This is a genomic window from Bacillus sp. RC240, assembly GCF_044907945.1.
In the GTDB taxonomy this organism is placed as follows: domain Bacteria; phylum Bacillota; class Bacilli; order Bacillales; family Bacillaceae_G; genus Bacillus_A; species Bacillus_A mycoides.
In genome coordinates this window covers 1-115,343 of sequence record NZ_JBIYCT010000011.1, presented here as the reverse complement: position 1 = coordinate 115,343, position 115,343 = coordinate 1, and the positions used below count along the sequence as shown (strand labels likewise).

The 115,343-nt window shown below is 34.9% G+C and carries 110 protein-coding genes, 3 pseudogenes and 1 riboswitch (1 of these 114 running past the window's edge); of the genes and pseudogenes, 92 read left to right on the top strand and 21 right to left on the bottom strand.

The features are described from left to right. From ABH955_RS25120 to ABH955_RS25090, 7 genes and pseudogenes are all read left to right on the top strand, one after another. On the top strand, positions 1-512 hold the end of the coding sequence (locus ABH955_RS25120) for a phage tail spike protein (RefSeq protein WP_404491787.1). 3,106 nt of this gene lie to the left of the window's left edge; the window shows 512 of its 3,618 coding nt (coding positions 3,107-3,618); its start codon lies off the left edge, out of view; the stop codon is at positions 510-512. Positions 513-567: 55 nt separating this feature from the next. Further along, on the top strand, positions 568-2,046 hold the full coding sequence (locus ABH955_RS25115) for a BppU family phage baseplate upper protein (RefSeq protein WP_404491785.1): 1,479 nt from the start codon (positions 568-570) through the stop codon (positions 2,044-2,046). A gap of 15 nt (positions 2,047-2,061) precedes the next feature. Further along, positions 2,062-2,649, top strand: a complete 588-nt coding sequence (locus ABH955_RS25110) for a hypothetical protein (RefSeq protein ID WP_404457413.1) — start codon at positions 2,062-2,064, stop codon at positions 2,647-2,649. 17 nt (positions 2,650-2,666) lie between these two features. Then, the gene (locus ABH955_RS25105) at positions 2,667-2,813 is read left to right on the top strand and encodes a hypothetical protein (protein ID WP_404457411.1); all 147 of its coding nucleotides are present in this window, start codon (positions 2,667-2,669) and stop codon (positions 2,811-2,813) included. 89 nt (positions 2,814-2,902) lie between these two features. Beyond that, positions 2,903-3,187, top strand: a complete 285-nt coding sequence (locus ABH955_RS25100) for a hypothetical protein (RefSeq protein ID WP_098356601.1) — start codon at positions 2,903-2,905, stop codon at positions 3,185-3,187. A 14-nt stretch (positions 3,188-3,201) separates the two neighbouring features. Beyond that, positions 3,202-3,432: a phage holin gene (locus tag ABH955_RS25095; RefSeq protein WP_000792639.1), complete on the top strand. Its 231-nt coding sequence runs from the start codon at positions 3,202-3,204 to the stop codon at positions 3,430-3,432. A 16-nt stretch (positions 3,433-3,448) separates the two neighbouring features. Beyond that, positions 3,449-4,293 (top strand): annotated as a pseudogene (locus tag ABH955_RS25090) (GH25 family lysozyme). 168 nt (positions 4,294-4,461) lie between these two features. On the opposite strand, the gene ABH955_RS25085 reads toward ABH955_RS25090, so the two are convergent. The 4 genes from ABH955_RS25085 to ABH955_RS25070 form a co-directional block, all read right to left on the bottom strand. Further along, positions 4,462-4,785 carry a hypothetical protein gene (locus tag ABH955_RS25085; RefSeq protein ID WP_404457409.1) on the bottom strand — a complete coding sequence of 108 codons (324 nt, stop codon included), beginning with the start codon at positions 4,783-4,785 and terminating at the stop codon, positions 4,462-4,464. A 172-nt stretch (positions 4,786-4,957) separates the two neighbouring features. Next, complete coding sequence (locus ABH955_RS25080; RefSeq protein ID WP_404457407.1) at positions 4,958-5,821, bottom strand: hypothetical protein; 864 nt, start codon at positions 5,819-5,821, stop codon at positions 4,958-4,960. A gap of 62 nt (positions 5,822-5,883) precedes the next feature. Beyond that, positions 5,884-6,744 carry a hypothetical protein gene (locus ABH955_RS25075; RefSeq protein WP_404457405.1) on the bottom strand — a complete coding sequence of 287 codons (861 nt, stop codon included), beginning with the start codon at positions 6,742-6,744 and terminating at the stop codon, positions 5,884-5,886. 54 nt (positions 6,745-6,798) lie between these two features. Further along, positions 6,799-7,356 carry a hypothetical protein gene (locus ABH955_RS25070; protein WP_159146991.1) on the bottom strand — a complete coding sequence of 186 codons (558 nt, stop codon included), beginning with the start codon at positions 7,354-7,356 and terminating at the stop codon, positions 6,799-6,801. A 400-nt stretch (positions 7,357-7,756) separates the two neighbouring features. Here ABH955_RS25070 and ABH955_RS25065 point away from each other — a divergent pair, with 400 nt between their 5' ends. The 35 genes and pseudogenes from ABH955_RS25065 (at position 7,757) to ABH955_RS24895 (ending at position 49,625) form a co-directional block, all read left to right on the top strand. Then, positions 7,757-8,617 carry an exosporium leader peptide-containing protein gene (locus ABH955_RS25065; protein ID WP_404491784.1) on the top strand — a complete coding sequence of 287 codons (861 nt, stop codon included), beginning with the start codon at positions 7,757-7,759 and terminating at the stop codon, positions 8,615-8,617. A 102-nt stretch (positions 8,618-8,719) separates the two neighbouring features. Beyond that, a pseudogene (gene spoVFB / locus ABH955_RS25060) lies at positions 8,720-8,908 on the top strand (dipicolinate synthase subunit B); the annotation flags it as partial. A gap of 149 nt (positions 8,909-9,057) precedes the next feature. Then, the gene (asd, locus tag ABH955_RS25055; protein ID WP_002014577.1) at positions 9,058-10,104 is read left to right on the top strand and encodes an aspartate-semialdehyde dehydrogenase; all 1,047 of its coding nucleotides are present in this window, start codon (positions 9,058-9,060) and stop codon (positions 10,102-10,104) included. 23 nt (positions 10,105-10,127) lie between these two features. Next, positions 10,128-11,360: an aspartate kinase gene (gene dapG / locus ABH955_RS25050; protein ID WP_002137918.1), complete on the top strand. Its 1,233-nt coding sequence runs from the start codon at positions 10,128-10,130 to the stop codon at positions 11,358-11,360. Between the two features lie 11 nt (positions 11,361-11,371). Continuing rightward, entirely contained in the window at positions 11,372-12,250 is an 879-nt protein-coding gene (dapA, locus tag ABH955_RS25045) for a 4-hydroxy-tetrahydrodipicolinate synthase (RefSeq protein ID WP_002014579.1), read from the top strand. Positions 12,251-12,858: 608 nt separating this feature from the next. Next, the gene (locus ABH955_RS25040) at positions 12,859-14,529 is read left to right on the top strand and encodes a ribonuclease J (RefSeq protein WP_404447954.1); all 1,671 of its coding nucleotides are present in this window, start codon (positions 12,859-12,861) and stop codon (positions 14,527-14,529) included. A 102-nt stretch (positions 14,530-14,631) separates the two neighbouring features. Beyond that, a complete protein-coding gene (tepA, locus tag ABH955_RS25035; protein ID WP_113936839.1) occupies positions 14,632-15,381 on the top strand; it encodes a translocation-enhancing protein TepA in 750 nt (249 codons plus the stop codon). Beyond that, complete coding sequence (locus ABH955_RS25030; protein ID WP_002088064.1) at positions 15,378-15,581, top strand: YlzJ-like family protein; 204 nt, start codon at positions 15,378-15,380, stop codon at positions 15,579-15,581. Before tepA ends, ABH955_RS25030 begins: the two co-directional genes overlap by 4 nt. Positions 15,582-15,795: 214 nt before the next feature. Further along, the gene (locus ABH955_RS25025) at positions 15,796-18,180 is read left to right on the top strand and encodes a DNA translocase FtsK (RefSeq protein ID WP_404457401.1); all 2,385 of its coding nucleotides are present in this window, start codon (positions 15,796-15,798) and stop codon (positions 18,178-18,180) included. A gap of 202 nt (positions 18,181-18,382) precedes the next feature. Then, positions 18,383-18,484: riboswitch (purine riboswitch) on the top strand. A gap of 233 nt (positions 18,485-18,717) precedes the next feature. Further along, positions 18,718-19,443: a GntR family transcriptional regulator gene (locus tag ABH955_RS25020; protein WP_002088063.1), complete on the top strand. Its 726-nt coding sequence runs from the start codon at positions 18,718-18,720 to the stop codon at positions 19,441-19,443. 90 nt (positions 19,444-19,533) lie between these two features. Beyond that, the gene (locus ABH955_RS25015; protein WP_002066754.1) at positions 19,534-20,610 is read left to right on the top strand and encodes a BMP family lipoprotein; all 1,077 of its coding nucleotides are present in this window, start codon (positions 19,534-19,536) and stop codon (positions 20,608-20,610) included. A gap of 108 nt (positions 20,611-20,718) precedes the next feature. Continuing rightward, positions 20,719-22,251 carry an ABC transporter ATP-binding protein gene (locus tag ABH955_RS25010; protein ID WP_404491783.1) on the top strand — a complete coding sequence of 511 codons (1,533 nt, stop codon included), beginning with the start codon at positions 20,719-20,721 and terminating at the stop codon, positions 22,249-22,251. After that, entirely contained in the window at positions 22,244-23,302 is a 1,059-nt protein-coding gene (locus ABH955_RS25005) for an ABC transporter permease (RefSeq protein WP_002088061.1), read from the top strand. The genes ABH955_RS25010 and ABH955_RS25005 overlap by 8 nt, the downstream gene beginning before the upstream one ends. Continuing rightward, positions 23,303-24,262, top strand: coding sequence for an ABC transporter permease (locus ABH955_RS25000; protein ID WP_002066758.1), 960 nt, complete (start codon positions 23,303-23,305; stop codon positions 24,260-24,262). Positions 24,263-24,472: 210 nt separating this feature from the next. Next, positions 24,473-25,747: an EF-P 5-aminopentanol modification-associated protein YfmF gene (gene yfmF, locus ABH955_RS24995; RefSeq protein ID WP_002066759.1), complete on the top strand. Its 1,275-nt coding sequence runs from the start codon at positions 24,473-24,475 to the stop codon at positions 25,745-25,747. Continuing rightward, complete coding sequence (gene yfmH, locus ABH955_RS24990) at positions 25,748-27,034, top strand: EF-P 5-aminopentanol modification-associated protein YfmH (RefSeq protein WP_002014592.1); 1,287 nt, start codon at positions 25,748-25,750, stop codon at positions 27,032-27,034. Positions 27,035-27,151: 117 nt separating this feature from the next. Continuing rightward, entirely contained in the window at positions 27,152-27,865 is a 714-nt protein-coding gene (ymfI, locus tag ABH955_RS24985) for an elongation factor P 5-aminopentanone reductase (protein ID WP_113936842.1), read from the top strand. A gap of 76 nt (positions 27,866-27,941) precedes the next feature. Next, entirely contained in the window at positions 27,942-28,190 is a 249-nt protein-coding gene (locus tag ABH955_RS24980; protein WP_000114449.1) for a DUF3243 domain-containing protein, read from the top strand. Positions 28,191-28,329: 139 nt separating this feature from the next. Beyond that, on the top strand, positions 28,330-29,115 hold the full coding sequence (locus tag ABH955_RS24975; protein ID WP_000574107.1) for a DUF3388 domain-containing protein: 786 nt from the start codon (positions 28,330-28,332) through the stop codon (positions 29,113-29,115). Between the two features lie 21 nt (positions 29,116-29,136). Then, positions 29,137-30,048, top strand: coding sequence for a helix-turn-helix domain-containing protein (locus tag ABH955_RS24970; RefSeq protein WP_002088056.1), 912 nt, complete (start codon positions 29,137-29,139; stop codon positions 30,046-30,048). A 63-nt stretch (positions 30,049-30,111) separates the two neighbouring features. Next, a complete protein-coding gene (pgsA, locus tag ABH955_RS24965) occupies positions 30,112-30,690 on the top strand; it encodes a CDP-diacylglycerol--glycerol-3-phosphate 3-phosphatidyltransferase (protein ID WP_002014596.1) in 579 nt (192 codons plus the stop codon). Positions 30,691-30,710: 20 nt separating this feature from the next. Continuing rightward, the gene (locus ABH955_RS24960; protein WP_404457394.1) at positions 30,711-31,949 is read left to right on the top strand and encodes a competence/damage-inducible protein A; all 1,239 of its coding nucleotides are present in this window, start codon (positions 30,711-30,713) and stop codon (positions 31,947-31,949) included. Between the two features lie 142 nt (positions 31,950-32,091). After that, positions 32,092-33,123 carry a recombinase RecA gene (recA, locus tag ABH955_RS24955; protein ID WP_002014599.1) on the top strand — a complete coding sequence of 344 codons (1,032 nt, stop codon included), beginning with the start codon at positions 32,092-32,094 and terminating at the stop codon, positions 33,121-33,123. Positions 33,124-33,606: 483 nt separating this feature from the next. Then, entirely contained in the window at positions 33,607-35,169 is a 1,563-nt protein-coding gene (gene rny, locus ABH955_RS24950) for a ribonuclease Y (RefSeq protein WP_002111330.1), read from the top strand. A gap of 331 nt (positions 35,170-35,500) precedes the next feature. After that, positions 35,501-36,295, top strand: coding sequence for a TIGR00282 family metallophosphoesterase (locus ABH955_RS24945; protein WP_404491781.1), 795 nt, complete (start codon positions 35,501-35,503; stop codon positions 36,293-36,295). A 149-nt stretch (positions 36,296-36,444) separates the two neighbouring features. Then, positions 36,445-36,705 (top strand): stage V sporulation protein SpoVS, encoded by a 261-nt coding sequence (gene spoVS, locus ABH955_RS24940; RefSeq protein ID WP_000404341.1) that lies wholly within the window; start codon positions 36,445-36,447, stop codon positions 36,703-36,705. 59 nt (positions 36,706-36,764) lie between these two features. Beyond that, entirely contained in the window at positions 36,765-37,688 is a 924-nt protein-coding gene (locus ABH955_RS24935) for a dipeptidase (protein WP_061688551.1), read from the top strand. Positions 37,689-37,915: 227 nt separating this feature from the next. Further along, positions 37,916-39,673: a 2-oxoacid:acceptor oxidoreductase subunit alpha gene (locus ABH955_RS24930; RefSeq protein WP_016092174.1), complete on the top strand. Its 1,758-nt coding sequence runs from the start codon at positions 37,916-37,918 to the stop codon at positions 39,671-39,673. Beyond that, a complete protein-coding gene (locus ABH955_RS24925; protein WP_002088040.1) occupies positions 39,660-40,526 on the top strand; it encodes a 2-oxoacid:ferredoxin oxidoreductase subunit beta in 867 nt (288 codons plus the stop codon). The genes ABH955_RS24930 and ABH955_RS24925 overlap by 14 nt, the downstream gene beginning before the upstream one ends. 433 nt (positions 40,527-40,959) lie before the next feature. Then, positions 40,960-42,489 carry a tRNA (N6-isopentenyl adenosine(37)-C2)-methylthiotransferase MiaB gene (gene miaB, locus ABH955_RS24920; RefSeq protein ID WP_404447986.1) on the top strand — a complete coding sequence of 510 codons (1,530 nt, stop codon included), beginning with the start codon at positions 40,960-40,962 and terminating at the stop codon, positions 42,487-42,489. 3 nt (positions 42,490-42,492) lie between these two features. Then, positions 42,493-42,924, top strand: a complete 432-nt coding sequence (locus ABH955_RS24915; protein WP_002033698.1) for a YlbF/YmcA family competence regulator — start codon at positions 42,493-42,495, stop codon at positions 42,922-42,924. A 128-nt stretch (positions 42,925-43,052) separates the two neighbouring features. After that, positions 43,053-43,595 carry an outer spore coat protein CotE gene (cotE, locus tag ABH955_RS24910; protein ID WP_002014610.1) on the top strand — a complete coding sequence of 181 codons (543 nt, stop codon included), beginning with the start codon at positions 43,053-43,055 and terminating at the stop codon, positions 43,593-43,595. Between the two features lie 180 nt (positions 43,596-43,775). Then, entirely contained in the window at positions 43,776-46,448 is a 2,673-nt protein-coding gene (mutS, locus tag ABH955_RS24905; protein WP_002128699.1) for a DNA mismatch repair protein MutS, read from the top strand. An 8-nt stretch (positions 46,449-46,456) separates the two neighbouring features. Next, positions 46,457-48,400, top strand: coding sequence for a DNA mismatch repair endonuclease MutL (gene mutL, locus ABH955_RS24900; protein ID WP_002167757.1), 1,944 nt, complete (start codon positions 46,457-46,459; stop codon positions 48,398-48,400). A 238-nt stretch (positions 48,401-48,638) separates the two neighbouring features. Next, positions 48,639-49,625, top strand: a complete 987-nt coding sequence (locus ABH955_RS24895; RefSeq protein WP_372488811.1) for a choloylglycine hydrolase family protein — start codon at positions 48,639-48,641, stop codon at positions 49,623-49,625. A 454-nt stretch (positions 49,626-50,079) separates the two neighbouring features. Here the strand turns inward: ABH955_RS24895 and ABH955_RS24890 are convergent, their stop codons facing one another. Continuing rightward, on the bottom strand, positions 50,080-50,265 hold the full coding sequence (locus ABH955_RS24890) for a hypothetical protein (RefSeq protein ID WP_000461142.1): 186 nt from the start codon (positions 50,263-50,265) through the stop codon (positions 50,080-50,082). Positions 50,266-50,750: 485 nt separating this feature from the next. Between ABH955_RS24890 and ABH955_RS24885 the strand changes: the two genes are divergently transcribed. After that, positions 50,751-53,534, top strand: a complete 2,784-nt coding sequence (locus tag ABH955_RS24885) for a dynamin family protein (RefSeq protein WP_404457391.1) — start codon at positions 50,751-50,753, stop codon at positions 53,532-53,534. 99 nt (positions 53,535-53,633) lie between these two features. Here the strand turns inward: ABH955_RS24885 and ABH955_RS24880 are convergent, their stop codons facing one another. The 3 genes from ABH955_RS24880 to ABH955_RS24870 form a co-directional block, all read right to left on the bottom strand. Further along, positions 53,634-55,553 (bottom strand): LTA synthase family protein, encoded by a 1,920-nt coding sequence (locus tag ABH955_RS24880; RefSeq protein WP_404491780.1) that lies wholly within the window; start codon positions 55,551-55,553, stop codon positions 53,634-53,636. A 550-nt stretch (positions 55,554-56,103) separates the two neighbouring features. Further along, positions 56,104-57,441 (bottom strand): NAD(P)/FAD-dependent oxidoreductase, encoded by a 1,338-nt coding sequence (locus ABH955_RS24875; RefSeq protein ID WP_404491779.1) that lies wholly within the window; start codon positions 57,439-57,441, stop codon positions 56,104-56,106. A 302-nt stretch (positions 57,442-57,743) separates the two neighbouring features. Beyond that, positions 57,744-58,541, bottom strand: coding sequence for a cell wall hydrolase (locus ABH955_RS24870; RefSeq protein WP_404448004.1), 798 nt, complete (start codon positions 58,539-58,541; stop codon positions 57,744-57,746). Positions 58,542-58,922: 381 nt separating this feature from the next. Here ABH955_RS24870 and ABH955_RS24865 point away from each other — a divergent pair, with 381 nt between their 5' ends. From ABH955_RS24865 to ABH955_RS24820, 10 genes are all read left to right on the top strand, one after another. Then, positions 58,923-59,912 (top strand): phosphatidylinositol-specific phospholipase C, encoded by a 990-nt coding sequence (locus tag ABH955_RS24865; RefSeq protein WP_404457387.1) that lies wholly within the window; start codon positions 58,923-58,925, stop codon positions 59,910-59,912. Between the two features lie 205 nt (positions 59,913-60,117). After that, entirely contained in the window at positions 60,118-61,527 is a 1,410-nt protein-coding gene (locus ABH955_RS24860) for a glycoside hydrolase family 1 protein (protein ID WP_103458250.1), read from the top strand. Positions 61,528-61,557: 30 nt separating this feature from the next. Continuing rightward, positions 61,558-62,265, top strand: coding sequence for a GntR family transcriptional regulator (locus ABH955_RS24855; RefSeq protein WP_002033710.1), 708 nt, complete (start codon positions 61,558-61,560; stop codon positions 62,263-62,265). A gap of 193 nt (positions 62,266-62,458) precedes the next feature. Next, entirely contained in the window at positions 62,459-62,653 is a 195-nt protein-coding gene (locus tag ABH955_RS24850) for a hypothetical protein (RefSeq protein WP_002066705.1), read from the top strand. A gap of 32 nt (positions 62,654-62,685) precedes the next feature. Next, positions 62,686-63,366, top strand: coding sequence for a bacillithiol biosynthesis deacetylase BshB2 (bshB2, locus tag ABH955_RS24845; RefSeq protein ID WP_404491799.1), 681 nt, complete (start codon positions 62,686-62,688; stop codon positions 63,364-63,366). Further along, the gene (locus ABH955_RS24840) at positions 63,366-64,163 is read left to right on the top strand and encodes an alpha/beta fold hydrolase (protein WP_404491798.1); all 798 of its coding nucleotides are present in this window, start codon (positions 63,366-63,368) and stop codon (positions 64,161-64,163) included. The genes bshB2 and ABH955_RS24840 overlap by 1 nt, the downstream gene beginning before the upstream one ends. A 67-nt stretch (positions 64,164-64,230) precedes the next feature. Next, on the top strand, positions 64,231-65,664 hold the full coding sequence (gene pdxR, locus ABH955_RS24835; protein WP_002088019.1) for a MocR-like pyridoxine biosynthesis transcription factor PdxR: 1,434 nt from the start codon (positions 64,231-64,233) through the stop codon (positions 65,662-65,664). A 33-nt stretch (positions 65,665-65,697) separates the two neighbouring features. Beyond that, a complete protein-coding gene (locus tag ABH955_RS24830; RefSeq protein ID WP_002088017.1) occupies positions 65,698-66,054 on the top strand; it encodes a CidA/LrgA family holin-like protein in 357 nt (118 codons plus the stop codon). 23 nt (positions 66,055-66,077) lie between these two features. Then, positions 66,078-66,749 (top strand): LrgB family protein, encoded by a 672-nt coding sequence (locus ABH955_RS24825; RefSeq protein ID WP_404491778.1) that lies wholly within the window; start codon positions 66,078-66,080, stop codon positions 66,747-66,749. Between the two features lie 65 nt (positions 66,750-66,814). Next, positions 66,815-67,237 carry a YfmQ family protein gene (locus ABH955_RS24820; RefSeq protein WP_404457384.1) on the top strand — a complete coding sequence of 141 codons (423 nt, stop codon included), beginning with the start codon at positions 66,815-66,817 and terminating at the stop codon, positions 67,235-67,237. A gap of 62 nt (positions 67,238-67,299) precedes the next feature. Here ABH955_RS24820 and ABH955_RS24815 read toward each other — a convergent pair whose 3' ends face one another. Continuing rightward, the gene (locus ABH955_RS24815; RefSeq protein ID WP_098168943.1) at positions 67,300-67,989 is read right to left on the bottom strand and encodes a Crp/Fnr family transcriptional regulator; all 690 of its coding nucleotides are present in this window, start codon (positions 67,987-67,989) and stop codon (positions 67,300-67,302) included. A gap of 78 nt (positions 67,990-68,067) precedes the next feature. Between ABH955_RS24815 and ABH955_RS24810 the strand changes: the two genes are divergently transcribed. Next, the gene (locus tag ABH955_RS24810; protein WP_404457382.1) at positions 68,068-68,823 is read left to right on the top strand and encodes an HAD-IIB family hydrolase; all 756 of its coding nucleotides are present in this window, start codon (positions 68,068-68,070) and stop codon (positions 68,821-68,823) included. A gap of 53 nt (positions 68,824-68,876) precedes the next feature. Here the strand turns inward: ABH955_RS24810 and ABH955_RS24805 are convergent, their stop codons facing one another. Continuing rightward, positions 68,877-69,290: a CBO0543 family protein gene (locus ABH955_RS24805; RefSeq protein ID WP_404457454.1), complete on the bottom strand. Its 414-nt coding sequence runs from the start codon at positions 69,288-69,290 to the stop codon at positions 68,877-68,879. After that, positions 69,265-70,443 carry a DUF2515 domain-containing protein gene (locus ABH955_RS24800; protein ID WP_404457380.1) on the bottom strand — a complete coding sequence of 393 codons (1,179 nt, stop codon included), beginning with the start codon at positions 70,441-70,443 and terminating at the stop codon, positions 69,265-69,267. The genes ABH955_RS24805 and ABH955_RS24800 overlap by 26 nt, the downstream gene beginning before the upstream one ends. 467 nt (positions 70,444-70,910) lie before the next feature. Between ABH955_RS24800 and ABH955_RS24795 the strand changes: the two genes are divergently transcribed. Genes ABH955_RS24795 through ABH955_RS24780 form a run of 4 tightly spaced genes read left to right on the top strand, consistent with a single transcriptional unit; the run spans position 70,911 to position 74,225 of the window. After that, positions 70,911-71,897, top strand: coding sequence for a UDP-N-acetylglucosamine 4,6-dehydratase family protein (locus tag ABH955_RS24795; protein ID WP_404491776.1), 987 nt, complete (start codon positions 70,911-70,913; stop codon positions 71,895-71,897). Further along, the gene (locus tag ABH955_RS24790; RefSeq protein ID WP_404457376.1) at positions 71,894-72,805 is read left to right on the top strand and encodes an SDR family oxidoreductase; all 912 of its coding nucleotides are present in this window, start codon (positions 71,894-71,896) and stop codon (positions 72,803-72,805) included. The genes ABH955_RS24795 and ABH955_RS24790 overlap by 4 nt, the downstream gene beginning before the upstream one ends. 25 nt (positions 72,806-72,830) lie before the next feature. After that, on the top strand, positions 72,831-73,139 hold the full coding sequence (locus tag ABH955_RS24785) for a DUF6572 domain-containing protein (protein WP_060752180.1): 309 nt from the start codon (positions 72,831-72,833) through the stop codon (positions 73,137-73,139). A 21-nt stretch (positions 73,140-73,160) separates the two neighbouring features. After that, entirely contained in the window at positions 73,161-74,225 is a 1,065-nt protein-coding gene (locus ABH955_RS24780; RefSeq protein WP_404457374.1) for an undecaprenyldiphospho-muramoylpentapeptide beta-N-acetylglucosaminyltransferase, read from the top strand. Positions 74,226-74,324: 99 nt separating this feature from the next. On the opposite strand, the gene ABH955_RS24775 is transcribed toward ABH955_RS24780, so the two are convergent. After that, the gene (locus ABH955_RS24775) at positions 74,325-77,045 is read right to left on the bottom strand and encodes a putative bifunctional diguanylate cyclase/phosphodiesterase (RefSeq protein WP_404491775.1); all 2,721 of its coding nucleotides are present in this window, start codon (positions 77,043-77,045) and stop codon (positions 74,325-74,327) included. Between the two features lie 435 nt (positions 77,046-77,480). Between ABH955_RS24775 and ABH955_RS24770 the strand changes: the two genes are divergently transcribed. From ABH955_RS24770 to ABH955_RS24755, 4 genes and pseudogenes are all read left to right on the top strand, one after another. Continuing rightward, complete coding sequence (locus tag ABH955_RS24770; protein WP_113936867.1) at positions 77,481-77,867, top strand: VOC family protein; 387 nt, start codon at positions 77,481-77,483, stop codon at positions 77,865-77,867. 19 nt (positions 77,868-77,886) lie between these two features. Further along, positions 77,887-78,375, top strand: a pseudogene (locus ABH955_RS24765) (alpha/beta hydrolase); the annotation flags it as partial. A gap of 94 nt (positions 78,376-78,469) precedes the next feature. Continuing rightward, positions 78,470-79,045 (top strand): histidine phosphatase family protein, encoded by a 576-nt coding sequence (locus ABH955_RS24760; protein ID WP_404457371.1) that lies wholly within the window; start codon positions 78,470-78,472, stop codon positions 79,043-79,045. 321 nt (positions 79,046-79,366) lie between these two features. Further along, positions 79,367-79,684 carry a hypothetical protein gene (locus ABH955_RS24755; protein WP_404448040.1) on the top strand — a complete coding sequence of 106 codons (318 nt, stop codon included), beginning with the start codon at positions 79,367-79,369 and terminating at the stop codon, positions 79,682-79,684. A 136-nt stretch (positions 79,685-79,820) separates the two neighbouring features. On the opposite strand, the gene ABH955_RS24750 is transcribed toward ABH955_RS24755, so the two are convergent. After that, positions 79,821-80,465, bottom strand: coding sequence for a YczE/YyaS/YitT family protein (locus ABH955_RS24750; RefSeq protein WP_404448043.1), 645 nt, complete (start codon positions 80,463-80,465; stop codon positions 79,821-79,823). A gap of 182 nt (positions 80,466-80,647) precedes the next feature. Here ABH955_RS24750 and pepT point away from each other — a divergent pair, with 182 nt between their 5' ends. The 3 genes from pepT (at position 80,648) to ABH955_RS24735 (ending at position 83,366) form a co-directional block, all read left to right on the top strand. Further along, a complete protein-coding gene (gene pepT / locus ABH955_RS24745) occupies positions 80,648-81,880 on the top strand; it encodes a peptidase T (protein WP_404457369.1) in 1,233 nt (410 codons plus the stop codon). Between the two features lie 101 nt (positions 81,881-81,981). Then, positions 81,982-83,046, top strand: a complete 1,065-nt coding sequence (locus tag ABH955_RS24740) for a lactonase family protein (protein ID WP_404457368.1) — start codon at positions 81,982-81,984, stop codon at positions 83,044-83,046. Between the two features lie 14 nt (positions 83,047-83,060). Then, positions 83,061-83,366, top strand: a complete 306-nt coding sequence (locus tag ABH955_RS24735) for a hypothetical protein (protein ID WP_016362105.1) — start codon at positions 83,061-83,063, stop codon at positions 83,364-83,366. A 12-nt stretch (positions 83,367-83,378) separates the two neighbouring features. On the opposite strand, the gene ABH955_RS24730 is transcribed toward ABH955_RS24735, so the two are convergent. From ABH955_RS24730 to ABH955_RS24720, 3 genes are read right to left on the bottom strand one after another with little or no spacing between them, the layout of a single operon-like run. After that, positions 83,379-84,290 carry a DNA-3-methyladenine glycosylase 2 gene (locus ABH955_RS24730; protein WP_002128661.1) on the bottom strand — a complete coding sequence of 304 codons (912 nt, stop codon included), beginning with the start codon at positions 84,288-84,290 and terminating at the stop codon, positions 83,379-83,381. Positions 84,291-84,292: 2 nt separating this feature from the next. Continuing rightward, complete coding sequence (locus ABH955_RS24725; RefSeq protein ID WP_002128659.1) at positions 84,293-84,817, bottom strand: methylated-DNA--[protein]-cysteine S-methyltransferase; 525 nt, start codon at positions 84,815-84,817, stop codon at positions 84,293-84,295. Between the two features lie 4 nt (positions 84,818-84,821). Continuing rightward, the gene (locus ABH955_RS24720) at positions 84,822-85,394 is read right to left on the bottom strand and encodes a bifunctional transcriptional activator/DNA repair enzyme AdaA (protein WP_002014656.1); all 573 of its coding nucleotides are present in this window, start codon (positions 85,392-85,394) and stop codon (positions 84,822-84,824) included. Between the two features lie 154 nt (positions 85,395-85,548). On the opposite strand from ABH955_RS24720, the gene ABH955_RS24715 reads away from it, so the two are divergent. From ABH955_RS24715 to ABH955_RS24645, 15 genes are all read left to right on the top strand, one after another. Then, positions 85,549-86,307, top strand: a complete 759-nt coding sequence (locus ABH955_RS24715) for an exodeoxyribonuclease III (RefSeq protein ID WP_404491773.1) — start codon at positions 85,549-85,551, stop codon at positions 86,305-86,307. A 309-nt stretch (positions 86,308-86,616) separates the two neighbouring features. Beyond that, the gene (locus ABH955_RS24710) at positions 86,617-87,582 is read left to right on the top strand and encodes an iron-hydroxamate ABC transporter substrate-binding protein (RefSeq protein ID WP_002087985.1); all 966 of its coding nucleotides are present in this window, start codon (positions 86,617-86,619) and stop codon (positions 87,580-87,582) included. Between the two features lie 27 nt (positions 87,583-87,609). Then, positions 87,610-88,617 (top strand): FecCD family ABC transporter permease, encoded by a 1,008-nt coding sequence (locus tag ABH955_RS24705; protein WP_002066739.1) that lies wholly within the window; start codon positions 87,610-87,612, stop codon positions 88,615-88,617. Further along, positions 88,610-89,632, top strand: a complete 1,023-nt coding sequence (locus tag ABH955_RS24700; protein WP_002087982.1) for a FecCD family ABC transporter permease — start codon at positions 88,610-88,612, stop codon at positions 89,630-89,632. Before ABH955_RS24705 ends, ABH955_RS24700 begins: the two co-directional genes overlap by 8 nt. Positions 89,633-89,647: 15 nt before the next feature. Then, positions 89,648-90,466 (top strand): ABC transporter ATP-binding protein, encoded by an 819-nt coding sequence (locus ABH955_RS24695; RefSeq protein WP_219303370.1) that lies wholly within the window; start codon positions 89,648-89,650, stop codon positions 90,464-90,466. Positions 90,467-90,481: 15 nt separating this feature from the next. Then, the gene (locus ABH955_RS24690) at positions 90,482-91,300 is read left to right on the top strand and encodes an alpha/beta hydrolase (protein ID WP_404448059.1); all 819 of its coding nucleotides are present in this window, start codon (positions 90,482-90,484) and stop codon (positions 91,298-91,300) included. Between the two features lie 171 nt (positions 91,301-91,471). Beyond that, positions 91,472-91,846 carry an ArsR/SmtB family transcription factor gene (locus tag ABH955_RS24685; protein WP_404448062.1) on the top strand — a complete coding sequence of 125 codons (375 nt, stop codon included), beginning with the start codon at positions 91,472-91,474 and terminating at the stop codon, positions 91,844-91,846. A 66-nt stretch (positions 91,847-91,912) separates the two neighbouring features. Then, entirely contained in the window at positions 91,913-92,620 is a 708-nt protein-coding gene (gene gpmA, locus ABH955_RS24680) for a 2,3-diphosphoglycerate-dependent phosphoglycerate mutase (protein ID WP_404491771.1), read from the top strand. A gap of 55 nt (positions 92,621-92,675) precedes the next feature. After that, entirely contained in the window at positions 92,676-92,909 is a 234-nt protein-coding gene (locus tag ABH955_RS24675; protein WP_219375941.1) for a ferredoxin, read from the top strand. A gap of 54 nt (positions 92,910-92,963) precedes the next feature. Further along, on the top strand, positions 92,964-93,911 hold the full coding sequence (locus ABH955_RS24670; RefSeq protein ID WP_404491770.1) for a cation diffusion facilitator family transporter: 948 nt from the start codon (positions 92,964-92,966) through the stop codon (positions 93,909-93,911). A gap of 261 nt (positions 93,912-94,172) precedes the next feature. Then, positions 94,173-94,400, top strand: coding sequence for a hypothetical protein (locus tag ABH955_RS24665; protein WP_000849103.1), 228 nt, complete (start codon positions 94,173-94,175; stop codon positions 94,398-94,400). 291 nt (positions 94,401-94,691) lie between these two features. Continuing rightward, complete coding sequence (locus tag ABH955_RS24660) at positions 94,692-94,994, top strand: metal-sensing transcriptional repressor (RefSeq protein ID WP_002014668.1); 303 nt, start codon at positions 94,692-94,694, stop codon at positions 94,992-94,994. 195 nt (positions 94,995-95,189) lie between these two features. Next, complete coding sequence (copZ, locus tag ABH955_RS24655; RefSeq protein WP_002066751.1) at positions 95,190-95,396, top strand: copper chaperone CopZ; 207 nt, start codon at positions 95,190-95,192, stop codon at positions 95,394-95,396. A 95-nt stretch (positions 95,397-95,491) separates the two neighbouring features. Next, the gene (locus ABH955_RS24650) at positions 95,492-97,912 is read left to right on the top strand and encodes a heavy metal translocating P-type ATPase (protein ID WP_404491769.1); all 2,421 of its coding nucleotides are present in this window, start codon (positions 95,492-95,494) and stop codon (positions 97,910-97,912) included. A gap of 219 nt (positions 97,913-98,131) precedes the next feature. Further along, positions 98,132-98,611, top strand: coding sequence for a GNAT family N-acetyltransferase (locus tag ABH955_RS24645; protein WP_002033656.1), 480 nt, complete (start codon positions 98,132-98,134; stop codon positions 98,609-98,611). A 19-nt stretch (positions 98,612-98,630) separates the two neighbouring features. Here the strand turns inward: ABH955_RS24645 and ABH955_RS24640 are convergent, their stop codons facing one another. Continuing rightward, complete coding sequence (locus tag ABH955_RS24640; RefSeq protein ID WP_002033657.1) at positions 98,631-98,903, bottom strand: HU family DNA-binding protein; 273 nt, start codon at positions 98,901-98,903, stop codon at positions 98,631-98,633. 140 nt (positions 98,904-99,043) lie between these two features. Beyond that, positions 99,044-99,859, bottom strand: coding sequence for a formate/nitrite transporter family protein (locus ABH955_RS24635; protein ID WP_404457359.1), 816 nt, complete (start codon positions 99,857-99,859; stop codon positions 99,044-99,046). A 196-nt stretch (positions 99,860-100,055) separates the two neighbouring features. Here ABH955_RS24635 and ABH955_RS24630 point away from each other — a divergent pair, with 196 nt between their 5' ends. Both ABH955_RS24630 and ABH955_RS24625 read left to right on the top strand, forming a co-directional pair. Continuing rightward, the gene (locus ABH955_RS24630; protein WP_404457358.1) at positions 100,056-100,949 is read left to right on the top strand and encodes a metallophosphoesterase; all 894 of its coding nucleotides are present in this window, start codon (positions 100,056-100,058) and stop codon (positions 100,947-100,949) included. Between the two features lie 124 nt (positions 100,950-101,073). Further along, a complete protein-coding gene (locus ABH955_RS24625; protein ID WP_002167780.1) occupies positions 101,074-102,285 on the top strand; it encodes a M20 metallopeptidase family protein in 1,212 nt (403 codons plus the stop codon). 54 nt (positions 102,286-102,339) lie between these two features. Here ABH955_RS24625 and ABH955_RS24620 read toward each other — a convergent pair whose 3' ends face one another. Beyond that, positions 102,340-103,422, bottom strand: coding sequence for a chitinase (locus tag ABH955_RS24620; RefSeq protein WP_404457356.1), 1,083 nt, complete (start codon positions 103,420-103,422; stop codon positions 102,340-102,342). Between the two features lie 270 nt (positions 103,423-103,692). Between ABH955_RS24620 and gabP the strand changes: the two genes are divergently transcribed. The 8 genes from gabP (at position 103,693) to ABH955_RS24580 (ending at position 112,706) form a co-directional block, all read left to right on the top strand. Then, positions 103,693-105,087, top strand: a complete 1,395-nt coding sequence (gene gabP, locus ABH955_RS24615) for a GABA permease (RefSeq protein ID WP_404457355.1) — start codon at positions 103,693-103,695, stop codon at positions 105,085-105,087. Between the two features lie 133 nt (positions 105,088-105,220). Next, a complete protein-coding gene (locus ABH955_RS24610; RefSeq protein ID WP_002014685.1) occupies positions 105,221-105,559 on the top strand; it encodes a hypothetical protein in 339 nt (112 codons plus the stop codon). Between the two features lie 317 nt (positions 105,560-105,876). Then, complete coding sequence (locus tag ABH955_RS24605) at positions 105,877-106,419, top strand: DUF420 domain-containing protein (protein ID WP_002137842.1); 543 nt, start codon at positions 105,877-105,879, stop codon at positions 106,417-106,419. A gap of 117 nt (positions 106,420-106,536) precedes the next feature. Further along, a complete protein-coding gene (locus tag ABH955_RS24600) occupies positions 106,537-107,700 on the top strand; it encodes an iron-containing alcohol dehydrogenase (RefSeq protein ID WP_404457352.1) in 1,164 nt (387 codons plus the stop codon). Between the two features lie 158 nt (positions 107,701-107,858). Then, positions 107,859-108,611, top strand: coding sequence for a DeoR/GlpR family DNA-binding transcription regulator (locus ABH955_RS24595; RefSeq protein WP_219303363.1), 753 nt, complete (start codon positions 107,859-107,861; stop codon positions 108,609-108,611). Next, complete coding sequence (pfkB, locus tag ABH955_RS24590) at positions 108,608-109,519, top strand: 1-phosphofructokinase (RefSeq protein ID WP_367961663.1); 912 nt, start codon at positions 108,608-108,610, stop codon at positions 109,517-109,519. The genes ABH955_RS24595 and pfkB overlap by 4 nt, the downstream gene beginning before the upstream one ends. 13 nt (positions 109,520-109,532) lie before the next feature. Further along, positions 109,533-111,392 carry a PTS fructose transporter subunit IIABC gene (locus tag ABH955_RS24585; RefSeq protein ID WP_061688518.1) on the top strand — a complete coding sequence of 620 codons (1,860 nt, stop codon included), beginning with the start codon at positions 109,533-109,535 and terminating at the stop codon, positions 111,390-111,392. Between the two features lie 348 nt (positions 111,393-111,740). Then, positions 111,741-112,706: an SH3 domain-containing protein gene (locus ABH955_RS24580; RefSeq protein WP_404457350.1), complete on the top strand. Its 966-nt coding sequence runs from the start codon at positions 111,741-111,743 to the stop codon at positions 112,704-112,706. A gap of 61 nt (positions 112,707-112,767) precedes the next feature. On the opposite strand, the gene ABH955_RS24575 is transcribed toward ABH955_RS24580, so the two are convergent. Further along, complete coding sequence (locus tag ABH955_RS24575) at positions 112,768-113,013, bottom strand: hypothetical protein (RefSeq protein ID WP_219303744.1); 246 nt, start codon at positions 113,011-113,013, stop codon at positions 112,768-112,770. A 180-nt stretch (positions 113,014-113,193) separates the two neighbouring features. On the opposite strand from ABH955_RS24575, the gene miaA reads away from it, so the two are divergent. After that, positions 113,194-114,147 carry a tRNA (adenosine(37)-N6)-dimethylallyltransferase MiaA gene (gene miaA, locus ABH955_RS24570; RefSeq protein WP_002014696.1) on the top strand — a complete coding sequence of 318 codons (954 nt, stop codon included), beginning with the start codon at positions 113,194-113,196 and terminating at the stop codon, positions 114,145-114,147. Between the two features lie 21 nt (positions 114,148-114,168). Beyond that, positions 114,169-114,393 carry an RNA chaperone Hfq gene (gene hfq / locus ABH955_RS24565; protein WP_000813896.1) on the top strand — a complete coding sequence of 75 codons (225 nt, stop codon included), beginning with the start codon at positions 114,169-114,171 and terminating at the stop codon, positions 114,391-114,393. Between the two features lie 81 nt (positions 114,394-114,474). On the opposite strand, the gene ABH955_RS24560 is transcribed toward hfq, so the two are convergent. Beyond that, on the bottom strand, positions 114,475-115,343 hold an 869-nt coding region (locus ABH955_RS24560), incomplete at its 5' end, for a Gly-Xaa-Xaa repeat protein (protein WP_404491767.1).

Genomic DNA, 115,343 nt, shown 5'->3' with positions numbered 1-115,343 from the left:
TTCTAATGAGGTCTTCTCACGCCTCTGGTTATCAAGGGAGCCTTCAAATTAAAAGTGTTAATGGTAATGAATTTAGGGATTTAGAAGCTCGATATATTAAGGCTGTATCCTTACAACAGACATCTACGAGAAAGATTAAAACAGCTATTAAGGATATTGAAATTAATTCACTTGATAAGTTTATGGGACTTAAAGTGCAACAGTATTATTTTAAGTCTGATATGGATAGATTGTATGAGATGAGGGAGAACAGAAAGGAAAGAGATCCATTACCTACTGTTAAAGATATCCCTCTACAATATGGGTTTATAGCAGAGGATTCTGATGATGTATTTACTACAGTAGAAAAGGAAGCTATTAATCTATATCCTGTAGTTTCTCTTGCAATCGATGCAACACAAAAAATATATATTGAACTTAAAGAAGAGAATAAACAACTCAAAGAGCGAGTAGCAACACTTGAAAATGACGTATCAGAAATGAAAGCATTACTTCAAAAATTAATTAGTTAAAACCAAGGGAGCAGCAAACGCTGGTCTTTTTTATTTTGCATAAAGGAGTGATTTTATGACATTCAAAACACGAGAACTTACTGTAGATTTAGTAGATGAGATATCCACAAAAGAAATACGTTTTTCACAAGGCGATAAAAATTCCGCTAAATTAGTATTAAATATAACAAATCAAGGAGAGGAATTAGATTTAAGCAAAGCAATAGCGGTTCGAATCACTTTTAGAAAGCCAGACGGTACAACAGTGTTTCAGGAAGATTTGCAACCGGTTAATGCGATGAAAGGGAAATATCAGATTATCTTAAAAACACAAACTCTGGCAGCAGCAGGGAATGTGTATGGGCAAGTTCGAATTTTTGAAAAGGACCAGGAATTAGATGCAGAACCGTTTGGATTTACTGTTAAACAATCATATTCAGGTAATGGTGCTGTTGAATCTACAAACGAATTTACAATTATCCAAAAAGCGATTGAAGCAGGGGAGAAACTTAAAGGAGTAGATATTGACGGTATTATTGCAGCTGGAGCTAAGGCAGATGCAGCGTTACCAAAAGCAGGCGGAACGATGACAGGTAAGCTAAGATTGAAACATGTCACAGGCGATGCTCAAAGAATAGAGTTTCAAGGAAAGACTACTGCAGATAATGCAGAACCAAAAATAGATATTGCTTCGGACGGTGAAACTTATATCGGAGCATATTACCGCCCGACAGGTAGAAGAATATGGAGATACACGTCAGCAGATGATACATTTACAGTTGATGCAGCTAATACGAACCTGTTAAAGAAAACAGGCGACACTATGACTGGTGAGTTGACAATGGCCGTTGATAAAAATATTAGTTTTAAAACGGGTGATTATGAGTTTAAACATAGAGCGCAAGCAGGTAATACCAAACTAATCATGCAAAGCGTACATCCTACTGAAGGTAATAAATTCGTATGGGAGTATCGAGGGGATAATAATACATTTACAATGAACGCAGATACGAACCTTGTAAAGAGTACAGGGGGTTATTTGACAGGCAGTCTTTACATGGATGTGTCAACAAGCAACAGATCATATGGGTGGAAAAGAGCTGACGGAAAGTTGCACTACTTTTACGGCGGTGCTGATGTTATTGCTTTATTCTCTGAAGCGAGCAATAAAACCGCATGGCAATACAACCCGTCAACAGATACATTTATTGTTAATTCTAACTTTAAAACAGCAAAAGATGGACGAGCTAATTTAACATTGACAGCTGATGCTGAATTGATTTCAGCTAACGGTGTAATAGCAGACAGACGAGGTAATACTGTCACACTACGAGCGCCTATTAGAAGGAAGGCAGGGGTAGCTAGCACTACAACCCTGTTAGTGATGCCAGCTGATATGCGTCCATTGATTACTATACAACAAGGTGTTATCTCTACTGACGGTTCTTCAGCGATCTTTACTATACAGGCTGATGGGTCTGTCTCTATCCAAGATATAGGTACACCTGTAGCAGGAAAGAATTTCTTTGTAACTTGTACTTATGTAGTAGATTAATAAGGAGGATAAATCATGGCTAAATATTACGGTTATTGTTATGACAAAGATGGAAAGTTCACGGAAATGATTCCCTTAAATGAGAAACCGATTTTTGAGAAACAAACATTTTGCCGAGAAGAAACAAAGGAAATTGTCACAGAAGAAAAACTTTGTGAACTTCACCAATCTATTGAAGATGGTACTTATGTACCAGATCCAGAGAGTGTGGAAGAACCAATCAGTAAATACGAATGCCCTGATTGTGTAATGGCAAATGTGGATTATGAAACTATTAAAGTACCATATGAAGAAGATGTAATTGTGGGTTATGAACCAGATATCCCAGCAAATTGTACTTTAGAGGTTTGCCCAGGCTTAATTTACGCTCCGATATTCAAGGATGGTAAATGGGTTAAAACAGTTGAGCCGAAGCCTGAAGAACCACAACCAGAGGAACCATCGGAGTTAGAAAAACTTAAAAAGCAGTTGGAACTAATGCAGCAAGCAATGGATGAAATGATTATAAATAATCCGGGACAAGAGGAATTTAAAGAGTTAATTGAGAAGCAAGAATTGATTCAAAAGGCTGTAGATGAGTTAATCATTACTAGTATTCAATAAAAAGGAGTGTATGCAAAATGGCAGAATACATGGCGCAACGAGTAATTGATGAAGTTTTTACTTATGCATATATCATTGTAAAAATGAAGGCGTACAAAGGGCGCATTGATAAATACTTAACTGACAATGGAAGAACAGATTTAATTACGGATAGCGCACAATAGTGGGCTTTTTATTTTGTACAAAATAAGGCTTATATAACAAAAGGGGGACATAACTGTCTCTCTTTTTATTTTGAAACGAGGTGGTCAAAGTGGAACAAAAGGAGTACGAACGCATTACAAAACTCGAAGTAAAGATTGAATCAATGAATGAAACTATGATGCGAATTGAAAAAAACTTAGAAAAAAATCACAACAACTACATGATTCGTACAGAAGTAATCGAGATGTTTAAACTTCGTGATCGTGAAATTGATGATTTAAAACAAGAACAAGAAAAAAATGATGCTAACAAAAAAGCTCATATATCCATGTGGATTTCAGGACTGTCATTGGCGGTCCTGTTTTTATTTAACATCTTAAATTTCATGAAATGAAAGGAGGTGAGAGTATGAAAAATTTAGATGCAGCTTCAATTAGTCGCTACGTTATATTAGTAATTGCTGTGATTAATAGTGTCTTAAATCTTGTGGGATACCAAACGATTGATGACAAAATCACAAATGATTTAGTGGCTGTAATTACAGGTGCTTTCACTTTATATATGGCTTGGAAGAACAACTATTTGAGCAACAAAGGGTTACAACAAAAAGATGTATTAGAAAAAAATAACTTACACTAAAAGGAGATGTTCAGTAATGGGTCACATTGTAGATATTTCAAAATGGAATGGTAATATTAATTGGGATGTAGCAGCAGCGCAGTTAGATTTAGTAATTGCTAGGGTGCAAGATGGGTCAAATGTTGTAGATCATATGTATCAAAGTTATGTGAGTGAAATGAAAAAACGTGGTGTCCCTTTTGGTAACTATGCGTTTTGTCGTTTCGTTTCTGAAAATGATGCAAGAGTTGAAGCGAGGGACTTCTGGAACCGCGGTGATAAGAATGCATTATTCTGGGTAGCTGATGTGGAAGTGAAGACAATGGGCAATATGTTATCTGGAACATTAGCTTTCATCGATGAATACGCCGATTAGGTGCTAAAAAAGTTGGTTTGTATGTTGGCCATCATACATATAAAGAGTTCCAAGCGGATAAAGTAAATGCTGATTTCGTATGGATTCCAAGATATGGTGGTAATAGACCAGTTTACCCTTGTGATATTTGGCAATACACTGAAACGGGAAATGTTCCTGGTATCGGTAAGTGTGATTTAAATGAATTAATTGGTAATAAGTCTTTATCTTGGTTTACAGGATTAGAGGAAACATTTGCAACTAGTCAATATGATTCAAGTTGGTTTACAAAACAAGACGGTGTATTAAAATTAAACACATCTATTAAACTTCGTACCGAACCATCCACTGATGCTCCTGTTATTGCTACATTGAATGCAGGTGATGAAGTAAAGTATGATGCGTTTGGTTATGAAAAAGATGGATATGTTTGGTTACGTCAAAAACGTTCAGATGGTTATGGTTATATTGCAAGTGGTGAGACTAGTGATGGAAAACGTGTTAGTAGTTGGGGTTCGTTTAAATAAAATAAGAAGATACCGCCCTTAATTGGGCGGCTTTTTTGTTTATATACTATTAGAATTTACTTTTAGATAATGCCTTTAATATAGGTTTAAAGATTTTACTTAATATACGAAATCCGTTAAATATAGAGCGCACAACTTTCATAAAGTTAACACACCTACTTTCACACTTTATAAATCAGATATTTTTCTAACTTCTTTTTCCTTCGCTTTAAATTCCTTTTTATATTGCTTGAAATCTTGTTTATCCACTTTGAATTTTTCGCCAGTAGCAACATTCTTCACTAAGTATGTTTTAGTTATTGAGAAATAATAAATTAAAAATAATATACAAGATATTGAAAAAGTGGGGATGCCTAAGATTAATGCAATAATAAACAACGTTATATCTAATCCCGTAAACATGCGTTGCAAGACAATCCTCTTTCCAGCAGCAGCTTCTGGTTGCTGTAATCGTTGCATACGTTGTAAGGATGCGACTGTATCATAACTCATGAAATAACCACCTTGTTATATCGTTAGCTTACTTGATTAATATTCTTTGTCCACTTTTCGTAACTCTGACTGTGTAAGTCCATATGTCTCTGTTGTACAACCTGCTAACAACATAACAGGTAATGCTAAAGCTAACATTTTACGTTTTATTGTCACATAACCCTTTGAATACTTAGTTTTGTGCGTCTTTTATTTCATTTAACGTTAAAGCCATTGTATCTAAATACTCCATCATAGCATCTAAGTTTGCTTGGGCTTTTTCAGTATCATTTTCATTAAAAGCGATAAACGCTTGGTCTACTACCTGTTTGATTATTTTTGCATCGTCTCTTAACTGCACTTTGAAGTAATCGTAATCCTTAGGAGGTTCTATACTTGCTAACCTATCCATTCTTCCGCTGACTACACTTAATTGTCCCTTTAACTCTGATTTATTTGTTTGCATCGTTTTGTCTTTTTCAAGTAGTGATTTACTAGATTTTACTGCTGTTACTAACTCCTTAGAAGTCTCCTCTACCTCTTCTTGATACTGTTCCAAAGGTGAATAGTGTCTAGACTCGTTATTTAACTTCTTATCTATATACGCTCGTTCTTCAGCTAGTGTTCTACCTCCTCCAATTACAGCTTCTTTTACTACTTCTTTGTTAGGTTCTTCTACCTTGTTTGATTTATCATCACTTGCTCGTTCTTCAGCTAATGTTCTATTTGCCTTTTCTTCTTCACTTGCTACCTTTTTAGTTTCTTCTTTAACTTCTTCTTTGACCTTTTTATCTTTATCTTTCATTTCTGACTCTGTTTCTTTTAGTGCTTTATCTAGTTCTTCATCCACAGTCTTCATGAAATCTTCTTCTCGTAGCTTTACTGTCTCCGATTCCTTCTTATCCTTTGACTCTGCATCTTTTAGGTTGTCAGTCTTTTTATAATCTTCAACTTTTACATTATCAGTTTTCTTCTCTTCAGCATTATCTTTAGAACATCCTACTCCTGCTACTAATATAAGCGGAAATGCTAAATATATTAGTTTCTTTGCTTTCATAATTCAAACCCCTTTAATATTAATAGTGTTATTATTTAGTTCAAACATACAAGTAGAGCCTTTTATTTCTTTGGTGTATAGTTAATTGATCCGTCTGTTGTACTTGATGTACCTTTTCCAAATGAATTATGATCCTGCTTAATAACATCTTGTTTGTTCTTAATTGCTTCTTTCAATGCATTAGGATCCTTATCGTTCATATCGGCAAAGAACGGTTGCCATGTATACATACCGCTATCTATCCCATCTAATGCATCTTCTACTTCGTCTTTTACTTTCTTTTTATCATTTCTAGGGTCTTCATACTTCTTAAAAGCTTTCTCTACCTTAGGTAAATAGTCTCTTATATCTTCTATACCTTCTTTGATAATGTATTCATAGTCTGTATACTTTTTAGGTACTTCAACTCTTTCTAAACTATCTAATTGACTATAAATTTTTATAATAGTGTCCTTCGGTTCACCTTCATAGCTAGCTATTGAGAATGCATCAGACTCTTTCTTTAACGTTCTTATTGAATATTTAAGGTCTATTAATAAATCGAACATATAGTCAGGGAATTCTGTGGAAGATATAGGTATCGTATGCTTTTTATTAGTCTTATCATTACCTGACCTAGTTTCTTTCGCACTAGAATTTTCTTTTTCCTTATCTACCTCTGTCTGGCTTTCTGATTTCTTGTCAGACTTTTTCCCACTTCTTTGTTCTTCTTCATACTCCAATTTTGCTAATGCACCTCTGAGTTGCCTTTCTATTTCTTCGTCTTTATAATGCATTCTTTTCATATCTTCTATCATTTTATCTGCTTTAAACTCTTTGTCTACTTTTCGAAATTCTGCTTGTGTAAGTCCATATGTCTCTGTTGTACAAGCTGATAATAACATGATAGGTAAAGCTAACGTTACAAGTCTCTTTGCTTTCATTTTCTTATTACCCCTTATTGTGTTGTATGATTGTATGTAGTACTAAAAGTTACTTTATTTCTTTGCATGTGCCTCTATTTGCTTATCAAGTGCTTTAGCGTAAGCATCTTTGGTTTCTTGATTTAACTCATAAATTGCTTTATCCCACTGTTCACCATCTACACCTGACATATGTGGAGTGCTTTTTAGTAAGGCTTCTTGAATCTTCTGTTCATCTTCCTTATTAGCGTCTTTCAGTATCTTTGTTCCTTTTCTTGCGTCTTCTACCCCTTCTTGTACAAGTTTATGTATGTCATTATACTTATCAGGTACTTCTATGTTTTCCATACGGTCTAAGGCTTCGTCCATAGAATCTACTGTTTTTAGTACATCTTCATAGTTCTTCTTATCATTCATCGCCTTACCTGTTTTTAGTAACAGTGTATCCTTTTGGGTTTGAAACTCTAACAGTTGCTCACAAATATAATAAGGATACTCTTTTTCGGATATTACTGTTTTCGAAATGGCTTTACTAGTTTTCTCAGTCTTAGGAGTAGAATTTTTATCTCCTATCCCGCAACCGAACAATAATAGAACTGGAACTGTTAATGCTATGAGTTTCGTTGCTTTCATTATGTATTCCCCTTTTAGAAAGTATTGTAATTAATTAACATATTGTACCATAACATAAATTATAAATATTGGATATACAAATTTTCTATCTTTACCGTGGAATTCATTTATTGTATTAATGAAGAATACGATATACATGCTTGGAAATGAAAATAAATCTACAGACTGTGAAATGGACATATAATAGAAGAAAAAATATAATATACGATTCTCTTTCTTGGCAGAGTATGTAGATACAGGTGAGGAATTTACAATTGATGAGAAGGTAAATGTGGATGGTTCACTACGATTTAAGATACACAATAGCAAAGGGGAAACATATTATATAACGATAAATGAAACTTATGTATGGTAACTGTATATATTACTACAATACAGTATACTCATAGGAGGTAGGTATGTGTTTGATAAAAATGAAATAAAAAAAACAAATGAGGTACTTCAAGCTAATGCATTAGATCCAAATATAATTGGCCCTACACTTCCCCCTATTCCACCATTTACTTTACCAACAGGTCCAACAGGTCCAACGGGTCCAACAGGTCCAACAGGTCCAACAAGTCCAACAGGTCCAACAGGTCCAACAGGTCCAACAGGTCCAACGGGTCCAACAAGTCCAACAGGTCCAACAGGTCCAACAGGTCCAACAGGTCCAACAGGTCCAACAGGTCTAACAGGTCCAACGGGTCCAACAGGTCCAACGGGTCTAACAGGTTCAACAGGCCCAACGGGAGCAACTGAAGGCTGTCTTTGTGATTGCTGTGTTTTCCCTATGCAGGAGGTGTTACGACAACTTGTCGGGCAGACTGTGATTCTTGCCACTATTGCAGACGCACCAAACGTAGCCCCTCTTTTCTTTTTATTCAATATTACTTCTGTGAATGATTTTTTAGTTACAGTTACAGATCCAGTTAGCAACGCAACCTTCGTGGTTAATATTTCTGATGTAATAGGGGTAGGGTTTTCACTAACAGTACCACCTCTAACATTACTTCCACCTGCCGATTTAGGGTGCGAATGCGATTGTCGTGAACGACCAATTAGAGAATTACTAGATACACTGATTGGTTCTACAGTGAATCTTTTAGTTAGTAATGGCTCTATGGCAACAGGTTTTAATGTGGAACAAACAGCTCTTGGTATAGTGATAGGTACTTTGCCAATACCTATAAATCCACCTCCACCTACACTCTTTAGATTCGCTATTTCAACTTGTAAAATTACAGCTGTGGATATAACTCCTACTCCTACGGCGACATAGTTCATTTCTTTTAAGTGGTCCAGTTGCAATTTTTCTAAACTTGAGGAAAAATATATAATAGAAGAAAAATGAAAAATTTATTAGCTTTGTTATCACCCTGTTGGTAACAACCTAATGCGCCTAATGGCTACAAAAGACATCTACTTCGTACCATTCGGCCAAGATGCACCAGAGAAAAAACCGAACTCAATGGTAGCTCGTATGGAGTTACTTGAAGATACAGTATTAGAAGCGCTACAAGGAAAACAATTACAACCTGTTGTTGTAGAAAAATTCAGATATATGAATTAAAAAACGAAAAAAACGTACAATTTTTGTTGAAACCATCATTCTTACTGTAGAATATGATAAAATTAACGTTATTAAGATTAGAGGGGGCATTGTAAGCTCCTTCTAATTCTAAGTTATAGAAGGATTGGTATCTAGAAAGGGGCATAGTGATGGAAAAGCAAAAAACTTTTCATGTCGCTGTAGTTGGAGCAACCGGCGCAGTTGGTGAACAAATGTTAAATACTTTAGAGAAACGAGAATTTCCAATTGGGAAGTTAACGTTACTTTCATCTAAACGATCTGCAGGTAAGAAACTTGTATTTAAAGGCGAAGAATTTACAGTTCAAGAGGCAACTCCTGAAAGTTTTGAAGGAGTAGATATTGCACTATTTAGTGCAGGTGGATCTGTATCGAAACAATTAGCGCCAGAAGCAGCAAAGCGCGGTGCAATTGTTGTTGATAATACAAGTGCATTCCGTATGACAGAAAACGTGCCACTTGTTGTACCTGAAGTAAATGAAAATGATTTAAAAGAACATAATGGTATTATTGCAAATCCAAACTGTTCTACAATTCAAATGGTAGTAGCTCTTGAGCCAGTTCGCCAGCAATATGGTTTAAAACGAGTAATCGTTTCCACATATCAAGCTGTATCAGGTGCTGGTGCGGCAGCTATTGAAGAACTTCATGAACAATCACAAGCAATCTTAAATGGCGAAGAAGTAAAGGCGAATGTTTTACCTGTATCAGGTGACGAAAAGCATTTCCAAATCGCTTTTAATGCTATTCCACAGATTGATAAATTCCAAGATAATGGATTTACATTTGAAGAAATGAAAATGATTAATGAAACGAAAAAAATTATGCATATGCCTGAATTAGAAGTAGCTGCGACATGTGTACGTCTACCAGTTGTATCGGGTCATTCCGAGTCTGTGTACATTGAAGTAGATAAAGAAGGCGTAACAGTAGAAGAAATGAAAAACTTACTTGCAAATGCAGAAGGTATTGTACTGCAAGATAATCCAGCAGAGCAGTTATATCCAATGCCAGCTACTGCAGTAGGTAAAAATGAAGTATTCGTTGGAAGAATCCGTAAAGATTTAAATAATGATAAAGGATTCCACCTTTGGGTCGTATCTGATAACTTATTAAAAGGCGCTGCATGGAATTCTGTTCAAATTGCAGAGCGCTTAGTAAAATTACAATTAGTGTAAACGGCTAAGAGAAGGTGCAAAATATGAAAATTATTGTTCAAAAATTTGGTGGTACATCAGTACGTGATGACAATGGGCGCAAGCATGCGCTTCACCATATAAAAAAATCGTTAGCTGCTGGTTATAAAGTAGTTACTGTCGTATCAGCAATGGGCCGTAAAGGTGAACCGTATGCAACTGATACGTTATTAAGTCTTGTAAATCAAGAGGAATCTAATATTTCTAAACGTGAGCAAGATTTATTATTATCATGCGGAGAATTAATCTCAGCAATTGTTTTCTCTAACATGTTGAATGAGAATGGTATAAAAGCAGCAGCATTAAATGGTGCGCAAGCTGGTTTTGTAACGAATAATGACTTTACGAATGCTAAGATTATTGAAATGAATTGCGATCGTATACATGAAGAGTTACAAAATGTAGATGTTATCGTCGTGACGGGATTCCAAGGTCAAACGAAAAATGGAGATACGACAACACTTGGACGCGGAGGTAGTGATACCTCAGCTTCAGCATTAGGTGTTGCGCTTCATGCTGAATATATCGATATCTTCACAGATGTTGAAGGTGTTATGACTGCGGATCCTCGTATCGTAAAAGATGCACGTCATCTTCAAACTGTAACATATAACGAGATTTGTAACATGGCTTATCAGGGTGCGAAGGTTGTTCATCCGCGTGCGGTTGAAATTGCGATGCATGCAAAAGTACCACTTCGTGTACGTTCTACGTATTCGGATAGTGAAGGTACGCTTATTGCGGCATATGATGGTGCTACAAAAGGGCAGGATGTAGAAGAACGTCCTGTTACAGGGATTGCCCATGTGTCAAACGTAACGCAAATTAAGGTGCTTGCAAAAGAAACTGCATATGATTTACAACAACACGTGTTTAAAGAAATGGCTAATGAAGGGATTAGTGTGGACTTAATTAACATTTCTCCTACCGGTGTAGCTTACACAGTAAAGGATAGTGTATCAGCGCGTGCAGTTGAGGTTTTAAAGCAACTTGGATATGATCCAGTTGTGACAGAGCATTGTGCGAAGGTTTCTATCGTTGGTGCTGGAATGGCAGGTATTCCAGGGGTTACAGCGAAAATTGTCACAGCTTTAGCGGAAAAAGGTATTCAAATTCTGCAATCAGCAGATAGTCATACGACAATTTGGGTTCTTGTAAAAGAAGCCGATTTAGTGGAGGCTGTGAATGCATTACATAGTGCATTTGAGCTTTCAAAAGAAAAGCAACTGGAACAATAAGGAGTGAGATCATGATAGATTTTGGGACAATTGCAACCGCGATGGTAACACCGTTTGATAAAAATGGTAATATCGATTTTGCAAAGACAACGAAATTGGTAAATTATTTAATTGATAACGGTACAACAGCAATCGTGGTAGGAGGGACGACTGGAGAATCTCCTACATTAACATCAGAAGAAAAAGTAGCGTTATATCGCCATGTCGTATCTGTTGTCGATAAAAGGGTGCCCGTCATCGCTGGAACAGGTAGCAATAATACGCATGCTTCTGTTGATTTAACAAAAAAGGCAACTGAAGTTGGTGTTGATGCAGTTATGCTAGTGGCACCGTATTATAATAAACCGAGTCAAGAAGGGATGTACCAGCACTTTAAAACAATCGCTGAAAGCACTCCGCTTCCGGTAATGCTATATAATGTTCCAGGACGATCTATTGTACAAATCTCCGTTGATACAGTTGTTCGTTTATCAGAAATCGAAAACATTGTTGCGATTAAAGATGCAGGCGGCGATGTATTAACAATGACAGAAATCATTGAAAAAACAGCGGACGACTTTGCAGTATACAGCGGTGATGATGGTTTAACATTACCAGCTATGGCAATTGGAGCAAAAGGTATTGTTTCTGTAGCATCTCATGTTATCGGGAATGAAATGCAAGAAATGATTGCTGCATTCCAAGCTGGAGAGTTCAAAAAAGCGCAGAAATTACATCAATTACTAGTAAAAGTAACGGATGCACTATTTATGGCGCCGAGCCCAACACCAGTAAAAACAGCATTACAAATGGTGGGATTAGATGTAGGTTCTGTACGTTTGCCACTTCTTCCATTAACGGAAGAAGAAAGAATAACGTTACAATCCGTAATGCAATCTATTCCTCGTTAATAAAAATGACCTAGTGTGAAACTAGGTCATTTTTATTTTGACTAACTATATGTAAGTGATGAAAATTAGCTATAGTTAATAGGCTGTAATAAGAAGGGGATGGCAGGGGGGAGAATTAGTAAGAAACTGATTACAGAGATAAGATTTTTTTAGTGAATATCGTTTCATGTTTATGTAAAGAATTTACATGAATATTTTTCCATCAAACTCTTATTACGTAGGGAAAATAGTAAAACCGATATGAATTTTGCCCTCTTAAATTATAATCTCATTTTAGTGTCTTCTCTTGTCTTTCGCATAATTTAACTTGTGTTCTATTTCTTGTATCAGTTATAATATGGCTAAGTAGCTTAGTACGGGTATGCTTAGCAAAATTGGTAAAAATTACGATTTAATGAAATTTTCATATCATATCGAATAAGATATTTGATTTATATAATGAAAGAGAGGTGAAACCTGGTTTAAAAAATTAACAAGGACATGATATCGCATAACGGTAAGGACATTCGTCTTGGACGGTGAATATATGGTGGTTGTAGAGTTTCCCCTGGTGTCTCTGCAATTTTAGTGAAATCAGTGTTTGCAAGATTTTTAAACCAGGCAACAACATGAAGAGAAAAGAGAATGAGTCTGTTAAAGTATTTGCTCTTGGCGGAGTAGGTGAAATCGGTAAAAACATGTACTGTGTTGAAATTGATTCTGAAATCTTTATTGTAGATGCAGGATTGATGTTCCCGGGAGATGAAATGTTTGGGATTGATATTGTTATTCCTGACATTACATATTTAGTAGAAAATCAAGAGCGAGTAAAAGGACTATTTATTACCCATGGTCATGAAGATCATATTGGTGGAATTGTTTATGTGCTTCGTAAATTATCTATTCCAGTATATGCGACGAAATTAACGGTAGGACTTATACAAGAAAAGCTTGGCGAAGCAGGAATGTTAGGCCGTGTAGACTTAAAAACAATTGACTCGAATTCAACAGTAGAGTTTAATTCAACAACTGTGTCATTCTTTGGAACGACACATAGTATTCCGGATTCTGTGGGTGTTTGTTTCCATACATCAAAAGGTGCTGTAGTATATACAGGAGACTTTAAATTTGATCAAACTCCAATCGGAAATAGTGGAGCAGATCTTGGGAAAATGGCGCAAATTGGAAATGAAGGCGTACTTTGCTTGTTATCTGATAGTACAAACGCTGAACGTCCTGGTTATACAGGTTCGGAAAAAGAAGTTGGTATAGAGATTTCTAAAGTATTCTATAGTTCAGAAGGGCGTATTATTGTTGCTTCATTTGCCTCCAATGTACATCGTATTCAACAAGTGTTTGATGCAGCTGCTGAAACTGGAAGGAAAGTAGCGGTAGTAGGACGTAGCATGGTGAAAGTGGTAGATATTGCAAGACGTCTTGGTTATTTAGATGTTCCAGAAGGTATGGTTATTTCATTACAAGAAATAGACAATTTCCCGGAAAAAAAGGTAGCTATCTTAACGACTGGTAGTCAAGGGGAACCGATGGCAGCCCTTTCTAGAATGGCGAAGCAAGCTCATAAACAAATTTCAATTCGTAAAGGTGATACTGTTATTATTGCAGCTTCTCCAATTCCAGGGAATGAAATATCTGTATCAAAAATTATTGACTTGTTATTTAGATCTGGTGCTGAGGTTATTTATTACGGTGAAAGAAAAGTTCACGTTTCAGGTCATGGTAGCCAAGAAGAATTAAAGCTGATGATAAATTTAATGAAGCCGAAGTATTTTGTACCCGTACATGGTGAGTTCCGTATGCAAAAAGCACATGCGTATTTAGCGGAAGATGTAGGTATTAAGAGAGAAAATATCTTTATCGTAGAAAAAGGCGATGTAATTGCTTTTGGTGACGATGAAGCAAAATTAGCTGGTAAAGTGCAAGCTGGTAATGTTTTAATTGATGGATTAGGTGTAGGTGACGTCGGTAACATCGTTCTTCGAGATAGAAAGATGTTATCTCAAGATGGAATTTTAGTTGTTGTTGTAACACTAGGTAAGGATGAAAAGAAAATAATCTCTGGTCCAGAAATTATTTCACGCGGCTTTGTATATGTTCGTGAATCAGAAGCATTAATCGAACGATCCACAGATATTGTACGTATGATTGTTGAACAATCAATTAAAGAATATACAATTGAATGGTCTATGTTGAAACAAAATATTCGTGAATTATTAGGGCAGTTCTTGTACGAAGAAACGAAGAGAAAGCCAATGATTTTACCGATTATTATGGAAGTATAAAGAAGGTCACCTTTACAGGTGATCTTTTTCTTTTTTAACCCTATCGAATGAAATTCATAACTTAAGAAATAATAGTTATATACGAGTGAAAGGGGATGCAATATGACAGAACGTGATCGTTATACAAATGAAGAAAAAGAAGCTGAGCCGAAAGAAGTTCCAAAAGAGGCTTCTATAGTGGAGAAAATTCAGCAACTTGGACAGACAAATGTACCACAAATGAATGAATCGCGTATTCATTGCTTAACAATTGTTGGGCAGGTGGAAGGTCATATTCAGTTGCCACCACAAAATAAAACAACAAAATATGAACACATCATTCCGCAAATTGTCGCGATTGAACAAAATCCAAAAATTGAAGGCTTACTGTTAATATTAAATACAGTTGGGGGTGACGTTGAAGCTGGATTAGCGATTTCTGAAATGGTGGCTTCGCTTTCAAAGCCAACTGTATCTCTTGTTTTAGGAGGAGGGCATTCAATCGGTGTACCGATTGCGGTCTCAACTGATTATTCATTTATTGCCGAAACAGCGACGATGACAATTCATCCGATTCGTTTAACAGGTCTTGTTATAGGTGTGCCACAAACATTTGAGTATTTGGATAAAATGCAAGAAAGAGTCATTCGATTTGTGACAAAGCATTCGAAAGTAACGGAAGATCGTTTTAAAGAGCTTATGTTTGCAAAAGGGAATTTGACGCGAGATATTGGGACGAATGTAATAGGTGGAGATGCAGTGAAGTATGGTCTTATAGATGGTGTCGGTGGTATTGGTAGCGCACTTCGAAAATTAAACGAATTAATTGATGAACACAAGGATAATAGTACAGAAGGGACAATGCTACAATGATTTTATATACAATTATGCCAGAGCAACTTGTGTATCCGGCCGATTATTCACAATGCGAAAGCCAAAAAGTTGTGAATATAAATGGCGTGGAATTAGTGGTTTCTGAGGAGGATAATCAATGTTACTCTATTGTACGTGTATTAAGTACGAATCCGTCTCACTACCTAGAGTTTGAGCCTGGACAGAAAATTACCTTTTAGCAAAAAGAAGGATTTTGTTTAGGAGCTATGGTATAATATAAAAAACAAGACGGTTGAGCAGCCATGAGTAGGCTGCTTTCTTCTGTTTATTTAACATTTTACAAGAAGTGTAAAAATAGAAGATATAAAGACCTGAAAAATAGAGAGAAAGACATGTAAGTAGAGCTTTTTTATAAGAAAGTTGTATTTAATTTTTAGAACACGAGGTGAAGAAATGGCAAAACAAAAGCAAAGAGGGACGAAGGCTAAGGCAAGACGTACGATAAAGCCAACTTTGTATTATGAAATCGTCGGGTTGACTCTTTTTGCACTTTCGATTATTACGATTTTACAGCTAGGTGTTGTAGGGAAATCGTTTGTGTTATTTTTTCGCTTCTTCTTTGGTGAGTGGTACATAATTGGTGTATTAGGTGTAATAGCTTTATCTGTTGCGTTTGTAATAAAGCGGGGATGGCCCAACCTTTTAAATAAACGGCTAATAGGTGTTTATTTAATTGTACTAGCAATATTAATGTTTAGTCATATTACATTATTTAACCTGCTTACGAAAGATGGAGCTGTGCAAAATACTTCTGTAATTGTTAGTACAAAAGATTACTTCTTCCTTGAAATGAAAAAGGGCCCGGATAGTGTTCATTTAGGTGGTGGTATGTTCGGTGCACTGATGTTCGCAACGTGCTACTTCTTATTTGACGAAGTAGGGGCATATATCATTGGAATTATTTTAGTTATTCTTGGAATACTGTGTATAACAAATAAACATATTGGAGAAGTACTTGCTCCGGTAGGGAGAATTCTTAGAAGTCAGTTTCAAGTCATGCAAGGGGATTATAAAGATTGGAAATCTCAAAGGGTCGCCGAGCAAACTGAAAAGAAAAAAACAACAAGAAGCAAGAGGCGTGAACGTGTTGCTGAACAAGAAGAAGCTATTGAGCCAGTAGAAGAAATAGAAGTTGGTCCACCAATTATTTCGAATTTTACTGAGAATTATCCAGTACGTGAAGAGACGGAAAAGCAGATAGAAGAAAATGATTTAATCACTCCTCCGTTTATTGAAGAGGCAGTTCCGCCTGCGTCAGAAGAACAACCTCACAAGAAACGAGGAGAAAAAATCGTTGAATCGCTAGAAGGTGAAACGAAAGCACCTCCTATGCAATTTTCTAATGTGGAAAATAAAGATTATAAGCTTCCTTCGCTTGATATATTAAAGTTTCCCCAAAATAAGCAAGTTACAAATGAAAATGCGGAAATTTATGAAAATGCTCGTAAATTGGAACGTACATTCCAAAGTTTTGGTGTGAAAGCGAAAGTAACAAAAGTACATAGAGGTCCTGCAGTTACGAAATATGAAGTGTATCCTGATATGGGAGTAAAGGTAAGTAAAATTGTTAGTTTAAGTGATGATTTAGCGCTTGCTTTAGCAGCGAAAGACATTCGTATTGAAGCACCTATTCCCGGGAAATCAGCTGTAGGGATTGAGGTTCCGAATTCAGAAGTTTCTATGGTAACGCTGAGAGAAGTTCTTGATTCAAAGGCGAATAACCACCCAGAAGAGAAGTTATTAATCGGTCTTGGACGTGATGTTACAGGAGAGGCTGTATTGGCACGTTTAAATAAAATGCCCCATTTATTAGTAGCTGGTGCGACTGGTAGTGGAAAGAGTGTATGTATTAATGGAATTATTGTAAGTATTTTAATGCGTGCAAAACCGCATGAAGTAAAATTAATGATGATTGATCCGAAAATGGTAGAGTTAAATGTATATAACGGTGTTCCGCACTTATTAACACCAGTCGTAACTGATCCGAAAAAAGCATCACAGGCTTTGAAGAAAGTTGTGAGTGAAATGGAGCGTCGTTATGAACTATTCGCGCATAGCGGTACGCGTAACATTGAAGGATATAATGATTATATTAAAGAACATAATAGCCAATCGGAAGCGAAACAACCTGAATTACCATATATTGTAGTAATTGTGGACGAGTTAGCTGATTTAATGATGGTTGCTTCTTCGGATGTAGAAGATGCGATTATGCGTTTAGCGCAAATGGCACGTGCTGCTGGTATTCATTTAATTATTGCGACTCAGCGCCCGTCAGTTGATGTTATCACAGGTGTTATTAAAGCGAATATTCCATCGCGTATTGCATTTGCTGTATCTTCCCAAATAGATTCTCGAACGATTCTTGACGGTGGTGGTGCAGAAAAGTTGCTAGGTCGTGGAGATATGTTATTCATACCAATTGGTGCATCGAAACCTGTTCGTGTACAAGGGGCGTTTTTATCAGATGATGAAGTTGAGAGAGTCGTAGAATCTGTTATTGCGCAGCAAAAAGCGCAATATCAAGAGGATATGATTCCACAAGATGTTCCTGAAACAAAGCAGGAAGTAGAAGATGAATTATATGATGAAGCGGTTCAGCTTGTAGTAGAAATGCAAACAGCATCTGTTTCTATGTTACAACGTAGATTTAGAGTAGGATATACGCGAGCAGCTCGTTTAATTGATGCCATGGAAATGAATGGTGTAGTAGGTCCTTATGAAGGTAGTAAACCAAGGGGAGTACTCATTAAAGATGTACAAGAAAAAAGTTCTTAAAAAAAGCCTAATTGTTTTACAATTAGGCTTTTTTATATGCTGTTTTTGTTATATACTATATTCAACAGGAAAGAAAGTGCTTACATAACAGGGAGCTCTTTAGAATACGAATGCTTATCGTTTTGGTTTTCAAAACGTTCGATATTTAATGTAGAAAAATGTTGAATTCTGTTGACACATATGGGAGCAAGTGGTAAGATTACTTCGAAAAGAATCACTGCCTCATATAATCTTGGAGATAAGGTCCATAAGTTTCTACCTGGCAACCATGAATTGCTAGACTATGAGGGGAAAAGTGTGTAACAAAGGATGTAAGGAATCTTTGTGCCGAACTTTTTCTCTATATGAGAAATGTTTATGGTACAAAGTTTTTTTTATGGGATAAAGTGTGAAAATTTCATCTTGAAAAATTATTAATATTTATTCGATAATTACGCTTATTTTTAGTATTTAGTAATTTATACTATGTTGTAAGTTGAAAAAAGAGAAAAGAAGTCTTACATCAGAGGTCGAATAATTGAAATGCGGGGGAGTCTTATGTCAGTAAAATCCGATAGTCGTCACCTATATTTGCGGGTGATTGATCACATCAAAGGAAAAATTAAAGATGGGGCTTATAAAGAAAAACAAAAGTTACCTTCAGAGTTTGATCTAGCGAAAGAACTTGGTGTAAGTAGGGCAACTTTAAGGGAAGCACTACGTATTTTAGAAGAAGAAAATGTTGTTATTCGTAGACATGGTGTAGGGACATTTGTAAATGCGAAGCCGTTATTTTCTTCTGGAATAGAGCAACTTTCTAGTATTACAGATATGATTTCTAGTGTGGGGAAAACACCAGGAACAATCTTTTTATCATCATCTACAACAACTTTAACAGAAGAAGAAAAAGAGAAATTTAATTGTGAAGATGCTTTTAGCGCAGTAATGATTGAACGTGTTCGTACAGCGGATGGGGAACCAGTTGTATATTGCATTGATAAACTGGCAAAAGAGATATTACCAGATTTATCGGGATACAATGAGGAATCGCTGCTTACAGTAATACATAATAATACGCACAAGCGTATCACATACGCAGTTGCTCACATTGAACCGATTGGTTATCACCCGAAAATTTCACCGATTTTAGAATGTGAACCTGAAACGGCACTGCTAGTTTTAAAACAAATGCACTATGATCAAAATGATGAGCCAATCTTATATTCTATTAATTACTTTAGAGCTGATAAGTTTAGCTTCCACGTATTAAGAAAACGTATGTAGGGAAGTTCCTTTTTAGGGAGGTGACAGCAAGAAGTAAGGGACAGCAGCGTATGAATCATTAGACAAAACATTTCAGGAGGGGTTTCTAGTATGAAGAAAAAAACAGGTCTTTTATTATCGTTAACGTTAGCAGCAAGTACAGTGTTAGGTGCATGTGGTAACTCGGATAAAGCGGATAGTGACAAAAAAGGGGATAAAGAGTTTAAGGTTGGTATGGTTACAGATGTTGGGGGCGTTGATGACAAATCATTTAACCAATCAGCTTGGGAAGGTTTAACGAAATTTGGTAAAGACAACGATTTAAAGAAAAATGAAGGATATCGTTACCTTCAATCAAGTAAAGATGCTGATTACATTCCAAATTTAACGAAATTTGCGAAAGATAATTATAACACAACATTTGGTATTGGATACTTAATGGAGAAATCAATTGAAAAGGTGGCTGAACAGTATCCAAAAGAGCAATTTGCGATTGTAGATACAGTTGTAAAGAAGCCGAACGTAACAAGTATTACATTTAAAGACCATGAAGGTTCATTCCTAGTTGGAGCTGTAGCAGCGATGACAACAAAATCAAATAAAGTTGGTTTTGTTGGTGGTGTGAAGAGCCCGTTAATTACAAAATTCGAATCAGGTTTTAAAGCTGGTGCAAAAGCAGTAAATCCAAATATCGAAATTGTATCACAATATGCTGATGCATTTGATAAGCCAGAAAAAGGATCTGTATTAGCTTCAGCAATGTACGGTCAAGGCGTTGACGTAATTTACCATGCTTCAGGTGCAACTGGTAACGGTGTATTCACAGAAGCGAAAAACCGTAAGAAAAAAGGTGAAAATGTTTGGGTAATCGGTGTTGACCGTGACCAAAATCAAGAAGGCATGCCTGAAAACGTAACTTTAACTTCAATGGTAAAACGTGTTGATGTTGCAGTAGCAAAAGTAGCGCAAGAAGCGAAAGATGGTAAGTTAAAAGGCGGTAAAGTAGAAGAGTTCGGCTTAAAAGATGATGGCGTTGGTATTGCGAAAACAACTGATAATGTGAAAAAAGTAAACCCAGAAATTTTAACAAAAATAGAAGAGTTTGAGAAGAAAATCACTGCTGGTGAAATTAAAGTACCTGCGACTGATGATGAATATAAAGCATACGAAGCTGCTCTAAAGAAATAATGATAGAGCAATAGCAAAGGTTAGTTCTTAGAACTAACCTTTGCATATATAAAAATACTTTTAATAGAGTGTAATTAGGGAGTGTTCCCTGCTAGAAGGAGGAACAAAATGGAATACGTAATTGAGATGAACAATATTACAAAAGTATTCCCAGGCATTGTAGCGAATGATGATATTACGCTGCAAGTAAAACAGGGAGAGATACACGCTTTACTTGGAGAAAATGGTGCAGGGAAATCAACGTTGATGAATGTACTGTTCGGTTTGTATCAACCAGAACAGGGCGAAATTAAAATTAAAGGAAACCCTGTAAAAATTACAAATCCGAATATTGCAAATGACCTTGGAATTGGGATGGTCCATCAGCACTTTATGCTTGTTCATAATTTTACAGTTACAGAGAATATCATTCTTGGAAATGAGCCGAAGAGAAAAGGGAAAATAGCTGTTGAAGAGGCTGCAAAAGAAATTAAACAATTATCTGAACAGTACGGTTTAGCTGTTGATCCAAATGCAAAGATTGAAGATATTTCGGTTGGGATGCAGCAAAGGGTTGAAATATTAAAGACGCTTTATCGTGGTGCGGAGATTTTAATATTCGATGAACCGACTGCAGTGTTAACTCCTCAAGAAATTCATGAGTTGATTCAAATTATGAAAAAGCTTGTGCAAGAAGGGAAATCTATCATTCTTATTACACATAAATTAAAAGAAATTATGGAAGTTTGCGATCGTTGCACAATTATTCGTAAAGGTAAAGGAATTGGTACAGTTGACGTTGCGGAAATGGATGAACATAAACTTGCAGAATTAATGGTCGGACGTCAAGTGAATTTTAAAACAGAAAAAATAGGGGCCAAACCGAAAGAAGAGGTTCTGTCTGTTGCGAATCTTGTCGTTCATGATGCACGCCAATTACCTGCTGTAAAAGGCCTTGACTTAACTGTTCGTGCAGGAGAAATCGTTGGTATTGCAGGGATTGATGGAAATGGTCAAAGTGAATTAATAGAGGCGATTACTGGTTTACGAAAAGTTGAGTCAGGTTCTATTGCAATTAAAGGAAAAGGAATAACGAATTGGCCTGTTCGAAGAATTACAGAGGAAGGAATAGGTCATATTCCAGAAGACCGTCATAAACACGGGCTAGTTCTTGATTTTTCTGTTAAAGACAATATAGTTTTGCAAACATACTATAAAAATCCATTTTCAAAGAAGGGGATTTTAAACTTTAGCAAAATCACAGAGAAAGCAAAGGCGCTTATTGAACAGTTTGATGTACGTACACCTAGTGAACAAACATTAGCGCGTGCTCTATCAGGTGGAAATCAGCAGAAAGCTATCATTGCACGTGAAGTAGATCGTAATCCAGATTTATTAATTGCAGCACAACCAACACGTGGTTTAGATGTAGGTGCAATTGAATTTATTCATAAAAAATTAATCGAGCAGAGAGATAACGGGAAAGCGGTATTACTTCTATCGTTAGAACTGGATGAAATTTTAAATGTAAGTGATCGAGTTGCTGTTATATATGAAGGGAAAATTGTAGCAATTGTCGATGCGAAAGAAACAAATGAACAACAGCTTGGTTTGTTGATGGCTGGCGGAACGGAGAAAGAGAAGGTGAATACAAATGGCTAAAAAATTTTTAACGGAGCGAACAATTAACATTTTAGTTCCTGTATTATCCGTTATTTTTGGTTTACTTGTTGGTGCCATTGTAATGTTAGTTAGTGGATATGATCCAATTGTTGGGTATGCAGCGCTTTGGGAAGGAATGGTTGGAAATCCGCAGGCTATCGGTGAGACGCTACGTACGATGATTCCACTCGTGTTAGCTGGTCTGTCTGTTGCATTTGCGTTTCGTACAGGTCTCTTTAACATTGGGGTAGAAGGACAATTATTAGTTGGATGGCTTGCCGCTGTCTGGTTTGGATATGCAGTATCGTTACCAGCATTTTTGCATATTCCGTTATCTATTTTAGTAGCCGCGATTGCCGGTGGTTTATGGGGATTTATACCTGGATATTTAAAAGGAAAGCTTAAAGTAAATGAAGTAATTGTCACAATTATGATGAACTACATTGCACTTTATGTTACGTATGATCTTATTAAACGTTTTATACATGAAGGTAATGAGAAATCTTATGATGTACAAGCGAGTGCTTCATTAGCTTCTGATTGGCTATCTTCATTGACAGATGGATCTCGTTTGCACTGGGGAATTGTTGTAGCTATTTTAATTGCTATTGTAATGTGGTTCGTATTAGATAGAACTACGTTAGGATATGAGTTAAAATCGGTTGGTTTTAACCAAAATGCATCGCAATATGCAGGGATGAAAGTCTCTCGTAATGTTGTATTATCAATGACAATTGCTGGCGCTTTTGCTGGAATTGGTGGGGCAATGGAAGGTCTAGGAACATTCCAAAGTATGACGGCAATGACATCGTTTACTGGTATTGGATTCGATGGGATTGCGGTAGCTCTTCTTGGAGGAAATAATCCGTTTGGTATATTATTATCGGCTTTACTGTTCGGTGGTTTGAAAAGTGCAGCCCCGCAAATGAATTTTGAAGCAGATGTACCTTCTGAGTTAATTAATGTTATTATCGCATGTATTATTTTCTTTGTTGCTTGCAGTTATGTTTTACGCTGGGCACTTACACGCATGAGCAAGGAGGGGAAATAAATGAGCTTTATAGATATTTTAGCCATTCTTGTGACTGGTACGTTATATACGGCAGCGCCACTTATTTTTACGGCGTTAGGTGGAGTGTTCAGTGAACGTTCTGGGGTTGTAAATATAGCCTTAGAAGGTTTAATGTTATTTGGTGCATTTACTGGTATCGTTACAACGTTATTAATGGGTGATACGTGGGGAGCAATGACTCCTTGGATTGCACTATTATTTGCAGCTATTGGTAGTGGATTATTTGCACTTCTTCACGCAGTAGCGTCCATTACATTCCGCGCGGATCAAGTAGTAAGCGGGGTAGCGATTAACTTTTTGGCGCTCGGTTTAACAGTATTTGCGATTAAGAAAATCTTTGGTAAAGGACAGACTGATTTTATTCAATACCGAATTGAAAAAATCGATGTTCCAGGACTTTCGGATATTCCGGTAATCGGGAAAATCTTTTTCTCAAATGTACCGTTAACATCGTATATTGCCATTATTTTAGCATTTGTTGTTTGGTACATTATTTATAAAACACCGTTCGGTCTTCGTCTTCGTGCTGTTGGTGAACATCCAATGGCAGCAGATACGATGGGAATTAATGTATATAAAATGCGTTATATTGCAGTTTGTATATCTGGAATGTTTGCAGGAGTGGGTGGTGCGGTCTTCGCAATGTCGATTTCTGGTAACTTCTCAGGTGCTACAATTACTGGACAAGGTTTCTTGGCACTAGCAGCTATGATCTTTGGTAAATGGAATCCACTTGGTGCTCTTGGAGCAGCGCTGTTCTTCGGATTTGCTCAATCACTTGGGATAACAGGTGGTACAATTCCTATATTAAAAGAAATTCCAAGTGTATTCTTAACGATATTACCGTATGTATTTACAATATTAGCACTCGTTGGTTTTGTAGGCCGATCTGAAGCTCCGAAAGCATTAGGAACGCCTTATGAAAAAGGAAAACGATGAGTATTTAGAAAGTATAAAAAAAGCTCGCACATTAGTGCGGGCTTTTTTACATAGAATATATTTAATACGGAATTTTACTATGTTCCTTACATATTAAAGTTTTTAGAAAGACTCAAATGTAAGCATAATAAGGAAGAAAAGTTGATTTTTTATTTCTAAAAACTGTATATTGAAGAGGAATATTCCTACATACGTAAAGGAGGGCTATTAATGAAACTAATGGAACAGCAACTGCATGAATTAGGTGGCTTGCGAGTACATATTATTCCGACTGATAAATTTAAAACAAATACCTTTGTATTTCGTTTTAAAGCACCTTTAAATGAGGAGACGGTGACAGAGCGTGCCCTATTGCCGTATGTATTGCAAAGTGCGACAGAAAAACTGCCTTCTGTAATTCGTCTTCGTCAATATTTAGAAGAATTATATGGATCTTCTTTAGCGGTAGATGTAAGTAAAAAAGGGGAAGACCATATCATCTCTATTTATGTAGACATTGCAAATGAAACATATTTACGCGATGCACCACCGTTATTTGAAAAAGCACTTTCTATGTTATCTGATATTGTTTTACATCCAGCAACAGAAGGGGACGGTTTTCTATCTTCTATTGTAGAAAGTGAGAAACGAGCACTCTTGCAACGAATTGAAGCTACTTATGATGATAAAATGCGTTATGCAAACGAGCGTTTAATTGCAGAAATGTGCAAAGTAGAACCATATCGCTTAAGTGCAAATGGAAAAAAAGAAAGTGTTGCTTCTATTACAAATGAAAGTTTGTATCAATATTATCAAAAAGTGTTAGCTGAAGATGAAATGGATTTATATATAATTGGTGACATTTCAGAAGATGCTGTGGAGCTTGTAAATAAGTATTTTTCGATTTCACCTCGCGCTATGAAAGAGAGAAATGTACTTCTTCATAAACGAAATAATGAAGAAAAAGAAATTGTTGAAAAACAAGAACTAAAGCAAAGTAAATTAAATATCGGCTATCGCACATTCATTACGTATAAAGATGAAGATTATTTTGCATTACAATTGTTTAACGGATTATTTGGAGGGTTTTCTCATTCGAAGTTATTCGTAAATGTCCGTGAAAAAAATAGTTTAGCGTACTATGCAGCATCGAGATTTGAAAGTCATAAAGGTTTGCTCTTCGTTATGTCTGGAATTGAAGCGAAGAACTTTGAAAAAGCTGTTGAAATTATTAAAGAACAAATGAAAGCAATGCAAAACGGTGATTTTTCAGAGGAAGAGATTAAGCAAACGAAAAGTGTAATTCAAAATCAAATCTTAGAGGCAATTGATACACCACGTGGTTTTGTTGAAATGCTTTATCACGGGGTGATTTCAGAGCGTACGCGTCCAGTTGAAGAATGGCTAACGGGCATAGAAAGCGTGACGAAAGAAGAGATTGTGAAAGTTGCTAATAATATTGAACTAGATACAATTTACTTTTTACATGGAACGGAGGGAGAATAAATGGAGAAAATTGTGTATGAGCAATTAAAAGAGACGCTATATTATGAAAAACTTCCGAATGGATTAGACGTATATATCTTACCGAAACAAGGCTTCAACAAAACATTTGCAACATTTACGACGAAGTACGGTTCTGTTGATAATACATTTGTACCGCTTGGAAAAGAAGACATGACTCGTGTACCAGATGGAATTGCTCATTTCCTTGAGCATAAATTGTTTGAAAAAGAGGACCATGACGCGTTTCAATTGTTTAGTAAACAAGGTGCTTCAGCGAACGCTTTTACATCTTTTACAAGAACCGCTTATCTCTTTTCCTGTACATCAAATGTAGAGAGAAATTTAAATACGTTGTTAGACTTTGTACAAGAACCGTATTTCTCTGAAAAAACGGTTGAAAAAGAAAAAGGTATTATCGGTCAAGAAATTCAAATGTACCAAGATAACCCAGACTGGCGTTTATACTTTGGGTTAATCGATAGTTTGTTTGTGAAACATCCAATTAAAATTGATATTGCAGGGACGATTGAGTCTATTAGTAAAATTACAAAAGACCTACTGTATGAATGTTATGAGACTTTTTACCATCCGAGCAACATGTTATTATTTGTTGTGGGAGCGATTGATCCTGAAAAAACAATGGATTTAGTTCGTGAAAATCAAGCGAAAAAAGATTACGAAAATCAACCAGAAATCGTTCGCTCTTTTGAAGAGGAACCAGAAGAAGTAAATGAAAAGAAAAAGATTATTTCAATGCCTGTTCAAACTCCAAAATGTTTAGTTGGTATTAAGGCAACGAATTTAAAAGAAAAAGGGCAAGCTCTGTTAAAACAAGAAATTGCACTTACATTACTTTTAGATTATTTATTTGGAAAAGGGTCAGTTCATTACGAATCTTTATATAATGAAGGTCTTATTGATGATTCGTTCTCGTATGACTATACAGAAGAAAATAACTTCGGTTTTGCAATGGTTGGTGGAGATACGAAGCACCCTGATGAATTGGCAGAGCGATTAAAAGGTATTTTACTACAAACGAATTATGATCAGTTAGATGAGACTGCGCTGGAACGGGTGAAGAAAAAGAAAATTGGTGGATTTTTACGATCGTTGAATTCACCTGAATATATTGCAAATCAGTTTACACGATATGCGTTTAATGAATCTAGTTTATTTGATGCTCTTACAGTGTTAGAAGGATTAACTGTTCAAGACTTACAACAAGCAGCAAAAACATTATTAATTGAAGAGAAAATGAGTGTCTGCCAAGTGTTACCAAAAAAATGAAGTAATATGTGAATAAAAAACGCAGTATCTATATCCCTCATCTAACGTTTGGTTATTGCCAAATGGTAAGATGAGGGTATTATTTATTTATACATAAAAAGATAAGAGAGGGAATTTATGAAAAAGTATGCATTAGTAACTGGAGGAAGCGGAGGGATTGGCTCTGCTATTTCGAAGCAGTTAATCGAGGATGGTTATACAGTCTATATTCATTACAATAAAAGCGAAGAGAAGATAAGGGGGTTACAAAAGGAGTTTGATGCAGTGATTCCTGTGCAAGCAAATTTAGCTTCTATCGATGGAGCAGAGAAATTGTGGGGACAAATCGAACATCCTATTGATGTTATTGTATACGCAGCTGGAAAGAGTATATTTGGATTAGTAACAGATGTTACTAATGAAGAATTAGATTATATGGTGGAGCTTCAAGTGAAGAGTGTATATAGACTTTTATCGATGGCGCTTCCACCGATGATCGGGCGGAGAAGGGGTAATGTTGTTGTTATTTCATCCATTTGGGGGCAAATAGGAGCGTCTTGTGAGGTGCTGTACTCAATGGTGAAAGGTGCACAAAATTCATATGTGAAGGCTTTAGCGAAAGAAGTTTCTCTAAGTGGATTGCGCGTTAATGCGGTAGCGCCAGGTGCAATCGAAACAGAAATGTTAAATGTATTTTCAGAAGATGATAAAAATGAAATTGCTGAAGATATTCCATTAGGTAGAATAGGACTACCCGAAGAGGTAGCAAAAACAGTCTCCTTCCTCGTTTCGCCAGGAGCTTCTTATATTACGGGGCAAATTATCGGAGTGAATGGCGGTTGGCATTGCTAAAAAATTCTTACATAAAAAACAAGAAATTGTACAAATTAAGCATGATTCTATTACTAAAATAGTGAGGTGCTTAAACATGTCAGTGTTAGATAATTTTGATCAGTGGAAGAGCTTTTTAGGAGAACGTTTAGAACAAGCGGGGGGAAAAGGGCTTGATGGTGGTGCCGTATCAGATATGGCATTTCGTGTTGGTGATTATTTAGCAAATGAAGTAGAAGCGCGCAACGATCAAGAAAAATTATTGTCTGAGCTTTGGAAAGTTGCTGATGAACAAGAGCAACATACAATTGCAAATTTAATGGTGAAGTTTGTACAACATAAGTAAAAGTAGAGAGGAGAAGCTCCTCTCTACTTTTTTTGTATAGTAATTAGGAGGAATAGATTATACATTTAGCTTCCCTATTAAGATGAAATCATATAATATAGTACGTAGGTGTAAAGTAAGCGTAGGGGAGTGATCTTGGATGATTGAATGGTATTTTGAATATGAAATACATAAAAACCGACCTGGCTTACTTGGTGACGTTTCTTCGTTAATCGGTATGCTTGGCATCAATATTGTCACAATTAATGGTGTAGATAATGCACGACGTGGACTTTTGCTTATGTGTGATAATCAAGAACAAATCTCTAGACTTGAATCAATTTTAAATACGATGGATAATATAACGGTAACGAAATATCGTCCGCCAAAGCTTAGAGATAAGCTAGCAGTTAGACATGGTAGGTACATACAACGAGATGCAGATGATAAGAAAACATTTCGATTTGTGCGTGATGAATTAGGATTGCTTGTAGACTTTATGGCGGAGATAATGAAAAAAGAAGGTCATAAATTAATTGGGATACGAGGAATGCCTCGTGTCGGAAAAACAGAATCTATTGTTGCCGCAAGTGTTTGTGCAAATAAGAGATGGTTATTCGTATCATCTACTCTCATTAAGCAAACTGTTCGTAGCCAATTGATTGAAGATGAGTATAGCGACGATAATATTTTCATACTAGATGGAATTGTGTCGACAAAACGTGCAAATGAAAGACACTGGCAGCTCGTTCGTGAAATCATGAGATTGCCTGCAACGAAAGTTGTGGAACATCCGGATGTGTTTGTGAGTCAGTCAGAATACACATTGGATGATTTTGATTATATTATCGAATTGCGTAACGATTATGATGAAGAAATTCAATATAATTTAGTAGATGAAATTGAGCAAGGTACGCAAAACAATTTCTCTATGTTCGACTTTTAAAGAAATATTGAGGTGTTAGTAGTGACGGAATTAGGACAAAAGCTGACAGAAGCAAGAGAAGCGAAAGGCTTATCTATTGATCAGCTGCATGAGATTACAAAAATTCAAAAACGCCATTTAGTAGCGATTGAAGAAGGCAATTATGATGTGTTGCCAGGAGCTTTTTATGCGCGTGCATTCATTAAACAATATGCAGATGCTGTTGGATTAAATGGAGAGGAACTGCTTGTAGAATATCAGAGTACGATACCACAGTCTGAAAAACGTGAAGTTCCACAAGTATCAACTGGACAAAAAACACAAGAAACAATGCAAAAATCTTCATCATGGCCAATTGCGGATCATATGCCCAAAATTTTGATTGCATTGTTAGTAATCGCATTTGGAGTGGTAGTCTGGTTTGTTATTCAAGCGTTAACTGGAAAAGATGATAGGCAAGTTCCAAATGCTCAAAGTGAGAAAATTGAGGTTCAAAAAGCAAAAAATTCTCCGCTAGATACAAAGAAAGATGAAGCGAAAGCGGAAGAACCAAAGAAAGAAGAACCAAAAAAAGAAGAGCCAAAGAAAGAGGAACAACCAGCACAACCAACTGGACAGCAAGAGATAAAAGTAGTTGGAACAACTGGTAAGGTATCTACTTTGGAAATTCATAATAATAAAACATTAGAACTGGAAATATCGGGTAAAGGTGCGAGTTATGTAGATGTTAAAGATGATGCTGGGAACGAAATTCTAAACACTACAGTACAAGGTGGCCAAATAGAAAAACGTGATTTATCAACAGTAAAAGAAGTGCGACTTAATATTGGAAATGCAACGAATGTTGAAGTTAAACTGAATGGTCAAGTGGTTGCTTTCCCATTGGATCCAGCAAAAGAACTTCACCAAAGATTGGTGATAAAAAACCAAGGGATAGGGCAAGCTGCGCAATAACAGTCATCGCTTCGATGACTTTTTTCAATGAACAAATGTTTTTGACATGATGGAGGAATAGCTGTGAATTTACCAAATAAAATTACAATATCTAGAATCTTCTTAATTCCAATTTTTATGGTAATTATGTTAGCGCCCTTTGAGTGGGGCTCATTTATAATTGGTGATGTAGAGTTACCAATTCAACATTTAGTAGGGGCACTTATCTTTATTATTGCTTCGGCTACAGATTGGATTGATGGACATTATGCAAGAAAGTATAATCTTGTAACGAATTTAGGGAAATTCCTTGACCCGTTAGCAGATAAATTACTTGTTTCGGCAGCACTTATCACATTGGTAGAAATGCAATATGTACCTGCTTGGATCGTTATTGTAATTATAAGCCGTGAGTTTGCAGTAACAGGTTTACGCCTTGTACTTGCTGGGACAGGGGAAGTAGTTGCAGCAAATCAGCTAGGGAAAATTAAGACATGGACACAAATTATTGCGATTGCAGCATACTTATTACATGATGTACCGTTAAATTTACTTCATATTCCAGTTGCAGATATTTTCATATGGATTGCATTATTCTTTACCGTTATTTCAGGATGGGATTATTTCTGGAAAAATAAAGATGCTTTTGTAAACTCAAAATAGAAGTTTATGGGGGAATTGGGATGAATGCTGAAATTATTGCGGTTGGAACGGAATTATTACTTGGACAAATTGCAAATACAAATGCCCAGTTTTTATCTGAAAAGTTAGCTTCAATCGGAATTAACGTGTACTACCATACTGTTGTTGGGGATAATAACAAGCGATTACAGAAGGCAATTGAATTGGCTGAAGAACGAGCTGATATGCTCATTTTCACAGGTGGATTAGGACCGACAAAAGATGATTTAACGAAAGAGACAATAGCGTCTAGTTTAGATGAAGAGCTTGTGTATGATGAAAAGGCATTAACATCGATAAGCGATTATTTTAAGCGTACAGGCCGTGAATTTACGGAGAATAATAAAAAGCAGGCACTCGTTTTAAATGGATCGACTGTATTTGCAAATGATCACGGTATGGCGCCTGGTATGGGGTTAAATAAGAACGGAAAAGTTTATATTTTATTACCAGGACCACCAAAAGAAATGAAGCCGATGTATATAAGTTACGTAGAGCCTTTTTTATGTAAGTTTACAACGGGGGAAAATATTTATTCTCGTGTTCTTCGTTTTTTTGGTATTGGTGAATCTCAATTAGAGGTGAAAGTTCAAGATTTAATTGATGGTCAAACGAACCCAACCATTGCACCACTCGCAAATGATGGAGAAGTGACATTACGTTTAACTGCCAAACATCAAAATGCTGATGAGGCGGAGAAACTGATTCAGCATGTGGAAGATTTGATTTTAGAAAGAGTAGGAGAGTTTTTCTACGGATATGACCAAGATTTCCTTCATTACAAGGCAATAAGGCTATTGAAGGAAAAAGGGTTAACTTTAGCGTGTGCAGAAAGTTTAACAGGTGGTCTTTTTGGAAATCAAGTAACAGAAAATGCTGGTGTTTCGTCTGTATTTAAAGGCGGTGTCATTTGTTATCAAAATGATGTGAAGCAACATGTTTTACATGTGCCTGAAGAAGTGTTGCGTACTGATGGTGCAGTTAGTAAAGAATGTGCTCGTTATCTTGCTGAAAATGTTAAGGGATTATTAAAAGCAGATATCGGAATTAGTTTCACTGGGGTAGCAGGACCGGATGCTTCAGAGCATAAAGAACCAGGAACAGTATTTATTGGATTGGTGATTAAAGATGAACCAGCTGTAGTCTTCTCACTTAATTTAAGTGGAAGTCGTCAACAAATTAGAGAACGCTCTACAAAATATGGATTTTATCATTTATTTAAAAAGCTAGAAGAGATATAAATTTCTTCTAGTTTTTTTTGTTGGAAAACCTAGTTTTATTCGATAAAAAATAAAAAAACGAATAAATGTTCGATTTTTGTTGGCAAATTGAATTGAAAATAGGTATAATAAGATTAGCAATTTAGTTAAGGAGGAATTTTGAATGAGCGATCGTCAAGCGGCATTAGATATGGCGTTAAAACAAATAGAGAAGCAATTCGGTAAAGGTTCAATTATGAAATTAGGAGAACAAGCGGAGCGTAGAATTTCTACAATTTCAAGTGGTTCTTTAGCACTTGATGTGGCACTAGGGGTAGGCGGATACCCACGTGGCCGTGTTATTGAAATTTATGGACCTGAAAGTTCAGGTAAAACAACAGTTTCATTACACGCAATCGCGGAAGTACAGCGTCAAGGTGGACAAGCAGCGTTCATTGATGCGGAGCATGCAATGGATCCTGTATATGCACAAAAATTAGGTGTTAACATAGATGAATTACTATTATCACAGCCTGATACAGGAGAGCAAGGACTAGAAATCGCAGAAGCACTTGTACGAAGTGGAGCGGTTGATATTATCGTAATTGACTCTGTGGCAGCTCTTGTACCGAAAGCTGAGATCGAAGGGGACATGGGTGACTCTCACGTTGGTTTACAAGCACGTTTAATGTCACAAGCACTTCGTAAACTTTCAGGTGCAATCAACAAATCAAAAACAATCGCAATCTTTATCAACCAAATTCGTGAAAAAGTTGGGGTTATGTTCGGGAACCCAGAAACAACTCCAGGTGGTCGTGCGTTGAAATTCTATTCAACTGTCCGTCTTGAAGTACGTCGTGCTGAGCAGTTAAAGCAAGGTAACGATATTGTTGGTAATAAAACGAAAGTAAAAGTAGTTAAAAATAAAGTAGCACCGCCATTCCGTGTTGCTGAAGTTGATATTATGTACGGAGAAGGTATTTCAAGAGAAGGTGAAATCTTAGATATGGCTTCTGAACTTGATATCGTTCAAAAGAGCGGTGCTTGGTACTCTTATAATGAAGAACGCTTAGGACAAGGACGTGAAAATTCGAAGCAATTCTTAAAAGAGAATACGGATTTAAGAGAGGAAATTGCCTTCTTTGTTCGTGAACATCACGGAATTGGTGAAAACTCTGGTGTTGAAGACACGGAAGATTCAACTCGTCAAGATTAAAAAATAAAAGACACGGGACCGTGTCTTTTATTTTTTAATCCACTATGAAAGCGTTATATATAGCTGGAGATAAAATATTTATTCTATCCAAAAGGCTATGTGTAAAGGGGAATATTCATATATTTTAAGTGAATGAATTGGGATTTTCTAAGGTTTTCCAGGATAATATGCTGTCTGTTTTTTTAATCCATATAAGATTCAGGGCTGAAGGTAAAGAAAGTAAAAGTAGACAACGCTTGACAATGAAAATTGCGATAGATACAATGAGAATGTATATTTTTTCTTATATACGATATACTCTTCTCAAGAAGAGAAGTAATATTCGGAGTAAGACTTAAATCTTGCCGAAATAATAATATGACATTTTAATTGTGAAATGAAGAAAGTCCCTTAAAAAAGCGGGACGACGGTCTTTGCTGTACGTTGTAATTCAATGTACATGCCGACAGTCTTTTTTCATTCATAGCAAGGGGAGGTGAAATCATGAGTAGTACAGTTTGGATACTCATCTCCATTTTGCTTGCAACAGTCGGTGCAGTTGTTGGCTTTTTTGTTCGAAAGTCTATTGCTGAAGCGAAGATTAATGGTGCAGCTAATGAAGCAAAACGTATTCTAGACGAAGCGAATCGTGATGCTGAAGCACTTAAGAAAGAAGCGCTTTTAGAAGCAAAGGATGAAATTCATACACTTCGTACAGAAGCTGAATTAGAAATTCGTGACCGTAGAAGCGAATTACAAAAACAAGAAAATCGTTTAATGCAAAAAGAAGAGAACCTTGATCGTAAAGACGAAACGCTCGATAAGCGCGAGCAACAGTTAGAAAAGAAAGAGGAATCTCTTGTAGCGAAACAACAACAGATTGAAGAGTTGGAAAGCAAAGTGGGAGAGTTAGTTCAAAAGCAACAAACAGAATTAGAGCGCATTTCCAATCTGACCCGCGAACAAGCGAAAGCAATTATTCTTGGTAAAGTGGAAAGTGAAGTTTCTCATGAAATTGCCGTTATGGTAAAAGAAAGTGAAGTTCGCGCGAAAGAAGAAGCGGATAAGAAGGCAAAAGAGATTTTATCTCTTGCAATGCAAAGATGTGCAGCTGATCATGTTGCTGAAACAACCGTTTCGGTTGTAAATCTTCCAAATGACGAAATGAAGGGACGTATTATCGGACGTGAAGGTCGTAACATTCGTACGTTAGAAACGTTAACAGGTATTGACCTTATTATCGATGATACACCAGAAGCGGTAATTCTATCTGGATTTGACCCGATTCGTCGTGAAACAGCTCGTATCGCTCTTGATAAACTAGTACAGGACGGACGTATTCACCCAGCGCGTATTGAAGAGATGGTCGAAAAATCAAGACGTGAAGTGGACGAGTATATTCGTGAAGTCGGAGAGCAAACAACGTTTGAAGTGGGTGTTCATGGCTTACATCCAGATTTAATTAAAATTTTAGGTCGTTTAAAATACCGTACAAGTTACGGGCAAAACGTCTTAAAACACTCTATGGAAGTTGCATACTTAACTGGACTTATGGCAGCGGAGCTTGGTGAGGATGAAAAACTAGCAAGACGTGCTGGTCTATTACATGATATCGGAAAAGCAATCGATCATGAAGTAGAAGGTAGCCACGTTGAAATTGGTGTTGAACTCGCAACGAAATATAAAGAGCATCCTGTTGTAATAAACAGTATCGCATCTCACCATGGTGACACAGAACCAACTTCTATCATTGCAGTTCTAGTTGCTGCAGCAGATGCATTATCAGCTGCAAGACCGGGAGCTCGTAGTGAAACGCTTGAGAATTACATTCGTCGTCTTGAAAAGTTAGAAGAAATTTCAGAGTCTTATGAAGGCGTAGAAAAATCTTTCGCAATTCAAGCAGGACGTGAAGTTCGTATTCTGGTAAAACCAGATACAATTGATGATTTAGAAGCTCATCGTTTAGCTCGTGATATTCGAAAACGTATTGAAAATGAACTGGATTATCCAGGACATATTAAAGTAACTGTTATTCGTGAAACACGTGCAGTGGAATACGCAAAATAAAGTGGTGAAACACCACTTTATTTTTTTGTGTTGGAATTGGGTAAAATAAAGAAAATTATTTATCCCGCGTTAACGGGCAGTAAAACTCCCACCTCAAAATTCGGCTTGAGCAAAGAAATTAGGTGGGGGATAAACTGCCCGTAAACGCCCGATTGGTGAAGGCTAATAATCAGTGGGGGATGAACAAAACCCCCACTGATTATAGTTTCACTTTATGAGCAGTATGCAAGTGAAAGAAACTTATAATAGATAAATTGTAACTGTTGTAAGGAAATAGCTTTAAGTTATAGTATGGTAATAAAAAATGTAGTACATAGAAAGGGTAAGACATATGAGAATATTATTTGTTGGGGATGTAGTAGGATCTCCTGGTAGAGACATGATTCAACAGTACGTACCGGCATTAAAGAAGAAATATACACCGACAGTAACAATTATTAATGGAGAAAATGCTGCGGGTGGACGTGGAATTACGGAAAAAATATATCGAAACTTTTTAGAGTGCGGGGCACAAGCGGTTACGCTTGGAAACCACGCTTGGGATAACCGTGAAGTATTTGAATTTATCGATGATGCAAAATATCTTGCAAGACCAGCTAACTTCCCAGAAGGAACGCCGGGTAAAGGGCTTATCTTTGTAAATTGTAATGGAACAGAAGTTGCAGTTATTAACTTACAAGGACGTACTTTCCTTCCTCCAATTGATTGTCCATTCCGTAAAGTGGATGAGTTAATCAGTATTGCAAAAAAACGTACAAACATTATCTTTGTTGATTTTCATGCTGAAACAACAAGTGAGAAGCAGGCGTTAGGTTGGTATGTAGACGGTCGTGCTACAGCGGTAGTAGGTACACATACACACGTTCCTACAGCTGATAATCGTATTTTATCAAGCGGAACAGCTTATATTACAGATGTTGGTATGACAGGCCCATATGATGGGATTTTAGGTATGGATCGCGAAGCGGTATTGAAGAAGTTTTTAACGAACTTACCAGTGCGTTTTGAAGTGACGAATGGTAGAACACAATTAAGTGCAGTGTTAATTGATGTGGATCCTAATACAGGGAAAGCGAAGAAAATTGAGCGCATTTTAATTAATGATGACCAGCCATTTTTTGACTGATTTTTAACGAAAAGTTAGAGGATTCGTTATATTTTAATTTTTTAGAAAAATTACAGAAATTTAGCAGGAATACGTGCCATTCCTCGTGAATATAAGTTAAAGTGAAATAATTGCTATTACTTTTTATAGAAACGAGGAGGAAACGCGGAATGGAAATATTAAAAGTTAAAGCAACGTCGGTCCCTAATTCTGTAGCTGGTGCACTTGCAGGTGTTATTCGCGAACGCGGAACAGCAGAAATTCAAGCTATTGGTGCAGGTGCATTGAACCAAGCGGTAAAGGCAGTAGCAATTGCAAGAGGATTTGTAGCGCCTAGCGGTTTGGACTTGATTTGTATCCCAGCGTTTACAGATATTATGATTGATGGTGAAGAGCGTACAGCGATAAAATTAATTGTAGAACCTCGTTAAGTTGAAACAACCTGTTTGCATGTATGCAAACAGGTTGTTTTTGTAATGGAGGAATGAAAATGAAAATTTTTGATGCGCATTGCGATGTACTCTTTCAGTTATGGAGTGCAAAGGGAAAAAAAGACTTTCAAAACGATTCACAATTACATATTACATTTGAACAATTAATGAAAAGAAAAGGAAGTATACAATGCTTTGCTATATATATACCAGAAACAGTAGCGTATGAAAAGCGTTTTGAAGTTGCGCTGCAAATGATAGATATTTTTCATAATGAAATTCTATCGCTACCAGGAATGAAGTTTATTCAGACAAAAAACGATATTAACATGCTAAAACAAGACGAGATTGGAGCATTATTAACATTAGAAGGATGCGAAGCAATTGGAAAAGAAGCGATGAAATTACGTTTGTTTTATCGCTTAGGTGTACGTTCCTTTGGATTGACATGGAACTATGCCAATCTGTTAGCTGATGGAGCGCTAGAGGCACGTGGAGCAGGTTTAACTACATTTGGTAGACAAGTTGTACAAGAACTTAATACGTTACATTTATGGACCGATGTGTCTCACTTAAATGAAAGAAGCTTTTGGGATGTTATTGAAATTGCTAAAAACCCAATTGCATCTCATTCAAACTGTTATCAACTTTGTGGGCATCCACGCAATTTAACCGATGAACAAATAAGAGCCCTTATAAAGAAAAATAGCATTATTGGTATTACTTTCGTACCGCAGTTTTTAACGAATGAAAGACAAGCGAATATAGCAGATATATTAAGGCATGTGGAATATATTTGTTCATTAGGTGGAGAAAAAAATATAGGATTCGGTTCTGATTTTGATGGGATTTTAGAAACTGTTGTAGGTGTAGAAGTATATAGGGATTATGAAAATATAATGAATCAACTGTGTAAAAAGTATAATGAATCAACTGTAGAGCGATTTTTATATAAAAATTTTGTTGACTGTATAACGTTCTAAAGAATGCGTTTTAAAAATTCGGAAAAATTAAAATAAATTCACTTGAATTTATTGATTTTTTTAAGACCTAATACTAGAATGGTAAACGAAATAGCATTATACTAAAGATTCAGGGAAAACAGAAGAGGCATAATTTGCGTCCATTGTAGTTTATTTGCATAAAAAATGCTAAACTAATACTGTAAAAAAATACACTACAATGAATGCAGCCAAAAGGGGTGTAGGAGATGATTAGTCAACTTTCATGGAAAGTTGGAGGCCAACAAGGTGAAGGAATTGAAAGTACAGGGGAAATCTTCTGTATTGCATTAAACCGATTAGGGTATTACCTATACGGTTACCGCCACTTCTCATCACGTATTAAAGGCGGCCATACAAATAATAAAATTCGTGTAAGTACAACAGAAGTACGCGCGATCTCAGATGATTTAGATATTTTAATTGCTTTTGATCAAGAAACAATTGATTTTAACTTCCACGAACTACGTCCGGGCGGAATTGTAGTTGCGGATGCGAAATTTAATCCGACAATACCTGATAATACAGATGTAAATCTATATGTGATACCGTTTACAGATATCGCTTCAGAATTAGGCACATCTTTAATGAAAAATATGGTTGCTGTTGGGGCATCTAGTGCGGTATTAGGATTAGACGAAACAGCTTATTTAGAGGTTGTTGAAGAAATCTTTGGTCGTAAAGGAGAGCAAGTCGTTCAAAAGAATATGGAAGCAATTAAACGCGGCTCTCAATACATGAAAGAATTGCTTGGTGAGAAAGTAAACATGATGCAGCTTGAAAAAGCTGATGGTCAGAAACGCATGTTTATGATTGGAAACGACGCAATCGCATTTGGTGCGGTAGCTGGTGGTGCTCGCTTTATGTCTGCATATCCAATCACACCTGCATCTGAAATTATGGAATATTTAATTAAAAAGTTACCAAAAGTCGGCGGAACAGTAATCCAAACTGAGGATGAAATCGCAGCTTGTACAATGGCGATCGGTGCAAACTACGCTGGTGTTCGTACATTAACAGCATCTGCTGGTCCTGGTCTTTCTTTAATGATGGAAGCAATTGGTTTAGCAGGTATTACTGAAACACCGCTAGTTATCATTGATACACAACGCGGTGGCCCAAGTACGGGCTTACCAACAAAACAAGAGCAGTCTGACTTAATGGCTATGATTTACGGAACGCATGGTGAAATTCCAAAAATCGTAATGGCGCCAAGTACAGTTGAAGAAGCTTTCTATGATATTGTAGAAGCGTTTAACTTAGCAGAAGAATATCAAGTGCCTGTTATTTTCTTAACAGATTTACAGCTTTCTTTAGGAAAGCAAACAGTAGAACCACTTAAGTTAGATAAAGTGGAAATTCGTCGTGGTAAGCTTGATTTAGAAGTAGAATTACCAGAACGTGAAAATAAAGCATACTTCAAGCGTTATGAAGTAACAGAAGATGGGATTTCACCACGTGTTTTACCTGGTATGAAAAATGGTATTCACCATGTTACAGGTGTAGAACATGATGAAACGGGTAAACCATCTGAATCAGCGTTAAATCGTAAAGATCAAATGGACAAACGTTTCCGTAAAATGGCGAATTTACAGTTTAATACCCCTATTTACAAAAATGCTAAGCATGATGACGCAGACGTATTGTTAGTAGGCTTTAACTCAACTCGTGGTGCGATCGAAGAGGCAATGCAGCGTTTAGAACAAGAAGGAATGAAAGTAAACCATGCCCATGTACGTTTAATTCATCCGTTCCCAACAGCTGAAATCGATCCACTTGTGAAAAAAGCGAAGCGTGTTGTAGTAGTAGAAAACAATGCAACTGGTCAGCTTGCTAACATTATGAAAATGAATCTTGGCAATGGTGAGAAAATTTCTAGTCTTTTAAAATACGATGGAAATCCATTCTTGCCGAAAGAGATTTACAACGAATGTAAAAAAGGGGTTGTATTAAATGGCAACATTTAAGGACTTTCGTAACAGTGTAAAACCAAACTGGTGCCCAGGTTGCGGAGACTTCTCGGTGCAGGCTGCGATTCAGCGTGCGGCAGCTAACGTTGGTTTAAATCCAGATGAGCTAGCTGTTATTTCTGGTATCGGCTGTTCCGGTCGTATTTCAGGGTATATTAATTCATATGGTTTGCATAGTATTCACGGACGTGCTCTTCCGATTGCACAAGGTGTGAAAATGGCAAATCGTGATTTAACAGTTATTGCATCCGGTGGTGACGGTGATGGTTTTGCGATTGGTATGGGACATACAATCCATTCTATTCGTCGTAACATTGATATTACGTACATCGTAATGGATAACCAAATTTACGGATTAACAAAAGGTCAAACTTCACCACGTAGTGAAGCTGGATTTAAAACGAAAAGTACACCACAAGGTTCAATTGAACCATCACTAAATGTTATGGAAATGGCTTTAACAGCTGGTGCGACATTTGTGGCGCAAAGCTTTTCAAGTGATTTAAAAGAATTAACGCAAATTATTGAAGCTGGTATTAATCATAAAGGCTTTTCATTAATTAATGTATTTAGTCCATGTGTTACTTACAATAAAGTAAATACTTATGATTGGTTTAAAGAGAATTTAACGAAACTAAGTACAGTAGAAGGATACGATCCATCTAACCGCATGATGGCTATGCAAACATTAATGGAAAAGAACGGGTTAGTAACAGGTTTAATTTATCAAAATACAAAGCAGCCCTCTTACCAAGAGCTTGTAAAAGACTATAGTGAAAAACCTTTAGTGCAAGCTGATTTGAATATGGATCAGAAAATGTTTGATGAGCTTGTTGCTGAATTTATGTAATGATCGGAGAGAAGGTTGCCACTTGGTAACCTTCTTTTTGAGTGAATAAAAATAATTAATAGATTTGTTTACTTAGAAAATTCTGAATGATAAAATAATATATAAATCGTTGTATAAAAATAGCATGTTCATTAACTGTGAAATGAAATATAGGATAAGAAGCCTTCTTCGTTAAAGTTGGCTAAAGGCTCTATACTATGATAATGTGTATAGGGATAAAGCAATATGCTTTTGGGTAGGACAAGATGAAATAATAAAAAGGGAATGTCTATTTGTGTGGGGAAGACTTCATTCTTACGGATGATTAGATCGATTACTCAAGTTTCAAAGGGCAAGTTATCTCTCATGCTATCTAACATCATTGAGATGGGTCTAAGCGCATTAAAATGGACTACAGAGTGTGTGTATAGTTAAGGGTGAAAGGAGATTACCGATGAACGAGCAACAACGATTAGCAAGTCGACAAGCAAATTCCTCTACGAAAAAAGAAGAGAAAGATTATAGTAAATACTTTGAAAGTGTATACCAACCACCTTCCTTGAAATTGGCGAAAAAGCGTGGGAAAGAAGAAGTTAAAATTGAAAGAGATTTTGGCCTACCTGAAGAGTTTCGCGATTTTGGCGCAGGAAGAAAGTTTTACATTCGTACATATGGCTGTCAAATGAATGAGCATGATACAGAAGTAATGGCTGGGATTTTTACAACACTTGGATATGAGCCAACCTTTTCAACTGAAGAGGCAGATGTAATTTTATTAAATACTTGTGCAATTCGTGAAAATGCTGAAAATAAAGTGTTCGGTGAACTTGGTCATTTAAAATCATTAAAGCGAAGAAATCCGGATCTTATAATTGGTGTATGTGGTTGTATGTCTCAAGAGGAATCTGTTGTAAATAAAATTATGCAAAAAAATCAGCATGTAGATATGGTGTTTGGTACACACAATATTCATAGATTACCGTATATCTTAAAGGACGCAATGTTCTCAAAAGAGACGGTAGTTGAAGTTTGGTCAAAAGAAGGGGATGTAATTGAAAACCTTCCGAAAGTACGTCGTGGTGATATTAAAGCTTGGGTAAATATTATGTATGGCTGTGATAAGTTTTGTACATATTGTATTGTACCGTATACACGCGGAAAAGAGCGCAGTAGACGTCCAGAAGATATTATTAAAGAAATTCGCCATTTAGCTGCGAACGGTTATAAAGAAATTACGTTACTTGGACAAAACGTAAACGCATACGGTAAAGACTTTGAAGATATACAATATGGTCTTGGCGATTTAATGGATGAACTTCGTAAAATCGATATCGCGCGTATTCGTTTTACAACAAGCCATCCACGTGATTTTGACAATCATTTAATTGATGTTCTTGGAAAAGGTGGTAACCTAGTAGAACATATCCACTTACCAGTTCAATCTGGTAGTACAGATATGCTTAAAATTATGGCGCGTAAATATTCGCGAGAACACTATTTAGAGCTTGTACGAAAAATTAAAGAAACAATTCCAAATGCAGTACTAACGACTGATATTATCGTTGGTTTCCCAAATGAAACGGACGAACAGTTTGAAGAGACGATGTCGTTATATCGTGAAGTAGGATTTGATACGGCATTTACATTTATTTATTCTCCGCGTGAAGGTACACCAGCTGCAAAAATGCAGGATAATGTTCCGATGGAAGTGAAGAAAGAGCGATTACAACGCTTAAATACACTAGTGAATGAATATGCAGTTAATAAGAATAAGCGTTATATAGGTCAAGTTGTAGAAGTATTAGTTGAGGGAGAAAGTAAGAATAATCCTGAAGTACTTGCGGGATATACACGTACGAATAAACTTGTAAACTTTGTTGCTTCAAAATCTTTAATTGGTCAGCTTGTGAAAGTAAAAATAACGGAAGCAAAAACTTGGTCTCTTAACGGGGAATTGGTTAAGGAGCCGATTGAGGTGAAATAATAGATGAAAGTATATACGAAAGATGAAATTGTTGAGCAAGCGAAAGAATTAGCGAAAATGATCTCTGAAACAGAAGAAGTCGATTTCTTTAAGCGAGCAGAAGCACAAATTCATAAAAATGAAAATGTAAAGCGAGCAATTGATGAAATAAAAGCTTTGCAAAAACAAGCAGTAAACTTGCAACATTATGGGAAATGGGAAGCTTTGAAAAAAGTAGAAGCTGAAATTGATGCACTTCAAGATAAGTTAGATAATATCCCAGTTGTACAGGAGTTTAAATCTTCACAAACGTATGTAAATGACTTACTACAGCTAGTTGCTAGTACCATTTCTAACAATGTAACAGATGAAATATTAGTTTCAACTGGCGGCGATGTGTTGAAGGGTGAAACTGGTGCAGCAGTAGAAAGTAAAAAAGGAAATTGTGGTTGTTAAAGAGATGTCTTATTGACATCTCTTTTTTTTTGTGGGTTATATCGGAAATTCTTCTCAAAAAAAAGAATGACACATTCCGCTATTGTCACGCATATGATTAAGTGAATAGTGATTGAGGAGGGTTACGAATGTCCGAATTTAGAGAGATTATTACAAAAGCAGTGGTTGGAAAAGGACGTAAGTATACAAAGTCAACGCATACATGTGAATCGAATAATGAGCCAACAAGTATTTTAGGGTGCTGGGTAATTAACCATTCGTACGAAGCGAGAAAGAATGGAAAACATGTGGAAATTGAAGGTTTCTATGATGTAAACACTTGGTATTCATTTGATGGAAACACAAAGACTGAAGTTGTAACAGAACGTGTTAACTACAATGATGAAGTAAGTATTGGGTATCGTGATAAAAACTTCTCTGGTGACGATTTAGAAATTATCGCTCGTGTAATTCAGCCGCCAAATTGTTTAGAAGCTCTTGTATCGCCAAATGGTAATAAAATTGTTGTGACGGTAGAACGTGAATTTGTAACAGAAGTAGTTGGGGAAACGAAAATTTGTGTAAGTGTAAATCCTGAAGGTTGCGTAGAATCAGACGAGGATTTCCAAGTCGATGATGATGAGTTTGAAGAATTAGATCCGAACTTTATCGTCGATGCAGAAGAAGAGTAAGAGAAAGCTAGGGAGAAGTTCTTCCTAGCTTTTTACAGTACATAAGTGGTTCTGCATGAACATGATTCCTTATGAAATGTGCTATAATGAGGAGAGACTCCTGGAATAGGAGATATGGATGTCCGTGAAGTGTGACATATATGAATATAGATTATTATGTAAGAATTATGGAGGAAAGACATGACGCAATATACGCCTATGATACAGCAATACTTAAAGGTTAAGGCAGACTATCAAGATGCCTTTTTATTTTTCCGATTAGGTGATTTTTATGAAATGTTCTTTGAAGATGCGGTTAAAGCAGCTCATGAACTTGAAATTACATTAACGAGCCGAGATGGTGGTAGTAGTGAACGTATACCGATGTGTGGTGTACCACATCATGCAGCTAAAAATTATATTGAACAACTTGTTGAAAAAGGATATAAAGTAGCTGTTTGTGAGCAAGTGGAAGACCCAAAAACAGCTAAAGGTGTAGTACGTCGTGAAGTAGTACAACTAATTACGCCAGGAACGATGATGGAAGGGCGTACAATAGACGAGAAGGAGAATAACTTCTTAGCAGCATTAACACATTTCGAAGATGGATCTTATGCGCTAGCTTGTAATGACTTAACGACTGGACAAAATACAGTGACGTTATTAACTGGTTCAGTAGAAGATATTTTATTAGAAGTGTATGCGACTGGTTCAAAAGAAATTGTTGTAGATTCTACATTTTCAAAAGATGAATTAAATAAGTTAACTGAAACATTAAAAATGACGATTTCGTATGAAGATGCAACAACTATTCCAGAAGGATTAGAACATCTTGTGAAAAGTGTTTCCCAAGCAAAATTAATTAAAGCAATTGGACGCTTATTTAACTATGTGATAAGAACACAAAAACGTTCATTAGATCACTTGCAACCAGTAGAAATTTATTACACGAATCAATTTATGAAAATTGATGTGCATTCAAAACGTAATTTAGAGTTAACAGAGACTCTTCGCACGAAGGAAAAGACAGGCTCATTATTATGGCTATTAGACAAAACAAAAACGGCTATGGGTGGGCGTATGTTAAAACAGTGGATGGAACGTCCGCTTATCCAGAAAGAAAAAGTTGAAGAGCGTTTAGAAATGGTTGAAACGTTTGTAAATGATTACTTCTTACGTGAAGATTTAAAAGAAAAGTTAAAAGAAGTATATGATTTAGAGCGTTTAGCAGGGAAAGTTGCATTTGGTAATGTAAATGCACGGGACTTATTACAATTAAGACGTTCTTTACTGCAAGTACCAGCTATTTTAGAAGCGATTAGTCTTTTAGATAATGCTTATGCAGCAAGGTTAATTCAAGGTGCAGATCCATGTGAGAGCTTAACTGAATTACTAGGAAGAAGTATTCAAGAAAACCCACCGCTTTCTATTAAAGATGGAGATATTATTAAAGATGGCTATAATGATAAGCTTGATCAATATCGTTACGTTAGTAAAAACGGAAAAACGTGGATTGCTGAGCTTGAAAAACGAGAGCGTGATATTACAGGGGTTAAATCATTAAAAATTGGGTACAACCGTATTTTCGGCTACTATATTGAAGTGACGAAGGCTAATCTTGCAGCACTTCCAGAAGGGCGCTATGAGCGTAAACAAACACTTGCAAATGCAGAGCGTTTCATAACAGATGAGCTAAAAGAAAAAGAAACATTAATCTTAGAAGCAGAAGAGAAAATTGTACAATTAGAATACGATTTATTTACAGCACTTCGCGAAGAAGTAAAAGTATTCATTCCGAAATTACAGCATTTAGCGAAAGTAATTAGTGAACTAGACGTACTGCAAAGCTTTGCGACAGTTAGTGAAGAAGAGCAGTTTGTAAAACCTGTTTTAACAAATAAGCGCGAAATCTTTATTAAAGATGGTCGTCATCCTGTCGTTGAAAAAGTATTGAACGGGAAATTGTATGTACCGAATGATTGTATTATGCCGGAGAAGATGGATGTCTTTTTAATTACAGGACCGAACATGTCTGGTAAAAGTACGTATATGAGACAATTAGCACTTGTTACTGTTATGTCACAAATTGGTTGTTTTGTACCAGCGACAGAAGCAGTATTACCTGTCTTCGATCAAATCTTTACGAGAATTGGTGCAGCGGATGATTTAATCTCAGGTCAAAGTACATTTATGGTTGAAATGTTAGAAGCGAAAAATGCAATTGCAAATGCATCAGAGAGAAGTTTAATTTTATTCGATGAAATTGGACGCGGTACATCCACGTATGATGGTATGGCACTTGCGCAAGCAATCATTGAACATATTCATGACCAAATTGGTGCGAAAACATTATTCTCTACACATTATCATGAATTAACAGTGTTAGAAGAAAGTTTAGACCAACTAAAGAATGTACATGTTTCAGCAATTGAAGAGAATGGAAAAGTAGTTTTCCTTCATAAAATTCAAGATGGAGCGGCTGATAAAAGTTACGGAATTCACGTTGCTCAACTTGCCGAGCTTCCAGAGAGCTTAATCGCTCGCGCGAAAGAAGTGTTAGCACAACTAGAAGGACAGGAAGAAATTGTTATTCCGAAACGAGTAGAAGTGAAAGTGCCAGAAGTCGCTCCAGAACCAGTTGTTGTAAAAGAAGAACCAGCAGAAATACAAGAAAAGAAAGAAGAGACTGAAGAAGATTCACAACTATCTTTCTTTGGAGGAGAACAGTCTTCGAAAAATCAAGACAAGCCTGTGCTAAATCCAAAAGAAACGGCAGTACTTGCACAAATTAAAAAGATTGATTTACTCGATATGACGCCTTTAGAAGCGATGAATGAACTGTATCGTTTACAGAAAAAGTTAAAGAAAGGATGAGTAAGTAGATGGGGAAAATTCGCAAACTCGATGATCAACTCTCTAACTTAATTGCGGCAGGGGAAGTAGTAGAGCGCCCGGCCTCAGTTGTAAAAGAACTCGTGGAAAATTCCATCGATGCGAATAGTACATCTATTGAAATCCACTTAGAAGAAGCTGGATTATCGAAGATTCGCATCATCGATAATGGAGATGGTATTGCTGAAGAAGATTGTATCGTTGCATTTGAACGACACGCAACGAGTAAAATTAAAGATGAAAATGATTTATTTCGTATAAGAACGCTCGGTTTCCGCGGAGAGGCCCTGCCGAGTATTGCCTCAGTGAGTGAATTAGAATTAATTACGAGCACAGGTGATGCGCCTGGTACACACCTTAGTATTAAAGGTGGAGACATTATAAAACAAGAGAAAACGGCAAGCCGAAAAGGAACAGATATTACTGTACAAAACTTATTTTTTAATACACCAGCGCGTCTTAAATATATGAAAACTATTCATACAGAGCTTGGGAACATTACAGATATCGTGTATCGTATTGCAATGTCTCATCCAGAAGTATCGTTAAAACTGTTTCATAATGAAAAGAAATTGCTTCATACATCAGGGAATGGTGATGTAAGACAAGTACTTGCATCGATTTACAGCATTCAAGTTGCGAAGAAGCTTATTCCGATTGAAGCTGAATCTCTAGACTTTACAATTAAAGGATATGTAACATTACCAGAAGTAACGAGAGCGTCGCGTAACTATATGTCAACGATTGTAAATGGCCGTTACGTTCGAAATTTCGTATTAATGAAAGCCATTCAGCAAGGATATCATACGTTATTGCCAATCGGACGATACCCAATCGGTTTCTTATCAATTGAAATGGATCCAATGCTTGTTGATGTCAACGTACATCCAGCAAAATTAGAAGTACGCTTTAGTAAAGAACAAGAATTGCTAAAGCTTATCGAAGAAACATTGCAAGCTGCATTCAAAAAAATACAACTCATTCCAGATGCTGGTGTAACAACGAGGAAAAAAGAAAAAGATGAAAGTGTGCAAGAACAGTTCAAGTTTGAGCATACAAAACCGAGAGAATCATCTATGCCTAACATCGTTTTACCAACAGGAATGGATGAGAAACAAGAAGAAACAACGACTGTAAAACAACCAGCACAACTGTGGCAACCGCCGAAGCAAGAATGGCAACCACCACAGTCACTAGTAAGAGAAGAGCAAAGCTGGCAGCCATCCTCTAAGCCGGTAATAGAACAAACGGTTCGAGAGGAAAAGGAATGGACTAGCAACGATGACGATTTTGAATTAGAGGAATTGGAAGAAGAAGTTCACGAAATAAAAGAGATTGAAATGAACGGTAACGATTTACCACCACTTTATCCAATTGGACAGATGCACGGAACATATATTTTCGCTCAAAATGATAACGGGCTATATATGATTGATCAGCATGCTGCGCAGGAGCGCATCAATTATGAATATTTCCGTGATAAAGTGGGACGAGTTACGCAAGAAGTACAAGAATTACTTGTACCGTACCGCATAGATTTATCTCTTACCGAATTTTTACGTGTCGAAGAGCAGTTAGAAGAACTAAAAAAAGTCGGACTATTTTTAGAGCAGTTTGGCCATCAATCCTTTATCGTTCGTTCGCATCCAACGTGGTTCCCGAAAGGACAAGAAACAGAAATCATTGATGAGATGATGGAGCAAGTCGTCAAACTAAAAAAAGTTGATATTAAAAAATTACGTGAAGAAGCAGCTATTATGATGAGCTGTAAAGCATCGATTAAAGCAAATCAATATTTAACGAACGATCAAATATTCGCTTTACTTGAAGAACTTCGTACAACAACAAACCCATATACATGTCCGCATGGAAGACCGATTCTGGTGCATCATTCTACTTATGAGTTGGAGAAGATGTTTAAGAGGGTTATGTAGGTATACTGTCCATAGAGAAAAAATGGTTCCTGGTTATTTTAATAAAATATAGAGAGAAATAAAAAGGAGCGATAGTAACAAGTCGCTCCTTTTTTAACATTCATTTATAAACTAGAAATAACCTACTTGTAATGTATATGTGCTTTCTCATTTTTTTTGTAAGGAAAGGGGTTTTTAATTTACAGATTTATCAGAATTATGTAAAGTGTATATAAAACCATAAAATGGGGTGTTCTTTATGTGTACTAGTTTGACATTACAGACAAAAAACGGTCAGCATCTTTTTGCAAGAACGATGGACTTCACATTAGATTTGAATCAAGAAGTAATAATCATTCCTCGGCATTACCAGTGGAATAATATAACTGGTGAAATCATCAATACGAAACATGCTACGGTCGGAATGGGAATTAATCATCAAGGAAGGATTATTATGGCGGACGGAGTAAATGAAGCAGGTATGACATGTGCAACACTCTATTTTCCAGGATTCGCTACTTATAGTCAAAGCATAGATGACAACAAAACGAATTTGGCTCCATTTGATTTTGTGACTTGGAGTCTCACACAATTCAATTCTGTCAAAGAGTTAAAGAAGTCTGTAGATAGCATTACCTTTTTGGATATACCATTACCGGATTTAGGACTTACGCCACCACTACATTGGATTTTAGCGGATAAATGGGGAGATTGTATTGTACTGGAGCCGACAAATGAAGGATTAAAAATGTATGACAACCCACTAGGAGTGATGACGAATAGTCCGGAGTTTAATTGGCATTTACAAAATTTAAGACAATATATTGGCCTTAAAGCGCAGCCATTCGCGCCAACAGAGTGGAGTGATTTACCATTAAGTGCTTTTGGGCAAGGCTCAGGCTCAATGGGACTTCCTGGGGATTTCACCCCGCCATCAAGGTTTGTGCGGGCAGCATATGGCAAACAAAATATTCAAGATATAGATAGCGAAGAAGAGGGAGTATCGGCCCTTTTTCATATCTTATCAAATTGCGAGGTTCCTAAAGGTGGAGTAATAACAGAAGAAGGTACATTAGATAATACCATATATACAAGCGTAATGTGTATGGAGTCCGGAACATATTATTACCATACCTACGATTGTAGACAGATTATAGCCATTCATTTATTTCATGAAAATTTAGATACAGATGAGATTAAAGCCTATTCGTTCCAACGAAAACAAAAAATATTTTATGAAAACTAAGTAGCTTTGAAACAACGCTTAGTAAATTTTTAAATATATATAATAGAGCAATAATGACCTATAAAAAGTAGGAATCGGAAGGGATATAATTGATAATCTAATAAGTAACCCGAATAAATATCCCTTAAGAAAAAATAGACGCAAAATATTCAAGGTATTATATAAATTCAATACAACGACTTCTAGAAGGGGCATTAAAGTGCTATTATGCAAAGTAAACATGAGCGTACTCCATTTATAAATAGCAACGAACAAAAAAGGTATGGAAAAAATCCATACCTTATATTTATAATTCAAGTTCTTCCATTATCTATGTATAAAAAAAGCGCTGTATATCAGCACTTTTTAAAAGTACATGAGTTGTATAAGAAAGATTTATACATTAATAAAAACATAACTATGCAAGGTCTAATATAGATTCTTATTTGGCACATTGTTACAAGGATTTATGCGATTATTTATTTTTATTATTATTAATTTTTTCAGTATATAAAACCTGCTCTTTATAATGCTTTTTAATTGGGAAGTTATGTGTACCAGAGCCGTTTTTGAAAGTTTTATTGATGGGGTTTTTTAGAGGGACTGTTGTAGTTTCAGTAAATTCGTATGGGTAATTTATTTTAGATTTATCTTCAAACATGAAAATGCCTCCTTTTTAGGATTTCCTGAATTCTTTACTATAACATGATATGCATATAGATTTTTTTTGGACTAGTTATTTATATAGGTTAATGGAATTTAATTACGTAACTACTGAAATATTTCAAAGGAAAACAATGTGAGAAATATATTATAATGATTTCTTTTATTTATTAGCGAAGGGAATCTTGCATATATATTCGTTATAGATTGTTTTTATAATGTAATATATATATAGTTTTCCTGATAATATAATGTGGAATATTATAGTGTTATTAGGTTATTAGGAACATTTAATGTTGTTTCACAACTGAAAGGGAATTGAAAAAAAACTGAAACTTTTCTCATAAAAATTCAATCTTACTTGAAAAATGAAAGGAAAATGAAATTTTTCAAAAGGAATTCTTTGTTAAGATAAAAAGCATACATACAAAAAAGTATTGACATATCTCAAAAAATGTATTTTGAGATATAGTGGGGGAAAAGATGAGATTAGAAAAACAATTAATAAAAAAGATGTATTATGAAACATTCCTAATGGAGAATGAAACACACCCACCTCTTCAAGTACTTGGAGAAGCTTATGTAAACGAAGAAAAAAATGAGATTTCTGATGGATCTTATATTCGTTTTGCACAAGGTGAATTTTATTATCACCATCAAGATTTTGAAGCAGCTATTTTTAAATGGGAGAAAGTTAGTAATGAATTAGCGCCATGGGCACAAAAAAATATTGCGGATGCTTACTTCGAACTTAATAGATTATCAGTTGCTGAAAATGTGTATACTTCCATTACTACTGATAACAAAATACTTATGACCGAAATTGTACTGCAATTACTGTCTCTTTACATCGAGCAAAATAATTTTGATTCAGCTTTCGCTGTTATAAAAGAAGCGGTTTCTTTAAATCCCGATTATCCAAACGTCACAACAATTGCCCGTTCCTTTTATGAAGAACAGCAAGATTTTGATAGTGCAATAGAGCTTGCTGTGAACGAGTTAATTCGAACAGAATCTTATCCGTGGTTTGAGGTCCTAAAAGAATACATCGATAAAGGATTTACTAAAAATATTTCACCAGACTATTTTTATAAAGTATTAGTTACATTAAATAATGTAGATCAAGTACAATTTACGCAAATTGTTTCATCACTTTGGCACAGCTATAAAGATGAACAAAATTACTTATTATGGCTCAACACAATAAATGAATTTTTCATACATATCGAAATACATTCGTCCGATATATGGGACGAAATTTCTTCTCTTTACGAAGAAACATACTTTGAATTAATTCAAGGTCAATATATGCTTAGACAACTACACGATATCATTCCAAATCTGTTAACAAATTGGTTAAAGGTAGTCAATCCCTCTCATGCTGTATTTCCATCTGCAGCAGTATTGGCATGGGATGAGATTTTTCCTTCTAAAATAGATTCAGCGGATATAAAAGATGCGGAAAACCTACTTTCATATTCTATTAATCATGTGAATGGCTTAGAGTATAGTTTACATCTTTTTGAATCTATTACACACTGGGCACAAGAACATAATTTAGAAATGGGTCACCGATTTAGCTGGTTAGTTGGTGAGCTTGCAGATTTAAGAACAAATCGCCTATTAGTAACTGGAACTTCAGGAAACGGAAAAGCGTCGTTTATTAACTCTATTTTAGGAGAAAATATATTAGAAAACTCAATCTCAAATGTAGTTGTTTTTAAAAATGACACTTATACAGAAATTAACGCTATAACAGATTCGGAAATTACAACAACTGAGAATTTCTCTGATTTCCATAACATGATGGCAGTACACCGTCAAACATATAGAGATAGAGCATGTGTTGAATTTAAGTTACCATGCAGATTTTTAAGTAAAAACAAACTTACATGCGTTGTTACACCTAGCTTTAATAGGAACAATGATGCGAGAGATGAGGTGTTTGAATATTTAAATTCTGTAGATGAATTATTATTCGTATTGAATGCGGATTCACCTTTTACTGACAAAGAACGTGACATTCTATTAAGTATCCAAGAACATACACCACATCTACAAGTTCATTTTTTATTAAATAAAATTGATAACATTTACAATGAAGCAGAAGCAAAAAGAGTTATACAAGATACGCAAGTGAGAATTAACACATATTTCCCTAATGCAAGAGTTTTCCCTTATTCTTCGTTATATACAAATAGTAAACAACTAAACGATTTAACTGAGTTTATTCATTTTAACTTTAACTATAAAAATATCGATGCAGAACGTACTGAAAAGCTATTGTTTTTCATTCGAAAAACAATTACATATCTTTTGGATAAACGCGTCGAGAGGGAAAAAGATCTAGTGGATTCTATTAATTCGAATGAAGATATGTTAGTTAAACTTAATGGTTGTATTAATAACCTTACTGCTTTTGAGAAGGAAAAAATTCATTTAATTACAGAATCATATCGTACGATGAAAAGCGAAATTACTAATGATCTTAAAGAACATATTCCGAAACTATTGCAGAGTTGTTCCGATTTAATTAGTGAAGAAAGCGACTTTAGTCACATTGATATTGAACTAAACACAGCGATGAATGGAAGAGTGCAACAATATCTAGAACAAACTGTATTACCTAATCTTGCTCGCTCTATGCAAAATTGGATTGCGACCTCTAATAATGAGCTCCTTCAAAGTCAATTGTACTTAAAAGAAACCAGTGAAGGACTTAATTCTTTATTTGGAGAAAATCGAATACAGTTAGAATGTGACTTTAAAGTAATTGATGACTGGCGCAGAGATACTGATAGAATGACAACTAGAATACAAATGGAAGAAGTAAATATTTTACGCCGATTTACACCAGCGCAATTTTTACTGAAAAGTGCCGGTAAATTATTTGGAGTTCTTCCTAAAAATAAAGCTATGCTATATAACAAATACAAACAGTATTTAGAAAATGAAGATTATACCGATGTAACGACTTCTATTATGAAGAAGTTTTTCTTGCAATTTGAGCTGTTTGAAAACACACAAGAGCGGGATATTAATATGTTCTTTAGAAATCCATTTGGTGCGTTGGAACAAGCTATAGAAAACACTCATTTAGAAATAAAAGAAAAACAAGATAAATTGCATAAAATGAAATCAAACCCTGAAGTTTACCATGATCCTATAAAGCTCTTTGAATTGAGATTACGTCAATGTGAAGTAATCTTGAATATAGGTGAGGATAATTCCTATACAGATGTAACTTTAGAAACAAGCGTAGAATAAAAGTAAAATATATCAGATTTTTTATATAAAATTGCACCATGTGTTATAAGAAAGTAAAAAGGGAGCAACTTTTAATAAGTTGCTCCTTTGCCATATAGATTATTTTTCAGTTTCTTTAATTTTAGTTTTTACTTCTCCAGTTTTAATTTTATTACTTTCTGAGAAACGTAATAAATCGCCTTCAATAATTTTGTCAGACATTCGTAATTCATTTTGTGCACGGTTAATCATTTCTTGAGCTTCTTTTTTTGGTAAATCTACAACCTCACCTGTTTCTCGATTATAAAAAGTATGATTTGTATATGCATACTGGTCTGTAATAAAGCTACCATCACGTAAAACAACAAAACCGGTATATTCATCTGAAAACATATCATGGCCAAAACGGATATCGTTAGTAGTATCAATCCCTAATAAATTTAGAATGGTAGGTTTCATATCGATTTGTCCCGTAGGCTTTGAAATAGTTTGACCTTCTGTTTGGCCAGGGATATGAATATATAAAGGTGTGCGTTGTAAATTTAAAGTATCAAATTCTGTTATTTGATCTTTTTCTAAAAACTGTGCCATTGCGCGATTATGTTTTTCAGAAATGCCGTAATGATCACCGTATAACACAATAATAGAATCATCATACATTCCCTCGGCTTTTAAACGTTCAATAAATTTTTTAATTGATTTGTCTAAGTAACGTGCTGTTACGATGTAACGATCAAATACGCCATTACCAGAGTTGTATGGTTCAATGAATTTTGTATCTTCATCATACGTAAATGGATAATGGTTTGTTAAAGTAAGGAAACGAGCGTAAAATGGTTGATCAACAGTTTTTAATATATCTACTGATTGATCAAAGTATTCGATATCTTTTAATCCCCAATTTAAATTTGTTTCGGGCGTAATTTTGTAATCAAGTTCATTATAGTAACGATCATAACCAAGAGCGGAGTACATAATATTACGATTCCAGAATGTTGCGTTATTCGCATGGAATACAGAAGTGAAATAGCCTTGCTGACGTAAAATTTCTGGAGTCGCAGTATAATCGTTGTTACCGTGCGTGAAGAATACAGCACCTCGATTTAATGGATACAACGATGTATCTATTAGAAATTCAGAATCCGATGTTTTTCCTTGACCAGTTTGGTGGAAAAAGTTATCGAAATAATAGCTTTCATTTATGAATTCATTTAAGAATGGCGTAACTTCTTGACCGTTAACTGATGCACCTATTAAAAAGGTTTGCAAAGATTCAAGAGTAACGACAATTACGTTTTTTCCTTTCGCTGCACCAAACATATTAGGATTTGGTTCACTTTGGTTTGATTTTACGTAGTTTTCAGTTTCTTGTAATTTACTACTATCTGCAAGTGCCTTTTGGGATCCAGCCTTTACTTGTAGTGTTAAATCATATACTTGATGAGTGTATAGTCCTAAATTTTTCACAAGCATTACGCGGTCGAAGGATCTCGTTAATAATTCAGGTCGTTCTTTTTCTGCAAGCTGTAGATTTGCAAAAAATACACCAATTGTTAAAAGAAAATATAATAAGCGTGAAGAATGAGTTACACGTTCTGTTTTAAAGACTATTGCTTTCTTTTTTAATAAAATAAAGAAGAAAATAATGTCTACGAATGCGAGTATAGTTTTGTAGTTCAATATTTCTATAATACTGCCGCCTAATTGGCCGAAGTTTGATGTTTGTCCAAGTACTGGTAACGTAACGAAATCATTATAAAAATCATAGAACATTACATTCCCAACAAGTACGATTGTTAATAAGAGATTAATACATAGCGCTATATAATTTCTCTTTTCACCGGTTGCAAATAATGCTAATCCAACAAATGCTAACGATGCAGCGAGAGGGCTAATAAACAAAATAAGTTCTTGTGTAGAAGACTCAATTTTTAAATCAAAACTGAATCGCGTAATAAGATATGTTTTTAACCATACTGCTAAAGCAATTATTATAACAAAGCTTATATTTTGCAGTTGTAAATTTATTTTATTTTTCATTTTTACACCTTCTTTATAGAATTTATTTAACTAATGTTATATATTATATTTTTATAACTATTAGAGTGTGGTGAACCATTTAGATTATATTTTTCTAAAGGTAATAATTTGAAGTATTCATATACATATAATGGAGAATTTTAAAGCGAAGTAACATAAATCTAATTTTTTTAGAAACGGAGCAGAAAAAGTCATAGTTGTAGTAAAAAATACTTATAGACATCCTAACATATTAAACACTACGGCGATGTTACAAAATATCGAACAAATGAAAGTGAAAATGAATAGATGATTTTTAAACTATTGACATTTAACCAGTTTAAATTTTCAGAAAAGAAAGCTTGAAGAAAACGGTTATATTAATTAGTAGAAAACTACATTCTATATAGAATGTAGTTTTTCATGTGTGTTCAATATATCCCGTAAAATCCTGATTCTTTGTGGCTTAATCATCAGCGGGGGAGGGATAATAATTTCGTTAAAGCTATTATTAGATAAGTAAAGTGTTGGTGAAACTTAAAACATTTGACTGGTATCTTAATTAAAAAGTTTAAATACCTGATAAATATTTTCCAACATACAGACCACTTGCAGCTGCTTGAGATAATGAATGAGTGACGCCTGAACAATCTCCAATTAAAAATAGCCCATTCATACTTGTTTCAAAATGGTTATTGATTTTTATTGTAGGAGCGTAGAACTTTCCATCAATTCCATATAATAAAGTATCTTTATCGATAGGTTCTTGGATAAATTGTTCTAAACGTAATAAAAATTTTTTGAGTCCTTCAATATATAATGGAGGAATTTCTTCATTCAAATCTCCATAATCTCCGTGTAGTGTAGGCTGTATACGATTACGTTTCATGTTGTTCTCCGCTGTAGGTTGTTTCTTTATTAAGTCCTCTAAACGCTGTATAACAATCCGATTTCGTCCTTGGTTAATGCTTTTAATAATTGAACTTGCGTATACATTTGCTTCTTTGAGAGTTGGAAAATAGCGCGGGATAAATAAAGTGAAATTTAAGTTAGAAGTGCCAGTTCCTTGCTCTCGAAAATTTTGACCGTCAGGCATAACTAAACCTTCTTCATACTTTCGAATAATGCGTCCTTTTGGATTCATACAGTAAGTAGTAGCCGTGAAATGTTCATGCTGATAAGAAAGTTTCGTCTCAAATGTATCTTTTAATATAGAACGTAATTGATGTTCTTTCATCTCTACCCTAATACCTAAATCTATACGGGTTTGCTCCTGTGCAATTTCAAGGGAAGAGCACATTTCTTTTAACCAATCCGTTCCAGAACGCCCAGTTGCAAATACTAATTGCTTAGAATGGACAGTTCCTTGATTTGTAGATATTTTAAAATGGTCTTGCTGCTTAACGACATGTTGTACATCTATATGAAATCGGATATTTATTTTCGTAAGTAAAAATTCGTAGAGCTGCTGAAAAATGTTACTTGAAAGTGTAGTACCAAGATGCCTTACTTCTGTTGTTAGCATTTGTAAACCACAAGCTTCAGCTCTCTTAGTGAGATTTAGATTTTCTGTAGAATATTTTGAAACGGAACTTCCACCAAACTGACATAGAATTTCATCTACTTCAGCCATGAGTTGTATAAAAGCTTTTTTACCTACTTTTTGCTCAAGTTCGCCACCAAATCCATTTGTATAATTAAATTTCCCTTCAGACTTTCCTAAACCACCAAATCCGAAATATTTATCACATGTAGTACAATTACACACTTTTCCTTGGTCTAAAGGACAATGGCGATCTTTTAGCGCTTTACCTTTATCAAGAATTAAAATCTTTTTGTTACTTTGGGCTAATGAATAAGCCATAAAGATGCTACTTACTCCAGCTCCGATAATTGTAACATCATACATATTCTTTCACCTGCTAACGAATAGTTTGTTTTTTATTTTCTTAGTGTATAACACTTTTATGAAGTTAAGAAATAGCTTTTATTAATAAAGAGGGAGTTTTTGAACTTGATGCTTTTTTAATTTCTCCGAGTGGTGGAGTAAATACAAATGTTTTTATTTGAAAGAAGAAATAGATTTAAATGATCACTATGTCATATGATTAATAAAATCTTACATATAAAAAAACAGACCTTTTAAGTGAAGAGGTCTGCTAATCATTGGAAATAGTTGTTAAGTGCATAAATTTGAAGAGAATTATAGTTTTATTTAGCGAAGACGTGGTTACCGATTACCGCTACTGTTTGACGTGTCGTAATCCATTTGTTTGTTGAAGTTTTTGGATTATAAAAATAAAGCCAATCAGAATTTATTCCATTTGTAGAGATAGCCTCTTCTACTGCCATTTTTGCTTCTGCGCTTGCAGGCTGATTAATTCTACCATCAGTAACAGGAGTAAATGCATATCCGCGTTTAATAGGTTCATAAATAACACCTGTTATTGTATTTGGAAAACCATTTGCATTTACACGATTCAAGATAACTTTCGCCACCGCTACTTTTCCTTTATATGATTCGCCACCTGCCTCAGCAGTAACTAAGCGTGCCATTAAGTCTTTTTCTTTTTCTGAAATACTTGAATTGATTTTTAAATGTTGTCCTGTATAAAGCTTGTTTCCGACTGTATTGTTAATTTGTTTTATAGATTGAACGGTAACATTGTAACGCTTTGCTATAATTTCTAATGAATCTCCCGGCTGTACTTGATAAATAATTTGTCCAGAGATGTTCTTAGGTTTGTCGTTTTGATGAACAGTGACCTCATTTGATTTCATGGATCCTGGAATATGTAACTGTTCACCAATAAAAGTTTGATCTTTTCCTTTATTATTTGCTTGTTTAATAGATTGTATTGAAACTCCATATTGTTTACTGATACCCCAAAGTGTATCATTCTTTTTTACTGTATGAATGGTGGAAGCCTCAGCTACACCTTGATTACATACGAATGTAATTGCTGCCGCAGATAAAGGAATTATATGTTTTATTTTTAATAATTTCATTGTAAATCCTCCCAATAAAAAATTAAGTTTTAACTGTTGAGTAATGTAGTTCAGAGTATATAAGGTATGTATTTATATTTTAATATAAGTATATTAGCACGTATAGAATAAATAATCATTATAAGTTTTTTATTTATATCATGTAGGACCCAAATATGAAATATTGCATATGAAAGCCCATTGAAGTTCGAGTTGTTGCTTACTATAATTTATCTAGTGAAAAGGGATATTAAATTTTTTTAATGCATTGAGATGAGAATATGTGGATGTTTTTAAATTTTACTTCTATGCAATATTCCATATTTATGAAACATTATTTATTAAGTAGCTTATATTATATTCAATAAGTTTGATATAAAACAGAAAAAGAGAGGGATAAAAATGAGCAATAAGAAGTTTATTTTGAAATTATTCATATGTAGTACTATACTTAGCACATTTGTATTTGCTTTCAATGATAAGCAAGCAGTTGCTGCTAGCGCTGGTAATGGGCTTGAAAACTGGTCAAAATGGATGCAACCTATACCCGATAACGTACCGTTAGCACGGATTTCAATTCCAGGAACACATGATAGTGGAACGTTCAAGTTGCAAAATCCGATAAAGCAAGTATGGGGAATGACGCAAGAATATAATTTTCGTTACCAAATGGATCACGGAGCTAGAATTTTTGATATTAGAGGGCGTTTAACAGATGATAATACGATAGTTCTTCATCATGGGCCATTATATCTTTATGTAACATTGCATGAATTTATAAATGAAGCGAAACAATTTTTAAAAGATAATCCAAGTGAAACGATTATTATGTCTTTAAAAAAAGAGTATGAGGATATGAAAGGGGCAGAAGATTCATTTAGTAGTACGTTTGAAAAAAAATATTTTCCTGATCCTATCTTTTTAAAAACAGAAGGGAATATAAGACTTGGAGATGCTCGAGGAAAAATTGTGCTACTAGAAAGATACAGTGGTAGTAATGAATCTGGAGGATATAATAATTTTTATTGGCCAGATAATGAGACGTTTACGACAACTGTAAATCAAAGTGTAAATGTAACAGTACAAGATAAATATAAAGTGAGTTATGATGAGAAAGTAAAATCTATTAAAGATACGATAAATGAAACGATTAACAACAGTGAAGATTGTAATCATCTATATATTAATTTTACAAGCTTGTCTTCTGGTGGTACAGCATGGAATAGTCCATATTATTATGCGTCCTACATAAATCCTGAAATTGCAAACTATATGAAGCAAAAGAATCCTACGAGAGTGGGCTGGGTAATTCAAGATTATATAAATGAAAAATGGTCCCCAATACTTTATGAAGAAGTTATAAGAGCGAATAAGTCACTTGTAAAAGAGTAAAGATTGTCATAGTAAGAAGCGATGAAATACATCGCTTCTTTTTTGTTTTCTAAAAATTAACATCAAATATAGCTTTACATATCGTACGTTCATGATAGAAAAAAATCGAAACTTAAGCTATAATTACTACATATAAAATTTGTACCTATAAATTTTATATGTAGTAATGAATTTGATTTGTTGTAATGAAACGGAGGTATATACTATGAAGTTTCCACATGATTTTTTATTCGGAGCTGCTTCAGCTTCTTATCAAGTAGAAGGTGCATGGAATGAGGATGGAAAAGGTGTTACGAATTGGGATGAGTTTTCAAAAATTCCTGGCAAAACATACGATGGAACAAATGGTGATATAGCGGTTGATCATTATCATCGATATAAGGAAGATGTTCGTTTAATGGCTGAGATGGGATTGGAATCGTATCGTTTTTCGATTTCTTGGGCGAGAATATTGCCGACTGGAGATGGAGAGGTAAATGAAAAAGGAATTGAATTTTATAACAATTTAATTGATGAATGTTTAAAGTACGGGATTGTACCGTTTGCCACTTTATATCATTGGGATCTACCATTACCGTTAGAAAAAGATGGTGGGTGGACGAATAAACGAACAGCAGAGGCTTTTGTAAAGTATGCAGAAATTTGCTTTAAGGCATTTGGTGATAGAGTGAAACATTGGATTACTTTCAATGAAACAGTAATGTTTTGTGGATTAGGCTATTTAAAAGGTGCACATCCACCAGGAATACAAAATGATGTTCCAAAGTATTTTCAAGCGACTCATTATGTATTTTATGCGCATGCGAAAACAGTTGCGGTGTACAAGCAGCTGAAACAGTATGGGGAGATTGGGATTACACATGTTTTCTTACCTGCTTATAGTGTGGATGATCAAAAAGAAAATATACTAGCAGCAACTCATGCGAATGAATATGAAACGTATTGGTACTACGATCCAGTTTTAAAAGGTGAGTATCCGTCTTATGTTGTACAACAATTAAAGGAAAATGGGTGGACTCCTAATTGGACGGTTGAAGAATTAGAAATCATTAAACAAAATGCCGAAAAAAATGATTTTATCGGCTTGAATTATTATCAGCCAATACGAGTAGAAAGATATGATATGGATATAAAGAGCGAGGAGCATTCTCGAGAAAACTCAACACTTGCTCCAGGTAATCCTTCTTTTGATGGTTTTTATCGAACAGTAAAAATGGATGATAAAACATATACCAAATGGGGTTGGGAAATATCTCCCGAAGGTTTCTTAGATGGATTGCATATGTTGAAAGCGCGTTACGGTGACATAAAGATGTATGTAACGGAAAATGGACTTGGTGATGAAGATCCAATCATTGACGGAGAAATTGTAGATGTTCCGCGAATTAAATTTATTGAAGAGCATTTAAAAGTAATGAAGCGTGCAATTCAAGAGGGAATTAATTTAAAAGGTTATTATGCATGGTCAGTTATTGATTTGTTAAGTTGGTTAAATGGATATAAAAAGCAATATGGCTTTATTTTTGTCGATCATAATGATAACTTAAAACGTAAGAAGAAACTTTCGTTTCATTGGTATAAACATGTGATCGAAACGAGAGGAGAAGAGTTATAACAGATAAAAGAGTATTTTAGGAGAAAGTGTATGAGTGCAAAGTATAAACAAATTGCAGATGTGTTAGAGCAAAACATTCGAGATGGGCTTTTTAATGAAACGAAAAAATTACCTACAGAAGAAGCGTTGATGAATCGATTTGAAGTAAGCCGTAATACGATACGTAAAGTAATTAGTCAACTTGTGAATAGAGGTTATATTTTTCAAGTGCAAGGTAGTGGTATGTTTTTACGTGAAACTTCTGTAACAGATTACATTAATTTAGGAAGTTTACGTGGATTAACGAAAAATCTCGTTTCACAAAATATTGAAACGAAAGTGCTAGAGATTGAAGTAATAGAGGCAAATGAAGAGATAGTAGAACGGATGCAATGTGAGATTGGAACTAGGCTATATTTTTTGAAGCGCTTAAGAATTGTAGATGGTAAACCATTCTCTATTGAAGTAAGTTATTTCAAAAAAGATATCATCCCATATTTGAATGAAGAAATAGCATTAAGTTCTGTATACAGTTATTTCATTGAGGATTTACGATTAAATATTGGCTTTGCCGATAAAGTTATTAGTTGTGAAAAAATAAATAAAGAAAATGCAAAGCTTTTAGAACTAAATGAAGGTGATCCAGCGCTTCTTATTGAAAATACAGTTTATCTTGTAAATGGAACAATTTTCGAGCTATCTCAATCAATGTTTCATTATGAAAAGACTAAACTTTTAAATCGGATTAATTTTAATTGAAAATGAATATAAGTAGCCTTGTAAAAAAGCAACTGGTCCTAAGTGAGCAGTTGCTTTTTATTTTTAAAGTGGATGAGCAAAAAAACACAAAAGTGGTTGGTCCGTTTTTTATAAACTTCTATTATGATAAGAGAAGAAAGGTAGTATTTTATTCATGCTTTAAAATAGACTGGCCTTAGAGAGGTGGAAGACAATGAGTTTTGCGATTTCACTAGTTGTTATTATTGTAGTTGTATCACTGTTTGGGACCGTACTAGTCGCACGAAATGTAGAGGAGAATTACGGTAAGTCTACAAAGAGGAATGTGAAAAACTTATCCGCTATCTATATCATTCTTCTTTTAGTGCTTCTTGTAGGAGTTACTTGGTATGCGGTCGTTATTTTATAAAGTTTGTATATGATGAAGGAGTTAATATATTGATGAAAAATGAGCGCCACGTTTTAGTTGTTTTCCCGCATCCGGATGATGAGTCGTATTGCGTGGCTGGAACAATTTTGGCTTATACTGAGCAGAAAGTCCCTCTTACTTATGTTTGCCTAACGTTAGGTGAAATGGGGAGAGCGATGGGAAATCCTCCTTTTGCAACACGTGAATCCTTATATGCTATAAGAGAGAAAGAACTAAAGAGCGCTACTAATATTTTAGGGATTAAAGATTTACGTATGATGGGATATCGTGATAAAACGCTTGAATTTGAAACTCCTGGAGAATTAAGAAGTGTAATACAAAAATATGTGGAAGAATTGAATCCTTCGTTAGTCATTTCTTTTTATCCGGGATATGCAGTGCATCCAGATCATGATGCAACAGGAGAAGCGGTAGCCAGGGCGTTAGCTAATATTCCGGAAAATAAAAGGCCAACATTTTATGCTGTAGCTTTTTCAAATAATCATGAAGCAGAAATAGGACCTCCAAGTTTTAAAAATGAAGTAAAAGAATATGTTCCAAAAAAGCTCGAGGCATTGCAAGCACATGCATCACAATTTGCGACTAAGGTAACGGAACTGAAAAGAGAGTATGAAGATGGTGTTCCAGAAACAGTTGAGTGGTTAGAAAGAGAACCGTTTTGGATATATTCATTCAAAGATAAAAATATGTGATGCTACATCTGAAGGTGATGAATATGTATTTTGAATATAAGAATCGAAAGGTTTTTTACAATATAGAAGGATCGGGGCCTGTCATATTGTTTTTACACGGTCTTGGAGGAAATTCGAATAATTGGTTATATCAAAGAAAATACTTCAAGAAGACATGGACCGTAATCTCACTCGATTTACCTGGGCATGGGAAATCCGAAGGGATGGAAATTAGTTTTAAAGAATATTCAAATGTTTTATATGAGTTATGTAATCATTTAAAGCTAAAATCAGTAACAATTTGTGGTCTTTCAAAAGGAGCTAGAGTGGGTATCGATTTTGCTATTCAATATCCACGTTTTGTTTCTAGCTTAATTGTTGTAAATGCATTTCCCTATTTAGAACAGGCAGATCGTAAAGAACGACTTGAAGTATATGATTTACTTAGCTTACAGGATAAAGGGAAAACTTGGGCGGATACGTTATTGAGAGCAATGGGAGTAGAAGATAATGATGCAATTGTCCGAGGATTTCATCAATCCCTACAAACGATTCATCCGATTCATATTCAAAGGTTATTTGCTGAATTAGTTGATTACGATCAAAGACCATACCTGTCTAACATTGCATGTCCTGCATTAATAATACGAGGAGAGAATGATTATTTTGTTCCGGAAAAGTATGTGAGAGAATTTGAAAAACACCTGAGAAACGTGACTTTCGTTGAGTTGAAAAATAGTGGGCACTTACCTTATTTAGAACAGCCTACTAGCTTTAATGTGACGGTAGAGGCATTTTTAAATCATGCGCTTGATTAATACCATTTTTACAGTGAATACTGTTATTAATGAGTTCAGGACACCAGCTTGGAGAGGAGGGAACTAAATGGAATGGCAACCGAATCGTGAAGATAAGATACCAGTTTATAAACAAATTGCTGATTACATTGAAAGAGGCATTTCTACCGGTGAATTCCCTTCTGATAGAAAATTACCTTCCGAGCGTATGTTAGCACAGAATTTACAAGTGAACCGGAGTACGGTCGTAGCTGCTTATGAAGAATTGAAATCACTTGGGGTAGTAGAACGGAAAAAAGGAAGCGGCACCCGGGTGAATACAGATATATGGGGTGTGTCACATAAACGAATACCGAACTGGGGTAGGTACGTTGAGGATGGATCATTCTTACCTAATGTACCACTTGTTCAGCAAATTCGAACGGAAACACAAAAAGATGATTTAATCAATTTAGCGAGTGGTGAATTGTCATCAGATTTAATTCCGAGTGATAGATTTCGAACAATTTTGTCGGAGAAAACATTTATGGGAAATCTCGGTTATGACCATCCGCTTGGAAATGAAATGTTGCGAAAAACCATTGCGGCACATGTCGAGCAATATAAACAAATAGAAGCAGATTCAAGCTCTATTCTTATTACATCTGGAGCTCAGCAAGCACTTAATCTTATCGTTCAATGTTTGTTAAAGCCTGGAGATGCGATTGCAATTGAGGATCCCTCCTATTGTTATTCACTTCCGATGTTTAAATCAGCAGGTTTAAAAATATTCCGTTTACCAGTTGATCAGCATGGTATGAATCCAGATGACTTAATCGATTTGCACAAAAAGCATCGCATTCGTATGGTGTTTTTAAATCCGGATTATCAAAATCCAACTGGAACGGTACTTTCATTGGCAAGACGTAAAAAGGTTTTAGAACTATCTTCTGAATTTGGTATACCGATTGTAGAAGATGATCCGTATAGTTTGACTTCTTTTAATGGAGAAGTGAATCCAACATTGAAATCGATGGATCAAAATGGGAATGTTCTTTATGTGAGCTCATTATCAAAAATTGTTGCATCAGGATTACGTATTGGTTGGGTAATTGGCCCCACGCGCGTAATTGAGAGATTGGCAGATGCGAAGCAGCAAGTTGATTTCGGTCATAGTGTATTTACACAGTGGGTAGCGAACCAATTTTTAGAATCTGAGGATTTTCATACGCATATTACGATGCTTCGTGGACAACTGAAACAAAGAAGAGATGAGTTAATTAGAAAGCTTGAAGAAATATTAGGGGACCAGATTGAATTTTTTGTTCCTGAGGGCGGAATACATTTATGGTGCAAAGTGCAAGGAACGTTTGATGAATATCATTTACTAGGTGAATCTATACAAAATGGTGTAGCATTTGTCCCAGGAAGCGTCCTAGGTTCGAAAAGTGAATATATCCGATTTACTTTTGGCAGAGCGAATGTAGAACAAATTCAGCTTGGAGTTACAAGGTTTGCGGAAACATTAAATGAGATTTCATAATAGTGAAGCGTAATATGGAAATGAGGGAAAGAAATGAAGTACGTGACGCTTTTACTTCAAGTAGGCGTGCTATATGTGTTTAGCTTAGCTGGTACGTGGATTCAAGGAGTATTCCATCTATCTATGCCAGGAAGTTTAATAGGGATGTTAATATTGTTCCTACTCCTTTCTACTCGTATTTTGCCATTAAAGTGGTTTGAGGTAGGTGCAGAAAAGTTAATAGTATTTTTACCCTTATTTCTAATTCCTTCGACAACAGGATTAATGGAATATGGATCTTTTCTTTTAAGTAAGGGGAGTATTATATTCCTTTTAGTAGTTGCAAGTACGGTAGTAACATTGATTGTTTCAGGGTATGTAAGTCAATTATTAGTAACATCAAAAAAATAAAATCGACAAGGTGCGCTATTCAAATGGTCTTAATTTTTATTACTGTAGTAATTTATTTATTGGCGACAAAGCTATATAAAAAATTTGCGTTTCCATTTACGTTACCGGTATTAACAGTTACAGCAATTATGATTTGTTTATTTTTGATATTTGGTATTTCTCATCATGAGTATAAGGAAAATGGGGGAGACATTCTTTCAGGCTTTTTGAGTCCTGCAATTGTAGCGTTAGCCATACCTCTATTTAAAGAGCGAAAGATACTTATGAAAAACTTTTTAGCGATACTAATCGGCGTAGTGATAGGTATAGTGGCTTTAACGAGTATGAATGTAGTGATTGGTGGAATTTTAAATATAGATAAGGAACTTATATTAACAACTTTACCACAATTAGCGACAATGCCCATTGCCATTTCAGTAGCGGATCAAATTGGTGGCATTCCATCTATGACCTCTAGTTTTGTAGTTGTTGCAGGAATAACAGGTGCTATTATCGGACCGACAGTACTTAAGTTTTTCCGTATAACAAGTACGATTGGAAAAGGAGTGGGGATGGGCTGCGCATCACATATTATTGGTGTGAGCCGTCTAGTGAAAGAAGGAGAGAAAGAGGCAACTATCGGTTCGGTAACGATGATTGTAACAGGGATACTTATTAGTATATTAGTACCTTATGGAGTGAAATTTTTGTTTTGAAAATTAATGAATCGTAATAAGGAGTATAACACTACTCATTTTAGAGCGTAATGGAGATGATGAAAATGACAACATGGTTTATAGTTACATTATGTATTTTTGGTGCTCTTAAAGTACTAGTTTCTAGTATGCCAACTTCTGTTGTAGAATCAATTATTAGTAGATTTGAGTTACACCAAAAACTTGATGAGGAAAATACTACTGTAACGGTAGATGGGGAAAGTATAGAAGGAGAAATGAAACTTCAAGTTATTCATGAATTTAACGAGGCTTTATTTTTAGATAAACATTATTTTCCGCCGCAAGGGAATGGTACACCGATAGTCATTGAGACGAAGAAAGGAAAAAGAGAGATTAGATTTTCTATATATAGCTACGAGGAACACGTTGATGTAGTAAAGCAATATAAGAAGAAAGTAGTTGCATATCGTTTGCGATCAAAAAGCCTTCAAAGTCGTTCAGTAGCAGTAACTGAAGATTATGCTTAAGGAGAGACCGTTATTATAACGGTCTCTTTATTATAGGTAGGGTCTATATAATTATTAAACTTTTATTCATATCGTAGTCCATTTGAAAGTTCTTCAATAGCTTTCCAATCATCAACAATAATTTGCTTATTATTTTTATGAATTATATTGTTAGTTATTAGTTTTTCAATGACTCGATTAAGATGACGGGTAGTTGTCCCGACTAATGAGGCAATTTCATGATGATCTTTAGTATGAATTTCTCGCCCAAATAAATTAGAAGGATTTCGGGCTGTACATAAATAACTAGCAAAGCGTGTCTCCACAGAAGCCAGTAAATTGATACGTGAAGCTGTTGTGCAAGTTTGAAGCTTATAAGTGACATGATGAATTAGCTCTTGAAGAAAGACTACATCGTGTAATAAGTAACTTGTTACATAATTTTTATCGATAAAAAGAAAATCAGACTGTTGTTCGGAAGTTACATGAGATTGTATGTCTACGGATTGAATTAATTCAATATCCCCCATGATAGAAACTGCAGAACAAAATCGTAGTAATAATGCTTTACCTGTAATTACACTTGAAGTTATTTTTGTACGTCCTGACATTTGAATATAAAGGCCGTCGATAGCTGCACCTTCTTGTAATATAGTTTCTTTTGCTGCGTATCTGCGAATCTCAAATGGATGATTGAATTGTTGGAATAGCTTCTTTATGTACTCATTATTTAAGTAGCTTAATAATAAGGTATTATCTGCAATCTTTTGCATAATGTTTCTCCTTTTGGGACATCTGTCCTGTTTATTATAAAATAATTCATATACATTAAAAAGAAAGGAGTGATGTATATGAAATTTATTTTTGATATTGATGGTACTATTTGTTTTAAAGGAAACGCAGTAACGAAAGAGATTATTCAAGCGCTAGACGTTTGTCATAGTATAGGGCATGAGATTATATTTGCATCTGCTAGACCAATTAGAGATTTATTACCTGTTCTACCAACTCATATGCATCATTATTCAATGATTGGTGGAAATGGTGCTTTTATCGCAAAGGATAGAGAAATTGTTGAAGTTATACGTTTTGACATTGAAACAGTAAGTGCTATGCGTTCAATCATAGAAAAGTATAGTCTTTCATATTTGGTAGATAGTCAATGGAATTATGCTTATACAGGAAGTGAGAGTCACCCTATCTACAAAAACATAGACCCTAATCAGTTGGCTATTAATATGAATATTGATGAAATTGGTGAAGTAGTAAAAGTGGTTTTATTTCCTGATAATATAAAAAAAGAATTAATCATAAATGCGTTGGAAGAACTTCCTATAAGAATATATGAGCACGATAAAGAGGGGGTTATTGATATAAGTCCGCCACATATTGATAAATGGGAAGGTTTAAAACGATTAGGTATAAAAGAGGGAGAATTCGTAGTGTTTGGTAATGATTCGAACGACTTATCAATGTTTATACATGCTAAGGAAAGTATTTGTGTTGGGAGTCATGAAGTATTAATAAAACATGCGTCTATATGTTTAAAGATTGACGAGCAAAGTATTGTTGATAAAATTATTGAGTTAGCAGAGTCATATGCATAAAAATGTGTATGTGAAACATAATAAAAGCGGGTACTAAAAAGATTGTTAGCCTTTTAGTACCCGCTTTTATTAATAATTGACTGATAGACTTTCCATATGAAAAATAAAAATAACATATATCCAAACAAAGAATAACTATGCTGCCAATCCGTACTATGTACAAATAAGCCTAGCCTCTCAGCAACTTGTTCAAAAATACTAGCACAAAGCCCTATTAAAATAATAAATAGAGTTCTAGAAACTGCAGATAATGTTTTTGAAATTTGTATGAAAATGATTGTTAAAATTGGTAGCACAAACAACGTAAAGCCTATGTTAACTGAAAATATAGATGAGAAAGGTCTAACTGGAAAGGAATATATTTGTGTATGCACAAAGAAAGCATCTAAGCAAGTTCCAATAATAGAAGAAAGTAAGACTGTAACTAATAATGCTAAAAAATCATTCTTCTTCTCGAAGGAGGACATTTTTCTTTGCGAGAATTGCGAGTTCAATTTTTTCGAGTGTTTTGCAGTAGTCTTCTGTAATTTGTCCATTTATATTTTCCTCCTTATCAACTAAATAATTTACAACTTGCCAATCGTTAAACCAATCTTCATTTTCAACTTCTTCATGTTTCATATCCCGCCATGCATAGATGAGTGCAGGGCTGTATATACGATACGCGTCACTACGTAACTGGCATTTCTTTATCCGGCGTTTATAAAACTCACGCGAAAAAGATTCATTTACACTAGAAAATAAATGAGGCCAGTAATCTTTTCTTGAGCCTGTATGTGGATGGTGATCGACCCAGTTTATTATTTGAGATAAAATATGTGTATCCCGAAATAACAATGAATACAACCGTTTTCCAAGTGAAATTCGTTCATGCAAAGAGGTGAAATGTTTCATTGTATCACCAAATAGTAATACTTTTTGCTTTTTATCATTTTCGTAAAATGGGAAAAGGATATGATTAAACTGAAAAAAATCAAAGAGTTTAAATCCAATACTATTTAATACAGTCTTTTTAAAGTGTACATTTTGAATAACTCTTTTTTCTAAGTAGCTTTGTTCATTAATAATAGTTGCAATTGCTAACGTTTTTTTGTTACCTGTTTTCCAAAAATCGTTCCACATCGTTTCCATAAATGTAGAAACATTTAGGTGAGGGAGGAGGTGAAATAGCCTTTGCGATCTTTTTACACTTTGTTCATATAGCAAAAATTGAGGATATATATCTTGGAAAATAAGCCAATTTCCCCTTTCTAAAAAAGAAAAAAATGTAATTTGATCTTTCTCTGATAAAATTCTCGTATATAAATCTCCCTTTAAATCGGTCATATTCCAGCCACCGTTACGTGATACGATATGCCCAAGTAGTGCCCAATGTATTTCTGGATATTGAATGTAAAATTGGTAGTATGCACGTGTTCTTGTGACGTTATTTTTATTTAGTTCTTTTGTCTGAGCTTTAATTTTATCGATGATAAGTTGCTCTTCTTTCGTTAATTTACACATTGTATCAGAATGGATGAGGTTGCTTTTTTGTATTAACTCATTTTTCACGTCGAATAGGGAGAGAGGGAGTACTTTGGAAGGTTCGTTATTTGTGTTGCTTGAATTGCTTCGGTACATTCCATTACCTCCCTTTGCCATGAGTTTAAATGTGGTATTGGTTATGGATCATTCCATTTATCCCGCTATTAACGAGCAGTAAGACTCCCATCTCAAAAGTCGGCTAAAGCAAAGAAGTTAGGTGAGGGTGGGGCTGCTCGTAAAAGCCCGATTGATTCAACTAATAATCAGTGGGGGATGGACAAAATCCTCACTAATTAAAGTTTCACTTTATTTTATTACGAGTATAAGAAATAAATGAGCGGTGTTTTTTAAACCAGTAATATAGTTATCATTCAAACAGTATAAAGAAAATCTAATTGCTAAGAAGTGAAATGAAAAACAGAAACTATTAAAAAATAGTTTCTGTTTTTTTATTTTGTCAATTAAATGTAACAAACGACGATTATGATTTGAATCAATTGAAAATAATTCAATAACCTTAATAAATACAATTTGAATTGAAATGTATGGTAGGAGGAAAAGGAATGCGTAATAAAATAATTTTAATTACTGGTGGTACAGGTTCGTGGGGACATGAACTTATAAAACAACTATTAGAAAAATCACCGAAAGAAATTAGAGTTTTTTCAAGGAATGAAACGGTTCAGTTTGAAATGCAGCAACAGTTTATAAATGAAGAGAGATTAAAATTTATTATTGGAGATATTCGTGATAAAGAGCAACTAGTATATGCTTGCCAAGGTGTACATTATGTATTTCATCTTGCAGCTTTAAAGCATGTTCCAGTATGTGAATATTATCCTTATGAAGCTATAAAAACAAATATACATGGTACGCAAAATGTAATTGAAGCATCTATCCAGAATCAAGTTGAGAAAGTTATATATGTTTCAACTGATAAAGCGGCCGATCCATCAAATACGTATGGAATGACAAAAGCAATTGGTGAAAAATTAATGGTTCATGCGAATGTGCAAACGAAGAAAACAAAATTCATTTGTGTTCGTGGCGGAAATGTTTTAGGAACGAGTGGAAGTGTGGTACCGCTTTTTAAAAAGCAAATTAAGCAATCTTCAAAAGTAGGGATTACCGATGCAAATATGACTAGATTTTTCTTAACCATTGAAGATGCTGTTGGATTGTTATTTAAAGCAGCATCTGAAGGAAGAGGAGGAGAAATCTTTGTTATGAAAATGCCAGCATGTAAAATAACGGATTTAGCGAAAGTATTGATTGAAGATTCGAAAAAAGAAAACGTGAAGATAAAAGAGGTAGGAATAAGACCTGGTGAAAAATTAAGTGAAATGCTTTTATCTGAGGTAGAGAGTAAAACAAGTATTAGTTTTGATCAAAATTATTTTGTGGTACTACCGACTATTCCTATAGAAGGACTTCAAGAATATTATGCTAGTTATCCGCTTGTGGATGTGAATAGTTTTAGTTCTCAACAAGACTTACTTACAAAATATGAGGTGAAACAAATGCTAGAAAAAGGAGGGTTTTTACGATGAAAAAAAATGCGAGCCTTTTAATAACTGGTGCAAATGGCTTCACAGGACGTCATGCTTACCAATATTTTTTAGAGCAGGGCTTTCATGTAATTCCTATGTTTCAAAATCGTTCACATAGAGAAAAAATCGAAAATGGTATTACTTGTGATTTAACAAATAAGAGTGAAGTAATGAAGGTAATTAAACAAATAAAACCAGACTATGTATTGCATTTAGCAGGAAGAAACTCAGTTAATGAGTCTTGGACAGCTTCTCTGGAATATATAGAGATTAACGTAATAGGGACTTTATATTTATTAGAAGCCATTAAGCAGGAAGCCTCGCATTGTAAAACATTAGTTATAGGATCTGCATTGCAAGCAGATAGTATGAAAAACATAAAAGTTTCAAATCCATATAGTTTAAGTAAAACTATGCAAGTCATTATTGCAGAGGCTTGGGGCGGATTAATGGATTCAAATATTATCATTGCAAAGCCTTCAAATTTAATTGGTCCAGGAGTATCGAATGGTGTTTGTTCAATTCTCGCAAAAAAAATGATAGATATAGAATCGGGTAGAAGTAAAGCGATTATTGAAGTAAACAGTTTGAAAGATAGTAGGGACTTTCTAGATGTACGTGATGCAATTAAAGCGTATCATGTGTTATTACGTGATGGTATAAATGGAAAACAATATAATATTGGATCAGGAGTAAAACGCTCTTTATTAGATGTATTGGAGCAATTTAAAGGATTAACACAGCTGAATTTTACTATAAAAGAAAAAGAGAATAGTGGGAGCAGCTCAAATGAAAATTTATTATTAGAGGATATAAAAAAATTAGGATGGATCCCAGAAATTCAATTTCAGCAATCATTAAAAGATGTACTTGAATATGCGAAGTGTAGTGAAATCTGCATTCAATAAAAATATAAAAGGATATAACAAATATATGAATTGTTATGAAGCGATAGATAATCAAAGTACGCTATTTCTTTCGATTGTTGATACGTTGGATTGGAAAGATGAAGAAGCGCATGTGTTGCACCTCTATGAGGCAATAAATCAATATCGAGCGTATGTGGAAGAAAAAAAGGTTGATCGAATAAAGCCAGCACTAGAGACTAGAACTAGGCATGTGATTCAAGTTTTTGCTCAGTATGAGTGTAGTGAGTATGGAAATGATTTTTATGAACTCATCAAAGATCTCTTACAAGATATAGGACTTGAGTTAAAGATTAATATAAAGCTAGATTTTTAATGATAAAGGTGGATATAAGTTATGAATAAAAAGATTCTCTTTACTGGGGGCGGTACAGCCGGACACGTAATGATTAATATGGTATTGATTCCTAAATTTATAGAAAAAGGATGGGGAGTTGAGTATATTGGATCTCAAAATGGAATTGAAAAATTATTAGTCCAAAATGTTAAGTATAATAGTATTTCAACCGGGAAGCTTAGGAGATATTGGGATTGGGAGAACTTTAAAGATCCTTTTAAAATTATAAACGGTTGTTTACAAAGTTATAAATTAATTAAGAAAATGAAGCCTGACGTTATCTTTTCGGCAGGAGGATTTGTTTCAGTTCCTGTAGTTATAGGGGCATGGTTAAATCGTATACCTATAATAATACGTGAACCAGATAGTACGTTAGGGTTGGCAAATAAAATAGCATTACCTTTTTCTAAAAAACTATGCACAACATTTCCTCAAACAGGGGGTAATGTAAGTACTGAGAAGAAGGTTTATGTAGGGCCAATTGTAAGGGAAGAAATTGAGAGAGGTAACGTATTACGAGGAAGAAGCTATTGTAAATTTCAGCAAGATAAACCGGTATTGTTAATAATGGGTGGGAGTCAAGGTGCTAAGTGGATAAATGATATGGTAAGGAAAAGTTTAGATACATTATTATTAAATTTTAATATTGTTCATATGTGTGGTAAAGGGAAGGTGGATCCTTCTATCGGAATGGAAGGTTATATGCAATTTGAATATATAGGGGAAGAGTTGCCACATATACTGAATATGGCAAGTGTTGTAGTTTCCAGGGCTGGTTCTACTGCTATTTCTGAATTGTTATTTTTGAAGAAACCGATGTTGCTTATTCCGTTAACTAATGGTTCCAGTAGAGGGGATCAAGTTTTAAATGCTGACCATTTTGCACGACAAGGATATGCGGAAGTTTTACTTCAAGATAGAGTAAACAGTAGTACATTTACACATGCAGTAAATAAGTTGTATACAAATAAGGAGAGATATATTCAAAACATGAATGGATATAAGAAAACAAATGATGAGGGGATTCATCAATTAATAGATATAATAAATGAAGTGGTGAAGTAATAGAAATTTAAATAGAAATACAAAAGGAAAGAAGGTATCTTCTTTCCTTTTTACTATAGTTGCTCAAATTCATTATTACTTATACCGATTAGCTATGTACTATTGGTGAATACCGATTTCTAATAGCTCAGTAAATGCATTAGTATGAATAGGTTTACTGTAATAGTAACCTTGAATAAACTGACATTTATTTTTTTGAAGGAAATTTACGTGTTCTTTCGTTTCTACGCCTTCAGCAATGACAGACATTCCTAATGTATTTGCTAATGTGATGATTGTTTTAATGATTTCCATTCCATCTTCACACGTTTCAGACATTGTAATAAATTCTCTTGGGATTTTTAACGTATCGATTGGATATAAAGGTAAGTAGGCTAGGGAAGAATAGCCTGTACCAAAGTCGTCGATTGAAATGTGAATCCCTAAACTTTTTAGTGTACGCAGTTTTATCAATGTTTCTCTCTCATCCATCATTGCAATTCGTTCTGTTAATTCTAGATCAAGGGAACTTGCTGGTAAGCCTGTAGTTGCTAAAGTAGAAGAAATAGATTTTACAAAGCCGTCTTGTTCAAATTCTTTAGCAGATAAATTTACCCCTATTTTTAAATGCGAATATCCGAGTGCGTGCCAACGTTTCATTTGCTCACAAGCCTGCTGTAATGTCCATTTTCCTATTGGAATAATTTGTAGTGTTTCTTCTGCAATCGGAATAAACTCGTATGGAGAAATAATACCTAATTCAGGATGATTCCACCTGATTAAAGCTTCTGCACCGATAATTTTATTAGATTCACTATCAACTTGAGGTTGATACAAAAGGAACAATTCTTCATTTTGTATTGCGTTTGGTAAATCTTTTTCTAATCGTAATCGTCTTTCGATTTTTTTAGCGATTACATCGTCATAAATAGAGACAGAGTTGAGCTCTTTTGCCTTTGCATCATACATTGCAACATTAGCGTTTTTCAGAAGTGTAGCGGTATCGATTCCGGAATGTGGATAAATGGAGATACCGATACTCAGTGATAAAGTTAATTTATGCTCATGTATGACAAACGGCTTTTCCGTGCTTTCAAATAATTGGTTACATAACTCGAATAAGGAATCTTCGTCAGTATAGTTTTCAATTAAGATTGTAAACTCATCACCACCGATTCTTGACAGATGAGTATGTGATGGAAGACATGATTGGAAACGTTTTGCTACTTCTTCTAATATGTAATCACCTGACGAATGTCCAAGTGTATCGTTAATTACTTTAAAGCGATCTAAATCTAAATATAATAATGCAAACTCACTTTGTGTTGTTTTAGCATTTTTTATAAATTTTCTTAGCTTTCTATGGAAAAAGGATCGATTCCCAATTTTCGTTACAGTATCGTGGAATGCTAAATATTTTATTTCTTCTTGTTGTTTTTTTAGTGCGGTAATATCCTTTACCATAATATAGCTTCCTGAAATTTGTCCATCTATCATAATAGGAACGATGGTAACGTATAAAAAATAAGTAAAGCCATCTTTATATTGAGAACTAAGTTGTAAGGATGCTGATTCTTGTTGTTTAACTTTTTCTAATGCAGATATCAGTTTATGTTTATCTGCATCTAAAATAATAGAAAAACATGTCTCACCAAGTAACTCGTTCGTTGGTGCTCCAAGTAGTATACTTCCTGCTTTATTTACATTTAAGAATATTCCATTTAAATCAATCGTAAAAATGGGATCAGGATGATATTCATATAATGATTTGAATTTTTGTTGTTTCTGAGATAGGGCCTCTGATTTATGGACTAAATCAGAGGTTCTTAAAGTAACTTTTTCTTCTAGTTGAGCATTAAATACTTGTAAACGTTTTGTTAGGGTGTCGTTTTGCATACGCACAATAGAATGGCGAATAAGTACGAAAACAAAAGCGATACAATTTCCTGTAATGAGAGTTGAAGATGATGTTTGTTCTTTTAACGTAAACCCGATTAGTATTGCAACAGCAAGATAGGGAAATACGACTAAAACTTTCTTTCCTAGTATAGGGTTTACAATGAAATAATTTTTATGGCTATTATCATCTTCTGAAATAGACCCAGCTATTGCGATAAGCAATATAGGTATTCTATATAAAAGACGTAAAAATGTTATAGTGTCAGTTGATAAATGGGTATTTAAGTAAAAATAAATATAGTTAAAAGTTGCAGAACTAATTAATACAAAAATAAAGATATAAATTTTCCGCTTGGACTTAAAAATTGTTGGGCGGAAAAAGAGACTAACACCTAGTAGAAGAAATAATAGATCTGCAATTGGATATAGAAATGAAAGGAAAATATCTGCGAGTGAAAGTGAGAATATATTTAAATTTGGCTGATTAAATAAATACCATTCTAATGTGAATATGGAAGTAAGTACTATACATATATCACAAATAAAGAAAGCTTTTTCCCATTTATTGCATTCTTTTAAGACCTTATAGCAAAAAGCGATAAGGCAGAAGAATAGAAAAAACATGTAAAATACATCAGAAATAGTAAAATGATGTATTGGAAGTTCGAAAAAGGTATCTTGATACGTATATACTACTTTTCCTAATAAAAAACTACCAATTGCAATTGTAATACATATCCAAAAAGGATTTGAACTAACTTTTTTAGAGTATATAGAGTAAATTAGCGATATAAATGTAATGACTTCAACGATGAGTGAAGCGAAGCGTACATTGAAATTTGAAAAATTAGTAGGGAATAGAAAGAAAAACATAAAATAGATTGAATAGCATATTAATGTTGTGATTAATATACATAGCTGTAAATTTTTATTTAATTTCAAAAAAATCACCTTCTTTAAGTATGTACTATATTCGTAATATCTATACATAATAATATTACTTAAGGATTGTATCAGATTTCCTTATAAAAAGCATGCTTATAAGGAAAAAATGAAGAATGTAATACTTCTTAAAATTGAAAAAGTATTGAGTTCAATGATTTTTCAATTTATAAGGAATGCAGATAGAATTTGTATATTTAGTCATCCTTTAGATTTTAAAGGTTTTTTAGTGATTTGCAAGCGGAGATGTAAAATTGCATATAAAGTGATGGGAACTTCTCTCTAGATGAGGGGAGTTTTTCGTTATTAAAGTGTATTAAGTAAGACCTTTGTATGTACCTATTCTCATACTAATGAGGGATTAAAGAAACGTGTTGATTATATACAATAATATGTAATACAGTAATTGATTTTTAATATGGAGGGAAAATCACGATGAAATGGGTGAAGTTTAGAATAGCACGTCCAACTGATAAATTTGAAGAGGTTATTGCATTCTATGAAGAGGGATTAGGTTTAAAACGTATAGGTGAGTTTTATGATCATGATGGTTATGATGGAGTCATGTTTGGTCTACCGGATGAAGAATATCATTTAGAATTTACAAGACATATAGATGGAAGCCCATGTCCAGCCCCAACAAAAGATAATTTACTTGTGTTTTATATAAGAGAATATAATGAAATAGAAAAAGTGAGTAAAAGGCTGCATGCAATGGGATACGATGAAGTAGAACCAGAAAATCCATATTGGAAAGAAAAGGGGATTACTATAGAGGACCCAGATGGTTGGAGAATTGTATTGATGCAAATAGAAGAATGAGGCTAGAGAAATTTCGAATTTTGATAGAGTTAGTGGATTATTGTTAGTATGTCCTGTTGTTGTAGCGCAACGAGAAAAAAGGCTTCTCCCAGATAAACAGGTAATTGTAAGAGAGGAAGAATTTTTAAATACGCTTACTTCAACCGAAAGGGAAGAATTTTGTGAGTTAGCAGTGGTTGCGAATGAGTATACATATAAGCGTTTCAAAGAAGAAATTAAGCCAGGGCTAGATATTGCTAATGATGGGTTTATTGAAAGATTACAAAAGAATTACTCTCTTACTTTGGACTTCCAGCATAAAAAATATGAGAAACCCGTTCTTTTATTAGCTGGAAGACAAGATACATCGGTAGGTTATCAAGATATTGTAGGAATCATTGAAGATTACCCAAGAGCGACATTAGCGGTATTAGATATGGCGGGACATAATTTACAAATCGAACAGCCTGAATTATTTGAGAGTTTAGTTTCGGAGTGGGTTAGACGAACTGCTCAGCAGAGTTCATAAAAAAGAATAAATTAATATTTTGATTGTATTCAAGTTTTGATACAGAAAAGATTAAAGTAAGTAATTAACTTATAAAAATTTTCAAGGAGGAATTATGAATACATATATCTATATGGTTAGGCATGGTGAATCACCAAAATTAGAAGGAGATGAAAGAACACGTGGATTAACTGAGAAGGGAATTTTAGATGCTCATAGAGTAACTGAGATATTAGAAACAGAGGGAATTGATACTTTCATTTCAAGTCCGTATAAGAGGGCTATGTTAACGATAGAAAGGTCAGCTAATTACCATGAAAAAGAAATAGTAGTATATGAAAATCTCAAAGAGTGTAGGTTTTTAAGTGAGGATAAGATTATATCAGATAAGGAAGTGTATCCACTCGTAAAGAAGATGTTCTCTAATCCAGATTTCACACTAACTGGAGGAGAATCGTATGTGGATTGTCAGAGAAGAGTAGTGAAAATATTAAAAGAAATATTAATGGATTTTCAAGGACATAAAATTGTAGTTGGTACACATGGGCTTGTAATGACACTAATGATGAACTATTTTGATAACCAATATGGGCTTGAATTTTTAATGAATACATCAAAACCAGACGTATATAAGCTAGAATTTAAAGACGAGCAATTAATAAATGTAGAGAGATTATGGAGAGAAGAATGAAATGGAGTATATGGAGTGTGTTTTAAAAGTTACTTTTGAAACACACTTTTTTTTGAAGAGAAAGCATCTTTATCAACTATTTTTAGAATGTTAAATCAATAAGTAATTATTCAGTTTTTGAATAGTTTATTGAGAAATTGGTTTAGGGAAACAACTTTAAATGTGACAAAACTCCAAACGCTGGATTTATATTCAATAGGAGAAAAAGATGTAGAATTTTGTCTTGTTGTACGTGTTTACTTTTCATTTCGTTACATATAGGCTTTGTGGTGTAGGGGGGAGAAATCGCCTTTACACTAAAATTATAAGGGGGTCATTGTGATGAAAAAAATGAAAAAATTTGCAGGAGTAGCTCTAGCGGGTTCAATTGGATTAAGTGGACTACTATTTTTAGAACCAAGTGTAAGTACTGCAGAAACACCACAAGCGAAAGAGGAGAAGTTCAATACTATTAATGTAGCGATGAATCAAAGTGAATCTTATTTATTGAGTGGTAGAAGTATTGATATTCTTTCAGGAGATAAAGAAGCGGTACAACTAAGTAATTATACAGTTCAGTTCAATAAACCAGGTAAGTATGTTATTAGAGTAAATGGTTGTATTTATAATGATGTATATACTTTTATTGTGAATGAGTAGTATATGCTTTTGATGTTTAATTAAATATATATTATCGGATGAAAAAAGAAACACCCTATTTGCGGTGGGAATCGTAAATAGGGTGAATTATTTGTAAGAAAGTTAATGAAAAGAGTAATTGGTATTAAGTTATGTTTTATATATTTTCATTAATTCGCTCTTTGTTTTTGTTATGTAAAATATGTAAGAGTGCTTGAAATACCTTAAATGAATGCTGGAATATTGGACTTTGAATAAAAGTGTATAGAAAAGTTACGATAAAAATAGGACCTCCTAGCATGTATCCAATGACTAGTACAAAGCATTCTACAATGATTCGAGCACGACTAATAGATAACCCAGTTTTGTCAGAAATAGTAAGCATGAATCCATCGCGAGGTCCAGCGCCAATCCCAGCCGCAACGTACATACCGCCCCCAATTCCTGTAATTGCAATACCAGAAAATAAAATGAGTAAGTTTATCCATAAATAATCACTAGCGTTTGGAAGGATGTTTGATCGTAAGAAAAAGTCCATAATAGGACCGATAAGTAGTGCATTTAAAAATGTACCTACGTTTATATATTTTGGATCTACTAATAAAGAGATAAGAACGAGGCATAACCCACATATGACACTCCAAGTACCAAGTGTCCATCCGAATCGTTCATAGAGAGCCATATTTAATACTTCCCAAGGGTGTAAACCGAGGAATTTAACTTTGACTGCGAGAGCATTTCCAAGTCCAAAAAAAATTAATCCTAGGAAAAAAAGAAAATAGCGAAAGAGAGTTAGCCTCATCTTTAAAACCTCCCAATATATAATGATGTATATTACATGTTTGAATTTAAATGTACAAATGTTATGTCTTTTTATGATTTATTAAAAATGTAAATGGATATATATTTTCACAGTCAAAAAAGTTAAAATATTTCGTTATAAGGATTATAATAGAGAAAGAAATATAAAAGGAGTGAACGAATTTGAAACAAGAACTTATTGAAAGATTTACGAGATATGTGAAGATTGATACACAATCAAATGAAGAAAGTCATACAGTACCAACAACACCAGGACAAATTGAGTTTGGTAAGTTATTAGTGGAAGAGTTAAAAGAGATTGGATTATCAGAAGTGACGATGGATGATAATGGTTACGTAATGGCAACACTGCCTGCTAATACAGATAAGGATGTTCCTGTAATCGGCTTTTTAGCTCATTTAGACACAGCAACAGATTTCACGGGGAAAAACGTAAAACCACAAATTTATGAAAATTTTGATGGAAAAGCAATTACGTTAAATGAAGAGTTAAATGTTGTGTTAACACCTGAACAGTTCCCAGAATTGCCATCATATAAAGGCCATACAATCATTACAACTGATGGTACAACACTTCTAGGAGCTGATGATAAAGCTGGTCTAACAGAAATCATGGTAGCAATGAACTATTTAATACATAATCCGCAAATTAAACATGGGAAAATAAGAGTAGCATTCACACCAGATGAAGAGATTGGCCGTGGACCATCGCATTTTGATGTAGAAGAGTTTGGTGCATCCTTTGCCTATACGATGGACGGAGGTCCATTAGGTGGTTTAGAATATGAAAGTTTTAACGCTGCAAGCGCTAAGTTAACCTTTAAAGGGACAAATACACATCCTGGAACAGCGAAAAACAAAATGCGCAACGCAAGTAAACTTGCTATGGAATTTGATAGATACTTGCCAGTAGAAGAGGCACCAGAATATACAGAGGGATATGAAGGGTTTTATCATTTACTTTCTTTAAATGGTGATGTTGAGCAAAGTAAAGCTTACTATATTATTCGAGATTTTGAACGTAATCATTTTGAAGCGCGTAAAAATACCATTAAAGATATTGTGAAAAACATGCAAGAGAAGTACGGCGAAGAGGCAATCGTTTTAGAGATGAATGATCAATATTATAATATGCTTGAAAAAATTGAACCGGTGAGAGAAATTGTTGATATTGCTTATGAGGCAATGAAAAGTTTAAATATTGAACCAAATATTCATCCGATTCGCGGCGGGACAGATGGATCTCAATTATCATATATGGGATTACCAACACCAAACATTTTTACTGGCGGTGAAAACTACCATGGTAAATTTGAATATGTTTCGGTAGATACTATGGAAAAAGCTGTTCAAGTTATTGTAGAAATCGCAAGACGCTTTGAAGAACAAGCTTAAAAAGAGAACCAAGTAGTAATGAAGTGCTACTTGGTTCTTTTCTATAGTAAAACATACAAAGTGAAACTTGTTACAAGACGTTTGTAAAAGGGGGAAATGTTATGAGTGAAAATCAGTATCATGGTTATATAGGGACATATACAAAAGCAGAGAGTAAGGGGATTTATAAATTTATACTTGATACGAACATCGGAGAACTTAAAGGGATTGAATTAGCAGCTCATATAGGAAGTCCGACATATGTAACGATTAGTCATAACAACGAGTACCTTTATTCTGTTGCGAAAGATAATGGGTTAGGTGGAATTGCTAGTTTTTCCATTCATAATAAATCCGGTAATCTAAATTCGATTAACATGCAAGTTTTAGAAGGGGTATCGCCGTGCTATGTAAGTGTGAATCGGGAGAATAGTATAGTAGTAGCAGCGAATTATCATAAAGGAACAGTTGAATCTTATATAGTGAAAAAGGGTAGTGGAAGTATAAATACTGCTACGACAATTGTAGAACATAAAGGTTCAGGACTGAATAAGGAAAGACAAGAAAAGGCGCATGCTCATTATGCGAATTTTACTCCTGATGAAAAATATGTAGTAGCAGTTGATTTAGGAATAGACAAGGTGATTACATATAAAGAAAGTGACGGAGGATTAATGGAAGCTGCTTGTTTATCTGTTAAACCTGGTAGCGGTCCGAGACATCTTGTATTCCATCCCAATAAACATCTTGCATACGTTATGACGGAACTAAGTTCAGAGATTATTGTACTGCAATATGATGCACATAGTGGTAGTTTTAAAGAAAAACAATATATCTCTACATTACCTGAAGATTATAGTGAAGAAAGTTATGGAAGTGCAATTTATATCTCTTCAGATGGCAAATTTGTTTACGCAGCAAATAGAGGGCATAATAGTATCGCAGTTTTCCGAGTAAATGAGCATAATGGAGAGCTAACTTTTATTGAAACAGTATCGACAGAAGGAGATTGGCCACGGGACTTTTCTTTAGATCCGACAGAAAGATTTTTAATTGCTGCGAATGAAAAATCTAATACATTGACTTTATTCTCTAGAAATGAATTAACGGGGAAATTAGTGCTCTTACAGGATGGAATAAGTGCGCCAGAACCGGTATGTGTGAAGTTTTTGCATGTGAAAAAGTAGATAGGAGAACATTTATGAATTTCAAAGATTATAAGGTCTGTCATATATATGGACAACAAATGTGGCATGATCAAGCTATTATTATTGGAAATAAAGAAGGGTTAGAGCAATTAAGGGATATGATTGATTTGGCAATAAATGAAAATCAAAGTGAAGAAGTTTTCTTTCCAGTTGATTTCGAAGGATATACTTTAAAAGTCATGTGTGTAGAAGACGATGAGAAGTTAGAACACTTATCTTTACCATATCATGATGAAAACTATTATACAAAAAGCGATGATGAAATATCACCTGAAAATATATTAAAAAAAAGCACTTAAAAATGCTTTTTTTTAATATAGCACCCGCCACAAATAAAAAGTCGCGTAAGACTCCCAATTTGTCCAATTTGATGCAAATTCTTTTATTTCATTTTTAGTCGGTTTCTTTTCGGAACCTGTTATAAATTTAATTGCATTATGCAAACCAACATCATCAATTGGAAAAGCTGAAGGGAATCGTAAACAACGCATCAAAACATAGTGAGCTGTCCATGGCCCTATACCGCGAATGCTAGTTAATTGTTTTTCAGCTTGCTTCACATCTTGTATTTGTAATAGAGATTCTTTTGATAATTTACCTTCTGTAATGAGCTGCGCGACGTCAATTAAGTATTCGCACTTTCTTGTAGTCATTTTTAATGTTGCGAGATCTTCTACATCTAAATTTGCTATTACTTCAGGTGATGGGAATATCCAATGTTTTCTACCGTTCCAATCTACATAATCACCAAAATTTTCGACTAATCTTCTTTTTAGAGTATAGGCATATGTGAGGTTGATTTGTTGACCTAGAATCCCCCAGCATAGTGCTTCAAATAAATCCGGAATTCCCAAAGTACGAAGACCGTAAAATTCTTTAATGGGTTTTTGAAGGAGTGGGTCGTGTTTAGCTAATTTATAGAAGGGAGCTAAATCAGTAGTTAAATCAAACCACTCTTTTACATAGTTAGATACGGCATCGTGTGCCCATTTTTCAGAGACATATGATTCTCCTAAAAAACGTATTTGAATATTACTATCGGCATTCAAACCAATTTCAATTAATGGATTTATGTTTTGAACAGGAATGACTTTATAGATTTTATTGTTTTCAATATGAAACATACATTCATTTTTAGAACGCGATAGATAGCGTAAGTTTTCTTGAAAACTAAATTCTTTTGGAACGACTAAAGACAATATTTCATTACAATCCTCTGTCATATTTACTCCTCCCGAAGCGCTTCTAATTTGAGCAATTCTTTTTTCATTTCTAAACCACCTCTAAAACCGGTAAGTTTACCATTTTTCCCAATAACGCGGTGACAAGGAATAGTGATAAGCAGAGGATTTGCCCCAACGGCAGTCCCAACTGCACGTACAGCGTTAGGTTTTTGAATTCTTTCCGCAATCTCTGAATAAGAATGTGTCTCCCCATAAGGAATTTCACGTATCGTATTCCAAACAGCTAATTGAAATGCAGTTCCGTAAACATCGATAGGAATTGTAAAGGTTTCTAGTTTGGTTTCCAAATACTCGATAAGTTCTTTTGTGTATGTTTGCAGATAATCTGGATTTTGGATGAATGTATGTTGTGGCAGTTTTTTGCTAGCCCACGTATTTAGTTCTTCAAAAGTTTCATTTTGCGATCCGATGAAGCATAATCCATTTGAAGTAGCTGCAATATGCATACGCCAATGTTTATGAATAAGCAATGTCCAATATATAGTTTTATTTTCATATGGTTTCATTATTTCATACCTCTTTTATTCCGTTCTTTTTTCGATATTCAGTAGGGGTAAATCCTGTCTTCTTTTTAAATAAAGTCGCGAAATACTCCGGATTTTCTATCCCGACATCAGTACTAATTTCCATAATGGATTGATTTGTATGTGAAAGGTATTCTGTCGCTTTTTTAATTCTGAATTGCTGTATATATTCTATTGGACTAATCCCTACAATTTTCTTGAAAGTGCGTTGTAGATGATAAGGGCTACCATGGCATATTTCTGCGAGTAAGTCGAGGGTTAACACGTCACAATAATGTTTTTGGATATATTCTTTAATTTGCTCTACCCATTCTTCATTAGGTAAAGTTAGCCCGTTTGGTTTACAACGTTTACACGGACGAAAATTTTCATGTAATGCTTGCTCTGCCTTAAGAAAAATACGTACATTGTTTTTATTCGGTATTCTCGATTTACATGATGGTCGGCAAAAAATACCGGTTGATTTTACAGCGTAAAAGAATTTGTCATCATATGTGGAGTCATTATGAATAATTGCTTGCCAATACTCATTTGTTACTGTGAACTCTTCATTATGCACAGAACATCACCTCTGGCATTAGTATAACCTGAATAAAGTACGTATGTACGCATTTATGAATGTAAGAGCAAGATTACAAAGATGAAACTATGATAGGGTATCTATTTTGTGTTAGCATGAAAATTGAAAATGCACATCAAGAGGAGGAACATAGATGAAGTTGATTTCATGGAATGTAAATGGTTTGCGAGCAGTTATTGCAAAAGGTGGATTTTTAGAATATCTTGAGGAATCAAAAGCTGATATATTTTGTTTACAAGAGATTAAATTACAAGATGGGCAAATTGATTTAAATCCAGAGGGATACTATACATACTGGAATTATGCTGTGAAAAAAGGCTACTCAGGAACGGCTATTTTCACGAAAAAAGAACCGCTTTCTGTTACATACGGTTTAGGGATTGAAGAGCATGATCAAGAAGGACGAGTTATTACGTTAGAATTCGAAGATTTTTATATGATAACGTTATATACACCAAACTCCAAACGTGGATTAGAACGCTTAGATTACAGAATGAAATGGGAAGATGATTTCAGGGCCTATATTAAACGATTAAATGAAAAGAAATCAGTTGTTTTTTGCGGAGATTTAAACGTCGCACATAAAGAAATAGATTTAAAAAATCCAAAAAGTAACCGTAAAAACCCTGGATTCTCTGATGAGGAGAGGGAGAAGTTTACACGTACTTTAGAAGAAGGATTTGTTGATACGTATCGCTACCTTTATCCTGATCAGGAAGGAGCATATTCGTGGTGGTCGTATCGTATGGGAGCGAGAGCAAAAAATATTGGATGGCGTTTAGATTATTTTGTTGTCTCGGAAAGAATGAAAGACAAAATAACAGAGGCGAAAATTAACAGTGAAATAATGGGATCAGACCATTGTCCAGTTGAATTACATATAGATTTCTAAAAAAAGAAGTATCTTCCTGAAAAAAGGAGATACTTCTTTTTTGTTCAGTTTGTTAAAATTTTTCAAATCATTCTTGAAATAATCTGATATTAAATATATACTTAATAACGATAATCATTATCACTGTTAGTGATTATCGTGGGATGAGGGTTGTAAAGAATTTAATACTAGGGGAAGTGAACGAGAATGGCTCTCCATTTTACGTAGATTTATTAATGATGTGAAATATAGATGAGGATTATGTTTCATATAATTAAGTTTCATTGTTGAAATAATATATTTGAAGATTTCGAGAGGAGATATATAAAGATGAACAAGAAGTTATTTACATTAGGGATGGTTACAGTTTTAAGTGTTGGTTTAGCAGCATGTAATAGTGCAGACAAAACTTCTGGGGAACAAAAACAACAGACAAAGGCTACGGAAACGAAAAAAGACGAAAAGCGAAAGATTACATATTTAGGTAAAGAATATACAGTACCAGCAAAAGTAGATAAAATTGCGACAGCTAGTTTAGAGTCAATGGAAGATGCGGCAGTACTTGGAATTAAACCGGTAGGTGCAATTACGGTTGGTGGGAAATTACCAGGGAACGTTGCAAAAGATTTAGAAGGTGCGAAATCTGTCGGTGAGAAAATGGAACCCAACTTTGAAACATTACTTCAATTAAAACCTGATGTTATTACATCAAGTACGAAATTCCCAGCAGAAGCGGCTGAGAAATTTACGAAGGTAGCTCCAACAATCCCAATATCACATGTTTCTACAGATTGGGAAGAAAACTTAAAATTAATGGGAGAACTATCTGGTAAAAAAGACAAAGCAGAAAAAATTATTAAGGATTATAAAGCAGACGCTGAAAAAGCGAAAGCAAAAATTGGAGATAAGTTAAAAGATAAAAAGGTACTTGTAATAAGATTAAGAGCGAATACATTATTCGTTTATCCAGAAGGAGTATACTTCAACCCTGTAATTTATAAAGACCTTGGATTAACTGCTCCAGAACAACTTAAAAATGTAAAAGCGCAAGAGAAACTCTCTTTAGAACAACTGGCTCAAATAAATCCAGATTACGTATTTTTACAATATGAAGCAAGTGAAAATAATAAACCAAAAGTACTAGAAGAAATAGAAAGTAATCCAATTTGGCAAAGTGTAAATGCTGTAAAAGAGAAGAAAGTATTTGTAAATACTGTAGATCCTATTGCACAAGGTGGTACTGCTTGGAGTAAAACAGTATTTTTAAAAGAAGCAGTGAAAAATTTGACTAAATAATAAAATTAGTAAGGTGCGTTGAATGATATGCGGAAAATAAATTCACTTCCAATGATAATTTTATGCTTAGCACCCATATGTATTTTACTTACTGTTATTTTATCTATCTTATATGGGACAAAAAATATCGATTTTGAAACGACGTGGAATGCATTGTTTCATTTTGATTCGAGTAATGTAAATCATAATATTATTGTTACATCTCGTTTACCAAGGGTAATTGGAGCTCTTTTAGTTGGAGCTTTTCTAGCCATATCAGGAGCACTTATGCAGGGGATGACAAGGAATTATCTTGCATCCCCTTCTATTATGGGTGTGACGGATGGTTCTGCTTTTGTTATTACAATGTGTATGGTATTCCTTCCGGGAATGTCTTCAGTCAACATGATTTTATGTTCTATGCTGGGTTCAGCATTAGGCGCGGGGATTGTTTTTGGATTTGGTTCACTGCTTAGAAACGGATTGTCACCTGTAAGATTAGCAATTATAGGAACCGTGATAGGGACATTTTTAAGTAGTCTTTCTGCCGCAATTGCTTCTTATTTTCAAGTCTCTCAAAATATTAGTTTTTGGTACAATGCGAAATTAGATCAAGTAGATCCCAATATACTTAAATTAGCAATTCCTTTTGGTATAGTTGGTATTATTTTAGCACTTCTTATTTCAAAATCTATTACAATCCTTTCATTGGGAGAAGAAGTGTCTATTAATTTAGGACAGCGTACGAAAATTATAAAAATGACTGCAATTTTATCTGTTGTATTTCTGACTGGCACAGCAGTTGCTTTAGTAGGGAAAATAGGTTTTGTAGGACTAATTATTCCTCATATTACCCGCTTTTTAATCGGTGTAGATTATAAATGGATTGTGCCTTGTGCTGGAGTAATTGGTGGTGTGTTTCTTGCTTTATGTGATGTGTTAAGCAGATTTGTAAACTATCCATTTGAAACACCAATAGGCGTTGTTACGTCTCTAATTGGAATTCCTTTCTTCCTTTATTTAATTCGTACAAGAGGGGGAGAGAGACATGCTTAAAGGCTCAAGTCAGCGTTTTGTAATGACTATGGGTACTATTATACTTTTAATTTTATGTACCATTTATATTAGCTTAACGAATGGTACATTTGATATTACAATTATGGACGTCTTTCGAACAATTTTTCGGATTGATCCAGTCCCGGAACATGATTTAGTTATATTTGATTTTAGACTGCCGCGAATCATAATTGCTGGCCTAGTAGGATTAGGTCTAGGGATAGCTGGCGCTGTTATTCAAGGGATTACGAGAAATGGTTTAGCAGATCCGGGTATTTTAGGAGTAAATGCTGGTGCAGGAACTGCAATCGTAATTTTTATGTTCTTTTTCCAAGGACAAATAAAGAGTACGGATTGGATTTCTATAATGATGATGCCGATGTTTGGCTTAGTTGGAGGGTTAGGCGCGGCTATATTAATTTATATATTTTCTTGGCGAAATGGAAAGTTAGATTCACAGCGTCTGTTACTAACAGGGATCGCAATAGGGTCAGGTTTCGGAGCGTTTTCTATGTATTTATCATTGAAAATGAAAGCAACTGACTTTGAAATGGCAGCTGTCTGGGTTTCAGGTAGCATATATAATGCAAACTGGAAATACATTATTGCAATGTTGCCGTGGCTTATTATATTAATTCCAATTATAAAAAAGAAAGCTTATTTGCTAGATTTATTTCAATTGGAAGAAACGAGTATTACAAGTCTAGGTGTTTCAGTAGAAAGAGAGAAGTCTATTCTATTATTAAGCAGTATTGGACTTGTAAGTGCATGTGTTGCTGTTTCAGGAAGTATTGGATTTATTGGTCTAATGGCGCCACATATAGCCAAAAGACTTGTTGGCATTCAACATAAATATGTAATTCCTACATGCGGAGTAATTGGGATGCTACTTGTAATTGCTTCAGATTTTATCGCAAAAACAATTTTTATGCCTGCAGAATTGCCTGTAGGGATTGTTATTGCTATTGTCGGTGTACCGTATTTCTTATATTTACTTTATAAGGCGAAAGCGTAAGAGGAGGAAATACAAGTGAATATTTTAAGTGCAAAAAACTTGGAAGCAAATTATGAAAAACTTACAGTGTTTCGCGATTTAAATGTGGAAATACAAAAGGGAAAAGTAACGACAATTATAGGTCCAAATGGATGCGGAAAATCGACATTATTAAAAACGATGGGAAGAATTTTAAAACAAAAAAGCGGTAAAGTATATTTACAAGGACAAGATTTAAATACGATTTCAACGAAAGAAATCGCGAAACAGTTAGCTTTGCTTCCGCAAAATCCGATTGCCCCGGGAGAGATTAAGGTAGAAGAGTTGGTTTCTTATGGGCGTTATCCACATCGTAATAACGTGAATAAGTTAACTTCAAAAGATAAAGAAATGATTGATTGGGCATTAGATATTACCAAAACATCAGCGTTTCGAACGAGACAAATTGCGAATTTATCAGGTGGACAAAGACAAAAAGTATGGCTAGCAATGGCCTTAGCGCAAGAGACGGAAGTTTTATTATTAGATGAGCCAACGACATACCTTGATATGTCACACCAATTAGATGTACTGCAAATCGTTGAGAAACTGAATAAAGAACATAATTGTACGGTCGTAATGGTATTACATGATATTAACCACGCAGCTAGATTTTCAGATAAAATTATCGCAATGAAAGAAGGAAACATTATTACAACTGGTAGTCCTATAGAAATTATTACAAACGAGGTGCTAAAAGAGGTATTTCATATCGATGCGCGTGTCATGATAGATCCATATAACGGAGCTCCCGTTTGCTTCGGTTATGATAGTGTATTTCAAGAGGAAAAAGTAGAGATGTATGTAACGAGTTAAGGGGGGATGTGCATAATGAATACTGCTATTGAAAAACAACAAATTATTGTATCTAATACCGAACAGTGGAAAATGTATTCGACATTAGAGAATCGTGAGTATCAAATTCATATTTCAAAACCGAAGCAGCCAGCACCGGATTCTGGTTATCCTATTATATATGTATTAGATGGGAACGCCTTTTTCCAAACGTTCCATGAAGCTATTAAAATACAATCGGTAAGAGCAGAAAAAACAGGTGTGTCACCAGCAATTATAGTAGGTATTGGTTATCCAATTGAAGGCGCATTTTCAGGAGAAGAAAGATGTTATGATCTTACACCTGTCGTAATTTCAAAAGATGCCCCGTTAAAACCGGACGGTAAACCGTGGCCTAAAACAGGGGGAGCACATAACTTCTTTACTTTTATTGAAGAAGAATTGAAACCACAAATTGAAAAGGAATTTGAGATTGATAAAGGAAAGCAAACGTTATTTGGACATTCTTTAGGTGGTCTATTTGCTTTACATATACTATTCGCAAGCGTAAATGCCTTTCAAAATTATTTTATAAGTAGTCCATCTATTTGGTGGAATAACCAATCCGTGCTTGAAAAAGAAAAGAATCTTATAAATGAATTAAACAATGCTAAGGTTGAAACGGGAGTATTCCTTACAGTTGGGTCATTGGAACGAGAGCATATGGTTGTAGGTGCAAACGAATTATCAGAGCGCCTTCTCCAAGTAAAACACGATCAGTTTAGATTTATGTTTTATGAAGCTGAAGGGGAGAATCATGCATCTGTTGTGCCGACATCTTTAAGTAAAGGGTTAAGATTTATTAGTCAGTTGTAGAATAATCGATAATAGCACAAAAAGAATCCCATAGTATGTGGGATTCTTTTTGTTGTATAAACATATTTAAGGTATAAACGATAAACATTCAAATAAACATTTGAATGTTTATCGTTTATAAGGTATACTACATACATAATCAAATATGTATTTGAATAAGAGGTGTTACATATGAAGGAAGAACATTGTGAACTTTGTTATCATGATGAGCAAAAAGTAAAACATGCAAGTGATATGTTAGAGAAAGAAAATATAAGTAGTGTAGCGAAAATGTTTAAGGCACTTGCAGATGAAACACGTTTGAAAATTGCTTATGCGTTGTATACGGAAAAAGAGCTTTGCGTACGTGATGTCGCAAGTATTATTCATAGTAGTATTGCAACAGCTTCACATCACTTAAGGCTATTACAAACGATAGGATTAGCGAAAAAGCGTAAAGAGGGGAAACTTGTTTTTTATTCATTAGATGATTCTCACGTAAATGGATTAATTGAATTAGCGTTTAGTCATAGTAGTGAACTGAATAAGAAAGAACTTGATATGTAATCATGCATTTTCATAAAGATACTTCTTTATGAAAATGCAACTTTAAAAGGAGAGGAGATAATAAGTATGGTAAAGCTAGTTTTAATACGGCACGGACAAAGTGAATGGAATGTTGAAAATCGGTTTACAGGTTGGACGGATGTTGATTTATCCAATAAAGGTTTGGAAGAAGCAAGAGAAGCCGGAGTAATGCTGAAAGCTAATGGTTTCTCATTTGATATAGCATATACATCTGTTTTGAGAAGAGCGATGCGTACTTTATGGATTACTCTCGAAGAAATGGATTTGATGTGGATACCTGTTCATAAAACATGGAAATTAAATGAGCGTCATTACGGTGCGCTTCAAGGATTAAACAAGGAAGAAACAGCGAGAAAATATGGTGATGAACAAGTAACTTTATGGAGACGTTCAACAAATGTACGCCCACCATCACTTACAAAAGATGACAAAAGATATGAAGCGGCACATCTGAAATATAGAGATTTAAAAGATCATGAGTTTCCTCTTACAGAAGATCTAGAAGATACAGAGAAACGAGTTGTTTCATATTGGGATGAAGAGATAGCTCCTAATGTAAAAGCTGGTAAACAAGTAATTATTGCAGCACATGGAAATACAATACGTGCTTTAGTAAAACATTTAGATCAAATTTCAGATGAAGATATAGAGAATGTAAACATTCCAACAGGAACACCATTGGTTTATGAATTGGATAACGATTTAAAACCGATAGACCATTATTATTTGAATAGGGAAATTTGTATAAAATAAACACTTTAATATACCCTACCGATGTATTGTATATTTATAATGGAGGTGATTTATATTGTTACATTATACGGTCGTAAATAAAAAGAATTGTGAGTCATGTGGATTATGTACTTCTATAGCACCTGATATATATCAATTAGATGGAAGAGGGAAATCATTTAGTGCATTAGATAATAATCAAGGAATAATGGGAATCCCAAAAACTTTCTTGAAAGCAATGTTGGCGGCAAGTGACGGCTGTCCAACAAGTTCGATTCAGGTAAGAAAAGAGCCATTTATAAATAAGTGAAAATTCAATAGAGGAATTATTAAAGACAAAACAAAATTAAAAGGAGGAATTTATATGGGACATCATCAAGGTCACCAACATCATGGACATACTCACGGGCATTCGCATGGACATCATCATTTTGAGGAGAGCAGGAAAGGGAATAGAAAAGGGTTAATTACAGCTTTAGTAATTACAGCAACTATTATGTTCCTTGAATTTTTTGGAGGACTAGTTACAAATAGTTTGGCCTTATTATCTGATTCAGGACATATGTTAAGTGATACAAGTTCATTATTATTAAGTTTAATTGCAATAGGACTTGCAGCTAGAACGGTTACTTCTACAAAAACATATGGATATTATCGTTTTGAAATATTAGCAGCATTAATTAATGGAATTACATTATTTGTTGTAGCAGGGCTTATCGTATGGGAAGCAATTGGTCGTTTTTTTGAACCACCAACTGTAGCAAGTGGTCCAATGATGTTAATCGCATCAATTGGTTTACTAGCGAATTTAATTAGTGCATGGGCTCTTATGAGACAAGGTGATGTGAAAAATAACGTCAATTTACGTAGCGCATATTTACATGTTCTTGGAGATGCTTTAGGTTCAGTTGGTGCGTTAGTAGCTGGTGCACTTATGTCTTTATTTTCATGGTATATTGCAGATCCAATTATCTCAGTAATTGTAGCGCTATTAATTTTAAAGAGTGCATGGGGAGTAACAAAACATTCCATTCATATACTTATGGAGGGTACACCTGTTTCAATTAAGATAGAACAAGTTAAGCAAGCTATTAAAGAAGTAGAGGGTGTACGTGATATACACGATCTCCACATTTGGACAATTACATCAGGATTAGATGCATTAAGTGTCCATGTAATGATTGATAAAAAACAGGACGATCAAGAAGTGCTTCAAAATATTATTACTATGTTAAAACAGGAGTTCCATATTGAACACGCTACAATTCAAATTGAAACGCTTAAGATTAAGCATAGTGAAATGGTCATTTAATAAAATTGAACAAAAAGGCTATGGAGGAAATTCTCCATAGCCTTTTTGTTCACATAAGTAGAATTGTCCTTTTTGAACGTTTTGTTTCAACTTTTCGTCTAAAGAGACAAAAAGTTGTCACAATTCCGTCACAATTAGCATAAACATAAAATAGACGAAATGAACTTACTTCCAAAAGGGCTTGGTTAATTCAATTTATGATTAGTAAAGCTGAAAAAGCGCGGATTTAAAGTTCACTATATTCTCAAGGAGGTAGATCGTATGAAAACTATTCTTGCTATCGCTGGGCTTATTTGGGTTTTATCACATGGCATTCCAATTTATGAAGGAGAACAAATTCGCAGTGCTCTGAATAAAAATTTTAATGAATATCATATCATTGATCGGCAAGATAATGTTGTGACAGTTCGTGTAAATGACTGTTTTCATACGGTAACCGTTGAAGGAACTTCAGTAGTGAATGATACAAAAGTATGTGACCAGCAATAATTATATATAGGAAGAAAAAGTCTCAATTTACACGTGTGAAAATTGAGACTTTTACATTTGTGGATGAATAATAAGCGGGGATGGACAATCCCCGCTTATTATTGTTTTTTTGAAAAAAAGAAAGGGTATCATATTAATTGAGACTGAGAAGCTAATGATGTGTTAAGAATAATCATAAAGCGAAAATATACTCATATGGGGTATCCTACATAGATATTTGATGATATAATTGGTATACTCATAAAAGCAATTGTTTTATTGGATGAAGAGAAACTTTAAGAAGGTGATAATATGGATCATAAGGACCATGAATCAGTAACACATAGATCAGAAAAAGAAAAAGAACAAATTATAAATAGATTAAAGAGAATTGAAGGCCAAGTCCGTGGTATTCAAAATATGATTGAAAATGATCGTTATTGCGTGGATATTTTAGTTCAAATTTCTGCGATTAATGCAGCGATGAAAAAAGTAGGAATGGGTGTCTTAAAAAATCATACGAGTCATTGTGTTTCAGGAGCTATTAAAAATGGTAATGGTGACGAAGCAATTGAAGAATTAATGACAGTATTTGAACGTTTTTCAAAAGCATAAAAGCCAAGCTAGTATTTGACTAGCTTGGCTTTTGTTTATATAGGAGAAGATATATAAATTCATAATTGGAGCAAAAAAATAAAGATTTTAGAAAAGAATTAAAATCATGATACAAAACCATTGATTACCTTAGGGGGGTATGGTAAGATGTAGTTGTGATTAACAAACAATGAAGAAACAAGAGGAGGATTTTAAATGGAACAGTTAACATTACAAGTTGAAGGTATGTCTTGTGGACATTGTGTAAATTCTATCGAAGGCAGCGTGAAAGAACTAAACGGTGTTGAACAAGTGAAAGTTCAATTATCAGAAGGAACTGTTGAAGTTACTATCGACTCATCAGTTGTAACGTTAAAAGATATCGTTGCTGTAATTGAAGATCAAGGATACGATGTTCAATAATTATTTTTAGATACGGAAATAAATCGTACTTTAAACGAAGTACGATTTATTTTGCTAATAATTATACCTTATAAGGGTATATAGAGGTGAGAGACATGAATGAACAAAAAGAGGCCAATCTTCAAATATCAGGAATGACATGTGCAGCATGTGCAAATAGAATTGAAAAAGGTCTTAAAAAAGTAGAAGGTGTTCAAGATGCAAATGTAAATTTTGCACTTGAAAAAACAAAAATTATATACGATCCAACTAAAACTAATCCGCAACAATTTAAAGAAAAAGTTGAATCGTTAGGATATGGAATTGTAAGTGATAAAGCTGAGTTTACTGTTTCGGGAATGACATGTGCAGCATGTGCGAATAGAGTAGAAAAACGTTTGAATAAGCTAGAAGGTGTGAATAAAGCAACAGTAAATTTTGCTTTAGAATCGGCTACAGTTGACTTTAATCCTGATGAAATTAATGTAAATGAAATGAAGAGCGCGATTACAAAGTTAGGATATAAATTAGAAGTAAAATCAGATGAGCAAGATTCATCAACAGATCACCGCTTAAAAGAAATTGAGCGACAAAAGAAGAAGTTTATTTTTTCGTTTATTTTATCATTTCCGTTATTGTGGGCAATGGTGAGTCATTTTTCATTTACATCTTTTATTTATTTACCTGATATGCTTATGAACTCTTGGGTGCAGCTAGCTCTTGCAACTCCAGTTCAGTTTATCATTGGTGGGCAGTTTTATGTTGGAGCTTATAAAGCGTTACGTAATAAAAGCGCCAATATGGATGTTCTCGTTGCACTTGGAACGTCTGCAGCATATTTCTACAGTGTGTATTTAAGTATTAGGTCGATTGGTTCTTCGGAACATATGACAGACTTGTATTTTGAAACGAGTGCAGTACTTATTACATTAATTATTTTAGGTAAATTATTTGAGGCGAAAGCAAAAGGACGCTCGTCAGAAGCAATTAAAAAATTAATGGGACTACAGGCGAAAACCGCTACTGTTGTACGAGATGGAACAGAAATAAAAATTTTAATCGAAGAAGTGGTAGCCGGTGATATCGTTTATGTGAAACCAGGGGAAAAAATCCCGGTAGACGGGGAAATTGTAGAAGGAAAGTCAGCAATAGATGAATCGATGTTAACAGGCGAGAGTATTCCGGTTGATAAAACAATTGGAGATGTAGTAATCGGTTCTACAATGAATAAAAATGGATTTTTAAAAGTTAAGGCAACTAAAGTAGGAAGAGACACTGCATTAGCTCAAATTATTAAAGTAGTGGAAGAGGCTCAAGGGTCGAAAGCTCCTATTCAAAGGGTAGCTGATCAAATTTCGGGTATTTTCGTACCTGTTGTAGTTGTGATTGCTATTATCACATTTGCGGTGTGGATGATATTTGTTACGCCTGGTGATTTTGGTGGAGCACTTGAGAAAATGATAGCAGTACTTGTTATCGCTTGTCCATGTGCATTAGGTCTTGCGACACCTACATCTATTATGGCGGGATCAGGAAGATCAGCTGAATACGGTATTTTATTTAAAGGCGGAGAGCATTTAGAAGCGACGCACCGATTAGATACAGTTATTCTAGATAAAACAGGTACTGTGACAAATGGGAAGCCTGTGTTAACAGATGTAATTGTAGCAGATGGATTCCATGAAGAAGAAATACTACGTTTAGTAGGTGCGGCAGAAAAAAATTCTGAACATCCACTTGCAGAAGCGATTGTAGAAGGAATTAAAGAAAAGAAAATTGATATCCCAAGTTCAGAAACGTTTGAAGCAATTCCGGGATTCGGTATCGAATCAGTTGTAGAAGGGAAACAATTATTAATTGGTACACGTCGATTAATGAAGAAATTCGATATTGGTATTGAAGAAGTTTCTAAATCGATGGAAGAGCTAGAACGAGAAGGAAAAACAGCAATGCTTATTGCGATCAATAAAGAATATGCTGGTATAGTCGCCGTTGCAGATACTGTAAAAGATACTTCAAAAGCAGCTATCGCAAGACTTAAGAAAATGGGTCTAGACGTTGTTATGATTACAGGAGATAATACACAAACTGCTCAGGCAATCGCTAAGCAAGTTGGTATTGATCACGTAATTGCAGAAGTATTACCAGAAGGAAAAGCAGAAGAAGTGAAGAAACTTCAAGCTAGTGGTAAGAAAGTGGCTATGGTTGGAGATGGAATTAATGATGCTCCTGCTCTTGCTACAGCGGACATTGGAATGGCAATTGGAACAGGAACAGATGTAGCGATGGAAGCAGCGGATATTACGTTAATCCGTGGTGATTTAAATAGTATTGCTGATGCAATTTTCATGAGTAAAATGACGATTAGAAATATTAAGCAAAATCTATTCTGGGCGTTAGCTTATAACGGCCTAGGAATTCCGATTGCGGCGCTCGGTTTCTTAGCTCCTTGGGTTGCAGGTGCAGCGATGGCGTTTAGTTCTGTATCAGTCGTATTAAATGCATTAAGATTGCAAAGAGTTAAATTGAAATCTTAAACACTTTCAGCTATAAAGCGAATTTAATATGCTTTGTTAACAATAAACAATACTTTGTATAAGTATTGTTTATTGTTCGCTTAGAAGGAAAAGTCGAAATAATTTAGAAAGAGCAGAAGTAGAATCATATATAGTGGAAGAAACTGTTTCGAAAATAAACACGAAATAATTATCCGGATAACCGAAATAAAAGAGTTAGTTTGATAAGGAGTTTTACATATGTTTAAAGATATTAAAATTAGAACATTCCAGAAGGAGGATTTAGAGCAAGTATTACAATTGTTCTATGAAACGGTTCATACGGTGAATGCAAAAGATTATAACGAGTTGCAGCTACAGGCGTGGGCCCCAGAGCGACTAGATAGAGAGAGATGGCTACAGTCTTTAGAAAAGAATATTTGTTACGTTGCTGATTATAAAGGTGTGATAGTGGGATTTGGGGATTATAATGATGATCATTACGTAGATCGCTTATTTACGCATAAAGATTATCAAGGAAAAAGGATAGCATCATACATACTACAGAAGTTAGAAAAAGAAGCAGTGAACTTGCAGCATAGGGATATATATACAGAGGCGAGTATTACAGCAAAACCTTTCTTTGAAAGCAAAGGTTTTATTTGCATAAAGGAACAAAATAAGCAGCATAATGGTCAAATTTTTATTAATTATGTCATGAAAAAAATAGCCTTCTCATAAATGAGAAGGCTATTTTTCATTATTTTACAGCTTCTTTTAGTTCTTTACCAGCTTTAAAAGCAGGTACTTTAGAAGCTGCGATTTGCATTTCTTCACCCGTTTGTGGGTTACGGCCTGTACGAGCAGCTCTTTCACGAACTTCGAATGTACCGAATCCGATAAGTTGTACTTTTTCGCCAGCAGCTAAAGAGTTAGTGATTGATTCTACTACAGTTTGTAAAACTACAGTAGCTTCTTTTTGAGAAATCTCAGCGTTTTGTGCTACGTTTTTGATTAATTCTGTTTTATTCATGTTTTCACCTCATATGTAAATAATGCTATTTAAGTTGTTATTATAACGTATAAAACATTCGAGAACAAGTGTACGCACATATATTCGTAAAAAAAATGAAATTTGTAATATTTTTTAGGACCAATTTATAGACATTCAATTTAAGCGGATACAGATTTTTTCTTTAATGCAGTTTGCTCTTTATTGGAAGGTAGTTTCTTATTATAAGATATGAAATAAGGTAATGCTACAAATAACATACCCCCTACTAAGTTTCCGAAGAAAACAAAAATGAAGTTTGGAAAATATTCAACCCAAGTTAAATGACCAGAAAAAATTGCAGCTGGGATGACAAACATATTGGCTACAACGTGTTGAAATCCAATCGCAACAAAAGTCATAACAGGGAACCAAATACCGACAATCTTTCCGATAAATTCTTTACTTCCCATACTGAGCCAAACAGTTAAACAAACGAGCCAATTACACCCGATTGCAGAAATGAAGGCTTGCAGTGGTGTATCTTGTAGTTTAGCTTGTGCAATAGAAACTGTTTTTGCTAAAAAAGCTCCCTCCGTTAAGCCGACGATATGACCAAAAAAATAAGCGACGAATATAGCACCTATGAAGTTGCTAAACGTAACAATAACTAAATTTCGTATGAAGTGAAATAAGTCGATTTTTTTGTGAAGCCATGCCATTGAAACGGTCATCATGTTGCCAGTTACTAATTCACCGCCTGCAAGGATAACGAGTATAAGACCGATAGGGAATACGGCAGCACCTAAAAAGCTAGTAAATGATCCCCAAGATTTTGGCATTGTTCCGATAACATGGATATCAAGTAAATATCCTAATGCTATGAAAGCACCACCAAAAAAACCGAGAATTAGCATAGGGAGCAATGATAAATGAGCTTTTTTTCTTCCAGAATTAGCAGCAAGTTCCGTAATTTCTTCTGGTGTAAATACAGACATGAATAACCTCTCCTTAATAGAATGATGGAATGAATAGAAGAAACATTTTAAAGAATCTATGTATGATAAAAATATGATATGATTTCTGTATAAATTTGTCAAAGTGAGTGGGGCTGAAATTGGATATAACGAACATTGTTCATGTTGTCACATTAATGTAACAATAAGGATTTAAAGTGATTTTAGAGGTGAAAACATGAATACGCATCATGTAAAAAAAGAACGAAAAAAATCAATCGTAAAGATATTTATTATTAGTTTCATAAGTATATTAATGATACCAGTAAGTTTGTATTTCTATGCGACTGAAATAGAAAGAAGACTAGTAACAGTTACGTGGAATGAAATAGAAGCTCCTACAATTCCTAAAGAGTTTAATAATAAAAAAATATTGCAGTTCTCAGATTTACATTTAGGACCAGATTTTACATTGAAACAACTAGAAAATTTGGTGGAGAAGATGAATGAATTACATCCAGATATAGTAGTTTTTACAGGAGATTTAATAGATAAGTTTGGATCCTATAGTGCGGAAAGAGAAGAAGCAAAGGTTATTTTGCAGAAAATTAAAGCTCCCCTAGGAAAATATGCTGTGTTTGGGAATCATGATAGAGGTGGGGGCGGTAGTTTATTTTACAAAAAGTATATGGAGGAAGCTGGTTTTTCTGTGTTAGTAAATGAAGTGCAGAAAATTAAAGGGGAAAACGGCAAGTATATTACAATATCAGGTTTGGATGATTTTTTATTAGGGAAGCCACAAATAGACTCGACTTTAAAAAACTTAAGACAACAAGATTTCAATATGCTATTAATGCATGAGCCGGATGTTGTAGATAAAGTATCTCGTTATCCAGTCGATTTTCAAATGTCAGGACATAGTCACGGAGGACAAGTTCAAATTCCTTTTGTAGGTCCTTTAATTACTACAAAACTAGCTGAGAGTCATGTTGAAGGTATGTATGAATTAGAAGGGAAGAGTAAGCTGTTACATTTATACGTAAATCGTGGTATTGGGACAACCCGAATGCCTGTTAGATTTTTGAGTGTACCGGAACTTTCACTATTTGTATTGAAGCAAAGTAGTGACTGAAGTAGAACGTTTAATATTTTGAAGAATTAAGAGTACTTTTAAAGAAAGTTCTCTTTTTTTATTGATTAAATACAGAATATTATGTATTTTTTATTTAAACTGTTAAAAAGAAAGGGGAATTTCTATGATAGAAACATGGCATAAAGAATTGGAAAGTTTATATAATCAAATGGTTTCGTGGCGAAGAGATTTTCATCAATACCCAGAGCTATCGTTTCAAGAAATAGAAACACCGAAAAAAATAGCTGAAATTTTAAAAAGTTTTCATATTGATGTGAAAACAGATGTCGGGGGAAGAGGGGTAATCGGCGTAATTGAAGGTGGAATACCTGGGAAGACGATGGCGCTACGTGCTGATTTTGATGCACTACCTATTCAAGATGAAAAGAAAGTTTCATATAAATCAAAGGTTCCTGGTGTAATGCACGCTTGTGGCCATGATGGACATACAGCAACACTTTTAGGAGTTGCAAAAATATTAAGTGATAACAGAGACCAACTTTCAGGAAAAATAGTCCTTATTCATCAACATGCAGAAGAGAAAGAGCCTGGCGGAGCAATTGCCATGATTGAGGATGGTTGTTTAGAAGGAGTAGATGTTGTTTTTGGTACACATTTATCTTCTCAGATGCCTTTAGGAATTGTTGGAACGAAAGCTGGAGCAATGATGGCGGCAGCTGATACTTTTGAAGTGAAGATTCAAGGGCGAGGTGGTCACGGCGGTATGCCACATCATACTGTAGATGCTATTATCGTTGCAACACAAGTTATTAATCAGTTGCAACTTTTAGTGAGTAGAAAAGTCGATCCACTTCAATCAGCAGTTTTAACAGTTGGTACATTCCATGCCGGGCAAGCCGATAATATTATTGCGGATACTGCTACGTTTACAGGAACCATTCGAACGTTAGATCCTGAAGTGAGAGAATATATGGAGAAGGAATTTAGACGAGTTGTTGAGGGGATTTGTCAGTCCCTTCATGCTGAAGTTAATATTCAATATAAACGAGGCTATCCAATATTAATAAATCATGTAGCTGAAACACGTCATTTTATGACGGTTGCGGAACACGATCTTGGCAAAGAAAGGGTCATGGAAGTACCACCTATTATGGGCGGAGAAGATTTTGCATACTACTTAGAACATGTTCCAGGAGCATTTTTCTTCACAGGTGCCGGTAATGAAGAAATAGGGGCAACATATCCACACCATCATCCTCAATTCGATTTTGATGAACGTGCGATGTTGGTTGGTGGGAAGTTGCTTTTAAGTCTTGTGAATAGTTATTCAAGAGATGGAAAAGAATTTCTTCATCATGTAGAAGTGAAAAAGTAATTTACATAAATAAAAAACAACAATAGGTCATATAAAACCTATTGTTGTTTTTTATTATTTTTGCAAGGAAAGACTATCAAAATATGTTCTATAGTTATTAGAGAATTCAAAGTTGTTTTTTGCATCCCAATTAATAGACCAAGACATTAGGCCACGGAATGCAGGATAGCCACTCTGATTTGAAAGTTTATACTTTCCTCCGAAAGGAATTCCTTTAATGATATAATCTAAAGCTTTTTTCATTTCAGTTGGAGAAATATATCCGCCACTTGGAGCGGCCGCTGGTGCTGCAGGAAGTCCAATCATGACTTGATCCGAACGAAGGGGCGGGAAAATGTTATTTGCATTACCACCTACAGGAAAACCATGTAAGAGCATATCTGCCATAGCGACTTCGTAGTCTGCAGTACCTTGATTGTAGTTATTACCGTCCATTCCAATCCCGCTACCAGCGTTGTAGTGTTGAACGTGAATGTATGTTAGTTTGTCTTTCACTCCGTAAATAATCGGTAAATATGCACCCCAGATGCTTCCATATGCGCTATAGCCGCCTTGAACATAAGCTGTTTCAGGAGCCATGCTTAATAGGAAATCTGGACCGTAATGGTCTGAAATCGTTCGAATTGCTGAGATAAGATTCACGATTTGAGGAGTTGTTGGGTTTTTAAAATTAGTGTCATTACCGTTTAAGTAAATACCTGATTCAAGGTCAATATCTATTCCATCAAAACCGTATTTATCGATTAGAGATTGTATGGAATTAATAAAACGTTGTTTAGCAGCATTGTCAGGAAGTAAAACGACCCCATTTTGTCCACCTATTGAAAGAACTACTTTTTTTCCTTTACTTTTTAAATAGGAAATATCAGATTTGAATTCTGCATCTGTACCATACACAGGGGAAAATTCAACAGTGGAACGATCACCACCAGTTTCACCGAAAGATACATTTATTACATCCCATTTTGGTGAAATATCTTTTAATTTAATAATGCCAGTACCGTTATCAAAGTTATGCCAATATCCAACGAGTAATTTTGACCCTAAATTGTTTGCTGCTTGTGCTTGAAAGGGAGCTAGCGGTAGCAGTAAGAAAATTACTAAAGTACAACAAATGAATTTAAACTTGTTTAACATATCAACACTCCTATACAAAAAGTTGTCTAGATGTATAATCTTGTTTATTTAATGATATCTGAAAATTCATTCTTTTGTAAGGTGACTATAATTTTCTCAACAATTGTGTATGGGAAATTATTAAACCTAATGAAATAATTTTTGAAGGAGGTCGAATTACGATTGTTAAATTCAGAATATTTTGATATATTTTAAAGTATAGGATAAGATTTTTCGCATAATACTCTTACATAAATTTCAAAATTAAGTTTGGAAGGGGATGTACAAGAGTTGGATAAAAATCTTAAGAAAGACCTCAAAATACGCCACATTACAATGATTTCCATTGGTGGCGTAATAGGAGCTGGTTTGTTTGTTGGAAGTGGTGCGGTTGTGCATTCAGCAGGTCCAGGTTCTATCGTTTCATATGCATTAGCAGGACTTCTAGTTATTTTCGTTATGAGAATGCTAGGAGAAATGGCAGCTATTAATCCGACAAGTGGTTCATTTGCAACATATGCAAGAGAGGCAATTGGTCCATGGGCAGGTTATACAATTGGGTGGCTATATTGGTTTTTCTGGGTAATTGTTATTGCAATAGAAGCTACAGCAGGTGCTGGTATTATTCAATACTGGATTCCAGAAATCCCACTCTGGTTATTAAGCTTAATATTAACGATTTTATTAACGTTGACGAATGTTTTCTCGGTGAAATCATTTGGAGAATTTGAATATTGGTTTTCATTTATTAAAGTAATAAGTATTGTTTTGTTCCTTTGTCTTGGACTAGCTGTTATTTTAGGATTTGTACCAGGAACGGAAGCGCCTGGCACTTCGAATCTGGTAGGTCAAGGAGGATTTATGCCAAATGGTATAAGTTCGGTGTTACTTGGAATCACCGTCGTTATATTTTCATTTATGGGATCAGAGATTGTTGCAGTAGCGGCTGGTGAATCTGCCGAACCTGTAAAAGCAGTAAAAACAGCAACAAATAGTGTGATTTGGCGTATTCTCGTATTTTTTATTGGATCTATCGCTGTAGTTGTTACACTTCTTCCATGGAACTCAGCAAACATATTAAAAAGTCCGTTTGTAGCGGTACTTGAACATATAGGAATACCAGCGGCAGCACAAATTATGAATTTTATCGTTTTAACAGCTGTACTTTCTTGCTTGAATTCAGGTTTATATACAAACTCAAGAATGCTTTTTTCGATGGCAGAAAGAGGAGATGCTCCAAAGGCATTTTTAAAATTGAACAGTAGTGGTGTTCCAGTTCGGGCAGTTTTATTTGGAACGTTCTTTGCTTATATTGGAGTTGTTTTTAGTTACATATCTCCAGATAAAGTCTTTTTATTTTTAGTGAATGCATCTGGTGGGATTGCGTTACTAGTTTATCTCGTTATAGCAGTTTCACATTTAAAGATACGTAAAAAAATGGGGAAAGTAGAACAACAAAATTTGAAAGTGAAAATGTGGCTTTTCCCGTATGTAACGTATGTTACAATTGCCGCTATTATAGCAGTTTTAGTTGCAATGGTTGCAATTGAATCTTTGCGTTCACAAGCACTTTTAACGATGCTTGTTACTGTTCTTATTATAGTTTCTTATTTTATTTTTAATAGAAATAAAAATAGTTCGGTTTTGAATCCTAAAAGTGAGGATAAAGAGCCCGTTCAATTCTAATTTATTGTTTTGGAAGAGAGTTACACCCAATCATTGCTATAAAAGAATCATATATAATCATAGAAACAAGTAATTACTATTGTCATAGTGAATATAAACTTTTTTCTTGACTTTTTATACGAAGGCGAGCAAAATGGTAAAAAAGGAAGGGGGGATGATGATGGAAGAGTACGTATTGGAGCTGTATAACTTTTTATATACGACAGAATGGCAAGATATTGTTTCGTTTCTAGGAATAGTATTTTGTATGAAAATTGTAATTGTATATATGGAAGAGCAAGGTATGTTCTATTCCTTCTCATCTCCGTTCGATGTGCAGCGCGAGCCGTTGCTGAACTATGCCAAGGTAAATTACGAACAATTTCCTTTTGTGATTTTCTTTATGATTCGATTTATAACAGCAATTGTAAAGAAGAAGGAAAGTGACGATGAAGAGTGCCACTCAACTTGTAATATAGCTAACGTTTTTTAAGCTAAATACAAGGAGGAGATTTATATGTGGTTTCGATTTCTTATGATTGGTTTCTTTTCATTAACAGCAATTTCATTAATGGGATATCAAGTGTCTGAAATATATCAAGCGTATAGCAATACGTTTTTTAACAAAAACTAATTCCATTGCTATTTAAATAATAAAGCGATAAAATCCTTCTTAAGAAGTTTTATTAAGAAGGATTTTTTTCTTTGCTCTGTCTTACTGTGTCAAACTATTGTCACATTTACACTGTGAATAATATGTTAAAATAGTGAGGTTACGTATACATATTTGAAGGAAGAGGAGTGACCATTTTGGTGGATCAATCAACTAATCAGAAAAGCTATGCTCCTATTGTGATAACGCTTTCTGTACTTGTAAATGCGATTATTTTATTTTTGTTCTTTGGACCTGTTGGCTATGAAGGAGAAGTACATTTTGATGTAACAATTTTACCAATGTTAAATGCAATCTTTAATAGTTTTACGTTTGTATTTTTATTAGCAGCATTATTCTCTATTATTAAAAAGAATGTAAAAATGCATCGTGGATTTATTCTTGCAGCATTTACAACGACTTTACTATTTTGTGTTTCATATTTATCGTATCATTACTTGGCGCCAGCAACACATTTTGGCGGAGAAGGATTCATTAAATATGTGTATTTCATCATTTTAATTACACATATTATCCTTGCAGCAATTATTGTACCACTTGCATTGTTTGCACTTGTATTTGGTTTTACAAATCAATTAACACGTCATCGTAAAATTGTACGTTGGACGATGCCAATTTGGTTATATGTAAGTTTATCTGGGGTTATTGTTTACTTAATGATCTCGCCTTATTATCAATAAAAAATCTCAGCCTTTAAGGCTGGGATTTTTTTGTTAAGCAAATTTGTTTGTGAAATTAAAAAAGTGTGGTATACAAAAGTATAGTTGCTTTTCATATGGAAGGGATGGTAAAGGTATATGCAAAATTTTGTATTTCGTAATCCAACAAAACTTATTTTTGGTAAAGGACAATTAGAGCAGTTAAAAACTGAGATTCCACAGTTCGGTAAGAAAGTTCTTCTCGTATATGGAGGAGGAAGTATTAAAAGAAACGGTATTTATGATAATGTAATTTCTATTTTAAAGGATATAAATGCGGAAGTGTTTGAATTGACAGGTGTTGAACCGAATCCTCGTTTATCAACTGTAAAGAAAGGGATTCAAATTTGTAAAGACAATGGAGTCGAATTTATTTTAGCAGTTGGTGGAGGAAGTGTAATCGACTGTACGAAAGCGATTGCAGCTGGTAGTAAGTATGATGGAGATGTGTGGGATATTGTAACGAAAAAAGCATTTGCTAGCGAGGCGTTACCATTTGGTACTGTGCTTACGCTTGCAGCAACAGGATCTGAAATGAATGCAGGATCTGTAATTACAAACTGGGAAACGAATGAAAAGTACGGCTGGGGCAGTCCAGTTACATTCCCTCAGTTTTCAATTTTAGATCCACTACATACTTCGTCTGTGCCGAGAGATCAAACGATTTATGGTATGGTCGATATTATGTCGCACGTATTAGAGCAATATTTCCATCACGGCATGAATACAGAATTACAAGATCGTTATTGTGAATCTGTTTTAAGAACAGTAATTGAAACAGCTCCTAAGCTTTTAAGTGATCTAGAAAATTATGAGCATAGGGAAACAATTTTATATTGCGGTACTATGGCGTTAAACGGCATTTTAGCGATGGGAGTAAAAGGAGACTGGGCAACTCATAATATTGAGCATGCAGTTTCTGCTGTTCATGACATACCGCATGGGGGCGGACTCGCGATTCTATTCCCAAATTGGATGAAGCATGTTATAGATGAAAACGTGAGTCGCTTTAAACAGTTCGCTATTCGTGTATTCGATGTAGAAACAGATGGGAAGACAGATAAAGAGGTTGCATTAGAGGGAATTGAGGTGTTACGTCAATTTTGGACTTCAATTGAAGCTCCAGTAACATTAGCTGATTACGCTATTAGAGAAAGTGAAATTGACTTAATGGCGGATAAAGCGATGGCTTATGGTGAATTCGGTAACTTTAAAAAATTAAATAAAGACGATGTTTTAAGTATATATAAAGCTTCTTTATAAGTGAATCGAAAAAAGAAACCCATTTGATATAACAATCAAATGGGTTTCTTTTTTGTTGTCTATAACCGTTTGTGACTGGTTTTGATTATTTATGAATGTTTATGGTTGATTTTTGTGATCGTTTTCATTATACTGTAATCAAAGAAGAGGTGAAGAAAATGTTAACTCCTGAACGTCATCAAATGATATTGCAACTTGTAAAAGAGCAGAAGGTTGTTAAATTACAGCAATTAGTGGAAAGAACAGAAAGCTCTGAATCAACAATTCGTCGTGATTTAGCGCAATTGGAAAAGCAAAGGTTATTAAAAAGAGTTCATGGTGGTGCCTCTGTTTTAACAGGAAAAGGACAAGAGCCAACGATGGTTGAAAAATCATCCAAAAACATTCAAATAAAACAACAAATTGCCAAGTATGCGGCTAGTATTGTTGAACAAGGGGATTGCGTTTATTTAGATGCAGGAAGTACAACATTTGAAATGATTCCATTTTTAATAAACAAAGATGTTACTGTCGTAACGAATGGACTTATGCATATTGAAGCTTTAGTTGAAAATAATATTCGTGCGTATTTACTAGGCGGGATGATGAAGAGTAGGACGAAAGCTTTAATTGGTGCTATGGCACAGGAAAGTATGCAGAAGTATCGCTTCGATAAATCTTTTTTAGGAGCGAATGGTGTACACGAACAGCTTGGTTTTACAACACCAGATCCAGAAGAAGCGCTCTTGAAGCAACTGGCATTAACATTAGCAAATGAAGGATATTTCTTAATTGATGAAAGTAAGTTTTCAGAAGTTGCATTTGCAAAAATTGCAAATGTTGAAGATGCAAGTATTATTACAAACCATTTAGAAATTGATTTAGAAAAATATAGAAGACAAACAAATGTGATTGAGGCTGATAAACAATGATCTATACAGTTACTTTAAACCCATCTATTGATTATGTAGTACAAGTTAATTCTTTCGATTTAGGAACAGTAAATCGAGCAGAGAAAGATATGAAGTTTCCTGGAGGGAAAGGGATTAATGTTTCTCGCGTTCTTCATCGTTTAGGTGTCGAAAATGTAGCGCTTGGATTTACGGGTGGATTTACCGGTCAATTTATTAAAGGTGTATTACATGATGAAGGTGTAACAACAAACTTCGTCCAAGTAGGTGGAGATTCTCGAATTAATGTGAAAATAAAAGGGCAAGAAGAAACGGAGTTAAATGGACAGGGTCCTATTGTGACAAATGAGCAATTTGAACAATTGATGAAAAAAATCGAAAGTATGCAATCTGGAGATTGTGTTGTACTAGCTGGAAGTGTACCAGCTTCTATTCCAAATACCTTTTATGAATCAATCGCAGCGTTTGGAGCCGAAAAAGGTATTCGTGTAGTAGTAGATGCAAGTGGTAGTGCACTGCAGCATGTAATTAAAAATAAACCGTTTTTAATAAAGCCAAATCATCATGAACTTGGTGAGTTATTCGGAGTGGAGCTTTCAACCGTAGAAGACATATTACCGTATGGAAGAAAATTAATCGAACAAGGTGTAGAGCACGTTATCGTATCAATGGCAGGAGATGGAGCTTTATTATTTACGGCAGAAGGTATATATGAAGCAACTGTTCCGAAAGGTGTTGTAATTAATTCGGTTGGGGCCGGAGATTCTCTCGTTGCAGGGTTTGTAGGTAAATACGAACAGACAAAGGATATTGAAAAGGCATTTCAATATGGTGTTGCAACAGGAAGTGCAACAGCATTCTCGGCGGATTTATGTACAAAGGAAAAGGTAGAAGAATTATTGTCGCAAGTAATTGTAGCTAAGCGATAGGGGGAAGCAATATATGAAAATTACAGAACTATTAAAAAGGGATACAGTCATTATGAATATGACAGCTTCAAATAAAGAAGCTGTCATAGATGAATTAGTTGAAAAATTAAACGGGGCAAATCGTTTAAATAGTAAAGCTGAATTTAAAGAAGCTATTCTAAAGCGGGAGTCACAAAGCACAACTGGAATTGGTGAAGGTATTGCTATACCTCATGCGAAGACGAATGCCGTTAAACAACCATCGATTTGTTTCGGTAGAAGTGTAAGCGGTATCAACTATGAGTCGCTTGATGGACAGCCTGCACATCTGTTTTTTATGATTGCTGCGAGTGAAGGGGCGAATAATACTCATTTAGAAACGTTATCTCGTCTCTCTACGTTATTGATGGATGAAGGGTTCCGCAAGCAATTATTAGAAGCAAAGGATGAGGATGAACTTCTCCGTTTATTTGATGAAAAAGAGAATGAAAAAGAAGACGAAGAAGTTGAAGTAGCAAAGCCGGAAGGGAATGAGCCATACGTATTAGCTGTTACAGCTTGTCCGACTGGTATCGCTCACACATATATGGCTGCGGATAGTTTAAAAGCAAAAGCGGCAGAGTTAGGGATTGCGATTAAAGTTGAAACGAATGGATCAACAGGTGTAAAGAACGGTTTAACGAAAGAGGATATTGAACGCGCAACAGCGATTATCGTTGCGGCAGATAAACAGGTAGAAATGAACCGTTTCGCTGGGAAGTATGTCATTCAAGTGCCAGTAGCTGATGGTATTAGAAAAACTGAAGTCCTTCTTAATAGAGCTGTAAAACAAGATGCACCAATCTTTAAAGGTGTCAAAGAGAATGGGAAGGCAGAAAATGTAGAGAAAGAAAAAGGGCTAGGAATTTATAAGCATTTAATGAGCGGTGTAAGTAATATGCTTCCGTTCGTTGTTGGTGGCGGAATTTTAATTGCATTAGCATTTATGTTCGGTGGAATTAAGGCGGAAGGTCCTATTGCTGAAATATTAATGAATATTGGCGGTGGAGAAAAAGGAGCCTTTTTATTCCTTGTACCAATCTTAGCTGGATTTATTGCGAGTTCTATTGCTGATCGACCTGGTTTTATGCCTGGCGTTGTCGGTGGTTTTTTAGCAGCACAAGCGAATGCGGGATTTTTAGGTGGATTAATTGCTGGTTTCTTAGCTGGATATGTTGTTTTAGGATTGAAAAGATTATTTTCAGGATTACCAGTACAGTTAGAAGGAATTAAACCTGTTTTGTTATATCCAGTCTTTGGATTGTTGATTACAGGAGTTGTTATGCAAAAAGTAGTAAATCCGCCTGTTGTAGCATTAAATGAAATGTTAACAGGATGGTTAAATGGTTTGAGTGGTACGAATGCTATATTATTAGGACTTATTTTAGGTGGTATGATGGCAATTGATATGGGTGGTCCAATTAATAAAGCGGCATTTACATTTGGTATTGCTGCAATAGAAGCACAGAATTTTGGAGTGCACTCAGCAGTTATGGCTGGTGGTATGGTACCGCCACTTGCGATTGCATTCGCAACCACATTCTTTAAAACAAAATTTACAGAAGCAGAACGTAAATCTGGTTTAACAAATTATATTATGGGAGCATCGTTTATTACAGAAGGTGCGATTCCATTTGCAGCTGCCGATCCGGTTCGAGTAATAGTAAGTTGTGTTGTTGGTTCAAGTATCGCGGGTGCCTTATCTATGTTATTCCAAATTACATTGCCGGCACCGCATGGTGGATTGTTTGTTATCGCATTAGTGAATAAACCGTTGCTATACATTTTCTCTATATTAATTGGGACGATTGTTTCAGCTATTATGATAGGTGTTTGGAAGAAGAAAGTTAAATAAAAGATAAAAAGGGACAGCTAATAGGAGTTGTTCCTTTTTCGTTACAAAAAGTAATTTAATAATTGGATTATGATGGATTTTGGTAAAAGATGTAATGAAAAGTGATTTTTTTGTAACAAAAAAGTAATACTGTAATTTTTTCTGGAAAAAAATTCTTATGCTAATTTGTGAGAAATATATGAAAACTATTGCTAATTTTGGTAGAAATACAATTCTTTAATATGGAAATTTATGTTACAAATCATTAATCGTTTATTACGAATGCTTTGTAATTGTGTGATTTTCGAAATTCTACAAAAAACTGTTGCTATAATGAGAACACGAAAACAAAGCAAATGGAGGCTATTCATGAAAAAATTATTAGGTATAGCAACAGCAGCAGTTTTTGGTCTTGGGATTTTTGCAGGTTCTGCTAAAGCGGAAACGATTGTAACAACAGATGTATTAAACGTTAGAGAAAACCCAACTGTAGAATCAAAACTTGTAGGTAAAATGTTAAGTGGAAATAAATTAGATGTTATAAATACAGAAAACGGATGGTCCAAAATTAAATTAGATGGTAAAGAAGCTTTTGTAAGTGCCGAGTTTACGAAAAGTTCTTATTATGTAACAGCAAACGTATTAAACATTCGTGCTGGAGCGAATACTGATTCAGAAATTCTTGGCACGCTTAAAAAAGATGACTTGATTGAAACGACAAATCAAGTACAAAACGAATGGTTACAATTCGAATATGGCGGGAAAGCGGCGTATGTTCACATACCATTTTTAACAGGTACAGCACCTGTTATTGAAAGAAAAGAAGTTCCAGCTCAAGATGAAGCGCCAACTAAGGTGAAAACGGCGGTTAAAAATGATACATCAGTTAAGGAGAAAGCGCCGGCTAAAAATGATACGGCAGTTAATGGAAAAGAATCAGTTAAAAGTGGAGCATCAAGTAAACCAGTAGCGCAAGCGAATCCGGCAACTAAGCCAGTGGCGAAATCTACTGAAACAAGTGAACCTGCTGGTCGTGAAATAACAGTAGAAGCGACAGCTTACACAGCTCACCCGAGTGAAAATGGCACATATGGTGGTCGTGTGTTAACAGCGATGGGGCATGATTTAACAGCGAATCCAAATATGAAAGTTATTGCTGTTGATCCGAAAGTAATTCCTCTCGGATCAAAAGTGTGGGTGGAAGGATATGGAGAAGCGATTGCTGGAGATACTGGTGGCGCGATTAAAGGAAACCGTATTGATGTTTTAGTTGGTTCAGATAGCACTGCTGATAGTTGGGGTCGTAAATCCGTTAAAGTGAAAGTTATAAAATAATTTATTAAAATAAAAAACGGCTGCTTGAAAATGTCTAAGCGGCCGCTTTTTTTTATAAGAATTATTGAAAAGGGTAAATTGTTTTACCTGTAATAATTTTATACGCGGTGCAAAATTGAGTTTGCATATACTCTGTATTTTTATTTTCTGGATGTAACGTTGTTTCTTGAATAGTAGAATGAAAGGAACGTAGTAAACAATTTAGTGCGAAGTATAATTCTTCTTGTGAACAATTTTGTTCTTTTATAGCAGTAGCTAAAATAAGGTCTTTTATTAATAATGGAAAATCGATAGTCGCTTGTTTCATAGTCATTGCACCCTCTCCGAGCTATTTTTTATCATGTATATGCAGAATTGGACAAGCTATGCTCTTTTTTTGTGTAATTTCATGTACTAGATTCAAAGAACTTGCAATCATGCCGTTAAAATTGGTAAGATTGGGTATAATCAATAGATGGAGTATATTACATAAAGAGAGTTGAATGATATGGGAGAAGTGCAACGTGAAAAAGTTGCTGTCATCATTGGGCCAACTGCTGTCGGAAAGACGAAATTAAGTATCGATCTTGCAAAAGCGTTGAATGGTGAGATTATTAGTGGTGATTCCATGCAAATTTATCGTACGATGGATATCGGGACTGCAAAGGTGACGATAGATGAGATGGACGGAATTCCGCATTATATGATTGATATAAAAGATCCGGAAGATTCATTTTCTGTGGCGGAATTTCAAGAACGTGTCCGTAAGTGCATTCGAGAAATTACAGAGCGCGGGAAATTACCAATTATTGTTGGTGGAACCGGTCTCTATATACAATCTGTTTTATTCGATTACCAGTTTACAGATGAGGCTGGGGATGCTACATACCGAGAACAGATGGAAAAGTTAGCATTAGAACACGGTGTGGAATATGTACATAAAAAGTTACAAGAAGTAGATCCAGAAAGTGCGGAGCGTATTCATGCCAATAATGTAAGGCGTGTTATTCGGGCGTTAGAAATTTTTCACACGACGGGTGAAAAAATGAGTAACCAGCTCGAAAAACAAGAAAATGAGTTACTGTACGATGTTTCATTAATTGGCTTGACAATGGATCGAGAAATGCTATACGATCGCATTAACTTACGTGTTAACCTAATGATTGAACAAGGTTTATTAGAAGAAGTAAAAGGTTTACATGAAAGAGGAGTGCGAGATTGTCAATCTATTCAAGCGATTGGTTATAAAGAGATATATGATTATTTTGAGAATCGTGTATCTTTAGAAGAAGCGGTATCACAATTAAAGACGAATTCACGCCGTTATGCAAAACGTCAATTAACGTGGTTCCGTAATAAGATGGATGTCGCGTGGTTCGATGTTACTGATGGTGAAAAAACGTCAGAAATTTTACGATACATAGAAGGAAAGCTACAACTAAAGTCGAATAATAGTAAGTAGAGAAAAAGAGGAGGATTCGACATGAAGCAATCAATCAATATTCAAGATCAGTTTTTAAATCAACTCCGTAAAGAGAATACGTTCGTTACGCTGTACTTATTAAATGGTTTCCAGCTTCGTGGATTAATTAAAGGATTTGATAATTTTACAGTCCTGCTGGAAACAGAAGGTAAGCAACAGCTTATTTATAAACATGCAATTTCTACATTTGTACCACAAAAAAATGTTTCAATTGAATTAGAGTAGTAATGAATTATTGTACATAACAAAAAAAGAGCGAGTTTCTCGCTCTTTTTTTTATTTGTCATAAACAATAAATGGTGAAATTTAAGCGATTCTAAATACAGTAAGTCGGATGTTAGTGTTGCCTGTTTCGGGAATTGTAATTTCGCTAAGGGTAGATTTGACAGAAATATTTGTGCTAGCTGCTAATGTTTCAATTGTAGTAAATGAAAGGGAGTCGCCTATTAGATTTGAAGAGAAGTTGTCAGTTGCGACTGCTCCATTTATTGAAATTCCTATTCCGAGCGGAGCACATCCTGGTGCAGTTGTAGAGATGGATACGCTAATTACATAAATACCAGCGTTGATAACAGTAACTGTATCTGTGCCGTTGAAGATAATATTGTTTGCGTTAAATACTGTATTAAAAATGAAGTTGTTAAATTGGAGTGCAGTTTGTTGAATGTTGTTTGTTACAACGATTGTTGCTACTGGGAAGCTAGGTCCAGTAGGTCCGGTAACTCCTATACCAGTAGCACCCGTTGGTCCTTGAAGACCTTGAGGTCCAGTAGCACCCGTGTTACCTTGAACGCCTTGAGGTCCAGTAGCACCCGTGTTACCTTGAACGCCTTGAGGTCCAGTAGCACCCGTGTTACCTTGAAGACCTTGAGGTCCAGTAGCACCAGTGTTACCTTGAAGACCTTGAGGTCCAGTAGCACCCGTGTTACCTTGAAGACCTTGAGGTCCGGTAGCACCCGTGTTACCTTGAGGTCCAGGAGGCCCACCAGAAGGTCCAGTAGGTCCGGTAACTCCTATACCAGTAGCACCCGTGTTACCTTGAACGCCTTGAGGTCCAGTAGCACCCGTGTTACCTTGCGCACCTTGAGGTCCTTGAGGTCCAGTAGCACCCGTGTTACCTTGCGTACCTTGAGGTCCAGTAGCACCCGTGTTACCTTGCGCACCTTGAGGTCCAG

Excerpts from the sequence above, each read along its gene's own strand:
- ABH955_RS25115 (WP_404491785.1), top strand. The coding sequence starts at position 568 with ATGACATTCAAAACACGAGAACTTACTGTAGATTTAGTAGATGAGATA.
- ABH955_RS25110 (WP_404457413.1), top strand. The coding sequence starts at position 2,062 with ATGGCTAAATATTACGGTTATTGTTATGACAAAGATGGAAAGTTCACG.
- ABH955_RS25105 (WP_404457411.1), top strand. The coding sequence starts at position 2,667 with ATGGCAGAATACATGGCGCAACGAGTAATTGATGAAGTTTTTACTTAT.
- ABH955_RS25095 (WP_000792639.1), top strand. The coding sequence starts at position 3,202 with ATGAAAAATTTAGATGCAGCTTCAATTAGTCGCTACGTTATATTAGTA.
- ABH955_RS25085 (WP_404457409.1), bottom strand. The coding sequence starts at position 4,785 with ATGAGTTATGATACAGTCGCATCCTTACAACGTATGCAACGATTACAG.
- ABH955_RS25080 (WP_404457407.1), bottom strand. The coding sequence starts at position 5,821 with ATGAAAGCAAAGAAACTAATATATTTAGCATTTCCGCTTATATTAGTA.
- ABH955_RS25075 (WP_404457405.1), bottom strand. The coding sequence starts at position 6,744 with ATGAAAGCAAAGAGACTTGTAACGTTAGCTTTACCTATCATGTTATTA.
- ABH955_RS25070 (WP_159146991.1), bottom strand. The coding sequence starts at position 7,356 with ATGAAAGCAACGAAACTCATAGCATTAACAGTTCCAGTTCTATTATTG.
- asd (WP_002014577.1), top strand. The coding sequence starts at position 9,058 with ATGGAAAAGCAAAAAACTTTTCATGTCGCTGTAGTTGGAGCAACCGGC.
- dapG (WP_002137918.1), top strand. The coding sequence starts at position 10,128 with ATGAAAATTATTGTTCAAAAATTTGGTGGTACATCAGTACGTGATGAC.
- dapA (WP_002014579.1), top strand. The coding sequence starts at position 11,372 with ATGATAGATTTTGGGACAATTGCAACCGCGATGGTAACACCGTTTGAT.
- ABH955_RS25040 (WP_404447954.1), top strand. The coding sequence starts at position 12,859 with ATGAAGAGAAAAGAGAATGAGTCTGTTAAAGTATTTGCTCTTGGCGGA.
- tepA (WP_113936839.1), top strand. The coding sequence starts at position 14,632 with ATGACAGAACGTGATCGTTATACAAATGAAGAAAAAGAAGCTGAGCCG.
- ABH955_RS25030 (WP_002088064.1), top strand. The coding sequence starts at position 15,378 with ATGATTTTATATACAATTATGCCAGAGCAACTTGTGTATCCGGCCGAT.
- ABH955_RS25025 (WP_404457401.1), top strand. The coding sequence starts at position 15,796 with ATGGCAAAACAAAAGCAAAGAGGGACGAAGGCTAAGGCAAGACGTACG.
- ABH955_RS25020 (WP_002088063.1), top strand. The coding sequence starts at position 18,718 with ATGTCAGTAAAATCCGATAGTCGTCACCTATATTTGCGGGTGATTGAT.
- ABH955_RS25015 (WP_002066754.1), top strand. The coding sequence starts at position 19,534 with ATGAAGAAAAAAACAGGTCTTTTATTATCGTTAACGTTAGCAGCAAGT.
- ABH955_RS25010 (WP_404491783.1), top strand. The coding sequence starts at position 20,719 with ATGGAATACGTAATTGAGATGAACAATATTACAAAAGTATTCCCAGGC.
- ABH955_RS25005 (WP_002088061.1), top strand. The coding sequence starts at position 22,244 with ATGGCTAAAAAATTTTTAACGGAGCGAACAATTAACATTTTAGTTCCT.
- ABH955_RS25000 (WP_002066758.1), top strand. The coding sequence starts at position 23,303 with ATGAGCTTTATAGATATTTTAGCCATTCTTGTGACTGGTACGTTATAT.
- yfmF (WP_002066759.1), top strand. The coding sequence starts at position 24,473 with ATGAAACTAATGGAACAGCAACTGCATGAATTAGGTGGCTTGCGAGTA.
- yfmH (WP_002014592.1), top strand. The coding sequence starts at position 25,748 with ATGGAGAAAATTGTGTATGAGCAATTAAAAGAGACGCTATATTATGAA.
- ymfI (WP_113936842.1), top strand. The coding sequence starts at position 27,152 with ATGAAAAAGTATGCATTAGTAACTGGAGGAAGCGGAGGGATTGGCTCT.
- ABH955_RS24980 (WP_000114449.1), top strand. The coding sequence starts at position 27,942 with ATGTCAGTGTTAGATAATTTTGATCAGTGGAAGAGCTTTTTAGGAGAA.
- ABH955_RS24975 (WP_000574107.1), top strand. The coding sequence starts at position 28,330 with ATGATTGAATGGTATTTTGAATATGAAATACATAAAAACCGACCTGGC.
- ABH955_RS24960 (WP_404457394.1), top strand. The coding sequence starts at position 30,711 with ATGAATGCTGAAATTATTGCGGTTGGAACGGAATTATTACTTGGACAA.
- recA (WP_002014599.1), top strand. The coding sequence starts at position 32,092 with ATGAGCGATCGTCAAGCGGCATTAGATATGGCGTTAAAACAAATAGAG.
- rny (WP_002111330.1), top strand. The coding sequence starts at position 33,607 with ATGAGTAGTACAGTTTGGATACTCATCTCCATTTTGCTTGCAACAGTC.
- ABH955_RS24945 (WP_404491781.1), top strand. The coding sequence starts at position 35,501 with ATGAGAATATTATTTGTTGGGGATGTAGTAGGATCTCCTGGTAGAGAC.
- spoVS (WP_000404341.1), top strand. The coding sequence starts at position 36,445 with ATGGAAATATTAAAAGTTAAAGCAACGTCGGTCCCTAATTCTGTAGCT.
- ABH955_RS24935 (WP_061688551.1), top strand. The coding sequence starts at position 36,765 with ATGAAAATTTTTGATGCGCATTGCGATGTACTCTTTCAGTTATGGAGT.
- ABH955_RS24930 (WP_016092174.1), top strand. The coding sequence starts at position 37,916 with ATGATTAGTCAACTTTCATGGAAAGTTGGAGGCCAACAAGGTGAAGGA.
- ABH955_RS24925 (WP_002088040.1), top strand. The coding sequence starts at position 39,660 with ATGGCAACATTTAAGGACTTTCGTAACAGTGTAAAACCAAACTGGTGC.
- miaB (WP_404447986.1), top strand. The coding sequence starts at position 40,960 with ATGAACGAGCAACAACGATTAGCAAGTCGACAAGCAAATTCCTCTACG.
- ABH955_RS24915 (WP_002033698.1), top strand. The coding sequence starts at position 42,493 with ATGAAAGTATATACGAAAGATGAAATTGTTGAGCAAGCGAAAGAATTA.
- cotE (WP_002014610.1), top strand. The coding sequence starts at position 43,053 with ATGTCCGAATTTAGAGAGATTATTACAAAAGCAGTGGTTGGAAAAGGA.
- mutS (WP_002128699.1), top strand. The coding sequence starts at position 43,776 with ATGACGCAATATACGCCTATGATACAGCAATACTTAAAGGTTAAGGCA.
- mutL (WP_002167757.1), top strand. The coding sequence starts at position 46,457 with ATGGGGAAAATTCGCAAACTCGATGATCAACTCTCTAACTTAATTGCG.
- ABH955_RS24895 (WP_372488811.1), top strand. The coding sequence starts at position 48,639 with ATGTGTACTAGTTTGACATTACAGACAAAAAACGGTCAGCATCTTTTT.
- ABH955_RS24890 (WP_000461142.1), bottom strand. The coding sequence starts at position 50,265 with ATGTTTGAAGATAAATCTAAAATAAATTACCCATACGAATTTACTGAA.
- ABH955_RS24885 (WP_404457391.1), top strand. The coding sequence starts at position 50,751 with ATGAGATTAGAAAAACAATTAATAAAAAAGATGTATTATGAAACATTC.
- ABH955_RS24880 (WP_404491780.1), bottom strand. The coding sequence starts at position 55,553 with ATGAAAAATAAAATAAATTTACAACTGCAAAATATAAGCTTTGTTATA.
- ABH955_RS24875 (WP_404491779.1), bottom strand. The coding sequence starts at position 57,441 with ATGTATGATGTTACAATTATCGGAGCTGGAGTAAGTAGCATCTTTATG.
- ABH955_RS24870 (WP_404448004.1), bottom strand. The coding sequence starts at position 58,541 with ATGAAATTATTAAAAATAAAACATATAATTCCTTTATCTGCGGCAGCA.
- ABH955_RS24865 (WP_404457387.1), top strand. The coding sequence starts at position 58,923 with ATGAGCAATAAGAAGTTTATTTTGAAATTATTCATATGTAGTACTATA.
- ABH955_RS24860 (WP_103458250.1), top strand. The coding sequence starts at position 60,118 with ATGAAGTTTCCACATGATTTTTTATTCGGAGCTGCTTCAGCTTCTTAT.
- ABH955_RS24855 (WP_002033710.1), top strand. The coding sequence starts at position 61,558 with ATGAGTGCAAAGTATAAACAAATTGCAGATGTGTTAGAGCAAAACATT.
- ABH955_RS24850 (WP_002066705.1), top strand. The coding sequence starts at position 62,459 with ATGAGTTTTGCGATTTCACTAGTTGTTATTATTGTAGTTGTATCACTG.
- bshB2 (WP_404491799.1), top strand. The coding sequence starts at position 62,686 with ATGAAAAATGAGCGCCACGTTTTAGTTGTTTTCCCGCATCCGGATGAT.
- ABH955_RS24840 (WP_404491798.1), top strand. The coding sequence starts at position 63,366 with ATGCTACATCTGAAGGTGATGAATATGTATTTTGAATATAAGAATCGA.
- pdxR (WP_002088019.1), top strand. The coding sequence starts at position 64,231 with ATGGAATGGCAACCGAATCGTGAAGATAAGATACCAGTTTATAAACAA.
- ABH955_RS24830 (WP_002088017.1), top strand. The coding sequence starts at position 65,698 with ATGAAGTACGTGACGCTTTTACTTCAAGTAGGCGTGCTATATGTGTTT.
- ABH955_RS24825 (WP_404491778.1), top strand. The coding sequence starts at position 66,078 with ATGGTCTTAATTTTTATTACTGTAGTAATTTATTTATTGGCGACAAAG.
- ABH955_RS24820 (WP_404457384.1), top strand. The coding sequence starts at position 66,815 with ATGACAACATGGTTTATAGTTACATTATGTATTTTTGGTGCTCTTAAA.
- ABH955_RS24815 (WP_098168943.1), bottom strand. The coding sequence starts at position 67,989 with ATGCAAAAGATTGCAGATAATACCTTATTATTAAGCTACTTAAATAAT.
- ABH955_RS24810 (WP_404457382.1), top strand. The coding sequence starts at position 68,068 with ATGAAATTTATTTTTGATATTGATGGTACTATTTGTTTTAAAGGAAAC.
- ABH955_RS24805 (WP_404457454.1), bottom strand. The coding sequence starts at position 69,290 with ATGTCCTCCTTCGAGAAGAAGAATGATTTTTTAGCATTATTAGTTACA.
- ABH955_RS24800 (WP_404457380.1), bottom strand. The coding sequence starts at position 70,443 with ATGTACCGAAGCAATTCAAGCAACACAAATAACGAACCTTCCAAAGTA.
- ABH955_RS24795 (WP_404491776.1), top strand. The coding sequence starts at position 70,911 with ATGCGTAATAAAATAATTTTAATTACTGGTGGTACAGGTTCGTGGGGA.
- ABH955_RS24790 (WP_404457376.1), top strand. The coding sequence starts at position 71,894 with ATGAAAAAAAATGCGAGCCTTTTAATAACTGGTGCAAATGGCTTCACA.
- ABH955_RS24785 (WP_060752180.1), top strand. The coding sequence starts at position 72,831 with ATGAATTGTTATGAAGCGATAGATAATCAAAGTACGCTATTTCTTTCG.
- ABH955_RS24780 (WP_404457374.1), top strand. The coding sequence starts at position 73,161 with ATGAATAAAAAGATTCTCTTTACTGGGGGCGGTACAGCCGGACACGTA.
- ABH955_RS24770 (WP_113936867.1), top strand. The coding sequence starts at position 77,481 with ATGAAATGGGTGAAGTTTAGAATAGCACGTCCAACTGATAAATTTGAA.
- ABH955_RS24760 (WP_404457371.1), top strand. The coding sequence starts at position 78,470 with ATGAATACATATATCTATATGGTTAGGCATGGTGAATCACCAAAATTA.
- ABH955_RS24755 (WP_404448040.1), top strand. The coding sequence starts at position 79,367 with ATGAAAAAAATGAAAAAATTTGCAGGAGTAGCTCTAGCGGGTTCAATT.
- ABH955_RS24750 (WP_404448043.1), bottom strand. The coding sequence starts at position 80,465 with ATGAGGCTAACTCTCTTTCGCTATTTTCTTTTTTTCCTAGGATTAATT.
- ABH955_RS24740 (WP_404457368.1), top strand. The coding sequence starts at position 81,982 with ATGAGTGAAAATCAGTATCATGGTTATATAGGGACATATACAAAAGCA.
- ABH955_RS24735 (WP_016362105.1), top strand. The coding sequence starts at position 83,061 with ATGAATTTCAAAGATTATAAGGTCTGTCATATATATGGACAACAAATG.
- ABH955_RS24730 (WP_002128661.1), bottom strand. The coding sequence starts at position 84,290 with ATGACAGAGGATTGTAATGAAATATTGTCTTTAGTCGTTCCAAAAGAA.
- ABH955_RS24725 (WP_002128659.1), bottom strand. The coding sequence starts at position 84,817 with ATGAAACCATATGAAAATAAAACTATATATTGGACATTGCTTATTCAT.
- ABH955_RS24715 (WP_404491773.1), top strand. The coding sequence starts at position 85,549 with ATGAAGTTGATTTCATGGAATGTAAATGGTTTGCGAGCAGTTATTGCA.
- ABH955_RS24710 (WP_002087985.1), top strand. The coding sequence starts at position 86,617 with ATGAACAAGAAGTTATTTACATTAGGGATGGTTACAGTTTTAAGTGTT.
- ABH955_RS24705 (WP_002066739.1), top strand. The coding sequence starts at position 87,610 with ATGCGGAAAATAAATTCACTTCCAATGATAATTTTATGCTTAGCACCC.
- ABH955_RS24700 (WP_002087982.1), top strand. The coding sequence starts at position 88,610 with ATGCTTAAAGGCTCAAGTCAGCGTTTTGTAATGACTATGGGTACTATT.
- ABH955_RS24690 (WP_404448059.1), top strand. The coding sequence starts at position 90,482 with ATGAATACTGCTATTGAAAAACAACAAATTATTGTATCTAATACCGAA.
- ABH955_RS24685 (WP_404448062.1), top strand. The coding sequence starts at position 91,472 with ATGAAGGAAGAACATTGTGAACTTTGTTATCATGATGAGCAAAAAGTA.
- gpmA (WP_404491771.1), top strand. The coding sequence starts at position 91,913 with ATGGTAAAGCTAGTTTTAATACGGCACGGACAAAGTGAATGGAATGTT.
- ABH955_RS24670 (WP_404491770.1), top strand. The coding sequence starts at position 92,964 with ATGGGACATCATCAAGGTCACCAACATCATGGACATACTCACGGGCAT.
- ABH955_RS24665 (WP_000849103.1), top strand. The coding sequence starts at position 94,173 with ATGAAAACTATTCTTGCTATCGCTGGGCTTATTTGGGTTTTATCACAT.
- ABH955_RS24660 (WP_002014668.1), top strand. The coding sequence starts at position 94,692 with ATGGATCATAAGGACCATGAATCAGTAACACATAGATCAGAAAAAGAA.
- copZ (WP_002066751.1), top strand. The coding sequence starts at position 95,190 with ATGGAACAGTTAACATTACAAGTTGAAGGTATGTCTTGTGGACATTGT.
- ABH955_RS24650 (WP_404491769.1), top strand. The coding sequence starts at position 95,492 with ATGAATGAACAAAAAGAGGCCAATCTTCAAATATCAGGAATGACATGT.
- ABH955_RS24645 (WP_002033656.1), top strand. The coding sequence starts at position 98,132 with ATGTTTAAAGATATTAAAATTAGAACATTCCAGAAGGAGGATTTAGAG.
- ABH955_RS24640 (WP_002033657.1), bottom strand. The coding sequence starts at position 98,903 with ATGAATAAAACAGAATTAATCAAAAACGTAGCACAAAACGCTGAGATT.
- ABH955_RS24635 (WP_404457359.1), bottom strand. The coding sequence starts at position 99,859 with ATGTCTGTATTTACACCAGAAGAAATTACGGAACTTGCTGCTAATTCT.
- ABH955_RS24630 (WP_404457358.1), top strand. The coding sequence starts at position 100,056 with ATGAATACGCATCATGTAAAAAAAGAACGAAAAAAATCAATCGTAAAG.
- ABH955_RS24625 (WP_002167780.1), top strand. The coding sequence starts at position 101,074 with ATGATAGAAACATGGCATAAAGAATTGGAAAGTTTATATAATCAAATG.
- ABH955_RS24620 (WP_404457356.1), bottom strand. The coding sequence starts at position 103,422 with ATGTTAAACAAGTTTAAATTCATTTGTTGTACTTTAGTAATTTTCTTA.
- ABH955_RS24610 (WP_002014685.1), top strand. The coding sequence starts at position 105,221 with ATGGTAAAAAAGGAAGGGGGGATGATGATGGAAGAGTACGTATTGGAG.
- ABH955_RS24600 (WP_404457352.1), top strand. The coding sequence starts at position 106,537 with ATGCAAAATTTTGTATTTCGTAATCCAACAAAACTTATTTTTGGTAAA.
- ABH955_RS24595 (WP_219303363.1), top strand. The coding sequence starts at position 107,859 with ATGTTAACTCCTGAACGTCATCAAATGATATTGCAACTTGTAAAAGAG.
- pfkB (WP_367961663.1), top strand. The coding sequence starts at position 108,608 with ATGATCTATACAGTTACTTTAAACCCATCTATTGATTATGTAGTACAA.
- ABH955_RS24585 (WP_061688518.1), top strand. The coding sequence starts at position 109,533 with ATGAAAATTACAGAACTATTAAAAAGGGATACAGTCATTATGAATATG.
- ABH955_RS24580 (WP_404457350.1), top strand. The coding sequence starts at position 111,741 with ATGAAAAAATTATTAGGTATAGCAACAGCAGCAGTTTTTGGTCTTGGG.
- ABH955_RS24575 (WP_219303744.1), bottom strand. The coding sequence starts at position 113,013 with ATGAAACAAGCGACTATCGATTTTCCATTATTAATAAAAGACCTTATT.
- miaA (WP_002014696.1), top strand. The coding sequence starts at position 113,194 with ATGGGAGAAGTGCAACGTGAAAAAGTTGCTGTCATCATTGGGCCAACT.
- hfq (WP_000813896.1), top strand. The coding sequence starts at position 114,169 with ATGAAGCAATCAATCAATATTCAAGATCAGTTTTTAAATCAACTCCGT.